Genomic DNA, 113533 nt, shown 5'->3' with positions numbered 1-113533 from the left:
ACGGCTGGAGATAGGCGGCGATTCCGCCCGCGGCCAGCACGTCGAGCAGGTGCTCGCCGAGCCGCGGGTCCACGTCGCCGGCGACGGCGTACTCCGTCGCCTCCAGCCCGTTGTCCCGCCGTCCCCGGCGGGCGCCACCCGCTGACACCCCGACACCCTCCCTTACCGGCCCGTGCCGCGTGGCCGTCTCGCCGACCGCCGCTGCGCCACATCCGCCGTGCAATGAATCGTGACACGGCGGGCACGGGTTGCGGGAGTGCGTTGTGGCGCGGCGTACCCGCTTCGTAGGCTTCTTGCCGACAGTTCCCGCCCGCGGCCACCGGCTCCGCCCGACGCGTACCGTGCGTCCTGCCCGGTCGGCGGCCGACGTGGGGACGCGCGGGTCGCTCGGGAAGGACACTTGTGCTGTACGGGCTGATGAAGTACGTCGTCCTCGGGCCCTGGCTGAGGTTGATCTTCCGGCCACAGGTCGAGGGGAGGGAGAACGTACCCAGCGCCGGTCCGGCGATCATCGCCAGCAACCACCTGTCGTTCTCCGACTCGATCTTCATGCCGCTGATGGTCAAGCGAAAAGTGACCTTCGTCGCGAAGGCCGAATATTTCACCGGCAAAGGGCTGAAGGGCTGGCTGGTGAAGATGTTCTTCGTGGGCACCGGCACCATCCCGGTGGACCGCACCGGCGGGCGGGCCGCGCAGGCGGCGCTGGACACCCAGCTCGAGGTGCTCCGCTCCGGCAACGTCGCCGGGATCTACCCCGAGGGCACCCGCTCGCCGGACGGCCGGCTCTACCGGGGCAAGACCGGGGTGGCCCGGCTCGCCCTGGACAGCGGCGCCCCGGTCGTCCCGGTGGTCATGCTCAACGCCGACGAGATCCAGCCGCCCGGCAAGCTGCTGCCGAAGATCAAGCGGGTCAGGATCAGGTTCGGCCGCCCGCTGGACTTCTCCCGGTACGCCGGAATGGGTGGCGACCGCTTCGTGGAGCGGGCCATCACCGACGAGATCATGTACGAGCTGATGGAACTCTCCGGTCGGGAGTACGTCGACACCTACGCCCAGAAGATCAAGAACCAGCAGTCGCGGGCGGCGACGACGGTGGCCGGCAAGCTGCCCGCCGACTCGCCCGCCGACTCGCTGGCCGCCTGACATCGCCCGAGCCGGCGGAGCTGCCCGAGCCGGCGGAGCTGCCCGAGCCGGCGGAGCTGCCCGAGCCCCGGCGAAGCCTCCCGCCTCCCGGCGACAAGGTTCCGCACGGGGCCCGGCGGGCAGAGGGCGGTCAGGAGGCGAGCATCGGGGTTTCGGTGTCCCGGGCGGGCGGGGGGTGGCCGAGCCGGAGCAGGCCGGGCACCCGGTTGCGCAGCACGAAGGCGCGTACCTCGGTCAGCGCCATCTCGGCGGCGGAGTCGTCGCCGGCCAGCGCCAGCTGCTGCGCGGCGAGGGCCAGCCCGAACATCCGGTCGGTGGCGTCCGGGATCTGGCCGTAGCTCTCCGCCGCCGCGAGATAGAGCTGGCCGGCCCGCTCGTGGTCGCCGTCCTCGCCGGCCAGTGCGGCGGTCACGGTACGCACCGCCGCCTCCACCCAGAGCGTCGAATGGGTGACCGCGTCCAGCATGCCCCGCAGCCGTACCGCCGAGTCCCGGCCGGTGAGCGCGGCGGCGTAGGAGGCGGCCGGCAGCCACTCCCCGCTGGCCAGCGCCGGCACGGTCGCCCACGAGTCGGTCAGCTCCACCAGCAGGTCGGCGGCCTGTCCGGTGCGCCCCTGTAGCGTCCGGCAGAACGCGCCCAGGGCCAGCATGTTCCAGTGCAGCCGGTGGAAGCCGCTACGCCGGGCGGTCCGCAACGCGTCCGCCACGTCGTCGGCGGAGTCGTCCCCGCCGCGGCCGGCGGGCGGCGGCACCGTGCCGCGGCCACCCGGCGACCCGCCCGGGACCGGCTCGTCGCGAAGCACCCGCAGGTAGGCCCGCATGCCGCGGATCTGCATGTCCCAGCGGCCGGCCGGGGTGTCCACGAAGCCGTCGGCGATCGTCAGCAGCCGCCCGACGTCGCCCTCGTAGTAGGCGCGGGCCGCCTCCGCCGAGCCGCCGGTCGACAGTGCCTCGGCCTCGGCCAGCGCCGGGCAGGAGGCGACCAGCTCGTCGGCGCGGATCCAGTCGCCCTCCTCGCGCATCGCGTGCGCGAGGTTGCGTACCACCCGGGGCAGCACGACGAGCTGGGAATCCTGGCAGAACCGCAGGATGCTGTGCAGCTCGTCCAGCCCGGCCCGGTCACCGGCCTGGTAGCGGGCGGTCGCCACGGTGATCCGGGCGTCGGTCCGGGTCTCCACCAGGCCCAGCCGCTCGGCGATATCCGCCGCCGCACCGGCCGCCGCCACCGCCGGGTCGCGCTCGTAGTTGAGCATGTGCAGCCGGCCCAGCTCGGCGTAGGCGTCCGCCTTCTGTGCGGTGTCCGGCAGCGCGTCGAACAGCTCCACGGCCCGGTCCAGGCAGGACAGTGCCGCGGCCCGGTCGGCCCGCAGCCAGGCGGCCTTGCCGAGCAGCGTCCAGGCCCGCGCCGCACCACCCGTCTCCTGGTACGCGAAGAGCCGGTCCGCCAGCGCGTGCAACTGGTCGGTGCCGCCACCGGCCAGGAAGGCGGTGCCGTCGCGGAAGTAGGAGATCTCGGTGAGCAGCAGTTCCAGGTGCAGCCGGCCGACCGGATCGCTGTCGTCGGCCAGCCCGAGCGCCCGGCCCGCGTGGTTGGCGGCGGCGTCCAGCGCGTGCAGCGCGTACGCCCGGCGGGCCGCCCGGTGCAGCGCCTCCCGGGCCGGCGGCGCGTACCGCTCGGTGTCCACCCCGAGGGTGTGCGCGATCTCGTGCGCCGCCCAGCGGTGGTGGGCCAGCACCTCGGCCAGGTCGGTGTCCCGGCCCCGGGACATGCCGTCCAGCCAGTCCGCCGTCCGGTCGTGCCGGGCCACCCGCTCGGTCCGGGGCAGCCGCTGGTAGCAGACGTCCCGGACCAGCACGTGCCGGAACCGGAACTCGGGTTGCCCGGCCATCGTCGAGGTCGCCTGCTCGTGCACGAAGTCCCGCTGCTCCAGCCGGCGCAGCGCCCGCTCCACCGACTCGACCGGCTGGCCGAGCGCCGCCGCCACCGCACCCGGCCAGAACTGCACGCCGACCACCGAGGCGGCCAGCAGCACCATCCGGTCCGGGCCGTCGAGCAGGTCCACCCGGTTGGCGATCACCGAGTGGACACTGTCCGGCATCGCCAGGTCGGACTGCTTCTCCAGGGACCAGCCCCGGCCGGACTGGCGCAGTGCGCCCTGCTCCATCAGCATCCGGACGTACTCGTGGGCGTAGAGCGGGTTGCCGTCGGCCACCTCGACGAGCGGGCTGAGCATGTCGGTGGAGAAGGCAGCCTGGCCGAAGATGTGCCCGTAGAGCGAGGCGATCCCGGTGTCCCGCAGCGGCGGCAGGGTCACCGTCATCGAGCCGGTGATGGTGCCGGCCCAGCTCGGCTCCCGGTTGACCAGCTCGGGGCGGGCGGTGCAGAGCAGCAGCAGCGGCACGTTCTGCGCGTACGCCCCGAGCAGCTCGACGAAGTTCAGCATCGCCTCGTCGGCCCAGTGCAGGTCCTCGAAGACGAGCACGGTCGGCTGGCGGGCGGCGAGCGCGACCAGGAAGCGCCGCCACGCCGACTCGGACTCCTCGGCCGGCAGGGTCGGGCCGGGCAGCCCGACCACCGGGCGGAGCGCGTCCATCAGCCGGTCCGCCGGCCCGGGGCCGACCAGCTCGACGAGTGCCGTCTCCAGCCGCCGGGTGGCGACCGGCGCCGGATCGGTGTCCAGGATCCCGGCCTCGGCCTTGACGATGTCGGCCAGTGCGGCGAACGTGACGTTCTCGCCGAACGGCGGGCAGCGGCCGACCCGCCAGGTGAGCGGCTCGTCGGTCAGCCGCTCGGTGTGCCGGAACAGCTCGCGGACCAGCCGGCTCTTGCCGATGCCGGCGTGCCCGAGCACCGTCACCATCTGCGGCAGCCGGTCCCGGATCGACCGGTGCAGCGCGTTGACCAGCAGCCCCAGCTCGTGTTCCCGGTCGATCAGCGGGGTGGTGTCCGGCTCCCGGTCCGGCGGCTGCCGGTCCACCGGGGCGAGCGCCAGCCACACCTCGGTCGGCGAGGAGCGGCCGCGCAGGGTCACCGGCGCCTGTTCGGAGTAGCGGATGGCGTCCCGGGTGAGCGCGTACGTGTTGCCGCAGACGAGTACCCCGCCGGGGGGTGCCACCGACTGCATCCGGGAGGCGGTGTTCACCACGTCGCCGGCCACGATGGCCTGTCCGCCGTCCCGGGCGGCGGCCACGTCCACCAGCGCCTCGCCGGTGGCCACCCCGACCCGGAACCGCAGGTGGTCGGCGCCGGTGGGGGTGAACCGGGTCAGCACCCGCTGCAACTCCAGGCCCGCCCGCACACAGCGCAGCGGATCGGTCTCGGTCGCCACCGGCGCCCCGAACAGCGCCATCACGGCGTCGCCGATGTACTTCTCCACCACCCCGCCGTACTGTCCGATGACCCGGCGGGCCGCCGCGAAGAAGGCCGTCTGCATGCCCCGGACCAGTTCCGGGTCGGCCCGTTCGACGTACGGGGTGAAGTCGATGAGGTCCACGAAGAGTACGCTGACCCGCCGTCGGTCCTCCTGGGACACCGTGGCCGGTCGGCCCGGCGGGTTCGGGCGTGGTTTGCCGCAGGCCGTGCAGAACGCGGCATCCGGGGCAAGTGGCCGGTCGCAGTGCGGGCAGGCCGGGGTCAGCTCGGTGCCGCAGCCGCCGCAGAAACGGTCTCCGGCGGCGGCGATCCGGCCGCATCTGGTGCAGTTGGCGGAGATGCCGTCCTCCTACAGCGTCGAAGGGACGTGCTGTCCGAGCGAAGCTGACGCCGTCCGGCCGCAGCCGTCACGCCGTCCGGCCGTGGCCGTTGTCCCGCCCGGCGGTGGCCGTGGCCGTTGTCCCGCCCGGCGGTGGCCGTGGCCGTGGCGCCGTCCGGCCGTTGCCGTTGTGCCGTCCGGCGGTGGCCGCCGGACGGGGGTCCCGGCGAACCGCCGGCGGTCGTGCGGGCGGGAGTTCGCCACCGCCGAGTATCGGCGCCCGCGCCGGTGTCGGGAACCGGGCTGTTAGCTAGCGGACAGTCCCACCCATAGTGATCCAAGATACAGTCATTGGCGCCGACCGATCGACGATTTATCAGGGAGATGGGCAATGGTGTACGTCCGACTGGAAAAGGAATGGACCGACGGCGACGGCGTCGGCCACTCCTCGGGGGACATGATCGACGTGGACGCCGCCACCCTGGCGAAGCTCCAGGCCGCCGGCATCGTGGGCGGTGAGAACCCCGACTGGCCGGGGGCGACCGGTGGCGGCAGCCGGGACACGACCAACTGGCCGGGGGCGACCTGACCGGTCCCGCGCACAGCGCTGTAAGGGGCGTTCCGGACACCTGGCGGGTCTTCGGAACGCCCGCCGCCGTTTCCGGGCCGGAACACCACCGTCCCCGGAGCCGGGCAGTCCGCCGACCGGGGCGTGCCGACCGGCCACAGTAGAGAGTGCGCGGGCAGGCCAGCGGGGGCCGGTTCGCACCATCGGCGCTCGGCCGTACCGGTAGCAGCGACGCAGCCTGGTCGGCGCTCGGCCGTGCCGGCCCGGTGACGCAGCCTGGGCGGCGACCGGTCAGCGCTCGGCCATGCCGGCCCGGCGACGCAGCGCCGCGACGTCGGTCACCACGATCCGTCGCCCCTCGGTGCGCAGCCAGCCCCGGCTGGCGAACGACCCGATGGCCTGGTTGACGCTCTGCCGCGACCCGCCGGCCATCTCGGCCAGCTGGCTCTGGTTGAGTTCGATCGTGATCATCGGCGCCTGGCTCTCGCCGGCCAGCCGGACCAGCGTCTTGGCCACCCGACCCGGCAGGTCGAGGAAGACGTGGTCGGCGTTCTGCTCGGTCAGCCGCCGGATCAGCCCGCCCAACGACCGCATCACCGCGTCGAGGATGCGCGGATTGGAGTGGACCAGTTCCATGAACGCCCCACGGGACAGCGCCAGCGCGGTGCAGTCCTCGATGGCCTCGGCGGACGCCGACCGGGTGGAGGCGTCCAGCAGGGACACCTCACCGAGTACGTCCGGCGGGCGGATGACGTTGAGCACCGCGCGCTCGCCGGTCGGGGCGGTGCGGAACACCGCTACCGCTCCCCGGCGCAGGACGATCAGGGACTCGCCGGGATCGTTCTCGACGAAGAGCAGCTGCCCCTTGCGGTAGGTGCGTGGCACCGCCGCGGCGATGACCCGCTGGCGCACCTCTGGCTCAAGGCCGGCGAACATGTCGACGCCGGTGAGGGCGTCGCCCGGCTCAGGCAGGCGAACCTCCACGGCTCAACCCCTCCCCGGTAAATAACCACAGTTCTGCTCTCGGGCGACCCGCAACCGACCGAAGAAGCAAGATGAAACTGATACCGGTAGGGTCCGGTAGCGGTACACATCAGATCATGACGGTCGTGTCGCTTGCTGTACACCCCCGAAATCACTTCTGTGACAGTTCTGTCGCTGACCAGGGAGCATTCTGACGTCAGATCCGCCACTGGTGGGGACCGTACGGGGGCGTGGCGGAGCCTTGGGGGCGCGGGGAGCCGCGACCGGCCGGAGGGTGCGCCAAGAGCCCGCTGGCCGGCCGCGGTGGAACCGGGGCCCGGCCGGCGTGGGGGCGCTGGCCGGGCCGCAGGGAAGGCGTGGTGATCCGCCGACACCTCAGGATCACCACGCCGGCCTCCCGCCCACCGTGTTCCGACCGGCTCGCCGGCGCCGAATGGTGGAAATTCCACCCCCGATTCCCGTAGGGCGGGACGGATGGGCGAAGATGGCGGGCGATGGTCTACCGCTATTTCTACGACTGCGAGTTCATCGAGGACGGCCGGCTGGTCGACCTCGTGTCAATCGGTGTCGTCGACGAGTACGGTCGCGAGTTCTACGCGGTCTCCACCGAGTTCGACGACTCCCGGGCCGTTCCGTGGGTGCGCCGGCACGTCCTGGACAAGTTGCCGTCGCCGGCCGACCGGGCGTGGCGTTCCCGGGAACGGATCCGCGACGACCTCTACGAGTTCCTGACGGAGCCGGTCCGCGGCCGGCCGGGGGAGAAACTGGAACTCTGGGCCTGGTACGCGGCGTACGACCACGTGGCGCTGGCCCAGCTCTGGGGGGCGATGCCGGCGTTGCCCCGGGAGATCCCCCGGTTCACCAAGGAGCTGCGCCAGCGCTGGGAGGACCAGGGCAGCCCGCCGCTGCCGGACGCCGACGCCGACCGGCACGACGCGCTTGTCGACGCCCGGCACAACCTCGCCCGCTGGCAGGCGATGCACCCCCGCCCGGCACCGTCCTGAGCGCGACTCGTGATCGTTTCGGCTCGTACCGCCCGCCGGCTGCCCCGATGACCGGTTCGGCCCCCGGACGGTGGCCGGGGCGCGGTGGTCCGGCTCGGGGCGGGCGACTACAGTGCGCAATGACGGCCCGCCCCGGGCCGGCAACGACGCCGACGGTCTGACCTGACTTTCACCCTGGGGCTTGACGGGCTCATCCGAAGCTCCTGGAGGAGAAGCAGATCATGCGTATCGGCGTGCTCACCGGTGGTGGTGACTGCCCGGGTCTGAACGCGGTGATCCGAGCGGTGGTGCGCAAGGGCGTCGCCACCTACGACCACGAATTCGTCGGGTTCCGTGACGGCTGGCGTGGCCCGCTGGAGGGGCTGACCAAGCCGCTCGGGATCGCGGAGGTGCGGGGCATCCTGCCGCGCGGTGGCACCATCCTCGGCTCCTCCCGGACCAACCCGTTCAAGATCGACGGCGGGGTCGAGCAGATCAAGGCCAACCTGGCCGAGCAGGGCGTGGACGCGCTGGTGGCGATCGGCGGCGAGGACACCCTCGGCGTCGCCACCAAGCTGCACGAACTCGGCGTCCAGGTGGTCGGCGTACCGAAGACGATCGACAACGACCTGGGTGCGACCGACTACACCTTCGGGTTCGACACCGCCGTGAACATCGCGATGGAGGCCATCGACCGGCTGCACACCACCGCCGAGAGCCACCACCGCACCCTCGTCGTCGAGGTGATGGGCCGGCACGCCGGCTGGATCGCCCTGCACGCCGGCCTGGCCGGTGGCGCGAACGTGATCCTGCTGCCCGAGCGGCAGTTCGACGTCGACCAGGTCGCGACCTACGTCGAGAAGCGCTTCCAGAAGCAGTACGCCCCGATCGTGGTGGTCGCCGAGGGTGCCCAGCCGCTCGACGGGCAGATGCGGCTGCAGAACCAGGAACTCGACTCGTTCGGGCACGTCCGGCTCGGCGGCATCGGGCAGTGGCTCGCCGAGCAGCTGGAGGCGAAGACCGGCAAGGAGGCCCGGACCGTCGTACTCGGGCACATCCAGCGCGGCGGCACCCCGACCGCGTTCGACCGGGTGCTCGCCACCCGGCTCGGCCTGTCGGCGATCGACGCCGTGCACGAGGGCGACTGGGGCAAGATGGTCGCCATGCAGGGCACCGACATCGTCCGGGTTCCGTTGGCCGAGGCGACCCGTGAGCTGAAGACGGTGCCGCTGGAGCGCTACACCGAGGCCGAGGTCTTCTTCGGCAGCTGACAACCTGCGGCGGGACCTGGCCCGTCCCGATGGGTCGGCGCCCGTCGTGGTGGGTCGGCCCGCCGCACCCGGCTCCGAGTGGTCAGGTTCGATCTCTCCGCCGGCTGCGGCGGGCCGACCCGGATTCCTGCCGAGCGTGACGGCTTCCACCTGAGCGTGACGGCTTCCACCTGAGGAGGAGCAGCGATGGCACCGGGAGCGCACACCGTCGCCGTGATCGGCACCGGCAAGATCGGTGAACTGATGCTCTCCGGGCTGCTCCGGGCGGGCTGGCCGGTGGACCGGCTGCTGGCGACCACCCGGCGGCAGAGCCGGGCCGAGGAGATCGCCACCCGGTACGGCGTACAGGTGGTGGAGAACCTGGTGGCGGTCGCCGAGGCGGACGTACTCGCGGTGTCGGTCAAGCCGCAGGACGCGGACGCGCTGCTCGACGAGATCGGTGCGAAGGTACCGGCCGACAAGCTGGTGGTCTCGCTCTGCGCGGGGCTGCCGACGAACTTCTTCGCCCGGCGGCTGCCCGACGGCACCCCGGTGATCCGGGTGATGACGAACACGCCGGCCCTGGTCGACCAGGCGATGACGGCGATCTCCGCCGGGGTGCACGCCACCGCCGCGCACCTGGAACTCGCCGAGGAGATGTTCCGGCCGCTGGGCGCGACAATCCGGGTACCCGAATCCCAGCAGGACGCGGTGACCGCGCTCTCCGGTTCCGGCCCGGCGTACTTCTATCTGCTGGTCGAGGCGATGGTCGACGCCGGCATCCTGCTCGGGCTGCCCCGCCAGGTCGCGCACGAGCTGATCGTGCAGACCGCGATCGGCTCGGCGGTGATGCTGCGGGACTCCGGCGAGCACCCGGTGAAGCTGCGCGAGGCGGTCACCTCGCCGGCCGGTACCACCATCTCGGCGATCCGCGAGCTGGAGAACCACGGCGTACGTGCGGCGCTGCTGGCCGCACTTGAGGCCGCCCGGGACCGGGCGCGGGAGATCGCGGCACAGAACGACTGAGCCGTACGTCGGGCCCGCCGCCGGCCCCGGGTGCCCCATACTGTGCCCGTGTTCACCCTTGCCCAGGCACGTCACCTGATCGCGACGTTGCGGCCGCGGATCGACGAGCTGATCGTGCTCCGCGCCGATCTGGCCGAGCTGCGGGCCGACCTGGCCGACCGGGGCGCGAGCCCGCTCGGCGGACTGGCCGAGGTGAAGGGCCTGGAGGCGCGGATCTTCGGCATCCTGGAGGAGCTGACCGGGCACGACATCCAGGTCAAGGGCTTCGCGCCGGTGCTGCTCGACTTTCCGGGCGAGCGGGACGGCCGCCCGGTGCTCTGGTGCTGGCTGGAGGGTGACAGCGACCTGCGCTGGTACCACCGGGTGGAGTGCGGTTTCTCCGGCCGCCGCCCCGTCTGACCCGACCCAGCCGGGCGGACAGGACGGATCTCGGTCCGTCCGTCGTCGCGGGAACGACGGAAGTCGTCGGGACGGGTCAGCCGGCGGCCGATCCGGGGAGCATCACCGGTCGGTCGGCGACGGCGAAGACCACCAGGTTGTCCCGGTAGTGCCGGGTGGGGCGGTCGAAGGTGCCGGCGCAGGTGATCAGCCGCAGCTCCGCCCCGGGGGTGGGCCCGTACACGGCGTCGGTCGGAAACTCGTCCTTGGCGTGTCGGCTGGCGCCGGTCACCCTGAACGGGATCCACCGGTCGCCCCGGCGCACCTCGACCCGGTCGCCCGGTCGCAGTTCCGACAGCCGGGCGAAGACCGCCGGTCCGGTGGCCGAGTCGACGTGCCCGGCGAGTACCGCCGGCCCGACGTCCCCGGGTGTGGTGCCGCCGGCATACCAGCCGGCCTCGGTGAAGCGGCGCGGGGCGGCGAGCCGGCCCGACCGGTCCAGCCGTAGCCGGGTCAGGGGCGCGTCGACCCGGATCCTCGGAATGCGCACCCGGGCCGGCGCTCCGGCGGGCGGCCGGTCCACCGCCCCTGCGGCCGGGCAGCCGCCCCGGCAGTCCGGCGCTGCGGCCGAGGCCGCGCCACCAGGCGGGGCAGCGGCCGGCGCCGGCAGGGTGCCCGACCCGGGCGGTGTGCCCGACCCGGGTGGCGCGTCCGGGCCTGGCAGTGTGACGGGTGCTGTCGGCGGTGTCGCCGGCGACGCGACCGACAGCGCGTCGCCGGCCAGCGCGAGACCGAGACTCACCCCGAGTACCGCGCAGAGCAGCAGGTTGACCCGGTCCGGCCCGGTCCGCTCCGCCGTCGCGCGTGACCGCTCCGCCGTCGCGCGGTGTGGCTGGCCTGCCGTCACGTCGTGCGACGACGGCGGAGCGCGGACCTGGTTGCCGCCGCGACCACGACCGCGGCCACCGCGCCGACCGCGGCCAGCCCGATCGGGTACGCCGGCCCGCCCGGCCCGGCCCTGCCACCTGCTCCGGGCTCCGTGCCGGTACCGCCTGCTCCGGTGTCCACGCCTCCGTCCGGCACCACCATCCCGCCACGGGCGTCCACCCGCAGTTCCGTGCTCAGCCCGCCCTTCTTCGCGTCGAGCACCAGCAGTGAGTAGACCGTCCCGTCCCGCAGGGACACGGCCATGGTCGTCGGCTTCGCCCCGGTCGCCGACAGCCGCAGCGTGGACCGGCCCGGTGTGACCTGGTGGTAGGACGTGGTGGTGGCGAAGGGTATGCCCTCGGCGATGCTCGGGCCGTCCGCCAGCGCGACGTCGATCACCGGCGCGCGTACCGACGCCTGCACGACGCGTACCTTGGCCCGACCCTCGGCGGGGGAGCTGAGGTCGTCTTCGAGTACCCGCAGCCCCAGGTCGGCGTAGCGGCCGACCCCGGCGACGGTGTACGCCTCGCCGGCGCGTACCGAGACGCTCGTGGTGAGCACCGGTGGGTCGTCGGCCGGGGCGCCGGCCCGGCGCATCGCGACCGCGTACGGGCCGGTCGGCAGCGGCAGGTACGGCGAGAGTACGCCGTAGCCGACGGCCCTGAACACCTGCGGTTCGGCCGTGCTCTCGGCCGGGCCGAGGTAGACGTCGACGGCCGGCGTGTCCGGCGACAGGTGGGCCAGCCTGACGTAGCCGACCCGGGCGGTGGTGCCGAGCGCGGTGCTGCCGCCGACCGGCGTGCTGCTGCCGGCCGTGGTACCGCGAGGTGTGGCGTTGGCCGGGGCGGTGGCGACGGCGGACAGGCCGAGTCCGAGTCCGAGAGCGGCGGCTGCCGCGGCGATCCGGCGTACCGGCCGGACGGGTCGTTCGAGGTGCTCCATCTCGCCTCCTGGGATGTGGCGGGCAGGGTATCGACTAGGTGGCCCGGGATGTCGCACCCACGGTCCGTCCGCCCGCCACCGGTCACGGCCGGCTCTGTGGCGGGACCGGGTGTGTCGGGGACAGGGTCGCGGGGGCCCGGCAGGGGAGCAAGCGTGCCACGCGGAGTGATCTAATCGTTACCAGGTGCGCTGGATGGGGCGGCTTCCTGGCCGGTCACGTCCTCGGTGGGCAGGACTGCCGAGTGGCGAGTCGGCGGCGGAGCAGCGCCGGGGCCAGCCGACAGCCGGCGAGCGCGTAACCGAGCCCGCCGGCGAGTGCGGCGATCGCGGCCAGTTCCGGGTACCCGATCGCGACGCCGCCGTCAGCGGCGTCGGACCCGGCGAGGGCGCCCCAGCCGATGGCGACGTGTCCGCTGATCGGCACCGCCAGCAGCAGTAGCGCGAAGGTCGGTGCGGCCAGGCGCGGGGTGGAGAGGCTGACCGCACCGCCGAGCACGACCGACGCCAGTCCCCAGAGCACAAGCACCGCGCAGAGCCGGGACCAGGTGCCGACAAGTGCGCCCAGCCCCACCCCCACGGCGGCGAGCAGCGGGAACATCGCGATCCCGACGGCGATGGTGAGGCGTACCCCGGAGTCGGCCAGCAGTTCGGGGTCGAAGGCGAGGCCGGCGGCCGCGACCCGGTCCCGGCTCGGCGCCGGTCCCCAGTCGGATGCGGCCAGCGGAACGCTCACCGCCGCGTTGAGCAGGCCGAGCAGCAGGCCCGCGCCGGCGGCCACGACCAGTTTGCCGGGGAGCACCAGCCCGGGGTCGGGCACGCTGTCCCGGTGTGCGAGTCGGGCCGGCGCGTAGTCGGCGAGCACGAGTACGGCCCCGAGCAGCAGGGCGAGCAGGTGCCCGACCAGGAATCCCGAGGTGGCGGTCTGCACGCCGTCGACGTGGTAGCGGGTCAGGAGCTGGTCGTCGCCCTGCGGGTCGTAGTTGACCCAGAAGTCGTGGTAGCCGGCGTTGAGCGGCATCAGCAGCACGGCGGCGGTGACCAGCAGCGCGGGGGCGACCCACGACACCGGGCTGCGCAGCAGGATGCGGCACTCCCGGCCCACGCCCGTCCGCATCAGCCCGGTGTCCGCTATCGGGGGAGTACCCGCTCGATGGCGGTGGTGATCTCCGGCGATTCCGGTTCGACCTGGGGTGCGAACCGGGCGACCACGTCGCCGTCCGGGCCGACCAGGAATTTCTCGAAGTTCCACCGGATGTCGCCGGAGTGGCCGTCGGGGTCGGCGGTGTCGACGAGCGCGGCGTAGAGCGGGTGCCGGCCGGGGCCGTTCACGTCGATCTTCTCGGTCATCGGGAACGCCGCGCCATAGGTGGAGCGGGCGAACTCGGCGATCTCCGCCGGGGTTCCCGGCTCCTGGTCGGCGAACTGGTTGCTGGGTACGCCGAGCACGGTCAGCCCACGGTCGGCGTACCTCTCGTGCAGGGTCTGCAGCCCGGCGTACTGCGGGGTCAGGCCGCACTTGGAGGCGAGGTTGACCACCAGTACGGCGTTGCCCCGGAACTGGGCCAGGTCGGTGAAGCCGTCGCCGGTAAGTGCTCCGATCTGGACGTCGAAGACGCTCACCGGGTGTCTCCGGGCCGCTCGTCCCCGTGCGCCGGTCGCCCGGCCCGAATGGTGCTCGCTTTCCGCTCGGTCATGGTGCAGAGGCTACCGGGCGGCGGTGCGGTCAGGATCGCTTCCCGCCCGGTTCCGTCCGTTCCTGTCATCCGCCGGGGAGGGGCGGCGACGGCGGGCCGCTGGCCGGGTGCGTGCGGCGGCGAATCGAAACATGGACATCTTGACGAAGCGGTGAACCCATGAGTAGCGTGCGCAGACACTATCTGGAAAGTTTCCTATCAATAAGGGAGACGCCACCATGAGGAAGTCCATCCGCCGGGCGCTGTGGGCCGGCGTCGCGGCCGCGGTGGCCGTCGCCGTGGTCCCGGTCACCGCGGCCCTCGGCGCCGGCAGCCTGACCACAAGCTTCACCGCCAGCTCTGACTGGGGCTCCGGCCACGAGGTCAGGGTCACCGTCACCAACGGCACCGACGCGCCGGTCGCCAACTGGCGGATCGAGTTCGACCTGCCGGCCGGTACCACCATCAGCAGCTTCTGGGACGCCGACGTCACCCGCAGCGGCAACCGCTACGTCGCGGTGCAGAAGAGCTGGGCCGGCGCCCTCGCCCCGGGCGCCTCGGCCAGTTGGGGCTACGTCGGCACCGGCGGATACCGCGCTCCGGCGAACTGCACCGTCAACGGTGCCGCCTGCGGCGGGGGCGGCACCCCCAGCCCGACCCCCACCACCCCGCGTCCGACGGTGACCCCGACCGCCACCCCGACGCCCCCGCCGACGACCACTCCGCCGCCGACGAACCCGGGCGCGCAGAAGGTGGTCGGCTACTTCGCCCAGTGGGGCGTCTACCAGCGGGCTTACCACGTCAAGAACATCCACACCAGCGGCTCGGCCAGCAAGCTGACCCACATCCTGTACGCCTTCGGCAACACCACCGGCGGCCGGTGCACCATCGGCGACAGCTACGCCGACTACGACCGGGCGTACTCGGCCGCGGAGAGTGTGGACGGGGTCGCCGACACCTGGGACACCGGTGCCCTGCGCGGCAGCTTCAACCAGCTCCGCAAGCTCAAGCGGATGTACCCGCACATCAAGGTGATCTGGTCGTTCGGCGGCTGGACCTGGTCCGGCGGCTTCACCCAGGCGGCGCAGAACCCGGCCGCGTTCGCCGAGTCCTGCCACAACCTGGTCGAGGACCCGCGCTGGGCGGACGTCTTCGACGGCATCGACATCGACTGGGAGTACCCGAACGCCTGTGGCCTGACCTGCGACGCCAGCGGCCCGAACGCGTTCAAGAACGTGATCTCCGCGCTGCGCTCCCGGTTCGGCTCGGGCAACCTGGTCACCGCCGCGATCACCGCGGACGGCAGCAACGGCGGCAAGATCGACGCGACCGACTACGCCGGTGCGATAAACAACCTCGACTGGCTGATGCCGATGACGTACGACTACTTCGGCGCCTTCGCCCCGCAGGGCCCGACGGCCCCGCACTCGCCGCTGACCTCGTACGCCGGGATCCCGCAGCAGGGCTTCTGGTCGGACGCGGCGATCCAGAAACTCAAGGGCAAGGGCATCCCGGCCAGCAAGCTGCTGCTCGGCATCGGCTTCTACGGCCGGGGCTGGACCGGGGTCACCCAGGCCACCCCGGGCGGTACGGCCACCGGGGCGGCTCCGGGCACCTACGAGGCGGGCATCGAGGACTACAAGGTACTCAAGAACACCTGCCCGACCACGGGCACGATCGCCGGCACGGCGTACGCGAAGTGCGGCAGCAACTGGTGGAGCTACGACACCCCGGCCACGATCGGCGGCAAGATGTCGTACGCCAGGGGTCAGGGGCTGGGCGGGGCGTTCTTCTGGGAACTCTCCGGTGACACCGGCAACGGCGAACTGATCACCGCGATCTCCAACGGCCTGCGGTAGCAGGGGGCGGGGTGGGCCCCGGTCGTCCCGAGCGGACGGCCGGGGCTTCGCCGCCGATCAGCACGCTACTGCTCCGGGGCGCGGAGCGGGGGAGGGGGCGGCGCGGAAGGCGATCGCGGCGCCGAGAGCCGCGGTGGCGGGTACGAAGATGTCGCCGTACGCCGACTCGCGCAGCGGAAACCCGTTGCCCAGCAGGATTCTCCGGGCCGCCTCGACGTCGCGTACGGCGATGGTGCAGGCGACGAGGGCCGGCAGTGCGGGTGGCGTCTCGCCCGGCAGCAGGGTCGGCAGGCCGGAGTCGGTCACCAGGGTCAGCCGGGTGCCGCCCAGGTCGAACACCAGCCTGCCGCCGTCGGGACGGGCCGGACGGTCGAGGTAGCCGGCGTACCTGTCCGCCACCGTGTCGAGTGTGGACCCGGCGACGCAGAGCACGACCTCGGCGAGTGCCACCGCACCGTTGGGGTGGTCGAGCTGCTGCCCCGCCCGGGTCGCCGGACCGAGTGGCGCGGCGATGCCGATCCTGCCCTCCGGCACGCTTCCGGACGGGCCCGCCCGGTCGTCGCCGTCGATCTCCAGGTAGCGGATCTCCTCCACCCGGACCCCGTCCGGCGTCGGTACCGGGCGGCGCACCGTGTTCACCCCACGGTGCGGTACGCCGGTCGAGGTCAGCCGTGCGGCGGTGGCGTCGATGTCCGGTGACTCGAACATCAGGATGTGCAGCCCTTCGAAGCGTTCCAGGCAGCGGGTGAGGTTCGAGCTGGTCTCACCGATCCGTTCCACCAGCCGGGGCAGCACGTCCGGCGGGGCGTCCAGCGCGACGAGCTTCGCCCCGTCCGGAAGCGCTGCCGGGGCGCCGTCCCGGACGACGGTCGCCAGTTCCAGGAAGTTGTCCGGGAAGTCGGCGTGGGTGTTCGTCGCGCCGAACGCCCGGAGCGGGCCGCCGTCCCGGTCGGGCATCGCCGGGTAGCTGGGCGGGGCGAGGAGGAAGCCCATCCGCCGGTAGCGCAGCAGGGCCTCGGTCAGGTCGCCGACTACGTGGCCGACGTGGTGCAGGCGGGTGATGTCGGGTGACATGCAAGCGATAGTAGCTCGACCGATCGGTCAAGCTATCTGGAGTCGTGGCGTCCGAGCCGATTGGGCTGCGTACGGTGGGCCAGGTGAACGCAGCGCGCATGGACGGTCGCCGGCTCCGTTACCAGCATCGACGGCCCGAACTGCTCAACGTCGTCGCCGACTACCTTGTCGAACACGGCGTCGCCGGGCTGGCGATGCGCCCGATGGCCGCCGCGATCGGGGTCAGTCACGGCACTCTGCTCCATCACTTCGGCTCCAAGGAGAACCTGGTCACCGAGGTCATCGAGGTGCTGCGGCAGCGGCTGGTGGCCGATGCGGAGGTGGCCGGGTCGCCGGAGAGCGTGGACAGCCTTGCCGGGTGGTGGCAGAAGTCGACGGCGGCGGAGCGGCTGCCCGTGTACCGGCTGCTCTTCGAGGTCTACGTGCAGGCCACCCGCCAGCCCGAGCGGTACGAGCGGTACCTGCGGCAGGCCGTGCACGACGCGCAGCGGCTGATGGAGCGGATCGTCAGGGCCGACGGCTGCCCTGCCGAGCGGGCTCCGGCGGTCGCGTCGATGATCGTGGCCCAGGCGCGCGGACTGCAACTCGAACTGATCGCCACCGGTGACCGGGAACGCGTCGACGGCGCTTTCGCGCTCTTCGGCGAACTGCTGGCCGGCTACCGGAACACCTGGCGTCCCGGCGAATCCGCAGCACCCGGCCGGCCTGGAGAGACCGGCGGACCTGGAGAGACCGGTGGGCCCGGCGAGTCCGGTGGGCCCGGCGAGTCCGGCGGACCCGGCGAGTCCGGCGCCGCCGGGCGGAGCTGAGCCGTCGGGTGGCGGTCCGCCTCCTAAGGTGGTCCGGTGGTCGCCGCCCTGGAGCTGTATCTCGACACCGACGCCACCCGGCGGATCCGGGTGCTCTGGGACGCCCTGGAATCCGAGGGTGTGCAGAGTCTCCGTTCGTTGCTGGGGCAGCGGCACCGGCCGCACGTTTCGCTCGCCGTCGCGCCCCGGCTCGACCCGGACGCGGTCGCCGAGGCGCTGAGCGGGACGGTGCCGGTCCCGCCGCTGCGGCTCTCCTTCCAGTACGCCGGCCAGTTCGTCGGCCGGGTGCTCTGGCTCGGCCCGACTCCCACCACGGAACTGCTGGCCCACCAGGCGATGGTGCACGAGCGGCTGACCTGGGCCGGTGTTCCGGTCAGCGAGCATTACCGCCCCGGTCGCTGGGTGCCGCACTGCACCCTGTCCATGCGGGTGCCGAACGCCCTGATGGCGGCGGCGGTACGGCGCTGTCTGGAGGTACTGCCGGTCGAGGCGACAGTGGTCGGTGCGGCGGTGGTGGACCACGCCCGGGACATCGTCAGACCGCTCGACAAGTAGACACCGTTCGACCAGTAGACACTGTCTACGGCGTACTGGTAGACACTGTCTATGAGTCGGTCGGAGGGTGATCTTCGGGCTCGTCTGGTGCGGGCCGGCGTCGACCTGCTGGCCGACGAGGGCGTCGAGGGGGTCGAGGCGCTGTCGTTGCGGGAGATCGCCCGCCGGGCCGGCGTCTCGCACGGCGCACCACGCCGGTATTTCCCGACCCACCGGGCACTGCTCGCCGCGATCGCCGCCGAGGGTTACCGGGAACTCGGCCGGCGGGTCGCCGAGGCGGTCGGGGGCGGCGCCGCCGGCAGCGTCCCGGCCGGGATGGCGGTCGTCGGTCCCGACCCGTCGGCCCAGTTGCTCACGCTGGGCCGGCTCTACCTGGAGTTCGCCCGCGCCCACCGCGGGATGTTCGAGCTGATGTTCCGGCACGACCTGCTGCGCGGCAACGGTATCGGCCTGCGGGAGGCCAGCCGGCCACTCTTCGACGTACTCGTCGACCTGGTCGCCCGGGCCCGTCCGGACCGGGCCGGCGCCCCGCCGCCGGCCGTCTCCGCCGGTGCGCTCTGGGCGAACCTGCACGGCATCGCACAGCTCTGGCAGTGGGGAAGCCTGCAGATGACGGTCGGCACCGAGGAGGTCGAGCCGCTGCTGCGGGCGGCGATCGACGCCCACCTCGGCCGGTCGGTACCGACGACACCCGCGGGCGACAGGTAGTGACCCCGGCCCGATCCGGCCACCGACCCGCGGAGGAACCCATGCTGCTCCAGGCGACCACCCGACTGCTGCTCGCCCCGTTGGCCCGGCTCGCCTTCCGGCCGGTGATCGAGGGGCGCGCGAACGTCCCCCGGCAGGGCCCGGTGATCCTGGCCGCGAACCACCTGTCCTTCCTGGACAGTGTGGTGATCCCGCTGGTGGCGCCCCGCCCGGTCGCCTTCCTCGCCAAAGCGGAGTACTTCCGGCGGCCGGGGCTGCGCGGAGCACTCGTCCGGGCCTGCCTGACCGGCGTCGACGCGATCCCGGTGCAGCGCGGCGGGCACCGGACGGCCCGGGAGGCGCTGGACCTGGCCCTGGACGTCCTCGCCGGGGGAGGCGCCTTCGGCATCCACCCCGAGGGCAGCCGGTCCCGGGACGGGCGGCTCTACCGTGGCCGTACCGGGGTCGCCTGGCTGGCCCTCGCCTCCGGCGCTCCGGTGGTGCCGGTCGCCGTACTCGGCACCGAACGGATCCAGCCGGTCGGGAACCGGTTGCCCCGATTGGGCCGGGTGACGGTGCGCTTCGGCCCGCCGATGCGGTTCGGCCGGCCGCCGGGCGCCAGTGGAGGGCAGGTCCGGCGGGCCGTCACCGACGAGATCATGGCGGCGATCCGGGACCTCTCCGGGCAGCAGCCGGCCGACGGCTACAACGAACTCTCCAACGCGGCCTGATCCGGTTGGCACTGCCCGCCGTTCGTCCACCGACCGGCTGGCGGGTGGGGCGGCCGGGTGCCGGCCGCCCCACCGTCCGCGCGGATCGGCCGACCCGGACTAGCCGATGATCACCGGAGTGGGATCGTGGATCTTCCACATCTGGTTGAAGGCGTTCCATTCGGTGGTGGCCGAGATGCATTGCCACTGCTGCAGCACCGACTGCTGGGCGGGCTGCCCGGACGGCGCGGCGACGTCCAGGCACATGCCGGTCGCGCGGTTCCTGATCAGCACGAACCAGGAGCCGAAACACTGACCGGTGCAGGGCCGGTGGAAGACCTCCTGGGTGAACCACTCGCCCGGCGAGTAGCCGGCGGAACAGTGCGGGAACTGGATGATCGGCGTGCCGTTGTTGTAGGACCCGGCCCGCCAGTCGAGCATCAGACACTGGCCTGAGTGCCGGGCCCTGATCCGGAAGAAACCGCCCCCGCTGTCGAGCAGGTCGAACTCCTGCGAGGCGCTGGCGTTGTCCGGCCACAGGAAGACCCCCTGGTGGGTCGCGGTGGAGCCCCACATCACGTCGGCGCGAAGGGGGCCGTAGCCACTCACCAGCTCTCTGCGGAGGGTGTCCGCGTACGCGGGTGTGGGGGCGACGAGCAGCGCCGCCGCGACGGCGAGGACCGTCAGGACGGCCCCGACCACTCGACTTCTGTGCCCCGCCGACGGGCGGGCCGATGTGCTGCCGGTACTGAGCATGCTTCCTCCCCGAAAGCGGAAACGAGGTACCCGCGATCCGCGCCGGCGGTTGTCGGCGGGAGCCGGGACTGCCTGACGTCGACTGTCCGGAGCCGGCGGGCTCTCCGGCGGAATCCCGAACGAATCCGAACGCCGGAGCGCGGCCGTACCGACGGGTCACCGCAGCGCGTGGTGATGCCGGCCTATGTCTGGTGCCCGACAGTTCGCTGGCGTCGGCTGGTTAGCGTGAGCGCCCCGGAAACAGCGCCGGGGCGGGAGGTGGAGGTATGCGGGCCGGTCAGCAGGTGGTGGAGAGCTTCGTGACGCTGCCCGATCCCGGGCGGGCCAGTACCCTTGACGACCTCGTCGAACGGTTGCGTGCGCTGAAGGTCTGGGCCGGCGATCCGTCGTACGAGAACATCAAGGACCGGGTGAACGCGGCCTGGACCGAGGCGGGCCGGCCGGCCGGCGAACTGGTCGGAAAGACGACGGTGGTGGACTGCTTCCGGCCCGGCCGGCGGCGGTTGAAGATCGACCTGGTCGTTGCCGTGGTCCGGGCGCTGCATCCCGATCCCGGCTACGTGACGCAGTGGCAGCAGGTGCTCCAGGTGGTCGGCGGGGAGACCCGGGCGGCGGCGCAGGTGCGGGTGCTGGCCGGGCTGCCACCGGACCTGGCCGGCTTCACCGGCCGCACGGCCGAGATGGACGAACTCCGGCGCGCTCTCTGCGCCGAGGGCGGCGACGGCGGGAGTGACGACGTCCCGACCGTCTTCGCGATTGCCGGGATGGCCGGCGTCGGCAAGACGCAGCTGGCGATCCGCGCCGGACACCTGCTCGCCCGGGGCCGGCCGTTCGACCGGGTTCTCTTCGTCGACCTGCGCGGATTCCACCCCGATCCGGTCCAGCCGCCGGCCGATCCGGCCGCCGTGCTGGACGGCTTCCTGCGTCTGCTCGGGATGCCGGGCCAGCGGGTGCCGCACGACCTGCCGGCCCGGGTGACCGCCTACCGGGCCAGGCTCACCGGCAGCCGCACGCTGGTGATCCTGGACAACGCCGCCGACGCCGACCAGGTCCGTCCGCTGCTGCCGGCGACCCCGAACTGTCCGGTACTCGTCACCAGCCGCCGTCGCCTCACCGGACTGCCGTCGGCGACCCAGTTGACTGTCGACGTGTTCACCCCGTACGAGGCGGTCGTCTTCCTGACCCGGGCCGCCCCGGGCACCCCGGTGGGCCCCGATCCGGGCGCGCCGGCCCGGATAGCCCAGCGTTGCGGCCACCTGCCGCTGGCGTTGGGGCTGGTCGCCGCGCACATCCGGGGCACGCCCGGCTGGACGCTTACCGACCACGCCGAACGACTCGACGAGCGCCACCACGAGGGTCGGCTGGAGGCCGGGATCGAACTGGCCCTCGACCTCTCCTACCGGCACCTTTCCGGCGAGGAGCGGCGGTTGCTGCGGCTGGCGGCTGCGCACCCCGGCCAGGACCTCGACGGGTACGCGGCGGCGGCGCTGACCGCCACCGACCCGGCCACCGCCCGGCGCCGGCTGGACCGGCTCTGCGCCGACCACCTGCTGGAGCAGGGCGCATCCGGCCGGTACGGCTTCCACGACCTCGTCCGGGGCTACGCGCTGGGCCGGTCCAGGGACGAGGACCCGCCCGCAGACCGTCGTGACGCGCTCACCCGGCTGTTCGACTTCTACCTGGCGACCTGCGCCGCCGCGACGCAGATCCTGGCCCCGGCCGAGGTCGTGGCCGCACCGCCGACCGGGCCGATTCCGACCGCGCCGATCCCGAGTGTTTCGGTGCCGAGCACTTCGGTGCTGGCCGGTCCGGTGCTGGCCGGTCCGGAGGCTGCGCGGGCGTGGTTGGACACCGAACGTCCCACCCTGGTCGCCGTGGCCGGGTACGCCGCCCGGAACGGCTGGCCCGGCCACAGCATCCGACTGTCGAGCATTCTGTTCCGCTATCTCGACGGCGGCCAGCACGCCGACGCGCTGGCCGTGCACGGGTACGCCCGCCAGGCCGCCCGCCGCTGCGGCGACGTGCGCGAAGAGGCGTGGGCGCTGGCCCACCTCGGCGCGGCCGAGCTGCGGCTGCGCCGGTACGCGCCGGGGGCGGAGCACCTCCGGCAGGCGTTGCGGCTGTTCCAGGAGATCGGCGACCAGTCCGGTGAGACCTGGACGCTCAACGTCCAACTGGGGTGCCGGCGATCTGGGTGACGAGGAGGTCGAGCCGCTCCGCCTGGCCGCTCGGGGGGATGCGGCCACTCGCTGTCAGTGCGGCTATGCCGTGCAGCGCGCTCCAGGTGACTTCGGCGAACAGTTCGCGTCGCCGGTTGTCCGAGCGGAAGCAGCTCACGAACTCGTCGAAACCGGCGCGCAGTGGGGCCGGCGTCTCGGCGTGCGCGAACTTCACGTCGGTCGGCAGGATGAACATCGCCTGGTAGAGGGCGGGCCGCTCGGTCGCGAACTCCAGGTAGGCGCGGCAGACGGCGTGCAGTGCCTGCGCCGGCTGCTCGGGGGCGGCCAGCCGGGCGTTGCGCAGCCGGGCCGCGAGTTCGCCGAAGCCCTCGACGGCGACGGCGCGCATGATGGCGTCCTTCCCGTCGAAGTGGCTGTAGAGCACGGGCTGGCTGTACTCGACCCGCTCGGCCAGCCGCCGGGTCGTGACCGCCTCCCATCCTTCCGCCTCGGCCAGTTCGCGGGCGGCCGTGATGATCAACTGATGGCGTTGCGCGCGTTCGCGCTCGCGTCGTTCCGTGACGGCGGACATGACCGCATCCTAGCAACGCTAGACATCCTGTCAGGGACAGTCTATCGTCGCTACAACAACTAGCGCCGCTAGAAATCAATCCAGGCGCTGCTGAACGAGGGGAAGCAGAACATGCTCGGCAACATCGCCACCGTGCTCGCCGGACTGATCGGCGTGGGGGTCGTCCTGATGGGCGCCCGCGCCTTCCGGGCACCGCAGGCCGCGGTCGGCTTCGGCATCCCCGACACGCCGGCCCAGGACCGCACCTTCCAAGCCTGGCTCTCCGTCAAGGCCGTGCGCGACATCGCCGCAGGGCTCCTGATCCTCGTCGTGCTGGCCGGCGGGACAACCCACCTGCTGGGCTGGTCGATGCTGGTCGCCACCGCCATACCCGTCGGCGACGCGCTGGTCGTGCGGCGCAGCGGCGGCCCCGGCGCGGCCGTCTACGGCATCCACGGCGCCACCGCTGCGGTGATGCTGGCGGTCAGCGTGCTCCTGCTCGTCGCGTGACCATTGGGCAGGCCGTCATGGCCGGGTCCGCAGCAGGTGGCGCACGTCGGTGACGCTGTCGCTATGACGGTCCATCTCTGGGAGCGCGAGCTGCGGGCACGGTGTGAGGCCGAGTTCGATTTTCTGGTGGTCGAGTACGGCTGCCGGCGACGGGGTCGGTTCTGCTCGGGCGGCTTCGAGATCTTCTACTGGAACGGCACGACAGGCGTACGGGTCAAGGTCGAATACCGGGAGGAGTTCACCGTGCTCCTGTGTCCGTTGCCGGAGGGTCGGTTCCCGCCCAGGATCGGCGAGTACGACAGGCAGCCGCGCATCGAGTGGCATGACGCGTTCGACGTGGTGAAGCTGGTCACCGGGCGCCGGCCCCGGTTCGACCGGCGCCAGCTCTACGGGAACCACCCGGCGGTCATCGCCGCCTACGCGGACGCCCTGCGGGGGCCCGGCCAGGCTCTGCTGCGTGGCGAGGCCGAACTGTGGGCACGGCTGCGCCGCCAGATCCGGGCCCGGATCGGGTACTGGAGGTCGCGTTGAAAAGACGACACAGGTTGTCGTGATTCGTTGCCAGGCTGCCCGGGACGACGTCGAGGACGGCGACTGCCGAGTCGACGGACGTGCGTGCTGGTGACGAATCGAATGGAGCTGTTGTGACTGTGAAACGAACGGCGGTCAACCCGGTGACCTGGTCGGTCGGGATGGGATTCAACCAGGGCGAGGTCGTCTCCGGACACACCCGGACCCTGTACTGCTCGGGACAGACCGCAATGGGCGCCGACGGCAAGCCCCAGCATGACGGAGACATGGCGGCACAGTTGGCCCTGAGCCTCGACAACCTGGAGTCCGTACTCGGCGGGGCGGGCATGTCGCTGGCCAACCTGGTCCGGCTCAACGTCTACACCACCGACGTCGACCTGCTGTTCCCGCACTACGGCGTGCTCGCGTCGCGGTTGGGTGCCGCCGGAGTGGCACCGACCACCACGATGCTCGGGGTGACCCGGCTGGCCATCCCCGGCCAGCTTGTCGAACTCGAAGGCACCGCCGTCGCCTGAGTCGACCGCTCTGCGGGACCAGGCCCTCGGCGACCGCGCCGGGGGCCTGGCCCGGTCGCGATCAGGTAGTCGGTGGTTGCTGCTGCCTGGCGAGGTGTACGAAGGCCCGCCAGTGTGCCGGTGTGAAGCCGAGGGTGCCGCCGTCGCGGTCCTTGGTGTCCCGCACCAGCACGATGCCGGGCAGGTTGTCGGCTACCTCCACACAGGACCCGCCGTTGGTGCCTGAGCGGGTCGACTTCCGCCAGTTGGCGCCGGTCATGTCCATTCCTTCGCCGCCTCCCTGATCAGTTCGAGCGATTGAACCATCGGGAGAGCCTCGCTCCGGATGGCCTCCCAGGTCCCCTGGAGAGTGGCAATGTCTTCGGCCCGGTCGACAATCTGCGCCCGCACCTGATGATCGAGATGCGCCACCACGGACTGATCCGGCAGCGTTGCCAAGATGAAGCCTCCCTGGAGCCCAGCGTAGACCCCGACCTCCTGCGGAACCACGAGGATCTGCACGTTCGGCAGTTCTGTGCACCTCAGTAGGTGATCAAGCTGCTCGGCCATCACGCTTGGGTGGCCACGCACCGGCCGCCGGAGGACCATCGCATCGATCACGAAGACGAACTGTGCGGGGTTGTCGGCCGTGAGGACTGCCTGCCGGTCCATCCGACTGCGGATGCGCTGCTCAACCTGTTCGGGTGGGAGGTGCACACCCGTAAGTAGTGCTCGGGCGTACGACTCGGTTTGTAGGAGGCCGGGGATGAAGGCCGGCTCGTACCAGCGGAGCAGCCGGGCGAGGCGTTCGAACTCGATCCAGTCGCGGAGCCAGGCCGGTGTGCTGTCCAGCTTGGCGAGTTTGCCGAGCATCCGGCTGAACGTACCGCCGGTCTGGAAAGCGTCGTCGATCTTCTGCACGTATTCGTCGGTCGGTGGGCGCTGGCTGGTCTCCACCGAGCTGACGTGTGATCCAGAATAACCGATCTTGCGTCCGAAGTCCTCCTGGCTGAGTCGCTGCTCAGTGCGAAACAGCCTAAGCTCCGCGAGGACGTATTCCGTGACCAGTCCCATCGATAGTCCCATCTCTGCTCACTGCCGAAGATCCGTTCCAGGAAATTGCTCGCCTGCCCGCTGACCTGCGCAGATGCCGCGAGCACGTATCGACCGTAGTGCACTCCACAGCAGAGTGTCACCAGCGGAACCGCTCGGATTACAAATGGCATGGTGACCGGCCGGGCGGAACCTGCGGGGGCCATCTCTCTTCCCCCGTACAGAGATGGCCCCCTTCCAACTCGGAAGGAGACGCGATGCGGAGAGTACGTCGAATCCGGCCCGTTCCGCTCGTATTCCGGCACTGCCGGAACTGGCGCCGGTTGTGGCTGTTTTGCCGGTGCGGGCGGTGGTGGCCGGCGTGCCGGTGGCGCGGATTCACGGTCCTGTTGCCGCAGACGGTTCCGGCGCCCGATCTGCCGCCGCGACTCGCGGTGCCGACCGTACCGCCGGCACCGGACCCGGCGCCGCCGCCACTTCCAGCGTCGCCGCGCAGACGGAGCGGCCCTTCCCGCTGGTACGCGGAGTACCCGACCGGGCGCGGGCTGCCGGTGTCGGGGGAGTGGCAGCGGCGCCGCGCCGGGGCACCGAGATGACGGAACCGGAGCCGCCGGTCGGCCCGCACACGCCGCTGCGCCCACTGTGGCTGTGCCGCACCGACGGGCAACCATGGCCGTGCGCCGCCGCGCGGCTCAGCCTGGTCCGGGAGTACCCGGACGCGCGGGGCGCGCTCTGCGTGCGGCTCGGCTCGTCGCTCGCCGAGGCGTACCGGGATCTGCATGCCCTGAACCCGGCCGGCGCTCCGGCGGCGGCCGCGCTCAGCGCCCGCTTCCTCGGCTGGCTCCCCGGCTCCTAACCCCAGTCGACCAGGTCGGATGGGCAAGAACAAGACTGGAATTCGGCTCCGGGACGGCTCACGATTCTGGGCATGCCGTGGGACCCCTTCCGAACTCTCCACCAGGCACTCTGGATCGGCGGCGCCCAGTGGGCCGGCAAGTCGACGGTTGCCGAAATCCTCGCCGAGCGCTACGGCCTGACGCACTACCACTACGACTACCACGACGCGCGCGGGCACAACGACCGCCGGATCGTCCGCCGGATCCGGCGCGGCGAGCCGGCCGAGCCCGACCTGGAGACGGTTTGGGTCGACACGACACCTGAGGAGATGGCCCGGCAGGCGCTGGCGGGCTTCGCCGAGCGGTTCGAGTGGGTGCAGGACGACCTGCGGGCGCTCGCCTCACCCCGGCCCGTTCTCGCCGAGGGTTGGGGGCTGCGCCCGGACCTGGTCGCGGCGGTCAGCGGGTCGACCCGGCGGATGGTGGTGCTGGTGCCGACCGAAGGGTTCCGGCGGCACCAGCTCGACCGGCTACCCCGGGCCGGTCGGCTCGGCCACCAGGTCAGCGACCCCGAACGCGCGCAGCGGAACCGGATCCAGCGGGACCGCCTGCTCGCCGAGGACGCCGTACGCGGCGCCGGCCGGCTGGGCATCCGGGTGATCGAGGTGGACGGCAGCCGCGACGCCGAGGAGATGGCCGGACTGGTGGCCGAGCACTTCGCCCCGTTCCTGCCGACGCCCGGGGAAACAGCTGCGGAAGGCAGAATGAGGTGATGACCGGGGACTGCTATTCCTGCCGGCAGGAGGACGCTCTCGCCGCCGCGTCGTTCGCGGAGCGGCTGCACGTCACCGATTTCTGGCGTACCGCGCACGCGTTCAACTCCAGCCTGCCGGGCTGGCTGGTGGTGCTGCCACGGCGGCACGTCAGCTCGGTCGCCGAGCTGACCCCGGCCGAGGCCGCCGAGCTGGGCCCGCTGCTGCACCAGCTCAGCACCGCCCTGCACGAGACCGTACGCTGCACCAAGACGTACGTGATGCAGTTTGCCGAGGCGGAGGGCTTCGGGCACGTGCACTTCCACCTCGTACCCCGGATGCCGGACCTTCCGTCCGAACACCGCGGCCCCCGGATCTTCCACTACCTCACCCGCCCGGAGAGCGAGTGGCTGACGTCCGAACGACGGGTCGAGATCGCCACCGCCATCGCCGAGCGCCTCCGGACGGAGTGATCCCCGGACCTTCCGGCGCAGCTCGACTGAGCACCTACTGCTCGACGGACCAGCTAGCGGCTGTCGTCCTCGGCGCAGATGCTGGCCATCTCGGTCAGGTACTCGGCCAGCGGGTCGAGGCCGGCCGTCGCCCGCCGCTTGTCGACACCTGCCTCGTCCCGGATCGGGGTGGTCGGCGCCGGCCCGTCCGGACCGCACCGCATCTGCGTGCCGTACGTCTGGGGTTCGCCCTTCGCCACGGCGACCCGGTCCTCAAGGTACGCGAGGTTGCCGGGCGACGCCTGGCCCCGCGCGACCGCGTCACGCAGCAGTTCGAGCGCCTGCTGCTGGAAGGCGAGGTCGAGATCCGAGTGCTGCGCGATCGCCCAGGCGGCATTCCCGCCGTCCCTGCCGACGAGATCGAACGTGGGCCAGCCGTGCTTGGCGATGATCTCCTTCAACCGGGCGGTGCGCTGGTCGGCGGTGTCGGTCTGGGGGACACCGTTCAACTCGGCCTGGTCGCGTTCGAGCATCCCGACCAGTTCGTCGTGCAGCGCCTTGTCGAACCGCACGGCCTGCTGCGATGCCGTCGGTGTCGGTGTCGGTGTCGGTGTCGGTGTCGGTGTCGGTGTCGGCTGCCGCGGTGCGGCGGAGGAGCAGCCGCCGACCAGAGCCGCGAGGACGGCCAGTGACAAGGAAGCTCGGCGCAGAACTCTCATCGACACCCTCCGCTGGTGGATTGTTGTGGCCGGCGCCGGGGAGATTACAAGAGGCCGCTGGCGGGCGGTGTCCACAATGAGGACCGATCATCGGAGGCACCATGGAAATCGCGCCGGACCTGCCGGTCGTACCCGAACTTCCGCCGGTCTGGCTGCTCGACGTCGACGGCGTGGTCAACGCCCGGCGTCCCGGGTGGGGCCGACCAGTACGGCGGGCCGACGTCTGGTCCGAGACCGACCGGTGCGAGTACCCGCTGCGGTGGGCCGGTGCACTTGTCGACCGCATTCGTACCCTGCACGCCTCCGGACTCGTCGAGGTGCGCTGGTGCAGCACCTGGTGCCCGGAGGCGGACCTGCTGGAACGGCTGTGGCGGCTACCGGCGCTGGGCCGCGCCCTGGACTGCGATCCGGTGCCCAAGGGCGAGCTGGGCTGGCCGGTGAAGCTGGCCGCTGCCCGTGCCGTGCTGGCCGGCGGCCGTACCCTCGTCTGGACCGACGACGAGGCGATCCCGGCGGGGGACAGGGTGCTGGACCGGGCGGTGGCCCGGGGGATCGCCCTGCTGATCGCGCCCGACCCGGGTCGGGGACTGCGCCCCGCCGACCTGGACGCGATCGAGGCGTTCGCCCGGCGACACGACGGTGTCGGCTGACCGGCACGACGGAGTCGGCTGACCGACACGACGGAGTCGGCTGACCGACACGAACGGGTGAGATCGGGCCAGCTCAGCGGCTTCGACAACGATCGGGAATCGGGTTTACCGGCTGCCGGGTATGGGGACCTTTCATACCAGTCCCACACACGAGGAGTCACCCGATGCCCGAGAACCAGCAGGCCGAGCCGCAGCAGCAGCCGCCCGGCACCCTCGACGCGATGAACTCCAGGCCCGACCACGGCGAGGACTCCTACCGGGGCTCCGGCCGACTGGCGGGCAAGAAGGCGGTCATCACCGGCGGGGACAGCGGCATCGGCCGGGCGGTCGCCATTGCGTACGCCCGGGAGGGCGCCGACGTGCTGATCTCGTACCTGGACGAGCACGACGATGCCCGGGAGACCGCCAAGCTCGTCGAGGACGAGGGGCGGAAGGCGGTACTCGTCGCCGGGAACGTCGGCGACCCGGCGGTGTGCCGCGAGGTGGTGGACCGGGCGGTCGCGGAGTTCGGCCGGATCGACGTGCTCGTCAACAACGCGGCCTACCAGATGACGCACGAAACCCTCGAAGAGGTCACCGACGAGGAGTGGCAGCACACCTTCGACGTGAACATCACCGCGATGTTCCGGCTGGTGCAGGCGGCCCTGCCGCACCTCGGTGACAAGGCGTCGATCATCAACACCAGCTCGATCAACTACGACACGCCCCGCCCGACGCTGCTGCCGTACGCGACCACCAAGGGTGCGATCGCGAACTTCACCGCCGGGCTGGCCCAGATGCTCGGCGAGCGGGGCATCCGGGTGAACGGCGTCGCGCCCGGCCCGATCTGGACCCCGCTGATCCCGTCCACCATGCCGCCGGACCACGTCGAGAAGTTCGGCAGGAACACCCCGCTGGGCCGCCCCGGCCAGCCGAAGGAGTGCGCTCCGGCGTACGTGCTGCTCGCCTCGGACGAGGCCAGCTACATCTCCGGCGCGATCATCCCGGTCACCGGCGGCAAGCCCATCCTCTGACCGTCGTCCGCCACGACGGTCCCCCGACCGCCGTGGCGACGATGGTCGTCCGACCGGAAGGAGTTCCGTCATGCCCGCAGGGTCGTCCCCGAAGCGGGAACGCCAGTACAAGCACATCAAGGCCAGCGCCAAGAAGCGCGGCGAGTCGACCGGGCGCGCCGAGGAGATCGCCGCCCGGACGGTGAACAAGGAACGCGCCCGGGCCGGCGAGTCGAAGACCGCCAGCCGCTCGTCGATCAAGGACGTCTCCTCCGGGCACCGGGGCGGCAAGCGGTCGCACACCGGCGCGCAGGGACGTACCAAGGAACAGCTCTACAACGAGGCGAAGAAACGCAACATCAAGGGCCGGTCGAGCATGTCAAAGGCCGAGCTGGGAAAGGCGCTCTCCCGCTGACAACTCGCCCGCTGACAATTGGACCGTTGCGCGAACCTGCTCCTCGGTCGCCGGTCGGGGCGTACGGTCACCGTCGATGCCGCTACCGGACGATCCGCACCGCCGGATCGAGCGGATCGGCGAGACCGTACGCCGGCCGGCACTGCCGAGCACAGCGGCGCACTCCACAGCTGGTCGTCCGGTCTCCCGGTGAGTTTCCACGGCCGGCCGTAGTCTCGGCATCATGACTCAGCCCCAGACCCACACCCTCGCCCTGCCCGGCGTCGATCTGGTCTACGACGTTCGCGGTCCGCTCCCGCCAGCCGGTGGGCGTCCCGTGTTGATGATGATCGGCCAGCCGATGACGGCGGAAGGATTCGATGCGCTCGCCGCACACTTCACGGACCGCACTGTCGTCACCTACGACCCGCGCGGCCTGGGCCGGAGCATTCGCCGGGACGGCCGGTCCGACCACACGCCGCAGCAGCAGGCGGACGACCTGCACCTGCTGATCGAGGCGCTCGATGCCGGTCCGGTGGAGATGTTCGGCAGCAGCGGCGGCGCGGTCACCGCACTCGAGTTGGTCGCCACCCACCCCGGCGACGTCGTCACGCTTGTGGCACACGAGCCGCCGATCAACGCGGTGCTTCCCGACGCCGCAGCCGCCGAACGCGCCCGGGCCGCGTTCCACGAGGCGTACCAGGCGAAGGGCAGCGGCGCGGGCATGGCCGCTTTCATCGCGATGACGTCCTGGCAGGGCGAGTTCACCGAGGCGTACTTCGCCCAGCCGGTGCCCGACCCGGCCATGTTCGGTATGCCGGCCGAGGACGACGGGACCCGCGACGATCCGCTGCTCTCGAAGAGATCGTGGGCGGTCACCGACTACCGCCCTGATCCGGGGGCGCTCACCGCGGCGCCGACCCGGATCGTCGTCGCGGTCGGCGAGGAGTCGGCGCGGACGTACACCGCGCGTACCGCCGTCGGCACCGCGGCCCTGCTCGGCCAGGAGGCCACCGTCTTCCCGAGCCACCACGGCGGCTTCCTCGGCGGTCAGTTCGGTTACGCGGGCAAGCCCGAGGAGTTCGCGGCACGGCTGCGAGAGGTGCTGGCAGGGTGAGACTGGACAGGAGCAGAACCAGGCCGACGGTGAACGATTCCGTTCTTCTTCCTGGCCGATCCGCTGCGGCCGTCCGGCGGATCGCAGCCGTCGGTCACGGTGCGTCCGGCCGGTGTGCGGGCTGGAACAGCTCGACGAGGTTGCCGGCAGGATCGGTAAGCAGGATCTGCCGCCCACCCGGTCCGTCGACCACGTCACCGGGCAGCGACAACCCGGCGTCGCGCAGTCGACCGATCTCGGCGTCCAGGTCGTCGACGACCAGATGGATCCGGTTGCGGCCGGCCACGGTGGCGCCCTCGGGGGTGGCCCGGGCACCCGAACTGGCCGGCCCGGACAGCAGCAGCCGCAGCGGGCCGCGCACCACCTCGGCGAAGGCGGGCCCGGCACCGGCCTTCAGGACGAAGCCGAGGTGGGTGGTGTAGAAGCCGACGGCCGCCCCGACGTCGTCGACGATGTAGCGGACGCTGGCGTACTGGTCTGGTGTGGTCACGGTGGGACCTCCGTCAGGGTCGAGTGGTGCGCAGGACGGGCAGCAGATGCCTGACCCGGGTGTCGATGTCGGTCGCGGTGCGCTGGAAGATGGAGTGGTCGCCCTGGTCCGCGTCACCGGTGGCGGCGGGGTCGGGAATGCTCCAGTGCACCCGCCGGGGATCGCCCGGGAAGTCGGGGCACTTCTCGCGGGCCTTGTCGCACAGGCTGATGACGTAGTCGAACCGCCGACCGGAGACGGTATCCCAGTGCCGGGGAAGCTGCCCCGCGACCCGAAGGCCGAACTCCTGGCGGAGCACTCGTACGGCACCGGGGTGCAGCCGGGGCTTGGGCAGACCTCCCGCGCTTGTCGTCTCGACCTGTCCGCCGGTGTGGTGCCGGAGCAGAGCCTCGGCGATCGGTGAGCGGGCACTGTTACCGGTGCAGACGAAGAGCACGCTGACTCGGGGCGTACCCCGCAGGTCGGCGGGACGCACCGGCAGCGGGACGGATTCCCTGCGCAGTGCCGGGTGCACCGCGGCGCCGGTGTCGGCCAGTGCGTTCGCACACCGGTCGAGGTCGAGGTGGTAGTAGCTGTCCCGTCCGTCGAAGCTGCTGCGCACGGCGGTGACCAGTCCGCCGTCCCGCAGGAGTCGCAGGTGGTAGGAGACCAGGTTCTGCGGTTCGCCGACCAGTGCCACCAGCTCCCGGACCCGGAGGTCGCCGGTCGCGAGTTCGGTGAGCAGCCGCCAGCGCAGCGGATGGGCGGCCAGCCGGACGAACGTCGGGGTGGACCGGCGCGACGTGACCATGATCGGACGATACATCAATCTGAGGAGATGCATCAAACGCTTTTGATTGACATCCCTGTCGTGGCGGCTCGGCCGGCGAACGGTCGCGTTGCCGGACAGTGGCGGGTGCCGGTCGCACGCTGCGGCGTTCCGACCCGAGCGATGGCCGTCTTCGGCACGGCTGGTGTTGTCCCGCCAGCGGCCTGGCGACCGCCGTCGAGATCAGCGCCGGACCGGGGCGCTGAGAGGTCAGCGCCGAGACGGGTCGCCGAGCGCGGTGGGAGCGGCGGCGGAGGTGGCGGCGGTGTGGCGGGCCACCCGGCGTTCCCGGGGCGGACCGGCGAGCAGGTGACCGGCGACGGTGAGCAGACCGAGCCCGCCGACGGCCAACCAGTGTCCGTCGCCGAGATACTGCAGGCTCGCCCCGCCGACCGCCGGGGCGACGAAGGCGGCAGCCGGAAAGGTGAGGAAGAAGACCGCCTGGTAGCGGCCACGCAGCCGGGGCGGGGCCAGCTCGGCGTTGATCTCCGCATTCGGCGGTGCCGCGAGCATCGCGCCGACCGTCCAGACCAGCGCCGCCAGCAGGTACCCGGGCAGTCCGTCGGCGACGGCGAGACCGGCGTACCCGAGGGCGGCCAGGCCCAGCGCGGCGGCCAGCACCCGATGCTTGCGGCGACCGTCGACCAGCCGGGGCACGAAGAGCTGACCGAGTACGATGAACAGCCCGCCCAGCGCCACCACCAGCCCGTACGCCGAGGAACTCAGCCCGTCGGCGCGCATCGCCAGCGGCATCACCGTCGAGGTCTGCGCGGTCATCACGGCGTACGCCAGGGTCAGCGCGACGAAGGTCAGGAAGATGCGGTCGGTGAGCGGAACGAGTAGCCCGGCCCGCCGACGGCGCACCGGCCCCGGCCCTGGCTCTGGCCCGCTGGGTGAAACGTCAGGTGTTGCCGTTTCCGGTGTCGCCGTTCCCGGAGGCGGCGTCCCCGGCCTGCGTGCCGGGCGGACGTCTGGTGTTGCCGTGCGGGCCAGGGTCTCCGGCACCTTCCAGGCGACGATCACGGCGGTGCTGAGAGTCGCCGCCGCGTCGACCAGGAACAGGGCCAGGTAACTCGTCTCGGCGAGCAGCCCGGCCAGTGCCGAAGCGCCGGCCATACCGAGGTTGAGTGCCCAGAACTGGAGGTTGAACGCCCGGGAGCGGCGGGCCGCCGGCACCACGTCCACGATCGCGGCGACGAAGGCCGGACCGGGCATCGAGTGGGTGACCCCGACCAGTGTCGCGAGCAGCGCGATCGCCGGCAGGGTGGTCACCACCGCCATGCCGGCGATGAGCGCCGACGCGGCCAGGTGTGCCCAGAGCAGCGTTCGGCGCCGGCCCCACCGGTCGGCGAGCACCCCGCCGAGCAGGACCCCGACGACACCGCCGAGCCCGTACCCGCCGACGACCAGGCCGGCGAGCGCGTCGCTGGCGCCGCGTACGTCGGTCAGGTAGAGCGGCAGGAAGAGCATGGCGAACATGCCGATCCGGTTGATCAGCAGGCCCGACCAGAGGAACCAGAAAACCGCCGGCAACCCGCCGGCCGTGTCCCGCAGCCAGGCCCCCGTCGCCCGCCACGCCGCCGCCGCCCGCACTCCGCCCGCCTCCCGTAAACATTGTTTCCTGTAGCTGGCCGTTGCCGACCGTAGAGCACCGCGCAAGATCGCGCACATTCCGGAAGAACGTGGTCTCCGGGCCGGGCGGTGGGCACTCCTTCCCGGAAGTTGCGTGTTCTCGGACTGCGGCGAGGCGAGGCGGGGCGGGGTGGGGGAGCGGGACGGGGCGGGGCGGAGCGGGGCGGGGCGGGGGAATATCTGTCGCGGGTGGGGGTGTTGGGGGCTAGCGTGATCGTTATGTTCGGCACGGTTGGGGTTGTGTGGCCCGCGGGGTTCGTCCTGCTGGGTCCCGCCGCCGTGTGCGTGGCGGTCACCTCGCCGGTCCAGCTCCACGGGCTGGATAGCGGCGCGCGAGGCTGACCCTCCTCCCGCACCAGCAGAACCCACGGAGGAGGGTGGCCCGGTTTCCCGGTGTCGCCCCTGTCCTGTCGGCGCACCGGATGCGCGGTTCTGGCGCGGTTTCCCTTTCTCGCGGTATGGCACCCGCCCGCGCTCGTCGTCCGCCACCAGTAACTCCACAGAGGACAGTGAAATGGCCAAGAGCCAGTTCGTACGCACCAAGCCGCACCTGAACATCGGCACGATGGGGCACGTCGACCACGGCAAGACCACCCTGACCGCCGCGATCACCAAGGTGCTCGCCGACCGGGACCCGTCGGTCAACCGGTTCGTCGCCTTCGACGGCATCGACCGGGCGCCGGAGGAGGTCGCCCGGGGCATCACCATCACCATCGCGCACGTCGAGTACGAGACCGCGACCCGGCACTACGCGCACGTGGACATGCCGGGCCACGCCGACTACGTGAAGAACATGATCACGGGGGCGGCGCAGGTGGACGGGGCGATCCTGGTCGTCTCGGCGATGGACGGTGCGATGCCGCAGACCCGGGAGCACGTGCTGCTCGCCCAGCGGGTCGGCGTGCCGTACCTGGTGGTGGCGTTGAACAAGGCGGACGCGGTCGACGACCCCGAACTGCTCGACCTGGTCGAGCTGGAGGTCCGGGAACTGGTCAGCGAGTACGGCTTCCCCGGCGACGAGGTACCGGTGGTGCGGGTCTCCGCGCTGCGGGCCCTGGAGGGCGACCCGAGGTGGGTCGGCTCCATCGGGGACCTGCTCGACGCGGTCGACAGGTACGTCCCGGTGCCGCCGCGCGAACTCGACCGGCCGTTCCTGATGCCGATCGAGAACGTGCTGACCATCTCCGGCCGGGGAACCGTGGTGACCGGAGCGGTCGAGCGCGGCTCGCTGCGCGCCGGTGACCAGGTCGAGGTGGTCGGGCTCGCCCCGACCCTGTCGACAGTGGCGATCGGGCTGGAGACCTTCGGCCGGTCGCTGGAGTCGGCGCAGGCCGGGGACAACGCGGCCGTACTGCTGCGCGGGGTCAAGCGCGACCAGGTGCAGCGGGGTCAGGTGGTGGCCATGCCGGGCAGCGTCACGCCGCACCGGCGGTTCACCGCCCAGCTCTATGCGCTGACCACCGCCGAGGGTGGCCGGCGTACCCCGTTCCACGCCAACTACCGGCCGCAGTTCTACTTCCGGACGACGGACGTGGTCGGCGCGGTGGACCTGGGCGAACTGCCCCAGGTGGCGCCCGGTGACACCGTGACGGTCACGGTCGAGCTGGGCAAGCCGATCGCGATGGACGTCGGGCTCGGCTTCGCCGTCCGGGAGGGCGGCCGGACGGTCGCCGCCGGAAAGGTGACCGCCCTGCTCGACTGAGGAGCCGGCCGACGTCGAGAACCGCTGCTCAGCCGGTGGCCCGTTCGTCGGGCCGCCGGCTGAGTCGGACCAGGCGGTCGCCGTCGGCGGTGCGGAAGTAGAGCACGTACCGGCCCGAGCGGCGTCGCTGCACGAGCTGGGCGTCGAGGAGTACCCGCAGGTGGCCGCCGACCGAGCCCAGGCCGTGCCCGGTCGCGGCGACCAGCCCGGTGGTGCTGGTCGGCGACTCCAGCCGGGCCAGGATCTCCGCCCGGACCGGGCCGAGCAGCCGGCGCAGCGCGGCCGGCGGGGCGGTACGCCCCGGATCGGCGAGGATCCCGCCGCACGGGTAGACAACCGTGTGCCGGGCCGCGTGTTCGGAGCCGACCCAGCCCCGGCTCGACGTGCTCGGCACGAAGAGCAGTCCGGTGTCGGCGAGGTCCTGCGGCGGCAGGTCGTACGTGTTGATCTGGAGCTGGCCGTGCCCGAGCCAGCGCATCCCCGGGCGCATCCCGTCCAGGACGGTCGCCCAGCCGCCCGACCCGAGCGAGTGGGTCCGGGCGACGATGTCGGCCTCGAAGAGGCGCTGCCGGCGCGACCAGTCCGGACGCAGGGTGTGCCGCCAGACCCAGTCCAGCAGCTCGGCGACCCGTTCCGGTAGGGCGGCGCTGCCCAGTACGCCGGGAAGGGTCCGGCCGGGTCCGCGCAGCCCGGGCAGGTCGGCCCGGACCATCTCGGCGGACATCTCGCGGATTCGGCGCAGGTCGGCGGTGAACGTCGCCTCGACGTCGCCGGCTGGCGCCACCGGGTCGACGGGGGTGGCGAGGAAGTCGGGTAGCCGGCGCGGCGGGAAGGCAGCCCGAACGAAGGCCGCGCTGAACGAGTCGCTGGCCAGCCGGGACCGGTACGCGGGCAGGTGCGCGTCGAGCCACGCCCGCTGGCCGGGCAGCGTCGGATGCCCGTCCAGGGCCTTGAGCGCCGCGACCGTCTCGACAAGCGGGGAGACGGCGAACCGGCTCCGGGCCAGCACGTCCGCGTCGAGCAGCCAGAGACCCACGGCCACCTCCCCCTGCGTTTTCGTCTGCGGGTGAAAAAGTACCGGCTCCGACGGTGCGGCACCCAGACTGCTCGCCGTGCGTACATATCGGGAGTTGTTCCGGGTCACCGAGTTCCGTCCCCTCTTCCTGGCCAGCACCGCTCAGGTCGCGGCGAGCACCGTCAACGGCCTCGCCCTCGGCACCCTGGTGTACTCCGCGACCAAATCTCCGCTGCTCGCGGCGCTCAGCCTCTTCGGTCACGCCTTCGCGCATGTGATCGGCGCCACCACCCTGCTCGCGGTGGCCGACCGGGTGCCGCCGCGCGCCGCGCTGGTGTGCCTCAAGCTCTTCCTCTGCGCCGGCAGCCTCACGATGGCCCTACCCGGCATGCCGATCTGGGCTCTGTTCGTGGTGATCGGGCTGATGGGACTGGCCGGCTCGGTCGGCCATGGCGCCCGCTGGGGCCTGCTCGGTGAGATCCTGCCGGACGGCGGCTATCTGCTCGGCCGCTCGGTGCTGAACATGTCGGTCGGGGCGATGCAGATCACCGGGTTCGCGCTCGGCGGCGTCCTGCTCACCGTGGTCGCACCGCGCCAGGTGCTGCTGATCGGCGCCAGCCTGCACCTGGCCGCCGCGCTTGTCGCCCGGTTCGGCCTGAGCCGGCGGGCGCCGAGGGCGGTCGACCGGGCCTCCGTCCGGCGGACCTGGCAGGTCAACGCCGGGTTGTGGGCGGTACCCGCCCGGCGGTACGTCTACCTCGCGCTCTGGCTGCCGAACGGCCTGGTGGTCGGCTGCGAGGCGCTGTTCATCCCGTACGCCCCGGGATCCGCCGGGGTGCTCTTCGTCGCCGGTGCCCTCGGGATGCTGGCCGGGGACACCGTGGTCGGCCGGTTCGTCCCGGCCCGGTGGCGGCCGCGGCTGGTCACTCCGCTGCAACTCTCGCTCGGGTTGCCGTACCTGCTCTTCGCCCTGCCCGTCCCGCTGCCACTGGCCGCGCTCGCCGTGGCGGTGGCCTCGGCCGGGTTCGGTGCGGGTGTGCTGCTCCAGCAACGCCTCGTCGACCTCACCCCGCCGCAGATGCGCGGCCAGGCGCTCGGGCTGCACTCCTCGGGGATGCTGACCATGCAGGCGGTGGCGGCGACGCTGGCCGGCACCATCGCCCAGTACCTGCCGGTCGGTGCCGCGATGGCCGTGATGGCGGTGCTCTCCCTCACGGTGACGCTGCTGCTCCGCCCCGGCCTGCGGACGCCGGCCGAGACCCGGCTGCCCGAACCGGTCACACCTGCTGCCGGAAACGGGTAACCGTTGTTCCGGCACCCGTTCCCGCCCGGTGGTCGGGTGCCGTTCCCGCCCGGTCGTCAGGGCAGGGTGTACACCTGCCGCCCGGCCAGGTCCGGCAGGTGTCGTGCCGCTGTCGCGAAATCGGCGTCGTCGTGCAGGACTAGTCGTCGAGTGCCGCGATGCGGCGGTGGCGGGCCGCGTGCTCCCGGAGTGCGAGGTTCACCGTCTCCTTCTTGCTCCGGGCGCCGGACAGTCGCATCGCCTCAGCCAACGCGTCGTCATCGAGATCGATCTGTGTGACGGCCACGACGCCTCCTGTTGGTGATGTACATACAAGCGATACATCAGCAACATTTGTACGATCGGCCGCCGAGGGTTCCGCCACCTGCCCACACGTCCTGGTCGGGCCGGCACCTCCGGTCGGTCCAGCGTCCGGGCGGGTCGGTCGGCGGCGGCTCGGCTAGGGTGGGAACCCGTTCGGCGGAGGGAGCGGGATGGTCGGCGTACGGCGACGGGTGGTCGGGCTGGTCGCGGTGCTGGCGATGATGGCGCCGCTCGCCCTGGCCGGGTGCGGCCCGCTCGACGGGATCGTCGGGCAGGGCGCCGAGCCCACCCCCACCCCGGACGAGGGTCCGCAGCGGGCCCGGGAGCGGGTCCAGGCGTACCTGGACGCGATGAGGGCGAAGAGCGTCGCCGACGGGCGCGAACAGCTCTGCGAGCCGCTGCGGGAGTCCTTCGACCAGGCGGCCACCGGGCCGAACGGCGACTTCGCCAGGCACTTCTCGGTGACGGCCGCGACGATCACCGATGTCCGGGCCAACGGCGCCGACCAGGACGTGAGTACGTCGATCACGGTGAAGGCCGGCGGCAAGGCGGTCCCGACCAAGGTCCTCTTCACGGTCGCCCGCGCCGACGGCCAGTGGTGCATCGCCAAGGAGGCCGTCGGCGGGCACACCCCGGCCCCGTCCGGCTCGCCCACCCCGGCGACCTGATCCGCCCGCCCGGTGGTCTGATCCGGACCGCGAGCGGCTCCCACGAAGCGGACGGGCGGCCCTCGGTCCTGGCGCGGTGCGGGTATCGCCGTACGCTTTCAGGCATGCGCCATGAGTGGCACCAGTTGAGCTACCCCGCCGTGGGCAACACGGCGTTGCAGACCAGCCGTCCGACCGAGGACTCCGCCGAGGACGAGGCGCTCGGCCTGGACCGCTGGCGTGACCTGCCCCGGGCCCAGACACCGCCGTGGCCGGACCAGACGGTCGTCGACGGGGTCTGCAAGATCCTCCAGAACGTGCCCTCGATCGTCGCGCCCTACGAGGTCGACCAGCTCCGGCAGCGGCTGGCGCTGGTCTGCGAGGGGCGCGCGTTCCTGCTCCAGGGCGGTGACTGCGCCGAGACCTTCACCGACAACACCGAGAGCCACCTGCTGGCCAACGCCCGCACGCTGCTCCAGATGGCGGTGGTGCTCACCTACGGGGCGTCGCTGCCGGTGGTCAAGGTGGCCCGGGTCGCCGGGCAGTACACCAAGCCGCGCTCGCTGCCGACCGACGCCCGCGGGCTGCCGGCGTACCGGGGCGACATGATCAACTCGCTGGAGGCGGTACCGGAGGCGCGGGTCGCCGACCCGCAGCGCATGATCCGGGCGTACGCGAACTCGGCCGCCGCGATGAACATGCTCCGGGCGTACCTGGCCGGTGGGCTGGCCGACCTGCACGCCGTGCACGACTGGAACAAGGGCTTCGTCAAGAACTCGCCGGCCGGGGAGCGCTACGAGGCGATCGCCCGGGAGATCGACCGGGCTCTCGCCTTCATCCGGGCCTGCGGGCTGACCGAGGAGGAGGCGCTGCGCACCGTCACCCTCTACTGCTCGCACGAGGCGCTGGCCCTGGAGTACGACCGGGCGCTGACCCGGGTCTCCGACGGCCGGGCGTACGGCCTCTCCGGGCACTTCCTCTGGGTCGGCGAGCGCACCCGGCAGCTCGACGGCGCCCACCTGGACTTCATCTCCCGGATCGCCAACCCGATCGGCGTCAAGCTCGGCCCCACCACCACCCCGGACGAGGCGATCGAGCTTTGCGAGAAGCTGAACCCGGAGAACGTCCCGGGCCGGCTCACCCTGATCAGCCGGATGGGCAATGGCCGGGTCCGCGAGGTGCTGCCGCCGATCGTGGCCAAGGTCACCGCCGCCGGTGCCAAGGTCGTCTGGCAGTGCGACCCGATGCACGGCAACACCCACGAGTCGTCGAACGGCTACAAGACCCGGCACTTCGACCGGATCGTCGACGAGGTGCTCGGCTACTTCGAGGTGCACCGGTCCCTGGAGACCCACCCGGGCGGGCTGCACGTCGAGCTGACCGGGGAGGACGTCACCGAGTGCCTCGGCGGCGCGCAGGCGATCGAGGACATCCACCTGCCGGACCGCTACGAGACCGCCTGCGACCCCCGGCTGAACACCCAGCAGTCGCTGGAACTCGCCTTCCTGGTGGCGGAGATGCTCCGTGGCTGACGACCCGGTCTCCCGGCTCGTCCCCTTCGGCGCCGGGAACGCGCTCCCGACCCCGGGCCCGGACCGCCCGGTCGACCTCCGCTCGGACACCGTCACCCGGCCCACCCCGGGGATGCGGGCCGCGATCGCCGCGGCCGAGGTCGGCGACGACGTGTACGCCGAGGACCCGTCCGTGACCGCCCTCGAAGCCGAGGTCGCGGCGCTCTTCGGGCACGAGGCGGCACTCTTCGCCCCGACCGGCTCGATGGCGAACCAGATCGCCATCCAACTGCTGGTGCCGCCCGGCGAGGAACTGCTCTGCGACGCCGACGCACACGTGGTGACGTACGAGACGGGCGCGGCGGCGGCGATCGGCGGCGTCTCCACCCGGACCTGGTCGCCGGTCGGCGCCGACCTCGACCCCGAGGTGGTCGCGGCGATGATCCGGCCGGACGGCTACCACGCGGTGCCGACCCGGGCGGTCGCGGTCGAGCAGACCCACAACCGGGGCGGCGGCGGGGTGATCCCGCTCGCCACGCTCCGCGAGCTGCGCCGGGTCACCGACGACGCCGGGATCGGGCTGCACTGCGACGGCGCCCGGATCTGGCACGCGCACGTCGCCGACGGGGTGCCGCTGGCCAGCTACGGCGAACTCTTCGACACCCTGTCGGTCTGCCTCTCCAAGGGGCTCGGCGCGCCGGTCGGATCACTCGTGGTCGGCAGCGCGGAACGGATCACCCGGGCCCGGACGATCCGCAAGCGGATGGGTGGCGGGATGCGCCAGGCGGGCGTCCTCGCCGCCGCCGGCCGGTACGCGCTGCGGCATCACCTGCAACGGCTGGCGGAGGACCACGTCCGGGCGGCCCGGCTCGCCGACGCGCTCGCCCCGTTCGGGGTGCTCGCCAATCCGGTGCGGACCAACATCGTGCCGCTGGACCTGTCCAAGTGCGGGTTCGACGCACCCGGGCTGGCCACGGCGGCCCGGCAGCGCGGGGTACTCGTCTCGGTCCTCGGCCCGCGCACCGCCCGCCTGGTGACCCATCACGACCTGGACGACGCAGACGTGGACCGGGCGATCGAGGTGCTGACGGCGATCTTCCGCCGCTGACCCGGCCGCGTTCTGTCCAGGTGGGGTCAGCCGCCGGTGCGGGTGAAGTGCTGGTAGTCGGGGGAGCGCCAGCTGCCGCCCCACTGCCAGCCGGCCGCCGCGAACGCCTCGACCAGGGCTCCGCCCGGGACGGCCATCCCGGGTCGGCGCTCCGAGCGGTCCTGGTACGCCGCCCCGGCGGGTGGCAGCACCCGGCCGTCGAGCAGGTACGGATTCTCCACCGGGTTGACGTCGATCGCCTTCCCGTAGGCGTGCGCGGACCACTTCGCCGGGCCCGTCGAGACCGCCCGGCGGCAGTTGAAGCCGGAGGTGTTGTCGTCGGCCATCGACCTGTCGTCGCTGCCGGCGTACGCGTCGACGGGCTGTAGCCGGCGGATCGGGAAGCGTTCCCGGTAGAGGCTGCCGAAGATCTTCACCACCTCGGCGGTCACCGAGCGGTGTACGACGATCGTGCCGACCCGCGGACGGCCGTCGAAGTCCCAGTAGCCGAGCCGGATCCGCCGGAGCTGGTCGGGCCCGACCGGGCAGCCGGATCGCCAGCTCGGCCCCAGCTCGGCGGCACCGACCGTGGCGATGTCGTGCGTGAAGGCGGCAGCGGGGCTGGCCGGGTTACCGGATGGGCTGGCCGTCGGTCCGGTACCGGCGGTGGACCGGCCGCCGCTCGGCGGGCCGCCGCAGCCGGCTACCGCGAGCGCGGTCAGCAACAATCCGACCAGCAGCCCGACCGGCAGTCCGCTTAGCAGCCTGGCCGGCACTCCGCTGAGCAGCCTGGCCGGCACTCCGCTGAGCGGTCCGACCGGCAGCCCGCTGAGCGGTCCGACCGGCGGTATCCGCCGTACGCCCCGTTCCACCGCCGACACGGTACGCCGCTCCGGGTCGGCAGCCCAATGTTCCGGCTGGTCAGCCGCCGAGGCGTCGGAGGGTGGCGAGGTCGTCGGCGTGTCCGTGGTTCTCGCTCGGCGTCTCGACCACCACCGGGATGCCGGCGGTCGCCGGGTGGGTCATCAGCTCGGCGAAGGCCGGCTCCCCGATGCAGCCCTTACCGATCGTCTCGTGCCGGTCGCGGGTCGAGCCGCACAGGTCCCGCGAGTCGTTGGCGTGCACCAGCCAGAGCCGGTCCGGCCCGATCGCGGCGACCAGCGCGTCGAGCGTGTCGCGCATCCCGCCCTCCCGGGCCAGGTCGTGCCCGGCCGCCCAGGCGTGGCAGGTGTCGAAGCAGGCGCCGAGCCACGGGTGCCGGTCGACGGCGGCGAGGTACGGCTCCAGGTGCTCCACCCGGGAGGCCAGCGAACGGCCGCCACCGGCGCTCGGTTCCACCAGCAGCTTCGGCCCGCCCCGGGCGGCGGCTGAGTCGAGCAGCGGGAGCAGCGCCTCACGTACCTGCCGCATCGCCGCCTCGGCGTGCCCGGCGTCGACCGCGCTGCCGGCGTGGAAGACCACCCCGGCGGCACCGATCGCGGCACCCCTGTCCAGGGCGTGCGCCAGGGTCGCCACCGACTTCTGCACGGTCGCCGGGGTGGGCGAGCCGAGGTTCGTCAGCAGCGACGCGTGGATGTACACCAGCAGCCCGCGTTCGGCACAGCCGGCCCGGAACGCCTCGTCCTGCCCGGGATCGCCCGGCGGCAGCGCCCAGCCCCGCGAGTTGCCGACGTAGACCTGCACCACCTCCGAGCCGATCGCGTCGGCGTACGCCAGGGCTGCCTTGGCGAGGCCACCCGAGGTGGGCGTGTGCGACCCGACCGGCCGATGCTGCCCGGCAGCGCCGGCCGGCGCGGTGCCGGGGCGGCCGGCGCCGGGGGCGGGGTCAGAGGCAGGTGATGACAACCTGGGTCCCTGGCGGTACCGGAGTGTTCTCGTTCGGGTTCTGGAATCTGACGGTCCCGTTCGGGTTGAACTGCACCCCGACGGCCAGGCCCCGGCTTTCCAGGAGCTGTTTCGCCTGCTGGCAGGGAAGGTCGATCACCCGGGGCACGACCACGGCCGGCGGGCCGTTGCTGACCTCGACCTTGACCTGCGCGCCCTTCTCCACCCCGGCGCCGTCCTGCGGGCTCTGCGCGATCACCTGGTCCTTGGGCTTGTCGGAGTCCTTGTACTCCTCGCTGAGCTTCAGGCCGAGGTCCCGGATGATGTTCCGGGCCTCGTTGATGTTCTTGCCGACAAGCACCGGGACGCTGATCGGCGCCTTGCCCTTGCTGACGATGACCGTGATCTTGTCGCCGGGTTTGACCTCGGCGCCTACCTTCGGGCTGGTCGCGATCACCACGCCCTCGGGCAGGTTGTCGTCGTACCGGTCGGTGCCGCGTACCAGCACCAGGCTCGCGTTCTCCAGGTCGAGCTGGGCCAGGTCGAGCGTCTTGCCGACCACGTCCGGCACCGGGAAGCGCTCCGGACCGAGCGAGAGGGTGAGGGTGATCGTGCCGCCCCGGCGGATCCGGCTGGTCGACTCGGGCTCCTGGGCGAGCACGCTGTCCTTGGCGACGTCCTCGCTGTAGCGGGGTTCCGCGTACTCGACCACGAAACCCGACTGCTCGGCCTCGGTCTGTGCCTGCGCCCGGGTCAGCCCGGCCAGGCTCGGCGCCTCGGTGTACCTGCCGAACGCGAACCACCAGCCGGTCATCCCGAGCACCAGGGCGAGCGCGACCACGGTGACCACGATCGAGGCCCGGCCGGCGAAGAGCTGCCCGCCGATCTCGCGGACCCGGTCGAGGAAGTCGGACGCGGGACTGGCCGCCGCGCGGCGGCGGTGCGGGGTGCCGCGTTCCCGAGGCTGGTCGGGCAGGCGGGCCCAGGTCGGTCGGTCGGTCGGGCGTACCGAGGAGACCACCATGGTGGGCTGCTGCACCGCCATGGTCGGCTGGTCGACGGCGGGGATCTGCCGGAGTACCGCCGTGTTGGCGTTGGCGACGGTGCCGAGGTCGTCCCGGACCACCTGGACCTCGGCCTGGAACGCGCCCGCGTCGGTCGGCCGGGCGCCGGGGTCGCGCCGGGTCGCCCGGCGGACCAGCTCGTCCAGGATCGGTGGCAGGCCGGGGACCAGCCCGGACGGTGCCGGTACGTCCCGGTCCACGTGCTGCCAGGCGACGTCCACGGCCCGGTCACCGTCGTACGGGACGCGGCCGGTGAGCATCTCGAAGAGCACGATCCCGGCGGCGTAGACGTCGGTGCGCGGGTCGGCCCGGCCCTCGGTGACCAGTTCGGGTGCCACGTAGGCGACGGTCGCCATCAGCTGGTTGGCGCCGTCGGTCTCGGAACTCGCCTCGACCGCCCGGGCCAGCCCGAAGTCGGCGACCTTCACGACGCTGTCGACGAGGTTGCCCGCGCCCCCGCTCGGCGCCTCGGCCACCAGCACGTTCTCGGGTTTCACGTCCCGGTGCACCAGGCCGGCCCGGTGCGCGGCGCCGATCGCGGCGAGCATCTGCTCCAGGATCGCCAGCGCCTCGCTCGGGTTGAGCCGTTTGCGCTCGGCCAGGATCTCGCGCAGCGTGCGGCCCCGGACGTACTCCATGACCAGGTACGGCAGGCCGCCGTGGGTGCCCTGGTCGTAGACGGCCACCACGTTCGGGTGGGTCAGCCGGGCGATGGTCTTGGCCTCGTCGGTGAACCGCTCGAGGAAGTCGGCGAGCCGCACCTGGGCGTCCATCGCCTGGTTCGGATGAATGATCTTGATCGCGACCGTACGGTCGAGCCGCTCGTCGATGGCGGTGTAGACGGTCGCCATCCCACCACGGGCCACGCGACCGCGGATGCGGTAGCGCCCGTCGATCAGCGAGTTCAGCAGCGTGTCGGCGACCTGTATGTCCATCGGCAGGCAGTCTATGTCTCCAGGGGGCGGCGGCAGAACAGGATGCCACAGCCGACGCCGAAGCGAAAAGTTCGTGTCGCGCCGCCCGCGCTCAGCGGAGATCGCTTCGGCCGGCGAACGGCGGTGTGGCGTGGGCTCGGCGGGGAGCCGTTCGTGCGCTCCGGTGGCGGCGTGGCAAGGTGGGCGGGTGACCGAATCCCCACCTGCCGACCCGCAGCCGCTCGAACCGTCCGGGTGGCTGAACCTGCCGGAGGTCGCCGAGCGCCTCGAGGTGTCGATCAGCAAGGTCCACCAGATGATCCGGGACCGGGAGCTGCTGGCGGTCCGCCGGGACGGCACCCGGATGGTCCCGGCCGAGCTGGTGGCGAACCGGACCGTACGCAAGCACCTGCCGGGCATCCTCACCCTGCTGCACGACGCCGGGTACGACGACGAGGCGACTCTGCGCTGGCTCTACCTGCCCGACGACACCCTGCCCGGCACCCCGGCGGCGGCCCTCGGCGGTGACCGGGCCCGCGAGGTCAAGCGCCGGGCGCAGGCCACCGGCTTCTGAGCGGATCTCGCGGAATGGAGCGGTTCGCCTACCTGGCGGTGCTCGCCGGATGCCTCGGGGCCGCGCTGTGGCTGGAGCCGGTGCTGCGGGTGAACGTGCTGCGGCGGTGGCGTCGGCTGCTGCTCACCCTGCTGCCGGTGGTGCTGGTCTTCGCGCTCTGGGACCTGGCCGCGATCGCCGCCGGACACTGGACCTTCGACCCGGAGCAGACCACCGGGGTACTGGTGCCCGGCGGCCTGCCCCTGGACGAGCTGCTCTTCTTCGTCGTCGTACCCTGCTGCGCCATCCTCGGCTTCGAGGCGGTACGCGCGGTGCGGCGCTGGCCGGCCGGCGACGAGGCACCGCCTCGCCGGGGGCTGCCGGGCCAGGAGCGGTCACCGTGACCTATACGGCGGCAGCTCTGCTCGGCGTACTCGGCGCCGGGCTGGTCGACCTCTTCGTGCTGCGTACCCGGCTGCTGCTCCGGCCGGTCTTCTGGGCCACGTACCCGATCATCGTGTTCTTCCAGCTGATCTCCAATGGCATCCTGACCGGCCGGGACATCGTCCGGTACGCCCCGGACGCGATCATCGGCTGGCGGCTGGCGTACGCGCCGGTGGAGGACCTGCTCTTCGGCTTCGCCCTGGTGCTGCTGACCCTCTCCGTCTGGGTCCGGCTGGGTCGGGCCGGCGTGCAGCGGACCCCGGCCGCCGGAGAGGGATCCCGGCTGCTCCGGCTGCTCGACCGGCGACGGTCCGGCATCGCTCGACAACCGTCCGGCACCGACCGGGAGGGGTCCGGCGGGCGTCAGCGTCCGGACCTGGACCGGGATCGGGACCGGGACCGCCACCTCCGGTAGGCCACGGCGCCGAGCACCGCCACCAGGGCGACGTCGAGGAGTGCACCGGGCAGCTTGCTGAGCACGGCCAGCCCGAGCCCGCCGGGCAGCACCAGGAAGCCGAGCACGACCACCGCGACGGCGACCCGGTGCACCCGGTGCCGGTCGACCAGACCCGCCGCGAGCACGGTGACCGCGACCAGCCCGTACCAGGGGTAGAAGATCGGCGAGAGCAGGGCGAGAGCGGTGAAGGCCAGCCCGGTGATGGCGACCAGTCGACGACGGGCCCGGCGCCGGCCGGTCGTCGGTAGATCGGGCGATGCGTCGATGGTGACGTGCCGCGTGGCGCGGAACAGCAACAGCGTGAGCGTGCCGGCCAGTGCGACGAGGCCGAGGAGCCGGGCCGCCGTCACCGCGCCGGGTACCGCCTCCGGGTGCCCGGCGAGCCGCAGCAGGTAGCCGGCCGCCATGCCCAGCCCGGTGGGTATCGAGGTCCACTGCACCAGCCGGCCGGTGCCGGAGAGGGCGGCGATCCAGCCGAGGTCGAGGCCGGTGGCCAGGGACAGCCCGGCGAAGGCCAGGACCGCCCCGGCCAGCACCGTGGCGGCCGTCGCGACCAGCCGGCGATCGAGGAGTACCGCGAGCGCGGGCCAGACGGCGCGGGCCTGGCCCGTTCGTTCGGGGCGCTCTCCGAGGGCGGTCCGGAGTCGGTGCATTCCCGGCTCCGGTGCGGCTGCCCGTCCGGTGGTTACCCGTCTCGAACGCCCCGGGGCGTGGCCGGGGTGGACGGTGCACAGCAGGACGGCGAACGGCAGCGCGACGATCGCGGTGACCTTGATCGCGACCGCCAGCCCCAGCAGCGCCCCGACCCCGACCCCGCGCCCGACCCCGATCCCGCGCCCGACCCCGACCCCGCGCCCGGTCCCGCCCCTGCCCCCGACCTCGGCATCGACCTCGGCATCGACCTCGGCATCGACCTCGACCTCGGCATCGGCATCGGCATCGGACCGAGGGTGGAAGGCGGCCAGCGCCAGCGCGGCCAGCACCAGCCCCAGCACCAGGGCGTCGTTGTGTGCGCCGCCGAGCGCGTGCACCCCGACGAGCGGGGAGACCAGTCCGAGCCAGGCGGCCCGGACCGGGTCGACGCCGCCCGCCCGGGCCAGCCGGGGCAGGCAGCCGGCGACGAGTACCACCCCGGCCAGCGCCTCGGCCCGGAGCAGCGCGACCGCGACCAGCAGTTGCCCGCCGACGGAGATGTCGACCAGCCGGGCCAGCGCGACCGCCCCGCCGGCCAGCGCCACCGCCAGCGGACCGTACGGCGTCTCGGTGTCCCGCCACAGTGCGGGTACGGCGTCCGCCCAGACACAGCCGCCCGGCTGCACGCCGACGGCGTACGGGTCGACGCCGTCCAGCCAGAGTGCGCCCTGGCAGGCGTAGGCGTACACGTCCCGGCTGCCGACCGGGGGTGCGAGCAGCAGCGGCGCGGCCCAGAGCAGTCCGGTACGCAGCAGCCAGCCCAGCGGTACGCTCGCCGGCCGCCGCCGCAGCCGTACGCCGAGCCGCCACCAGACGGCCGACAGCGCGGCCAGCCCGAGGAACCAGCCGGCCAGGCCCAGCCAGTAACCCCAGCCGCCCGCGACCGAGCCCGAGGCGGGGTCGGCGGTGCCCGCCGGCAGTGCTCCGGCGCCGTAGGCGCTGGCCGCGAGCGTGGCGCTGGCGGCCAGCCCGGCCATCCGCAGTCGGGTGGGCGGGCCGGGACCGCGCGCCGGGGAGGGCGGCTCTCCGACGGGTCGCACCAGACCAGCATCCCCAGCCGCCGCTTCCTCCGGTGGGCGTTCCGTTCGGCAGGACGGGGCGAGCCGCGTTCAATCCTTGCGGCGGGTGGCCACGATGGCGAGGTCGGCGAGCACCTCGCGGGCCTCGGGTTCCAGGTCGGCGCCGACCAGGGCGGCCAGGGCGCTGTCGGTGAGGGTGGCTATCCGCCGCTCGGTGCGGTCCAGCGCCCCGCTGCTGGTGATGATCTCGCGCAGCACCTCGATCCCGGCCTGGTCGAGCCCGGGGTCGCCAAGCCGGGTGTCCAGCAGTTCCCGTCCGGCCGGGCTGGTCGCCTCCAGGGCCGCCGCCACCAGGAAGGTACGTTTGCCCTCCCGCAGGTCGTCCCCGGCCGGTTTACCGGTCTGGCCGGGATCACCGAAGACACCGAGTACGTCGTCCCGGAGTTGGAACGCCTCGCCCAGCGGCAGCCCGTACGCCGAGTACACCGCCCGCAGCGCGGCGGGGGCGTCGGCGAGCGCGGCGCCGAACAGCAGCGGCCGCTCGACCGTGTACTTCGCGGACTTGTACCTGGCGATCTTGCTCGCCCGGTCGACCGAGGTGTCCCGGGTCGCCTGGGTGAGCACGTCCAGGTACTGCCCGATGGTGACCTCGGAGCGCATCTCGTCGAAGACCGGCCGGGCCCGGCCGACGACGGTCGGGTCGATTCCGCTGTCGTGCAGCAGTTCGTCGGACCAGACCAGGCACAGGTCGCCGAGGAGGATGGCGCTGGACTCGCCGAACCCGTCCGGTTCACCGGACCAGTTGGCGGCCCGGTGCTGGGCGGCGAACCGGCGGTGCACGGACGGCTCGCCCCGCCGGGTGTCGGACCGGTCCATCAGGTCGTCGTGGATCAGTGCACTGGCCTGCACGAACTCCAGTGCGGCCAGGCCGCTGACGATCTCCTCCGAGTCGGCTCCGCCCGCTCCCCGGTAGCCCCAGTAGCCGAACGCCGGCCGCAGCCGCTTGCCGCCGCCGAGCACGAACGCCTCCAGTGCGTCGGCGACCGTGCCGAGTTCGGGGTCGACGCTCGTCATCCAGGCGCGCTGTCTGGCGAGGAAGCGGGCCAGCGAGCTGTCGACCCGCTGGCGCAGGCCAGCGCGGTCGACCGGCGGTACCGGGGCGGATGCGGTCACGCCATGACGCTAGTAGATCGTCCATCCGGCCGCGCGGCGCGGCCACGCCACCACCTTCCGGCGGTACCACAGCCAGCCCGCCTATCCGGCCGTATCACCTGCTTAAAGGCTTGAGGGCAGCGTTAGTCCGGGCGCCCGACCGAGATCCGGAGAAGCGATGCGAATCGATGGATTGGACGACGGTGGACGCTACTCACGGTTATCCGGCCAGAGCCATCGGTGAGGCCGTCGGCAGGTAGCGACGGGCGGCCGTCACCAGCGCGGCGTGCCGCCGGCCGGCCGGCTCCGTCCGGTACGCCGTGAGCCGTCGACCGACGCCGGCCAGTTCCGCCGCCGCCCGCGCCGACCCGGACCGTACGGTGTCCAACAGCGCCGCGTCCGCCACCTGCACGGCCTGTTCCACCTCGCCCAGGTCGAGGAGGGTGTGGGCCAGCCAGGCGCCGTAGACCGCTGTCGTCCTCGGCTGCCCGTCCCGGGCCGACGCGGCCCGGAGCAGCGGTTCGGCGCGCAGCGGCCGGCGCAGTGCGGCCAGGCAGCGGCCGGTCATCGCGGCCAGCTCGGTCTCGTCCAGCCAGTAGAGCCAGCCCGGTTCCCGAGCCGGCTCGCGTCGCCCGGCGGCCCGTTCGGCGGCGGCCAACGCGGCGTACGCCGTCCGGCGCCGCCCGCAGCGCGCCGCCGCGAAGGCGATCCGGTGCAGCAGCAGCGCCCGCAGCCCGGCCGGGGCGGTCCGCCGGACGCCGAGATATCCGGTACGGGCGAGCAGCAGCCCGCCCCGGGCGTCGCCGAAGGCGCTGAGCAGGTGACTCGCCGAGCCGAGTACGTGCCCGCCGAGGCTGCGGTCACCGGCCCCGGCGGCAGCGGTCAGGGCCAACCGGTACGCCCGAAGTGCCGCGCCGACCTCGCCCGCGTCGGCGTGCAGCCAGCCGGCGAGCTGTGCCGCCTCGGCGACAAGTGGAAGCGCCCGCCGTCCGGGGCGGCCGGTCGCGGACCCTGCCGTGGCCAGGGCGAGCCGGCCGGCCGGGGCCGACAGCAGGTCCCGCCCGCCGACCAGGTCGTCGAGCCGGCGCAACCGGGCGACTCCGGCGTCGTCGAGCGGCTCCGGCGGTACGCCGCCGCCGGCCGTCTCCGGTCGATCCGTTGGCGTCCACGCCAACCCGCCCGGATCGGTGAGCCAGACGTGCGCCGAGGTCGACAGCTCCTGCCGGGCCCGTGCCGACGTCGACAACTCCCGGTCGGTCCGTGCCGACGTCGACAACCCCTGGCTGGCCCGTGCCGGACCGGGATCTCCGCAGGTCGTCCGGTGCGCGCCTCCGGACGCACCGGGACGGCTCGCGGCGGCGGCGAGCGCCAACTCCTCGACCGGCACCTCGAAGACGGCCGCCAGCCAGCCGAGCCAGAACTCGCCGGGTACCCGCTGCTGGCGCTCCCACCGGGAGACCTCGTGCCGGCTGACCGTCGGCACCCCGGAGGCGGCGCAGAGTTGCTCGGCCACCCGGAGCTGGCTCCAGCCCCGGGTCAGGCGCAGCTCGGCCAGCAGCGCGCCGAGGGAACCCGGCGTGCCGGCCGGATGGGGCGTGGCGGCCGAACCAGGTGTCGGGTCGTGCGGGTCCTGCGGGTGGTGTGGGTCCTGCGGGTGGTGCTCGGCTGGGGGCATGACGGTCCTTCGGGGCGTGACGATCTGACGTACCTGCTGCTGACCCCCGCGCACGACCCCGGAGGCCGACGAGTCACCCTCCCTGCGCGGCCCAATTCCTACCGCCCGGGTACGACGTTCTCGGGGTGCGCCTCCGGAACGGTCACGCGGTGGTCCGTCACCGTGACGAGGAGAGTGGTCCTCGGCTGGTCCAGCCGACAAACCTTCCGAACAGCTCGGCGAGATCCGGCTCGGCACCCGGGTTCAGTGCGTGCAGATCGGTCATCGCCTCGTGAAGTACGGCCACCATCAGGATCGACAGGGCGGCCGGCGCGGACGCGAACTCGCTCTGGAGGAGCAGGCGTGCCGTCGGGCAGGGCCACGGTGCGGCGCAGGCGCGGCAGAGCCAGAGCGGCCGGATCGGCGGATGCGGATGGGTTCGCGGCGGCAGGCGGTCGAAGACGGCTGAGTGGTTGGGCGGAGTCATACCTCTAACGGTGCCTCTGCTGTTGACCTTAGTCAAGGCATAGAGGCAACGATCTAGCGTCCGTGACGTGGAGCCTGAGCTTGTCGGAGCGCATGAGATCCGGGTGATGCTCGGCGGCATAAGCAAGCAACGGGTCCACGTGATTACCAGCCATCGCAACTTCCCGGAGCCGTACCAGGAGTTGGTGATGGGGAAGGTCTGGCGCAAGTCGGATGTCGAGGCGTGGATCCGGCAGCACCGTCCGGACCTGACCACGAAGTGAGGGCCGCCCTGGGCTCGCCCGGGTGTGCGGATTCAGGGACGGGATGGGGATCATCCCGGATCACGTCGACGTGACTCCGGCCTAGCGTCGGAGGACATGTCCGCTCCCTTACGGCAGATCGACGACCATCGGGACAATCGCCTACCGACCCGGTGGACCCGGCCGGTGCAGAACCTGGTGCTCGGCTGCTCGATTCTCTTCGTCGTCGGCACGGCGCTCCAGAACTTCGTGATCATCGACCTCCGCGCGATGGTGGAGATGATGCGGCTCGCCGGCGCGACCGAGGCGCAGGCCCTGGCCGACGCGCCCGGCTTCCTGACCGGGTTCCGGATCGTCGGCTGCGTCTACCTGGTCGGCAACGCGGTCGGCCTGCTCGCCCGGACCGGGCGGAGCTGGGTCTTCTGGACGGTGCTCGTGGTGAACGCGACCCAGGCGGCCGGGCTGGTGATGATCCCGCCGGAGGTCTTCGAGGCGACCCGGGACCGGTTCGGCATACCGGGACTGCTGCCGTCGTACCTCACGGACGGCGGGGCGGCGCTGCTCACCGTCGTACTGCTGGCGGTCCTGCTGCGCTACCGCCGGCCGTGGGCGTACGCGCGGATCTCGACGACGACGTGACCGGCGACGGGCCCCGGGGCCAGGTAGCAAGCTGGCCCCGGGGCCAGCTTGCTGGCCCCTCCTCGCTGGCTCCTCCCGACCGGCCCGATCGGCGGTTCGATCGACGCCGACGGCCACCACCGACCGGTACGCCTCCCGAACCGCCCCGAACGGGAGCACCGGTCGGCACCGGTGACCGTCGACCACCGTCCGTCGACCACCGTCCGAGGAGCCGAGGAGTGCCGCGACGTGTCCAGCGAGTTGCCGTTCGACCCGGAGAACCCGCCCGACGAGCCGCCGCCGCAGGTGGTGCACCCGATTGCCTGGCGGCTCGCCGTACGCCTGCACCGGGAGCACAGCCCGCTGCCCGCCGAGCCGCCGATCGAGGTCGCCGGGCCGGCCGGGGCCTCCGGGCCGACCGGGGCCGCCGGTCCGGCCCAGACCTTCGGTCCGGCCGGGCCGAACGTCTGCGCCGCCTGTGCCGACCCCTGGCCGTGCCACGGCCGGCAGATCGCGGTACGCGGGTTGATCGCCGCCTGCCGACCCCGGAACCCGGGTGGCGAGCGGCAGAGCCGGGATGACCGATAGATGGGACGCGGAAGCGGACTCCCCACCCCTAAGGGGGCGCAATCGCGCGGGACCGGGCCGCTTCGCCCGGTAGAGTCGCGACGTGGCGCTCGGTCTTCCCTCCGTTCTCCCCGACTCGCAACCGTCGATCGGGGACCTGGTCCGTGGTCCCGCAGCGACCTTCTCCTTCGAGTTCTTCCCCCCGAAGACGGAGAAGGGCGAGCGACTGCTCTGGCAGGCGATCCGCGAGCTGGAGTCGTTACGCCCCTCGTTCGTCTCCGTGACCTACGGTGCGGGCGGGACGAGTCGGGACACCACCGTCGCGGTGACCGAACGGGTCGCCACCGAGACGACGCTGCTGCCGATGGCGCACCTGACCGCGGTCAACCACTCCATCGCCGAGCTGCGCAACGTGATCGGCCGGCTGGCCGGCGCCGGGGTGCGCAACGTGCTCGCGGTACGCGGCGACCCGCCGGGCAACCCGATGGGCGAGTGGGTGCGGCACCCGGCCGGGGTGCTCTACGCCGAGGATCTGGTCCGGCTGGTCCGCGAGGCGGGGGACTTCAGCGTCGGGGTGGCCGCCTTCCCCTACAAGCATCCCCGGTCGCCCGACATCGCCACCGACACGCGGTACTTCATCCAGAAGTGCCGGGCCGGGGCCGACTTCGCGATCACCCAGATGTTCTTCGACGCCGACGACTACCTCCGGCTGCGCGACCGGGTGGCGGCGGCCGGCTGCGACACACCGATCCTGCCCGGGGTCATGCCGGTCACCCAGTTCAGCACGATCGAGCGTTCCCAGCAGCTCTCCGGGGCGCCGTTCCCGCCCGCGCTGGCCGCACAGTTCGAGCGGGTCGCCGACGACCCGGAGGCGGTCCGCCGGCTCGGCGTCCAGCAGGCCAGCGAGATGTGCCGCCGGCTGCTCGACGAGGGCGTGCCGGGAATCCACTTCATCACCCTCAACCGGTCCACCGCGACCCGCGAGGTCTGGCAGAGCCTCCAGGCCGGTGTCGGAGTCTGAGCCGATGCGGCCGGAGCCGGCCCGGCGGCCGTACGGCGACCTTCGACGCCCCGCTCGCACGCGACCTGGGCCGCCGTCCGGCGGTTGAGCCAGCGTGGGCAACCTGACCTGGGACGAGTACGCCAACAAGTGGGCGCGGCTGCACGGCGGCTTCGACCCCCGGATGGCCACCACCTCGGTGCGCCGCTGGCTGCGGATGTCGTACGTCCTGGGCTGCTTCCTCGCCCGGTTGCACGTCTCGCCGACCGCGGTGACGGTGTTCGGGGCACTGCTCTGCCTCGCCGTACCGGTCGCGGTCGCCCAGTCCCGGCCGGGGCCGCTCGGTCCGCTGCTGGCGGCCGGGCTCGTGCTGCTGGCCGCCGTGGCGGACAGCATCGACGGTGCGGTCGCCGTGGTCACGGGCCGGACGACCCGACTCGGGTACGTCTACGACTCGCTGGCCGACCGGATCGGCGAGGTCGGCTGGCTTGTCGCCTTCTGGCTGGTCGGCGCCCCCGGCGTACTTGTGGTGACGGCCGGGGCGCTCTCCTGGCTGCACGAGTACGTCCGGGCCCGTTCGGTCTCGGCCGGGATGAAGGAGATCGGCACCGTCACCGTGGGGGAGCGGCCGAGCCGGGTCAGCATCACAGTGGTGGGACTGGTGGTCGCCGGGTTGGCACACCTGGTCATGCCGGAGCTGGCGGCCGGCACGATCACCGTGGCCGCCGCGATCTGGGTGCTGCTCGGCTTCTTCGGTCTGGTCCAGTTGATCTCCGCGGTGCGCCGCTCGCTGGACACCGGGACGGAGTCGACCGACCGGGCGGCGGGCGCCGGCACCCCTGCGGGGCGGCCGGCGACGGCGGTCGGCCCGGAGTCCTCCGGTCGGCAGCCGCTCGGACGGGGATCGATCGGGGATGATCCGACCGGCAGCGAGCTGCCCGGCAGGGAGCTGGCCCGCCGCGAGCCGACCGGAGTGGAGTTGAGCCGCCGCGAGCCGCCGGAGTGACGGCGAGGGAGAGCGGCGAGGGAGAGCACGGTTTGGCCGGGCGTCGATGCCGGCGACCGACTTTGGTCGATCCGGTACCGACCGAAGCACGATGAGATCCGGTACCCGGGCTTGGTTGGCTGTGGAACATGACAGCACCGCGCCACCCGGACCTGACGGATGAGCCATCGCCCACCGGTCCGACGGCGGCGAGTCCGCCTCTACCCGGTCCGGCCACGGCGAGTTTGGCCCGACCCACACCGGTGTCGAGTCGGGCGCTCGGACCGGATCTGGCGCGCGGCTTCATGCTGCTGTTCATCGCCCTGGCCAACTCGCACTACTTCCTGCGCGGTCCGTCCGTGCTTGGCGGTTATCCGCAGGACGGCTCGGCCGTGGACCAGGCCGTCACCTGGTTGATCGCGAGTTTCGTCGACGGGCGGGCCCACCCGATGTTCGCGTTCCTCTTCGGGTACGGCGTCGCCCAGATCGCGCGCCGGCAGCAGGCCCTCGGGCCGAAGGCGGTCCGTCGGCTGCTCTGGCGACGCAGCCTGGTACTGGTGGTGGTGGGCTTCCTGCACGCGGTACTGCTCTACGTCGGCGACATCCTGGCCGCGTACGGCGTGCTGCTGCTCGCCTGTGCCTGGCTGGTACATCGCAGGGACCGTTGGCTGCTGCTGACCGCGCTGTTCTTCTTCGTGCTCGGGGCACTGCCGGGTGGCGGCTCGTTGACGATCAGCACCGATCCGCCGCACGTCTCGATGCTCCCGCCGGACCTGCTCAGCATGGTGGTGCAGCGTCCACCCGTCTCGCTCTACATCGCGCTGCTCGGCCCGCCGGGCTTCGTCTGCCCGTTCGTACTCGGGCTCTGGGCCGGCCGTCGACGCGTCCTGGAGCAGCCGCAGCGGCACCGGACGCTGCTGCGTGCCACGGCGGTGCTCGGGATCGGTGCGGCGGCACTCGGCGCCCAGCCGATCTCGCTGGTCCTGGCCGGTGTGCTGTCGCGACCCGACCGGGCGACGCTCGAACTGTTCGGCCCGCTGCACGACACGACTGGACTGCTCGGCGGTCTCGGGTACGCCGCGCTGCTGTCGCTGATCGCCCTCCGGCTCCAGGCCGGGCGGCACCGGCCGGTGGTCGACGCGATCGCCGCCGTCGGGCAGCGGTCGATGACCTGCTATCTGGCCCAGTCGCTGGTCTGGGCCGCCGTGTTCACCCCGTTCCTGCTCGACCTCTCCGGCATGCTCACCGTCGCCACCACCGCGCTGCTGGCCGTCACGACCTGGCTGGGCACCGTGCTGCTCGCCGACCGGATGCGCCGGACCGGACGTCGCGGACCGTTCGAGGTGCTCATCCGGCGGTTCACCTACCGACAGCGACCGCACTAGGCACTGCCGGGCCGGGTCGGGCACGGCTGGCCGGGTCGGGCACGGCTGGTCGGGTCGGTCAGGCCGGGCCGGCACGGTCGGGTCAGGCCGGGCCGATCTCGCCCGCGACGATCTGTGCGGAGAGGGCCACCATCGGCAGGCCGCCGCCCGGATGGGTGGAGCCGCCGACCAGGAACAGGCCCCGGGCCGGACCCCGGTTGGCCGGCCGCAGCAGCCCGCCGACACTGCCGTGGATCGCCCCACCCGGTGCGCCGGCCGAGCCGGCAAGGTCGGCCGGAGTACGCAGCTCGCGGAAGAGCAAGCGGTCCCGTACGTCCACGCCGCGCTCGGCGAGCACGTCGAGGACCCGGTCGGCGTAGGCGTCCGCCAGGCCCGGCCGGCGCCAGTCGACCCCGCCCAGCGTCCGGCCCTGCCGTGCCGCGTTGACCAGCACGAACCACGCCTCGTGCCCGGCCGGCCGGACCAGTGGATCGTCGGGCACGCTGACGAAGACCGTCGGGTCGGCCACCGGACGGGCCGGCACACCTCGGCCCGGGTCGCCGAAGACCGCGTCGAACTCGGCGTCGTAGTCGGCCGGGAAGAAGACGTTGTGATGCGCCAGCCCGGTCCCGCCGCGCACCCCGAGCAGCAGCACGAACCCGGCCAGGCTGCGGTCGGCCAGCCCGGTCAGCCGGTCCGGGGTGGGCAGCAGGTCCCGGTAGAGGGTCAGCGCGTCGGTGTTCGCCACCACGATGTCGGCGGGTACCGGCTCGACGGCACCGGCCAGCCGTACCCCGTGCACCCGGCCGCCGGCCGCGTCGATGCCGGTGACCGTGCTGCCGGTCGCCACCACCACCCCCAGGTCGAGGCAGCGGGAGAGCAGCGCGTCGGCGAGGGTGCCGAGGCCGCCGCGCGGATACCAGGCGCCGAAGGCCAGTTCGGCGTACGGGATGGCGGCGAGCGCGGCAGGTGCCCGGCGCGGGTCGGCGCCGGTGTAGGTGGCATACCGGTCCAGCAGCATCCGGAGCCGGGGCTCGCGCAGGTAGTGCCGGCCCAGGTCGCGCAGGGTCCGGCCGGGGGCGATCGCGGCCAGGTCGCCGAGCCGCCAGGCCAGCCTCGCCAGGTCCCGGGGCGAGCCGACCGGCCGGCGCAGCACGTCCCGCCAGGAGGCCGTCCAGATCCGTTCGGCGCGGCGCCACAGCCGTCGCCAGTCGTCGGCGGCCGGCGCACCGAACCGCTCGCCGATCCGGGCCGCGAAGGCGTCGGGATCGGCACACGAGTCGAGCACCACCCCCGGGTCCGTCAACTCGTCGGAAGGCGACTCGTCAGAAGATGGCTGGTCGGCGGGCGGGAAGACGTGCCGGACGATCGGGTCCAGCGGGGCCAGGTCGAGGTACTCGTCCAGTTTGGCGCCGGTCGCCTCGAACAGGTCGGCGAAGACCTGCGGCAGGGTGAACAGGCTGGGACCGGTGTCGAACCGGAACGTCCCGGCCGGCGTCTCCCGGACGTACCGGCCGAGTTTGCCGCCGACCACGTCGGACCGCTCGTAGACGGCGACCTCGTGGCCGAGCGCCGCCAATCGGGCCGCGGCGGCCAGACCGCCCACGCCCGCGCCGATGACGACCACCCGACTCACGCACGCCCCCTCGTCACGGTCAACCGCCGTCGCCGTACCCGTCAGATCCGGTGCCGCCGACCGCCCTCCCCACGGGTCAGCGCACCGGTCGGCCCCGCCAGGTGAGCCGTCCCCGCCTCCGCAGATGGTACGACCGGAAAGTGAGCCAACCGAGGATTGCGACCGACAACGGATGGGTCAGCGCGTCCGGCCAGCCCCGGCCGCCGGTCGCCCTGGCGCTGACCAGGCGTCCGAGCACCCCGAGCAGATAGCCGAGCGACCCGGCCAGGGCGACCGTCGGCGCGCCGGCCAGCGCGGCGCCGACGGCGAGCAGCGGCGGCACGGCGTACAGCAGGAGCAGCAGGCCGACGACGGCGGTGGCCCCGGCCGGCGGGCCGAACGCCGCCCAGAGCGACTTGCCGTAGCCGTCGCGCAGTTCGGACCAGGAGCCGTACATGCGGCATTCGGCCAGCCCGGAGCCGTCGGCCAGCGCGATCCGCCCGCCGGACCGCTTCACCGCCCGGGCCAGCTCGACGTCCTCCAGGATCCGGTCCCGGACCGCCGCGTGCCCGCCGGCCCGCCGGTAGCCGGCCCGGTCCACCACCAGGAACTGCCCGCCGGCCGCGGCCAGGCTGGGCCGGGGCGAGCGCTCCATCGCGGCCAGCGGCAGGAAGGTCAGCCACAGCCACTGCAACAGCGGCTGCACCAGCCGCTCCCCGGCAGAGCCGGCGACGATCCGGGGGTACGGGGAGAGCAGCACCGCCCCCGCCGACCGGAGCGTGTGCACGGCGGCGGCGACGGCGTACCGGCCGAGCCGCACGTCGGCGTCGACGAAGACGAGTACCCGGGCCCGCGCCCCGGCCCGGTCGGCGAGCTGCTGGCAGGCGTACGGCTTGCCGAGCCAGCCGGGTGGCAGCGGCGCCCCGCCGAGCAGGCGTACCCGCCGGTCTCCGGCCGCGACCGCCCGGACCACCTCGGCGGTGTCGTCGGTCGAGCCGTCGTCAAGCACCACGATCTCCAGCTCGGGTACGCCCCGCTGGCCGAGCAGCGCCCGCAGGCACGGGCCGACCCGGGTCGCCTCGTCGCGTACCGGCAGCAGCACCGCGACCGGCTCGTCGACGTCGACCGGGCCGGCCGGCGGGCGGCGCAGCCGGCGGGCGGCGTTGTGCCAGGCGTGCCCGGTCAGCAGCCCGACGACGCCGGTCAGCGCCCAGGCGAGCAGCGTGCCGGTCATCCGGACCGCCCGGTGTCGACTGGCGGCGGGGTGGTCATCGGGAAGGTCCAGCGTCGGCCGATCGGCGGGGCGATCATCGGGAAGGTCCAGCGTCGGCCGATCGGCGGGGTGGGCAGCGTGCCGGTCATGCGGGTGCGGTCGGCCGGGTGTGCTCGGCGGGTGCGGGGTCGTCGGAACCGGAGCGTCGCCGCTGCCGGACCAGGCTCACCGCGAGCGGCCCCGCGACGACAAGCATGGCCAGCCCGCCCCAGCCGGCCGACGCGGGCAGGCCGAGGAAGACCGCGTGCGCGAGCAGGCTACCGGCGTACGTCCAGAGGTAGAGCAGGTACATCGGGGCATCCGGATCGGTGCGCAGCCCGGCCTCCCGGTCGGCGGCGAGTCCGGACGCCCGGCCGGCGGCGAGTCCGGACGCCCGGCCGGCGACCGGGCCGAGCAGCGCCATCAGGAGTACGGCGAAGACCAGCCAGCCGAGGTAGTTGCTGACCGGCACGTCCGGCACCCCCGGCAGGGCCGGATCCGGGTCCCGCCAGCTCCAGTAGCCCTCCGCGACCATCTGCGGATCGAGGAACAGGTCCCAGCCGGCCAGCCCGACCGCGGCCAGGACCACCCGACCCGGACCCGGCCGGGCGGTTTGCCGGTCCCGATCGTGCCCAGGCGTCAGCCGGACGGCGGCGAGCCAGGCGGGCCAGGCCATCCAGGTCCAGGCCAGCGGGATCACCAGCGGCACCCCGAGCAGCTTCGGACCCAGCTCGCCGGAGTAGGCGTATCCGCCGAACGGTACGCCGGTGGCGACGCCGAGCGCCTCGACCGCCAGCCCGCCACCGGTGGTCACCAGCAGCAGTCCGGCGGCCACCCGGGAGCCCCGGGTGAGCAGTGCGTGGCTCACCGACAGCAGGAAGCCGAGGCAGACGGTGGCGACGGTCAGCCGGGCCCGGTCGGTGCCCCCGGTCAGCGGATAGCCGATCTGCGCCAGCACCAGTACGCCGAGCAGCAGCCAGCTCAGCCCTCCGGAACGCCGTACCGCGCCGGTCATCGGTCCGGCGGGGCCAGCGGCAGGTTCCGGCCGAGCACCGCGAAGGCGCGCTCGTCGCCGGGGAAGCGGAAGTCCCGGAGTACGTCGACGAAGCCGAACCGCCGGTAGAGCCGCCAGGCCCGGGAGGTCCGCTCGTCCGCCTCCGGGGTGGAGAGCAGCGTCGTGCTGCCCTCGGCCATCCCGAGCAGGGCTCGCAGTTGCCGGGCGCCGAGCCGGTGCCCCTGGGCGGCCGGCCGGACGTGCAGCTCGACCACCTCGAAGCAGTCTTCGAACCAGGTCTTGCGGGCGTCCCCGGAGAGCGCGTTGTAGACCTGGTCGTGCCACCACTGACCGGGCGCGGAGAGGTAGCCGTAGCCGAAGCCGACCAGGTGGCCGTTGGTGCTGAGGGTGGCTACCGCGCGGAACCCGCGGCGTCGTACGTGGGTGGCGATGTAGCCGCGCCGCGCCTCCAGCAGTTCGGCCCGGTAGCCCATCGCCTCGCCGTAGACCGACACCACGTCGTCGAGACGCCGGGCGAGATCGTCCGGTTTCCACGGCACCAGCCTCATGGTCGTGCGCTCCTCACTGAACCTTCTTCGACCTCTGGCGGGCGAAGGAGGTTGCCTTCCTGGCCGGCGTCGGGTTCCGGGTCGCCACCGGGCCCGGCCCAGCCGAGCACCGCCGGGTCACCGGCGAGACCGCGTACCTCGAACCGCGCGAACAGCTCCTCGGCGTACCAGCGTTGCCGGGGCGTACGGGTGACGACCGCGCGGTGCTCCGGGGAACGGTACGCGAACCGGCGCAGGTCCGTCGCGTTCCGCCAGACGCTCACCGTGCCCTGCCAGCCGATCGGCGCCTCGCCGACACCGAACCGGGCCAGCAGGCCGGGAGCCTCCCGCAGTGCGGCGGCGACCGGCGGGACGGCCCGCCAGAAGGTCGCGGCGCGCGACGGCCGCAGCCGGGCCCTGGTGAGCGCCAGCACCGGACCGCCGGGGTCCGCGCCTGCCGGGGGCGTGTCCTCTGGTGTCGCACCTGCCGGGGACGCGCCTGTCGGGGGAGAGCCGTGCCGCCCCGGGCGGGGGACGCCGAACGGCTCGACTCCGGACCACCGGCCCCGGCTGGACAGGGGCCGCAGGTCGAGCCGGGCACCGGCCAGGGCGAGGCGTCGCCACGCCCGCCCCACCGGGGACTCGTCGAAGGCGGCGGCCCGGTCCGGGTCGGCCCAGACGACAAGCGCGGCCCAGCGGGTCGGGTCGGCGTCGGTGGGCCCGAAGCCGGTACCCGTGCCGGTGCCGAGCAGCTTGCCGAACCGTACGCCGGGCACGGCCCGCAGCCGGCGCCGGTCGACTGCCATCCGGGTGAGTACCCGGGGCAGGGCGTGCGGCGCCACCCGCCAGACGTGCAGGGTGACCAGCCGTACCGGGGTCGGGTCGCCGGGCGACGACCCGGGCGTGTCGTGCCCGGCCGCGTCGCGGTCGGGCCGGCTCACGCCACCTCGGCAGGACTGCCGGCGGTGATCCGCAGCAGTTCGGCGGAGGTGGTCGGGAAGACGGCCCGGGGCACCCCGCCGGCCGCCCAGATCTCCGGATAACCGCCGAGCGCGGTGTCGACCAGGGTACGGATCGGCTTCGGGTGCCCGAGCGGGGCGACCCCGCCGATCGGCTGACCGGTGTGCTCACGGACGAACTCCGGGGTGGCCCGGCGCAGCGTGGGCAGCCCGAGGTCGGCGGCGACCCGGCCGGTGTCCACCCGGTGCGCCCCCGAGGTGAGCACCAGCAGCGGCTCGCCGCCCGCGTCGAAGATCAACGAGTTGGCGATCTGGCCCACCTCGACGCCGAGGGCGGCCGCCGCTGCCGCCGCGGTGTGCACCGCCTCGGGCAGGACGCGTACCCGGCTCGGTGTGCCGGAGCCGTCGAGGGCCCCCGCGTTGTCCAGCGCGTCCTGCACCGCCTGCACGTTCGGATGTGGCTGCATGGGCTCTATCTTGCCTCCCAGGCCGACTGTCCGACTTCCGTGCCCCGCCCGTGCACCCAGCAAGCCGGCTGACGAAGGTCGTCCGGCCGAGAGGACCTTTGGCGGTACTGCCGCAGGGTGGAACGACTAAGTTGATCTACTATGACTGTGTTGCGCCGGATTCTGCTGGTGGTGCCGATTCTCCTGTTCGCCGGGGCGGTGGTGGCCCTGCTGGCACCGGGCGGGCTGGGCGATTCGCGGCCACAGGTGGTGACCGAGGGGCTGTCTGCCGAGGCGTACCGGGGGACGGTCGGACGCGCCGGTGAGCTGCCCGGCTGGCTGCACGCCCTGGCGGAGTACGGCGCCGCCGGTGGTCTGTTTGTCCTCGCCGGGCTGCTGGCCCGGGTCGGCTGGCTCGGTTGGCGGCGCCACCGTGTCCCAGGCGCGTTCGGCGTGTTGCTGGTGGGCGCGGGCACGGTGTTGGCGTACCTGGTCAGCGAGGGGCTGAAGCTGGTCGTCGACCAGGAGCGGCCGTGCCGGGCCCTTGTCGACGTGGGCACCTGGGTGTCCTGTCCGGCGGTCGGGGACTGGTCGTTCCCGAGCAACCACTCGACGGTGGCCGGCGGGCTGGCGGCCGGGCTGGTCCTGCTGGCTCCGCGGCTCTGGTATCTGGCGGTACCGGTGGCCGGGGCGGTGGCGGCGCTGCGGGTGGTGGCCGGCGTGCACTATCCGCACGACGTGCTCGCCGGGCTGCTGCTCGGCGCGGCGGCCAGCGCCGCACTGCTTATCGCGCTCCGGCCGGCACCGGTCTCGGCGGCCGCCCGGCAGCCGGCGCCACATCACTGACCGTCCGGCGGCCGGCGCCAGGTCACTGACCGCCCGGCAGGCGGCGCCAGGTCACTGACCGTCCGGCGGCCGGCGCCAGGTCACTGACGGTCCGGCGGCCGGGCGGGCATATCCCGGCGGGACGCCTCAGCGGGAGGCGGCGACCACGTCGGGGGCGGGTAGGGGTGGCGGGTCGCCCGGCGGCGGCTCGGTGGTCCGGGCCGTCTCGGCGAGGGCGACGCCGGCCAGTACCAGCAGGCCGCCGCCGAGCTGGGCGGCGTTCAGCGCCTCGCCGGCACCGAGGGCCAGCCAGGCGACCGCGGCGGCGATCACCGGCTCGATCATGCCGAGGATGCCGACGCTTGTCGCCGGCAGGTGCCGCAGCGCGCCCGCCACCAGCAGGAAGGGCAGGATCGAGCCGAGCAGCACGACGTACCCGCAGAGCAGCGTGACCGGCAGTCCGCCGCTGCTGCCGGCCAGCGGTGCCCAGCCGCCGGTGCCGTGGGTGACCGCCCGGGTGAGCAGCCCGGCCACCGCCGAGGCGCCGAACGCCCAGGTGGTCAGGGAGAGCGTGTCGTGCTCCCGGACGCCCCGGGCACCGAGCAGGTAGTAACCGGCCAGCAGTACGGCGGCACCGAGGCCGGCGAGCACGCCGAGTCCGTCGAGTTTGAGTTCGCCCCATACCTCGGCCACGCAGGCCAGGCCGGCGAGGCTCGCCGCCAGCCCGGCCCAGAGCCGGGGGCGTACCCGTCGGTGCTGGACGAACCGGGCCCAGAGCGCGACCAGCAGCGGCGCGGTGTACTCGAAGAGCAGCGCGATGCCGACCGGCAGCCGGGAGATGGCGACGAAGTAGAGCATCGGGGTCAGGAAGAACCCGGCCAGGCCGTAGCCGACCAGCAGCGGCAGTTGCCCCGGGGTGATCCGTAACCGGCGGGCGCCGGGCCGGAGCAGCAGGCTCAGCGCGAGCAGTCCGGCGAAGGCGCCGGCGGCCCGGACCAGGGTGAGCTGCGCGGCGTCGACGCCGGCCCGGAGCACGAGCTTGGAGACGGTGCCGTTGACGGCGAACAGTACGCCCGCCGAGAGCACCATCAGCACGCCGAGGGCGGGTCTGCGAGTCGTCACCGGAAGAGGGTAGCCGCAGGTCAGTCAGGAGCGAAATAACTTTTGGTCATTACCGCGTCGAACGTCCTCCGGTGCGGTCGGGCGGAATTGGCTGGTCCGGGCGCGGTCATCGGCGGGGTCCGTCGACGGCGTTGACTAGATTGAAACGATTCGATACGTTGCCGACGTTGGGAAAAGCCTTTCCGACCGGCCTTTCCGACCGGCCTGTCCCGCCGGCGCGCCGTTCCCGGCGTACCGGCTCCGGTTGCCGGACCAGCCGGCCAGCAGGTGCCGGTGCCCTGACGAACCCTCCCGGACCCCTCGCCCGGCACCGGCCTTCCCGGCCACCGTTCCCAGTTCAGGAGGACCGATGACCCTCACCACCACCACCCTCGCCGGCACCGACCGGAGACCACCCGACCGCCGGTCGCGACGACGCGGCTGGCGCGCCGGCCTGGTCATGGCGCTCACCGCCGTACTGGTCGCCGTCGGCGCCGGGGTCGGGCTGCCGACCGCGGCGGCGGCCACCATCGACACCGGCGCCCACTACGTGCTCGTCTCCCGGCACAGCGGCAAGGCGCTCGACCTCTACAACCTCGCCACCAACGACGGTGCGCCGATCGTGCAGTGGGCCCGCAACGACGGCAACCAGCAGCAGTGGCAGTTCGTCGACGCGGGCAGCGGCTATTACAAGATCAGGTCGCGACACAGCGGCAAGTTCCTGGAGATGCCGAACGCCTCCGACGGCACCCAGTTGATCCAGAACCCCGACAACGGCAGCACCCGCCAGCACTTCGGCGTCGCCGACTCCGACGGCGGGTACGTACGCCTGATCAGCCGGCACAGCGGCAAGGCACTCGACGTCTGGGAGTGGTCCACCGCCGACGGCGGGATCGTCGCCCAATACCAGGACCTGGGCGGCCACAACCAGCAGTGGCAGATGATCCGGGTCGGCTCCGGCTCCGGGAACGCCGACTGCGGCAGCGGTTCGTACAACGCCGAGGCGGTGTTGAACGGCGGCACCTGGACCGCCCGCAACGGCGGCAGCACGGTCTACACCGGCAACGACATGCGCTCCGCGGTGCAGGCGGCGGTGAACAGCCTGTCGTCGGGGCGTACCTCCAAGCAGCGGGTGGTCGTGCGCGGCTCGGGGTCGGTGAGCGCCAACTCCCGGATCTCGCTGCCGAGCTACACCGTGCTGGACGTCTGCGGCACGATAAACGTGACCGGCTCCGGCTCCGGTGACCAGGCTCCGGTGTACGCCCGGGGCGCCACCGACGTCGAGGTGCAGCACCTCAACCTGACCGGGTCGCCGCTCTACGGCATCTTCATGCGCAACGTGAACAACCTGACGCTGGGCCAGATCGACATGCGGCTCTCCAGCGGCCTCGGCGTCCGGATCGACAACCACGGCGGCGACCGGGCGGTCAAGGTCCGCAACATCCGGATCGACAACGTGTACGTGCAGGGCACCAGCAGCCAGGGCGTCGAGACGTACGGGGTGGACGGGCTGACCGTCGGCACCGTCACCGCGCGCAACGTCGGCGAGTCCGGACTGCTGCTCAACGACACGATCAACGCCACCGTCGGTACTGTCGACGCGGACAACGCCGGCGCCGGCACCGGGTACGCGGCGTTCCGGATGGCCAACCGCAACGGCCGGGTGGGCAGCAGCTACCCGACGAACATCCGGGTCGGCAACGTGGTCGCCCGGGGCGGTGGGCGCGGCATCTTCTGCGTCTCGGAGAGCGGCGGCGCGGTGATCGACCGGGTGACCATCTCGAACACCGGCAACAACTCGATCCTGATCGAGAACTGCTACAACGTCACCATCGCCGGGCAGTCCGGGACGGTGACCGGTGGCGGCGAGGTCCGGATCGCGGCGCGCACCGAGTTCCCGCTCTCCTCGAACATCACCCTGCAGAACCTGACGGTGACCAACACCAACATCCGGCAGAGCCCGTGTGGCGGCGCCAACAACGTGATCCGGAACGTCACCCGGAACAACTCCTCGTTGACCTGGTGCTGACCCGTACCCGACAACCAGGCCGGCGGTCCGCGTTCGCTTGCGTTTTTGTCGGTCCCGGGGTGTACTCTCTCCAGTAGTTAGAACGAGTGTTCGAGTGGGCGGGGTTCGATGCGAGTCGGCCCGCCGGTCGGGCACCCGGGCTGACGCCGGGGGTGGCGTTCGCGGCGTAACCCCCGAGTGCGGTTTCGCGGACCGCACGGGATCCCGGATCCGCGAGTCCGGGCCCACCAGGCAGGTCGTCGCCCGCCGCCCACGACCCCCGGGCGGCGGGCGACGGACCCGCCGGTTCGGCCGGTCGGGTGTGGTGTGGGGAAGCGTCCACATCCGGCCGGCTACCACCGGTGCGTCTTCCTCCGCAGCGGGCTAGTTCGACGTGGTGCGTCGCCTTCCCGGCCGCCGCGCCGGCAACGACCGGTGCGGTCGTTGCGGCCGGGCAACGGTGACGCGGTGAATGGGTGACGCGGAGGAGACAGTCCCATGCCGACCAGTCAGGCTCAGCAGCCGACGGTGCCGTCGCACGTGCTGCCGCACCGCACCCCTGCCCAACTACTGACGATCGCCCGGAGAGGGCTGGCGGAGGCCGCCGAGACCCGCCCCGACGGCCTGCGGTACGCCGCCGCGCACCTGGCCGCGCTGCGGGCCGCCGCGGCCCTGCTCGCCGCCCGGGCCCGTCCCGCACCCACCCGCCGGAACCGGGTCACGAGTGTCTGGGCACTGCTGGTGGTCGTCGCCCCGGATCTGGGGGAGTGGGCCAACTACTTCGCCACCGGAGCCACCAAGCGGGCCGCCGCCGAGGCGGGCATCCCCCGGGTGGTGAGCGCCCGGGAGGCCGACGACCTGCTCCGCGCCGCCGAACAGTTCGTCGCGGTGGTCGAGGTGGCGCTCGGCGTGGCACACCAGCCGGCGCTCGACGGCATGGCCGCCTGAGACAACGACCGACCACTCCCGGCGACACGGGAGGAGATCGGCCGGCTCGGAAACTCCGCCTGCGGAACTCCGCCTGCGGAAACTCGGCCTACGAGAACTCAGCCGACAGGGACACGGCGACCAACGGGAACACGGGGGTGTGGTCGACGATGGCGGGGCGGATGGTGCTCGGTTCCACCGCCCTGGCCGGGCTGGTTCGACCGGCCAGCGGCCCGGCGACGACCGATCCGCACCGGACGCTGCCGGTGCTGTCGGAACTGGCCGGGTTGTTACCTCAGCGCGGGTTGCGGCGCGGCAGCACCGTGGCGGTCGGCCGTCCCGGCTCCGGTGGCGGCACCTCGTTGATGCTGGCGCTGCTCGCCGAGGCTTCCCGGGGCGGGGCCTGGTGTGCCGTGGTGGGGATGCCCACGCTCGGCGCGGCAGCCGCCGCCGAACTCGGCATCGCGCTGGACCGGCTCGCCCTCGTTCCCCATCCCGGCCCGGAGTGGGCGACAGTGGTCGCCGCCCTGATCGACGGAGTCGACGTCGTGGTCGTGGCGGTACCCGGCACGGTCTCCGCCTCGGTCGCCGACCGGCTCGCCGCCCGGGCGCGGCAGCGCGGCAGCGTCTTCGTGCCGTACGGCCACTGGACCGGGGCCGATCTCACCCTCCAGGTGCTGCGCGGCCGGTGGGAGGGCCTGGAGCAGGGGCGCGGCAGGTTGCGGCGACGGGAGGTGACCATCTCGGCCCAGGGCCGTGGCGCGGCGGTACGCCCCAAGGAGATCCGGGTGTGGCTGCCGGGTGACCGCCGGACGGGTCCGGGGGCGCGGGTGCCGGCCCCGGTCGGCTTTACCACCCGGCGAAGCCCGCTCACCGTCGTCCGGGCGTGATGACCGTTCCGCACCCCAACTCCGTCGGGCCGGCGGGACGGTCGGCGACAGGTTGACGCCCGGCGGGACGTACCCATCAGACGCCCGGCGGGACGTACCCACCCCACCTACCGGGGGCCGGAGGCAGTTCCGCCCGCCCGGTCGACGACCGGGCGGGCGGAACACGAAACCGAGCGGGCGGAACCCGACCGGCGGGCTCGGCCGCCGGCCGGCAGGCACTACAGGCCCTGTAGACCCTTCAGCATCTCGGCGAAGTCGGCGGTCTCCGACGCGGCCGGAGTCTCGATGTTCACCGGCTTGCCGTAGTCGGTGTAGTCGATCTTCATGTCGCTCATCGTGCCCATCACCATGTGCGCCCGACGCGGCAGGTACTGCTCGTCCACCCAGAGGTCGATCTTGACCTCCTTGATGCCGTTCTTGGTCAGCTCCTGCTCCACCGTCTTGCGGGCGTCGGCGTCGACCTGCCCGAGGTAGGTCGCCACCGGAGAGGTGACGGTGTAGTGGACCGTGGCCACCCCGTTCACGGTCTCCTCGCCGACGACGGTGGTCCCCTCGGTCGCCAGCAGGGTCTTGACCTGCTTGGTGGGGTCGACGTCCTCGAGCTGCTTGGTGAAGTCCATCCCCGCCTGTGCGCCGGCGGCGCCCAGGTCCATCTTGAACCAGCGCTTCCCGTCGAGGTCCGCGCGGTCCGCCTCGGGCACCTCGACGTAGACGACGGCACCGATCATCCGGATCGTCGTCGGAGCGTCGGTGGGACCCTCCATCGTCATCTCCGCCTTGACCGGGTCACGCAGGTCCAGGGTGCCCTTCATCTTGATCTTCTCGCCGCCCGCCGTGCCCTCCATGGTCATGGTCACGGAATCGGTCGAGTCGGTCTTGTCGACGACCTTCTGCAGCGAACCCTTGAGGTCACTGGCGAGCTGCTCCAGTACGCTCGGCTGCTTCGACGACTCGCCCGGTGCGCCCGCGTCCGAGCCGCAGGCGGTCAACGCCAGGGCCGAGAGTGCGGAGACCGTCAGGACCGCGGCGTTCTTCCAACGTGACAAGTGACAAGCCTTTCCCCGAGAAGGTGGTATCTCCGGTGGAACCGGCGACACGCTACCCCACCTGTGCAACCCGCGACCGGTCGGCGCGTCCCACAGTTCTGCCGGGGTGGGTCAGCATGAGTCGAACACACGTTCTAAGATCGCATATCTGCTGGTCGAGGGAGGTGTGGCGATGGCGCCGGTGCGGACGATGCTGCTCTGGTGCCCCGACTGGCCGGTGGTCGCGGCGGAGATCGTCGACGGGGTGCCGGCGGCGGCCCCGGTCGCGGTGCTCCATGCCAACCGGGTGGTCGCGGCCTCCGCCTCCGCCCGCGCCGAAGGGGTCCGCAGGGGCCTGCGCAAGCGGGAGGCGCAGAGCCGCTGCCCCCGGCTGACCGTGCTGGACCACGACCCCGGCCGGGACGTACGCGCCTTCGAGCCGGTGGCCGCCGCCGTCGAGGAGGTGGTGGCCGGGGTCGAGGTGATCCGCCCAGGGGCGTGCGCGGTCGCCGCACGCGGTCCGAGTCGATACTTCGGCGGCGAGGAGCAGGCCGCCGAGCGGATCGTCGAGCACGTCGCGCAGACCTGCGAGGTGGAGAGCCAGATCGGCATCGCCGACGGGGTCTTCGCCGCCGGCCTGGCGGCCCGGTCCGGCCGGGTCGTCCCGCCCGGTGACACCGCCGGTTTCCTCGCCGGGCTGCCCGTCGAGGCGCTGGGCCGGCCGGCACTCACCGACCTGCTGCGCCGGCTCGGCCTGGGCAGCCTGGGCGACTTCGCGGCGCTGCCGGCCGGGGACGTGCTGGCCAGGTTCGGCTTCGACGGGATGCTGGCGCACCGGCTCGCCGCCGGCCGGGACCACCGCCCGCTCGCGGTCCGCCGCCCGCCGCCCGAGCTGGCGGTGACCGAGACGTACGACGACCCGCTCGACCGGGTCGACGCCGCAGCCTTCGCCGCCCGGATGCTGGCCGAACGGCTGCACGACACGCTAGCCGGGCACGGGCTCGCCTGCACCCGGCTCGGCATCGAGGCGGTCACCGCGCACGGCCAGGAGCTGCGCCGGGTCTGGCGGCACGACGGGCTGCTGACCGCGGCGGCGATCGCCGACCGGGTGCGCTGGCAGCTCGACGGCTGGCTGACCGGGACCAGCCGGCGTCCCGGCTCCGGTCGGCCCGGCCCGGCCCGGCCGACCGCCGGGATCATCCGGCTGCGCCTGGTCCCGGAGGGGGTGCTGGCACACGTCGGCCTGCAACCGGGGCTGTGGGGCGAGACCGGAGCGGAACGGGAGCGGGCACACCGGGCGTTGAGCCGGGTGCAGGGCATCCTCGGCCCCGAGTCGGTGCTGACCGCCGTGCTCGGCGGTGGCCGCTCCCCGGCCGACCAGGCCCGGCTGGTGCCCTGGGGCGACGAGCGGGTTCCGGGCCGGCCGGCGGCGCCGTGGCCGGGCCGGCTGCCGTCGCCCGCACCGGCGATCGTGCTGCCCGAGCCGCTGCCGGCGGCGGTCTACGACGCCACCGGTGAACTCGTCCGGGTCACCGCCCGGCTGGCGGTCAGCGCGCCGCCGGCCCGGCTGGAGGTGGTCCTCCCGGCGGCGCGACCGCCGGTCGACGGGGTCGCGGCCGTGCCGTCCGGCACACCTGTGGAGATCGTCGGCTGGGCCGGCCCGTGGCCGGTCGACGAGCGCTGGTGGGCGCCGGCCGAGGCCCGCCGGCAGGCCCGCTTCCAGGTGGCCCTCACCGACGGTACGGCGCTGCTGCTCTCCCTGGCCGGCGGCCGCTGGTGGGTGGAGGCCATCTATGACTAGACCGTCCACACCGGAGCGGTCGTCCACACCGGATCGGCCGGTGCTGGCCGGGCCCGGCGGACCCGGAACCGTCACCACCGTGCCGCGATGAGCTTCCACAACCCCGAGCTGCCCTGGTCGGAGCTGGAACGGGTGCTCTCCGGCCGGCCGGCCCGCCGGGGCGGGCACCTGCACGTGGTGGACCCGCTCGCGGTCGACGCCGACGGCGGAGACTCACCGGCCTGGACCCGCAGGCGCCCCGGCTACACCCCACCGGAACTGCCCGCCCCGACCGAGGGCGCGGTGCCGTACGCCGAACTGCACGCACACACCAACTTCAGCTTCCTCGACGGAGCCAGCCATCCCGAGGAGCTGGCCGAGGAGGCGGCCCGGCTCGGGCTGACCGCGCTGGCGGTGACCGACCACGACGGGTTCTACGGGGTGGTGCGGTTCGCCGAGGCGGCCCGGACGCTGCGCCTGCCCACCATCTTCGGCGCCGAACTCTCCCTCGGGCTACCCGGACCGCAGCACGGCGAGCCGGACCCGCTCGGCCGGCACCTGCTGGTGCTCGCGCACGGCCCGGAGGGGTACGCCCGACTGGCCCGGACCATCGCGCGGGCGCAACTGCGCGGCGGCGAGAAGGGCCGCCCGGTCTACGGCGAGCTGGAGGAGGTCGCCGCGCAGCTGCGGGACCACGTACTCGTGCTGACCGGCTGCCGGAAGGGGACGGTGCCGGCGGCACTGCTCACCGAGGGGGTCGAGGCGGCGGCCCGGGAGCTGGACCGGTTGACCGCGCTGTTCGGGGCCGAGACGGTGGCGGTGGAGCTGACCGACCACGGCGACCCGTACGACGGCGACCGCAACGACGCGCTCGCCGAGCTGGCCGGCACCGCCGGGCTGCCCACCGTGGCCACGAACAACGTGCACTACGCCACCCCGTCCCGCCGCCGGCTGGCCACCGCACTGGCGGCGGTACGCGCCCGGCGCAGCCTGGACGAGATCGACGGCTGGCTGCCGGCGGCCGGTACCGCCCACCTGCGCAGCGGGGCGGAGATGGCGGCCCGGTTCGCGGCCTATCCCGGCGCGGTGGCCCGGGCCGCCGAGTTCGGCGCCGAACTGGCCTTCGACCTGAACCTGGTCGCGCCGAGGCTGCCGGACTACCCGGTGCCGCCGGGGCACACCGAGATGAGCTGGCTGCGCGAGCTGACCATGGCCGGGGCGCTGCGCCGCTACGGCCCGCGTGGCGCGCACCCGGAGGCGTACCGGCAGCTCGACCACGAACTCGGGATGATCGAGGCGCTCGGCTTCCCCGGCTATTTCCTGGTGGTCTACGACATCGTGAAGTTCTGCCGGGACAACGACATCTACTGCCAGGGCCGGGGCTCGGCGGCGAACTCGGCGGTCTGCTACGCGCTCTGGATCACCAATGTGGACGCCGTCCGGCACCAGCTCCTCTTCGAGCGCTTCCTCGCCCCGGAGCGGGACGGGCCACCGGACATCGACGTCGACATCGAGTCCGACCGCCGGGAGGAGGTGATCCAGCACGTCTACGCCAGGTACGGCCGGGAGCACACCGCGCAGGTCGCCAACGTCATCTCGTACCGGCCCCGGTCGGCGGTGCGGGACGTGGCCAAGGCGTTCGGCTTCTCGCCCGGCCAGCAGGACGCCTGGAGCAAGCAGATCGACAGGTGGGGCAGCGTGGCGGCGGTCGACGTACAGGACATCCCCGAGCACGTCGTCGCGTACGCCAACGAACTCCAGACGTTCCCCCGGCATCTCGGCATCCACTCCGGCGGGATGGTGATCTGCGACCGGCCGGTGATCGAGGTCTGCCCGGTGGAGTGGGGGCGGATGCCCGGCCGCACCGTGTTGCAGTGGGACAAGGACGACTGTGCCAGCGTCGGGCTGGTCAAGTTCGACCTGCTCGGCCTCGGCATGCTCTCCGCGCTGCACTACGCGTACGACATGATCGAGTCGACCCTGGACCTGGGTTCGATGTCCCTGGACGACCCCGAGGTCTACGCGATGTTGCGGCGGGCCGACTCGGTCGGGGTGTTCCAGGTGGAGAGCCGGGCCCAGATGGCCACCCTGCCCCGGCTGAAACCGGAGTGCTTCTACGACCTGGTGGTCGAGGTGGCGCTGATCCGGCCCGGCCCGATCCAGGGCGGCTCGGTGCACCCGTACATCCGGCGCAAGAACGGGCTCGAACCGGTCACCTTCCCGCATCCGCTGATGCGCAACGCGCTGGAGAAGACCCTCGGGGTGCCGCTGTTCCAGGAGCAGTTGATGCAGCTCGCGATCGACCTGGCCGGCTTCGACGCCGGTGGCGCCGACGAGCTGCGCCGGGCGATGGGGGCGAAACGCTCGGCCGAGCGGATGGCGCAGATCCGGGACCGGCTCTACGCCGGGATGGCCGAGCGGGGCATCACCGGCGAGATCGCCGACGACGTCTACCTGAAACTCTCCGCCTTCGCCAGCTACGGCTTCCCGGAGAGCCACGCGATGAGCTTCGCCTACCTGGTCTACGCCAGCTCCTGGCTCAAGCGCTACCACCCGGCGGCGTTCCTGGCCGCGCTGCTGAACGCCCAGCCGATGGGCTTCTACTCGCCGCAGACCCTTGTCGACGACGCCCGCCGGCACGGCGTCGAGGTACGCCGCCCGGACATCAACGCCAGCAACGCCAGGGCCACCCTGGAAACCACTGCGGAAACCCGCTGGGGGAGCGCGCCCGGCGAGCCGCCGCACGAGTGGGGGCTGGGCGGGCCGGCGGTCCGGCTCGGGCTCTCCGGGGTGCGTACCCTCGGCGACGACCTGGCGGAGAAGATCGAGCGGGAGCGGACCGCGCACGGGGCGTACCGGGACATGGCGGACCTGGCCCGTCGGGCCGGTCTGACCGCCGCGCACCTGGAGGCGCTGGCCACCGCGGACGCCTTCGCCTGCTTCGGGCTGAGCCGCCGGGCCGCGCTCTGGGCGGCCGGCGCCGCCGCGCAGGACCGGCCGGACCGGCTGCCCGGCACCGTCGTCGGAGCCGAGGCGCCGACCCTGCCGGGGATGGACGCGGTGGACCGGCTGGTCGCCGACGTCTGGGCCACCGGGCTCTCCCCGGAGAGCCATCCGGCGCAGTTCGTCCGGGAGCGGCTCGACGCGGCCGGCGCGGTGCCGATCGCCCGGCTGGCCCGGCTCGACCCGGGGCAGCGGGTCCGGGTCGGCGGCATCGTCACGCACCGGCAGCGCCCGGCCACCGCCGGTGGGGTCACCTTCGTCAACCTGGAGGACGAGACCGGGATGCTCAACGTCACCTGCTCACCGGGGCTGTGGCAGCGCTACCGGAAGGTGGCCAGGAACAGCGCCGCGCTGCTGGTGCGAGGCAGGCTGGAGAAGCACGACGGGGTGGTCAACCTGGTCGCCGACCGGCTCGACGCGATCACCCCACCGGTCACCCCCGCCTCCCGCGACTTCAGATAGCCGGGCCAGACTTCAGATAGCCGGGCCATTAGGCTCGTCGGGTGGAGCGAACTCAGAGCCGTCCGGCCGGCCCGGCGTCCGGCCCGCGTACCGCCGTGGTCTGGACCGTGCTGCGCCGCGAGCTTGCCCGGCAGCAGGGCCGGACGCTCACCGTGCTCGACGTCGGCGGCGGGACCGGCGGCTTCGCGGTGCCGCTGGCCGAGGCGGGCCACCGGCTGACGGTGGTCGACGCCAGCCCGGACGCGCTCGCCGCGCTGACCCGGCGGGCCGCCGAGGCCGGGGTCGCCGACCGGGTACGCGCGGTGCAGGGCGACGGCGACGCCCTCGCCGGACTTGTCGAGCCGGCCAGTGTCGACCTGGTGCTCTGCCACGCCGTCCTGGAGGTGGTCGACGATCCGGCCGGGGTGGTCGGGGCGATCGGCACCGCGCTGCGTCCCGGCGGCGCGGCCAGCGTGCTGGTGGCGAACCGGGCCGCCGCGGTGCTGAGCCGGGTCACCAACGGGCACCTGGAGGTCGCCGCCACGCTGCTGCGGGACCCGGACGGGCACGCCGGACCCCGGGACACCCTGCGCCGGCGTTACGACGCGGACGGCGCCGCCGCGCTGCTCGCCGACGCCGGGTTGACGGTGGAGCAGACCCACGGGGTACGCGTCTTCGCCGACCTGATCCCGGCGGTGGCCGCCGAGGCGGATCCGCCGGCCCTGCTGGACCTGGAGCTGGCCGCCTCGGCCCAGCCGCCGTACCGGGACATCGCCGCCCAACTGCACCTGTTCGCCCGCCGGCCGGCATGACCAGCCCGGTCAACCCCCTCGACCCGGTCCGGCCGCACTACTTCGGCGGCAGCCTCGCCGACGTGCTGCCCAGCGCGCTTTCGGTACTCGGCGTACCGGCCGGTGGGGCGGCGGACCGGGCCGACCCGCTGCGGCTGACCGGACAGCTCGCCGGGGTACGCCGGATCGCGGTGCTGCTCGTCGACGGCCTCGGCTGGTACCAGTTGCCGGCCGCCGCCCCGCACGCGCCGACACTGGCCGACCTGGCCGCCCGGTTCGGGCGCCCGCTCACCTGCGGTTTTCCCTCCACCACCCCGACCAGCCTGGTCAGCTTCGGCACCGGGGCCGCACCGGGCGCGCACGGGGTGCTCGGCTTCCGGGTCAACGTCCCCGGCACCGACCGGGTACTCACGCACATCAACTGGCCGAGTTCCCCGGTCGACGGTCCGGGCTTCCCCGGCGGCGGACCGGGTTCACCGGTCGGCGGCGACCGTCCCGGCGACTCCTGGCCGACGGCGGGTGCCGTCGACCCGACCGGTACGGCCGGACGGTTCGGCGGCAGCGGGCCATCGCCGGGTCCAGGCGTGTCCGAGCTTCCGGGCGTGCCGGAGCTTACGGGATCGTCGGGTGGGCCGGGGCTTCCGGGGGCGTCGGGTGGGCCGGGGCTTCCGGGATCCCCGGGCGGCGACCCGGTGCCCAGGCCCGCGGCCGGCTTCGGCGACGATCCCGATCCGCGTCGCTGGCAGCCGCTGCCGACCCAGTTGCAGCGGGCCGAGGCGGCCGGGGTCGCGGTGACCGTGGTGAGCCGGCCGGCGCTGGCGAACACCGGACTGAGCGTGGCCGCCTACCGCACCGGGTCGTACCGGGGTGCCGACGACGCCGACGCGCTGGCCACCGAGATGCTCGGCGCGCTCACCGCCGGCGACGGCCCGACCCTGGTCTACGGCTACCACCCGGAGGTGGACCGGCACGGCCACCTGGGCGGGATCGACTCCGCCGGCTGGCGTGACGCGGTCGCGGAGGTCGACGCGCTGGTCGCCCGACTTGTCGACGGCCTGCCGCCGGACGCGGCCCTGCTGGTCACCGCCGACCACGGCCAGCTCGACATCCCGGCCCAGGGGCGGTACGACCTGGACACCGATCCCCGGCTGCGTGCCGGGGTACGGGTGGTGGCCGGCGAGGCCCGGGTCCGCTACCTGCACACCGCCCCCGGGGCTACCGCCGACGTGCTGGCCGCCTGGTCGGAGGTGCTCGGCGAGCAGGCCTGGGTGGCCAGCCGGGCCGAGGCGGTCGCGGCCGGCTGGTTCGGCCCGGTACCCGAGGCGCACCTGTCGCGCATCGGCGACGTGGTGGTGGCCTGCCTCGCCCCGACCGTCGTGCTCGCCTCGAAGACGCACAACCCGATCGAGACGACCCTGGTCGCCTACCACGGCTCGTGCACGGCCACCGAGATGACCATCCCGCTGCTGGTCGTACCCCCGCCCGGGGGCTAGCCGCTGACGGGTCCCGACGGCCATCCGGACCAGTCGCCCTCGCGCTGGAAATGCTCCGCCCATCCGCGACATGTAAGAGGTGTCACCCCGGACAGGGAGAGGGGCGCGCACCTGTGGACGACGAGCGGACGGCTCGTTTCGAGGCGATCTACGCAGACACGTTCAGCCGGATCCTCGGCTTCGCCCTGCGCCGCTGCGCCGGCCCGGAGGACGCGGCCGACGTGGTGGCGGAGACCTTCGCCATCGCCTGGCGCAGGATGGATGCGGTACCGCCAGGGGATCAGGCCCGGCTCTGGCTCTACGGCGTGGCCCGAAACGTGCTGGCCAACCACCACCGGCAGATCGCGCGCCGGCACGACCTGTCGGCGGCACTCGCCGCAGAGGTAGCCCAGCTGTACCAGCCGAGCGCGGAGGAGAGCGCCGAACTCGGCACGATCGGCGAGGTGCTCCGCGGCCTGCCCGAGGACGACCGGGAGATTCTCTCGCTGGTCGCCTGGGAGGGCCTCGGACACGGCGAAATCGCAAAGGTACTGGGATGTTCACGCAACGCGGTACGGGTCCGGCTGCACCGGGCGCGCCGGAGACTTGCCCGGGAACTGGCCACGGCGGGTGTGCAGACAGGCTGGCTGGCGATGTCAGGGAGGGAAACCCGGTGAGGGACACCAGGCGGGCGGAGCGTCGGTTGGCCGGTCTCGCCCGGGTACGCGACGAGGAACTGGCCGGCTTGGAGGCCGGTCCCGCCGCACGGGCACTGCTCTCCTCGATAGTGGCGGAACCGGGCCACCCGCCCGCGCCGACGCCGGTGTACGGCCGGTCGTCGCGGCCGGCCCGCCGGCTGGTGCTGGCGGCCTCAGCCCTGCTCGCGATGAGTGTCGCGGTGGTGGCCGGCCCGAGCCTGCTGCCCGAGCGGATCGGAAAGGCGACGTCCTACGCCAACTCGGCGATCGAGGTCAGGCAGGAGGGCGACTATTTCGTTGCCCGGATCAAGGACCCGCTTGCCGACCGGTCCCGTTACGTCGAGGCGTTCCGGGCGGTCGGCAAGGACGTCGAGATCGAGCTGGTTCCGGTCTCGCCGAGACTGGTCGGGGTACGGATCCAGGCGGGTGGCGACGGTAGCGGCCAGGTACGGGCCTCCAGTGAGCTGGTCAGCGCCGGCCCGATCCCGGTCGACTGTGCGGTGACCCCGGCGAGCTGCACATTGGTGATCCGGATCTCCACCGACACCACCGGGACCGTCCGGTACCGGGTGGGGCGGGCTGCCCTGCCGGGCGAACCGACCCAGGACCCGGCCGTTCCGTCGGGTGTTCCGGCCCCTCCCAGGGGAGGGGCCGGCGGCGGCACCGGCAACTGACCCTGTCGCCGGCCACGAGCACTGCGCCGCCTCCCTGCGCGGCCGTGGCCCACTGGTACGCCGAGCGTCAGATCGGAGCAGAAGATGAGATCAGCCAGGATCTGGCCGGCATTGCTGGCCGCCGCGACGGCGTTCGCCCTCCTGGGCTGTGCGACCGAGTCGACGAGGAACGACCTGCCGCAACGCGACCCGGACGAGCGGATGAAGCCCCTGGTGGAGCAGTTCAGGGACGCCCGCGCCCGAGCCAGGTCGGACTTCGAGCGGGAGGCACTGGACCGCGCCATCAGAACGGGCAAGATCGATCCGGTGGACTACGAGGAGGCGTTCACGCGGTATCGCCGGTGTGCCCAGGGCGCCGGGCTCGACGAGAGGTACACCAAGCTGCCGAACGGGATCTACCGGATCACCCCGGAGGCGGGGAACGAGGATGTCGAGGCGAACGGCGAACTGATGGTGAAGTGCGCCCAGGACGCCGGGCTGGTCAGCCTGGAAGCTCTCTACCGGACCCAGGTCGACAATCCCGAACTGCTGGCCGATCCGAAGCTGGTGGTGGTGCGCTGCCTGGTCAAGGCGGGCCTGGTGCCGCCCGACTACACCGTGCAGAAGCTCAGCGCGTTCCTGGAAGGCGCCGTCGAGGACATGACCGACTTTGATCCGACGCATCCCGAGGCGCAGAAGTGTCTGACCGCCGGTGGGATAGCCCTGCTGATCGATCGGACCCCGGGCAGCGGTTGAGGCCGGCGCGGCCCGGGATGCCCGCCGCGGTCACGCCGACGCCCTTCGTGCGACCCGGGACTGCTCGCGCGGGCCCGCTCACCGGCCGGGTCAGGCGCCGGCGGTCGCCAGTCGGGCCAGGTGCTCGTCGGTCAGGGCCAGGTCGAGCGCGGGCCGCGCGGCAACGTACTGCTCCGGGGTGCGCGGGCCGAACAGGGTGACGAACTGCGGGTCCCGCTGGTGCAGCAGCCAGGCCAGCACGAGCTGGGTGCCGGTGACCCCCAGCTCGCCGGCCAGTTCGGTGACGGCGGCGAACCGGGCCTCGGCGTCGGCCCCGGGGTAGGCCTCCATCACGTGGTGGTCGCGGCGCTTGGCCAGGTCGTCGTAGCTGCCCTTCAGGATCGGCGAGTATGCCACCAGGGTCACGTCGTCGTTCGTCCGCAGGTAGTCGAGCTGCTCGTCGTCCACTATGGAGAGGGTGTCCGTGCCTGGGTGGGGGCGCACGTAGGAGTGCTGCTGTTGCAGGGCGACCGGCGCCGGCCAGCCGTGCCGGTCGGCGAGCTGCCGGATCCGCTCCAGGCGCCAGCTGCGGACGTTGGACCAGCCGACGTACCGGGTCTTGCCGGCCGCGACCATCCCGGCCAGCGCCTCCAGGGTCTCCTCCAGCGGAGTGTTCCGGTCGTCGGCGTGCACGTAGTAGAGGTCGACGTGGTCGGTGCCGAGCCGGCGCAGGCTGTCGTCGAGCGCCCGGCGCAGCGTGTCGCCGCCGGCCCCCTCGTACTGCCCCCGGGTCACGCTCAGGTCCGGCTGGTCGCGCACCAGGTCCAGGTTTTCGATCCAGGCGCCGCCCTTGGTGGCCAGGAACACCTCGTCGCGCCGGCCGGTGCGGGCGAACCAGCGGCCGAGCAGGCTCTCGCTCTCGCCGCCCCGGAACGACGGGTCGGGCCACCAGGCGTAGCAGTTGGCGGTGTCGAGGAAGGTGCCGCCGTCCTCCAGGTAGCGGTCCAGGATCGCGTACGACGACTTCTCGTCGGCGGCGGTGCCCATCAGCATGCAGCCGAGGGCGAACTGACTGACCTGCTCGCCGGTCTGACCGAGTGGTACCGTCTTCATCGGATTCCTCCCCCGTGTCCGGTGTGGCGGTGACCGCCAATGTTAGAGCCGTACCCGGCCGGGGACAACCGCGAGTGTCGATGCGGTGGCGGCGTGTTCCGATCTCGTCGTACCGCCGGGTTAACCTGCCGGCATGGGTCGCAGCCAGTCCGTGCCACGCGGCGCCGATCCGCGCTTCGGCGCGGACGCCGACGACTCCGGCTCGCCGATCCTGCACGTCGACATGGACGCCTTCTTCGTCGCGGTCGAGGTCCGCCGCCGTCCCGACCTGCGGGGCCGGCCCGTCGTGGTCGGCGGGGTCGGCCCGCGCGGCGTGGTCAGCTCGGCCAGCTACGAGGCCCGGACGTACGGCGTGCGCAGCGCGATGCCGACGATGCGTGCCCGGGCGCTCTGCCCCTCGGCGGTCTTCCTGCCGACCGACTTCGGGCAGTACACAGCCGCCTCCCGGGCGGTGATGGAGATCTTCCGTGACGTGACCCCGCTGGTCGAGCCGCTCTCGCTGGACGAGGCGTTCCTCGACGTCGCCGGGGCGCGCCGGCTGCTCGGCCGGCCGGCCGAGATCGCCCGGCTGATCCGGGCCCGGGTCGCCGAGCAGGAGCGGCTGACCTGCTCGGTCGGGGTGGCTCCGACGAAGTTCGTGGCGAAGCTCGGCTCCACCCGGGCCAAGCCGGACGGGCTGGTGGTGGTTCCGGCCGACAAGGTGCTGGAGTTCCTGCACCCGCTGCCGGTGGAGGCGCTCTGGGGGGTGGGGGAGCGGGCGGCGGAGACGCTGCGCCGGCTCGGCCTGCGCACGGTCCGGGACATCGCGCGGGCGCCGGTCGGGATGCTCCGGGGCAGTCTGGGCGAGGCGGCAGCGGCCCACCTGCACGAGCTGGCCTGGGGCCGGGATCCCCGCCGGGTCAGCCCGGAGCACGCGGAGAAGTCGATAGGTGCCGAGATGACCTTCGAGACCGACGTGGCCGATCCGGAGACGATCCGCCGGGCCCTGCTCGGGCTCGCCGAGAAGGTCGGGGTCCGGCTGCGCCGGGCCGGGCAGGTCGGCCGGACGATCTCGATCAAGGTCCGGTTCGCCGACTTCCGGACGGTCAACCGGTCCCGCACCCTCGGCGGCCCGACCGACGTGGCCCGGGAGGTGTTCGACACCGCCTGGGCGTTGTTCGACGCTCTCGGCCCCGGTGACCGGATCCGGCTGATCGGTGTCCGGGTCGAGGGGCTCAGCGACGGCGACCAGACACCCCGGCAGCTCGCGCTCGGCGCGCCCGAGCACGGCTGGCGGGACGCGGAGGCCGCGGCGGATGCCGCCGCCGCCCGATTCGGGCGTTCCATGGTGCGCCCGGCGAGCCTCTTGGGGCACGCCGACCAGCGGCGGACGGAAAATCCGACGCGGCCATAGGTCGTCCCGCTTTCCGACCCGCGACCCCCCTCGTAGACTGGCGGGTAAGCAGCCGGTCGGCTGCCACGGTCTGTCGGTCCGAGCGGACCGGCCAACGTGACCGGGGAGGAGTGCCGTGCCGCTCTCGGAGCACGAGCAGCGGCTGTTCGAGCAGATCGAGCAGTCGCTTGCCGAGGACCCCAAGTTCGCCTCGGCTGTGCGCGCCAGCGATCCGCGTTTCCACGCGCGGCGTCGCCTGCTCGTCGCGGTCAGCGTGATCATCGCTGGCCTTGCATTGGTCGTCTACGGCACGGTGAGCAAAACTCCGCTGCTCGGAGTGGCGGGCTTCGTGGTGATGCTCGGCGCGGCCGCGTTCGCGATGCTGTCGCAGCGCAAGGCGCAGTCACCGGACCTGCACGTGGTCGGCGGCACCACCAGCCGCCGCGTCCGCAGCGGGCGACGCTTGTCGTTGATCGACCGACTCGAGGAGAGGTGGCGTCAGCGGCCGGAAGGGCACCGCTGACCATCGCCCGTCCGTGGGGCACGCCCCGCTGACGGTACCGCCGGGTTCCGTCCCGGCGACCTGTGGCAATTCTCCATGCCCCTGATCCGGTTGCCGGCGGCCCGCCTCCGCCGGCCCTGCCCCGTTCCCGGCCTTTCTCCCCGTTCCCGGCCCTGCCCCGTTCCCGGCGTCCGACATCCGACAGATTGCCTGGGCATGGCATAGGGCCCACCCGCGCGTTGCGGGTGGGCCCTATGCCATGTCGCCGACCCCCGGCCGGTCGACAGGCGGTACGGCTCAGAGGTCAGCGGGACGCGCGTCCGGCGAGTACCCGACGGGGATTCCAGCGCAGCAGGTGTTCCCGGAACCGGCCGGTCAGCCCGACGAAGCCGGCCGACAGGTCCACCGCCGCCAACCGCCAGCGGAACAGCACCGAGGGCGGCAGGGTGGCCGCCACCAGCCGGGTCCGCCGGTCCGCTCCGGCGCGGAGCGCCCGGCGTACCGAGCGGAGGGCGTCGGCGAGCGGACCGTGCCGCAGCGGCTCCCGGGCGTACCTGGCACGTTCCTCGGCGTGTCCGAGCAGGCGTACCGCCTCGTCGGCGCCGTCGCCGGTCAGCCCCTCCCGGACCAGCCGGTCGGCGGTGGCCCGGGGCGTCTCCGCCGGATCCACCCGGACCCGGAAGTCGACAAGGGTGTCGACCAGTTCGTCCCAGGCGGCGTGCGCGTCGGCCCGGGCCCTGGCCAGCTCGGAGTCGCTGAGCACCACCCGGGCCACCCCGGGCGCCTCGTCCCGCGCCGCCGCCACCGAGGCGAGGGTGCTGGCCGCGGCGGCGGCCCGGGCCTGCCGGCGGCGCCGCAGCAGCGCCCGGCGCAGCGCCGGCACGGTGAGCAGCAGGACCAGCAGCAGCACCCCGGCCACCACCCAGAGCGGCCAGTTCGGCCCGCTCTCCGGGGCGATCCCGGCGGTACCGTCGAACGCCTCGTCGAGCGGCCGATCCGACCCGTCCGCCGCCGACGGGCCGGCCGACGGGTCGGCGCTCGGGTCGGTCGGCGTGGTCGGGGAGGTCTGGCTCTGCTCGGGCGCGTCCGGGTCGGGCGCCCACTGGGAACGCCACGAACCGGTGATGCTGGCCGCCGGTGTCGCGTCGAACGGCACCCAGCCGATGCCTGTGAAATAGACCTCGGTCCAGGCGTGCAGGTTGTTGTTGGTGAGCGTGTACGTGTTGGCGGAGCGGTTGGCGCTGGTGAAGCCGAACGCGACCCGGGCCGGGATGCCCGCCTCGCGGACCAGCCAGGTCATCGCGGCGGCGTACTGCTGGCAGAAGCCGACCTTGTTGGTGAGGAAGTTGACGATGTCCTGCCCGCTGGTCCCGCCCTCGGTGTTCAGTGCGTAGCTGAAGCCGTTCTTCCGGGAGAAGTGGTCGTAGATCGCCCGGACCCGCTCGTAGTCGTTCCGCTTCCCGGCGGTCAGCCGGGCGACCAGCTCCTCGACCTCCCGCACCGGCTCGACAGCGGTGTAGAGCTTCCGGAAGGCGTGCTCCGGAGCCAGCGTCGGTGCCGCCGAGAGCGCCGCCGGGGTGTACTCCGAGCGGACGAAGTCGAAGGAGTACTTCCGGTTCCGCGACGACGCCCGCTCCGAGTAGACGACCTGCATTGTCGCGTCGTAGCGCCAGTTCGCGTCGACCTGGCGGAAGCCGACCGGGGTGGTGTAGACCGGCAGGAACGGCATGGCGAAGTCGAGGATCTCGACGTCCGCGCTGTAGGACTCCCGGGTGATGCCGGCGACCTCCCGGCTCACCTCGCGCGGGTCCGGCAGGCCCTGGTTCACCGGGGTCCCCTCCGGGGAGCGCGGCCCGAAGCCGGTCCGGGAGAAGTCGTCGGCGACGGCGAAGCGCAGGTAGAACGGGTCGGGGTCGTTAGTGCTCACCCGCACCATGTCGCGCTGCTCGGAGCGGTTCAGCTCGCCGCTGAGCTGGGCGAAGAGGTTCACCCGGCCCGGCGAGCCGCCCGCGCCGGCCCGACCGCTGCCGTCACCGCCACCGCCACCGGCGTTGATCTGGCTGAGCAGGCCCGAGGTCATCCCCGGTACGGCCAGCGGCAGCAGTACGGCCACCGCGACACCGATCACCGCCAGCCGCCGGCCGGCGGCGGCCAGCGGGGACGGCTCCCACACGTCCACGTCCCGCCCGTCGCCGGTGAACCGGCGTCCGAAGTGGCGGACCCGGTCGACGTTGTCGGCGGCGAGCAGCCAGAGGAAGCCGGCCGCCCCGATCACGAACGGCACCGCCGAGACGCTGTCGACGTGCACCGCCACCGGCACCGAGTAGATCGCCAGCATCGGCAGTCCGGCCAGGGCGGGACGGCGCAGCCCGACGGTGAGCAGGTCCACCACGATCGCCACCCCGCCGACGCCGAGCGCGGTCAGGAAGAGCAGCGAGTCGAGGTCCTGCACCGGTACGCCGTACGAGCGCATGTCCTCGCCGGAGCTGGCCAGCAGCGAGCCGAAGTGGGTGAGCGTGTCCGGGGTGGGCAGCAGGGCGAACAGCTCCTGCCCGCTCGGGAAGATCCAGGTCAGCCCGAACAGCAACGCCGCCACCATGCCGAGCCCCTGGGCCCAGACCGGTGCCCGCCACCAGCGGGTCAGTGTGCCGGTGCCGGCGACCAGCGCGACGACCACCGCGCACTGCACCAGCCAGGTCCACCGGTCGTAGATGGTGGACATCGGCGCGGCGGCGAGCAGGGTGGCCCCGGCCGCCACGAATCCCAGATGTCGGCGTCCCCTCATCAGCTCTTCCCGTCCGTGCCGGTACTGCCGTTCCGCCTCATCGTCGTCCCGTCCCGTCCCGTCATCCGTCGCCGGTCAGCGCACTTCGCCGGCCACTGCGCCGCCGGATCACCGCACTCCGCCGGCGACCGTCTCGGCCAGTACGGCCCGCCAGGCGAAGCCCTGCGAACCCCGGGCCGCCTGCGGCCAGAGCGCCGGCAGCTTGCTGCCGTGTTCGACCCCGACCACCCGCCAGCCGCTGCGCATCAGCCCGAGCGCGGCCGCGCCGTGCGCGTGGTTCGCCTCCTGGCGCGCCTGCGGGGTCAGGTTGAGCCAGGTGGAACTGTCCACCAGGAACGCGATGCAGGTCGCGCCGTTGCCGCGCAGCCCGGCCAGCAGGTCCGCCTCGGCGGCGGTGAGCGTGCCGAGCAGCGCGATCACCAGCCCGCCGTCGGAGCGCTGCCGGACCCGCTCGACGAGCGTCGCCACGTCGCCGCGCTGGCTGGGCCGCACCTCGGCGAGGTGGTCGAGCAGCAGCCCCTCGCCACCGGCGTCGTTCGCGCTGGCGTCGATGCCGGAGTCGCTCACCAGCCGGAGCTTGTAGCCGGCCTGCCGCAGGTGCACGGCGATGCTGGCCACCGCCGAGACCGCCCACTCGAAGCTGGCGGTCGGCCCCTCGCCCCGGTGCGCGAACGCCCGGGTGTCCAGCACCACCGTGGCCCGGCTCTCCCAGGGCTGCTCCTCCCGGCGCACCATCAGCTCACCGGTGCGGGCGGTGGACTTCCAGTGCACCCGCCGCAGGTCGTCGCCGCGCCGGTACTCCCGGGTCGCCGCGTCGTCCTCGCCGTGCACCGCGACCGAACGGGCCCGGCTCTCGCCGGTGCCCGCGTACTCGCCGGCCAGCCGGACCGAGGGGAGCGGGGTGACCTGCGGGATGACGGTGAGCGGGTCGACGCTGGGGAACGCCCGGGTCAGCTCGCAGAGCCCGAACGGGTCGGTCAGCCGGATCACCAGCGGGCCGACCTCGTAGCGGCCGCGCACGTCGGCCCGGACCGTGTACGCCACCGAACTCGCCTGGTGCGCGCCGAGACGTTCCAGCACCACCCGGGGACGGCTGCCGAGCGCGTACGGCAGCCGGTCCTCCAGCAGCAGCGTCCCGGTCGGCAGCCGGGACATGTTCTGCAAGCGGAGCACCACCCGGGAACTCGCCCCGACCGGGACCCGGTGCGGTTCCAGCGAGCGGCTGCACGCCAGCTTGTAGCGGCTGCGCCCGACGTAGAGCGCGGCGAGCAGCGGCAGTACGCCGAGCAGCACGGCGACCCGGAGCAGGTCCTTCTCGCCGAGGATCAGCGCGGAGATCGCCGCTGCCACGGCGGCGGCCAGGAAGGACCGCCCCCGGGTGGTGAGTCCGCGCAGCGCCTCGCGCACCGTCAACGCCCCCGCGGCTCGTACTGGGAGCGCCCGCTGCTGCCGTCCCCGCTCGCCGGCCGGGTGTCGTACGGCGAGCGCTGCCGCTCGTGCGGCAACGGCAGCCGGTGCACCAGGTCGGAGATGATCGCGTCGGTGGTACGCCGGGCGAGCTGCGCATCCGCGGTCGAGATCACCCGGTGCGCCAGCACCGGCACGGCGAGTGCCTGGAGATCGTCGGGAAGCACGTAGTCCCGCCCCTCCAGCGCGGCGACCGCCCGGGCGGTGCGCAGCAGCTGCAGGGTGGCCCGGGGGGAGGCGCCGAGCCGCAGGTCCGGGGCTTCCCGGGTGGCGGTGACCAGATCGACGGCGTACTGCTTGACGGCGTCGGCGACGTGCACGTCGCGGACCGTCGCGATCAGCTTCCGTACCGTCATGGCGTCGGAGACCGGGCGGAGTTCGTGGATCGGGTCCCGGCCGCCGTGCACGTCCAGCATGGCCAGCTCGGCACCCGGGTCGGGGTAGCCCATCGCGATCCGGGCGGTGAACCGGTCGCGCTGCGCCTCCGGCAGCGGATAGGTCCCCTCCATCTCGATCGGGTTCTGGGTGGCGATCACCATGAACGGCGTCTGCAGCTCGTAGGTGACCCCGTCGACGGTGACCTGCCGTTCCTCCATGCTCTCCAGCAGGGCGGACTGGGTCTTCGGCGACGCCCGGTTGATCTCGTCGCCGACCACCAGGTTGGCGAAGACGGCACCGGGCTTGAACTCGAAGTCGTGCGTCTCCTGGTTGTAGACGCTGACCCCGGTGACGTCGCTGGGCAGCAGGTCGGGGGTGAACTGGATGCGCCGGACCGAGCAGTCGATCGACCGGGCCAGCGCCTTGGCCAGCTTCGTCTTCCCGACACCGGGTACGTCCTCGATCAGGAGGTGGCCCTCGGCCAGCAGTACGGCGAGTGCGAGCCGGACCGTCGCGGTCTTGCCCTCGATGACCTCTTCGATGTTGGCCACGATCGCGTCGCTGGCGGCGCGGAACTGGTCGCTCGGCAGTGCGCCACCCAGTTCGTCCCAGGTCTGTGAAGTCACGGGCCTCCTCCTCGTCGGTCACGGCCGCCGCCTATAGAGAGTCGCTGGACCGGCCGGATGGTTCGCGGGAGAATACGTCCGTCCGGAGTAACCGGATCACCCGCATCACTCAGGCTAGCCGCATTCGGCGGGAGAGCCGAGCACACCCGGGAGGCCGGGGCGGCCCGACGGCCGGTATCGGGTGCGACAGCCCTGCACCGGGCGCGGTACGATGACCCCATGTCCAGGGTCCACCTGCTCCTTAGCGAGCCGTGCTGACGCGACAGACAGCGACAGCACGGCCACCCCTCCTGCGTGAGGGGCTTTTTTATGCCCGGAGAACGGACCCGGCCCACAAACCTGAACACCCGGCCCACAAACCTGAATTCGGCGCTCAGCCAGCCCCCGGTCGACCAGGGCGAGCGATGAGGCGACGTAGCGAGGAGACGACATGACGACCGAGGCAGCCGAGTCGGCGGCGGACATCCCGCCGTACCGGTACACGGCCGGGCTGGCCGGCGAGATCGAGACCCGCTGGCAGGACCGGTGGGCGGAGCGGGGCACCTTCCGGGCGCCCAACCCGGTCGGCCCGCTGGCCGACCCGGGCCACCCCCGGGCGGACGCCGAGAAGCTGTTCGTGCTGGACATGTTCCCGTACCCGTCCGGGGCGGGACTGCACGTCGGGCATCCGCTGGGCTACATCGGCACCGACTGCTACGCCCGCTACCAGCGGATGGTCGGGCGCAACGTGCTGCACACCATGGGCTTCGACGCGTTCGGGCTGCCCGCCGAGCAGTACGCGGTGATGACCGGCACCCACCCCCGGACCACCACCGAATCGAACATCACCTACTACCGCGCCCAGCTGCGCCGGCTGGGACTGGGGCACGACGACCGCCGTTCGGTGGCGACCATCGACACCGACTACTACCGCTGGACGCAGTGGATCTTCCTGCAGATCTACAACTCCTGGTACGACAGCGCCGCCGGCCGGGCCCGGCCGATCGCCGAGCTGGTCGCCGAGTTCGCCGCGGGGACCCGGGCCACCCCGGACGGCCGGGGCTGGGCCGAGCTGTCCGCGGCCGAGCGGCGGCGGGTCGTCGACGACCACCGGCTGGCGTACGTCTCGGAGGCGCCGGTCAACTGGTGCCCGGGGCTGGGCACGGTGCTGGCGAACGAGGAGGTGACTCCGGACGGCCGGTCGGACCGGGGCAACTACCCGGTCTTCAAGCGCAACCTGAAGCAGTGGATGATGCGGATCACCGCGTACGGCGACCGGCTGATCGAGGACCTGGACGCGCTGGACTGGCCCGAGCCGATCAAGCTGCAACAGCGGAACTGGATCGGCCGGTCCACCGGCGCGCACATCGACTTCCCGACCGCCGCCGCCCCGATCCGGGTCTTCACCACCCGGCCGGACACCGTCTTCGGGGCCACCTACATGGTGCTGGCCCCGGAGCACCCGCTGGTCGAGACGCTGGCCGGTCAGACCTGGCCGGAGGGAACCAGAGCTGCCTGGACCGGCGGCCAGCCCACCCCCCGGGCCGCCGTGGACGCCTACCGGAAGGCGGCCGGCGCCAAGACCGACATCGAGCGGCAGGCGGAGAACCGGGAGAAGACCGGCGTCTTCGTCGGGGCGTACGCCACCAACCCGGTGAGCGGCGCACAGATCCCGATCTTCATCGCCGACTACGTGCTGGCCGGCTACGGCACCGGGGCGATCATGGCGGTTCCCGGGCAGGACGAGCGGGACTGGGAGTTCGCCGAGGTCTTCGAGCTGCCGATCGTGCGTACCGTGCAGCCGCCGGAGAACTTCGACGGCAAGGCGTACACCGGGGAGGGGCCGGCGATCAACAGCGCCGCGCCGGACCGCGGCCTGGACCTGAACGGGCTGTTCGTCGCCGACGCCAAGGCCAGGGCCATCGAGTGGCTGGAGGCGAACGGGTACGGCTCCGGCGCGGTCACCTACCGGCTGCGGGACTGGCTGTTCAGCCGGCAGCGGTACTGGGGTGAGCCGTTCCCGATCGTCTACGACGAGCAGGGCAACCCGCACGCGCTGCCCTCCTCGATGCTGCCGGTCGAGCTGCCCGAGGTCGACGACTTCGCGCCGCGCACCTTCGACCCGGACGACGCCGACTCCGACCCGGAGACCCCGCTGTCCCGGCGCAAGGACTGGGTCGAGGTCGAGCTGGACCTGGGCGACGGGCCGAAGCGGTACACCCGGGAGACGAACGTGATGCCGCAGTGGGCCGGCTCCTGCTGGTACGAGCTGCGCTACCTGGACCCGACGAATCCCGACCGGTTCGTCGACCCGGCCAACGAGCGGTACTGGATGGGCCCGCAGTCGCCCGGCGACCCCGGTGGGGTCGACCTGTACGTCGGCGGCCAGGAACACGCCGTGCTGCACCTGCTGTACGCCCGCTTCTGGCACAAGGTGCTGTACGACCTGGGCCACGTCTCGTCCTTCGAGCCGTACCGCCGGCTGTACAACCAGGGCATGATCCAGGCGTACGCCTACCAGGACGACCGGGGCAGCTACGTCGAGGCGGCCGAGGTCAAGGACGACGACGGCCGCTACTACTTCGGTGACCAGCAGGTCACCCGGGTGTACGGCAAGATGGGCAAGTCGCTGCGGAACGTGGTGACCCCGGACGAGATGTGCGAGTCGTACGGCGCCGACACCTTCCGGGTCTACGAGATGTCGATGGGACCGCTGGACGTCTCCCGGCCCTGGGAGACCCGGGCGGTGGTCGGGGCGTACCGGTTCCTGCAGCGGGTCTGGCGGACCGTGGTCGACGAGCAGACCGGCGAGCTGCGGGTCACCGACGCGCCGGCCGACGAGCAGACCCGCCGGCTGCTGCACCGGATCGTCGACGGGGTCCGGAGCGACCTGGACGGCATCCGGATGAACACCGCGATCGCCAAGCTGATCGAGCTGACCAACGCGCTGACCCGACTGGACGCCACCCCCCGCGAGGTGGCCGAGCCGCTGCTGCTGATGCTGTCGCCGTTCGCCCCGCACATCGCCGAGGAGCTGTGGGAGCGGCTGGGGCACAGCGGGTCGCTGGCGTACGAGGCGTTCCCGGTGGCCGACCCGAGCCTGCTGGTCGCCGAGACGGTGACGTACCCGGTGCAGGTCAACGGCAAGGTGCGGGGCCGGGTGGAGGTGCCGGCGGAGGCGGCCGAGGAGGCGATCCGGTCCGCCGCGCTGGCCGCGGTCGCCGAACACCTGGCCGGCCGCGAGCCCCGCAAGGTGATCGTGGTCCCGGGCCGGATGGTGAGCGTGGTCGGCTGACCGCTCCCACCCGCCCGGCGGGCTTCCGGGCCGCCTGCCCGGCGGGCTTCCGGGATCGACCTGGACACCAGAGGCGCTACCCGGCCCGGGTAGCGCCTCTGGTGTCCAGGTGAGCGTGCCGGGCGCGGCGGGGAGGGGCGGGGATAGGCGGGGAGGGTGCGGCAGGCGTCAGAGTAGGTCTTCGACGGTGATGGGCAGGTGTCGGATCCGGCGGCCGGTGGCGTGGTGGACGGCGTTGGCGATCGCGGCGGCGGCGCCGACCACGCCGATCTCGCCCACCCCCTTCACCCCGAGCGGGTTGACCACCGGATCGGGCACCTCGATCACCTCGACCGTGACGTCCGGGGCGTCGATGTTCAGCGGCACCAGGTAGTCGGCGAGGTTGGCGTTGGCCCAGCGCCCGGTGTGCGGGTCCATCCGGGTCGCCTCCAGCAGCGCCTGGCTCAACCCCCACAGCATCCCGCCCATCAGTTGCCCGTGCACGGTCCGGCGGTTCAGCACCCGGCCGGGGGCGAAGACGCCGACCATCCGGCGTACCCGGACCAGGCCCAGGTCGGCGTCGACCGCCACCTCGGCGAACTGGGCGCCGAAGGTCTGCATCGCGTGGTCGGTCGTCTCCGGCAGGACCGGCTGCCAGGTGCCCACCGTCTCCACGTCCGAGACGTGGTTGCGGGTGAGCAGCTCGGCGTAGGTCTCGCCGACCTCGGGCCGGTCGCGCAGGCACATCCGGCCGTCGCGTACCACCACCCCGGCCGGGTCGGCGCCGTGCAGCGGTGACTGCCGGTCCGCCACCGCCTGCCCGACGAGCTGGTCGCGCAGCCCGGTGCAGGCCAGGTGTACCGGTGAACTGGTCGACGACGCGCCGGCCGAGCCGACCGCGGCGGCGATGTTCGGCAGGTCGGTGCTGCCGCCGACGAACCGTACCCGGTCGAACGGCAGGCCGAGGCCGTCCGCCGCCACCTGGGTCATCGCGGTCAGCGCGCCGGTGCCGAACTCGGAGATGCCGGCCTCGACGACGGCGCTGCCGTCGATGTACATCCGGGCCCGGGCCCGCTGCGGGGTGATCGGGGCGGCCACCGGGTAGGCGGCGGTGGCCATGCCGGTGCCGATCAGCAGGTCCCCCTCCCGCCGGCTGCCGGGGGTCGGGTCGCGGTCGGCCCAGCCGAAGAGTTCGGCGCCGCGCTGGTAGCACTCCCGCAGCCCCTTGCTCGACCACGGCCGGCCGGTGTCCGGGTCGGTGTCGGCGTGGTTGCGCAGCCGCAGCTCCAGCGGGTCGACCCCGGTGGCGTACGCCAGCTCGTCCATCGCGGACTCCAGCGCGAACATCCCGGTCGCCTTGCCGGGGGCCCGGGTGACGGTCGGGGTGATGGTGTTGCCCCGGACCAGTCGGTAGGCGCCGGCGTAGTTCGGCGCGGCGTAGGTGGCCGAGACCGTCTCCAGGGAGGGCTCGGCCCAGTCGTCGAAGGGCGAGGTGAGCGAGATCTTGTCGTGGGTGAGCGCCACCAGCCGCCCGTCCCGGTCGGCGCCGAGCCGGATCCGCTGCTCCTGCTCCTCCCGGTGGCCGCAGGAGTGGAACATCTGGTCCCGGCTGAGGACGAGCCGGACCGGCCGGCCGAGTTGGCGGGCGGCGAGCGCGGCGAGGGTGACGTGCGGCCAGATCAGTCCCTTGCAGCCGAAGCCGCCGCCGACGTAGTGGCTGACCACCCGGATCCGGGTCGCCGCCAGGCCGAGCAGCTCGGCGACACTGAGCTGGGTGGCGGTCGGCCCCTGGGTCGAGTCGTAGAGGGTGAGCCGGTCGGCGTCGTCCCAGACGGCGGTGGTCGTCGACGCCTCCAGCGGGTTGTGGTGGTTGGCCGCGAACCGGTACGTCAGGTCGAGGCGCACCTCGGCGTCCCGCAGTGCCGCCTCCGGGTCGCCCCGGGTCGGGTTCCGGCCGGGCAGCAGCCCGCCGAAGATCCGCTCCGGTTCGTACGCCCGGTCACGCCCCTGGTCGAGCAGGGTCGTCGAGGGCAGCTCGGCGTACGTCGGCTGGACCAGGCTGCCGGCGTACTCGGCCCGCTCGATCGTGTCGGCGACGACCATCGCGACCGGCTGCCCGGCGTAGTGCACCACGTCGTCCTGCATCGGGAAGAAGCTCTGCCCGTGCGCGACCAGCCCACCCAGCGACGGGAAGAGCTTCGGCGCGGCGGCGACCCTGGGCAGGTCGAGGTGGGTGAGGACCGCGTGCACGCCGTCGGCGACGCTGGCCTGCCGGCAGTCGATTCCGACGATCCGGCCGCTCGGCACCTCGGCACCGACGAGTACCGCGTGGGCCAGGCCGGGCAGGTTCAGCTCGCCGGAGTACCGGGCCGTGCCGGTGACCTTGGCGCGGCCGTCCACCCGGTCGAGGGCGGCCCCGAGCACCGGACTCATCTGCCTGCTCCGCTCACTGTGGGCTCCCGTCGTCGCGCACCGGCTCCCCGTCGTCGCGCACCGGCTCCCCGTCGTCGCACCGCGGTGGGTTCCCGGCTCACGGTGGGTTCCCGTCGTCGCTGACCATCCGGGCGTCGCCGGTGACCGTGCGCAGCGCCCGGACGACAGTACGGCGGGCAAGTTCGATCTTGTACGCGTTCATCCCGTGCGACACCGCGCCGGCCAGTTCCGCGTCGGCGGCCGCCCGGAACGACTCCACGGTGGCCGGGGCGCCGACCAGCACCGACTCGGCCCGCCGGGCCCGCCACGGTTTCGTGGCGATCCCGCCCAGCCCCAGCCGTACCCCGGTGACCACCCCGGCGTCCAGCGAGACGGCGACGGCCGCCGAGGCGAGCGCGAACTCGTACGACTCCCGGTCCCGCACCTTCAGGTAGATCGAGGTGCTGGCCATCGGCAGCGGCGGGATCTCCACCGCCACCACGAGTTCGCCGTGCGCCACCGGGTGTTCCCGGTCCGGGGTCTGGCCGGGTTCGAGGTAGAAGTCGTCGGCGGGGATCTGCCGGTGCCCGCCCGGACCCTGGGTGAGCAGCACGGCGTCCAACGCGACGAGCGCGACGGCCAGGTCCGACGGGTGGGTGGCGATGCAGTGTTCGCTGGTGCCGAGGATCGCGTGGCCCCGGTTGACCCCGTGCACCGCCGAGCAGCCGGTGCCCGGCTCGCGCTTGTTGCAGGGTGCCGCCACGTCCCGGAAGTAGCCGCAGCGGGTCCGCTGCATCAGGTTGCCGCCGATCGAGGCCATGTTGCGCAGTTGCGGTGAGGCGCTGAGCAGCAGGGCCTGGGAGACCATCGGGAACCGGCGGCGGACCGGCAGGGCCTGGGCGACGTCGCTCATCCGGGCGACGGCGCCGATCCGTACCCCGCCGCCGGGCAGTTCCTCGACCCGGCGCAGCGGCAGGTCGTTGATGTCCACCAGCCGGCTGGACCGGGCGACGTGGATGCGTTGCAGGTCGACCTCGGTGGTGCCGCCGGCCAGGAAGGTGCTGCCCGGGTCGGCGGCGACCGTGCCGATCGCGGTGGCCACGTCGGCAACCCGGGAGTAGCTAACCGGCCGCATCGGGCCCACCCGTCCCGGCCTGCTCGCAGACCTGCCGGATCGCGGCCCGGATGTTCGGGTACGCCGCACACCGGCAGATGTTGCCGCTCATCCACTCCCGGATCGCCGCGTCGTCCGTCGGGTGCCCCTCGGCGAGGAACGCCACCGCCGACATGATCTGCCCCGGGGTGCAGTACCCGCACTGGAAGGCGTCCTGGCTGACGAAGGCCGACTGCATCGGGTGCGGTTCACCGCCGTCGGCGAGTCCCTCGATCGTGGTGATCTCCCGGGTCTCGCAGGCGATCGCCAGGGTGAGGCAGGCCAGTACCCGCCGTTTGTCGACCCAGACCGTGCAGGCGCCGCAGGCACCCTGGTTGCAGCCCTTCTTGGTGCCGGTCAGGTCGAGCCGGTCGCGCAGCGCGTCCAGCAGGCTGACCCGGGGCTCGACCAGGAGGTTGCGCAGGGTGCCGTTGACGGTCAGCCGCACGACCACCGCGTTCGGGCCGCGCACCACGGCGGTGTCGGGGACCTGGACCGCAGCGGCTGTCTCGGCGTACGACTTCACCCCGTCACCTCGCTGTACTCCGGTGTGGACGAACGTGCCCGGGGCGGACCTGTCCGGTGGGTCGCTTGGGGCGCGATGCCGGACCAGACTATCGCCAATTGCCACTTATGGGGCAGATAACCCGGATCGCCTCGACGTCCTCGTCCCGCGACGCTCCGCCCGCCACCAGCGCACCGCCAGCACGGCGGTGGCGACCAGGCCAAGTGCGCCCGGAGTGACCGCCAGCCAGTGCACCTCGTCCGGGGAGACGGCCGCGGCACCCACCGCCGCGTAGCCGAACGCGGACGGGGTGGCGGCCAGCACGCTGCCCAGCAGGAACGGTGCCAGCCGGGCACCGGTGGTGCCGTAGCCGTAGCTGATCAGACCGAACCCGCCGACCGGGAGCAGCCGGACGCTTATCACCCCGAGCACGCTCTGCCGGGCGAACCAGCCGTCCAGCCGGGCCAGCCGGCCGCGTACCCGTTCCGCGACGAACTCCCGACCGAGCAGCCGGCCGACCGCGAAGCCGGCGAGCGCGGCGAGCAGGGCGGCGGCCAGCGTGTAGCCGGCGCCGAGCAGCGGCCCGAAGATCGCCCCCCAGACCACCGTGATCGCGGTCCGGGGGACCAGCACGACAAGCAGCAGCGCGCCGCCGCCGATCGCGGCGACCGGGGCCAGCGGGCCGAGCCGGTCGGCCAGCCGGGGCAGCTCGGCCACCTCGGGCCGGGGCGCCAGCAGCAGCACCAGCCCGAAGAGGCCGAGCACCAGCAGCAGCAGACTGAACCGCGCGACCGACCGCTGCCGGAGCAGGTGCCGGACGCGTCCGGTCACTGCCGGACGGCGGCCAGGGCCGCGCTGCGCTCGGCGCGCAGCCGATCCGACCAGGTGTCGTCGAGCGGCGGAAGCTGCGGCGTGCCGATCGCCCAGCGCAGCAGCAGGTCCGCCAGGGCCGGGTTGCGGGCCAGGGCCGGACCGTGCGAGTACGTGCCGAGCAGCTTGCCCCGCCACGCCCCCTCGGTACTCCCGTCGTTGCCGACCCCGGTGCTGACCCGGGCCAGCGGGGCGACCCCGGCACCGAGGTGGGTACGCCCGCCGTGGTTCTCGAAGCCGCTCAGCGGCGGCAGCCCGAGCCGGGGGTCGATGGCACCGGCCAGCTCGCCGACGGCCCGGGACGGACCCCGGTCGGAGTGCAGGTCCAGCAGGTCCAGACCGGCGCACTTGGCGCCCTTGGCGAAGAACGAGCCGCCCAGCAGCTGGTAGCCGGCGCAGACCCCGAAGACCACCGAACCCTGGTCGGCGGCCCGGCGCAGCCCGCCGTCGGCGATCAGCCGCTGCGCGCCCAGCGCCTGCGGACCGTCCTCGCCGCCGCCGAGCAGGTAGATGTCGGCCGCGACCGGCAGCCGCTGGTCGGAGCGGATCTCGAGGCACTCCACCGGCAGGCCGCGCAGCTCCGCCCGGCGGGCCAGGATCAGCATGTTGCCCCGGTCCCCGTAGGTGGAGAGCAGGTCCGGATAGATCCAGACGATCCGCAGGTTGCTCTCTCCGCCGGGCTGACCGGGGGTGCGGTAGGCGGGATCAGTTGACACGGTCCAACTCCGCTCGGATGTCCTGGAACGCCGTGTAGTTGGCGATGACCTCGAGCCGGCCCGGCGGGACGCTCGTGATCGCTTCGGTGAAGGTCCTGACGTGCTGGAACGGTACGCCGTTGACGTCCAGCCGCACCGCCAGGTCGTACGCCCGGTCGCCGGTGATCAGCACCTGCCGGCCGCGCAGCGGGGCGAAGTCGACGTCGAACAGCCAGGAGGTGTCCAGCCCGTCGGGGTCCCGGGCGTTTATCGACAGCAGGGTCGGCGCCTCGTCCGCCATGTCGAACGCCTCCAGCCAGCTCGCCGGGTTCTTCGCCAGCAGCAGCCGGATCGTCCGGCCGTCCCGGACCACCTGGGCGTACCGGCCGGCGACCGAGGCGACCCCGCCGAGCCGGGACACCGCGTCGGTCGGGCGTACGCCGAACTCGGCGGCCACCGCCAGCGCGGTCGCCGCGTTGCCGAGGTTGACCCGGCCGGGCAGTTGCAGCACCACCTTGTGCCAGTCACCGGCGGGGTCGAGCACGCCGTCGTCCTCAACCACCCACTGCGGCTCCGGCCGGCGCAGCCAGCAGCCGGTGCACCACCACTGGTCGGACATCCGCTCGATCGGGGCGCCGCACTCGGGGCAGACCCAGGAGTCGTCGTGCCAGCGCTGGCCGGCGCTGAACCAGGTGACCGGCGCCGGGGTCACCTGCGGGCTGCGGGCCGCCGGCGGGGTCGCCGCCCAGACCACCATCGGGTCGTCGGCGTTGGCGACCACCCGTACCGACGGGTGCCGGACCAGGGCTGCCCGCCAGAGCTGGGCCATCATCGCCACCTCCTTGGCCCGGTCGAGCTGGTCCCGGGAGAGGTTGAGCAGCGCCACCACCCGGGGCTCGGTCGCCTCCAGCACCTGCGCCAGGTAGTGCTCGTCCACCTCCAGCACCGCGTACGGCGTCGCGCCGGCCTTGGCCAGCGCCGAGGTGTGCCCGGTCGGCATGTTCGCGCCGAACGAGTTGGTCGCCACCTGGCCGAGTACGCCGACCGCCGCCGCCGTCAGCCGGGTGGTGGTGGTCTTGCCGTTGGTCCCCGACACCAGCGCGATGGCCCGGCCGGACGCCAGGTGGGCCAGGAGGTCCGGATCGATCTTGAGACCGATCCACCCGCCGATCACCGAGCCGTCACCCCGGCCGGCGGCCCGGGAGAGGGCCGCGGCGGTGCGCGATACCGAACTGGCCACTTTTGCCCGGAGAGGCATCTTCCCGTCCGTCACGCGAGCGAGGTTACCGGACGCCGCCGGTTGCGGAACCGTCGCACGAAAGTACCCGTTGACCGGGCCGGCGCCGTCGTCCCGCGACCGCCCGCCGGTGAGGTCGGCGTCGGGACGTTCGCGGCCCTCGGAGGGCCACCGGGCTGCGGCCGACGGCGGGCCACCAGGCTGCGGTCGTCGGAGGGCCACCGGGCCGCGCGGTCGCCGGGCGGGCGGTGCCGGGTTGCTAACCTCGGCTGCCGATGAGCCCCTCCGTCGCGACCGTGCTGCGGGCCCTGGCCGACCTCGCACCGGCCGCCCCCGAGCGGGTGTACGACGTGACCCGCCCCGGCCAGCCGCTGATCTGGCTGCCCGACCCGAACTTCTGCCGCCGATCCCGTGAGGTGGAGCGGTTGGTCGCGGCCGACCTGCTGCACCGGGACGACCGCACGCTGCGCCGGGGCTGGGGGCTGGTCGCCGGGGTGGCCGAGACCGCCGCCGGGCCCCGGAAGGTGCGGTTCCCGCTGCTCGGCGAGCCGGTCCGGCTGGAACCCACGCTGCGTGGCTACCGGGTGGTCCCGGCCGGCGACTTCGAGATCACCCCGCTGGTCGAGGACCGGGACCTGGCCGCCCAGCTGGAGGAGGCGCTGGAACTGGGCGGGCTGCCGTGGCTGGCCGGTGCCGGCGCCGAGACCTGGATGCGTACCGCCGCCGAGGCGACCGGTCTGCGGGTGGTGGGCCAGGTCGACCGGGGTCGGCGTACCGGCCGGGCCAGCTTCCCGAGCCGGCCGCCGGTGCTCTACGTCTCGGCGGTGCTGTTCGGCGTGCGGGACGTCGCCGGGCTGGCCCTCGGCGACCGGCTGCGCGCCTGGGCCGCCCGCCCCGGACTGGAGTCCACCGCTCTGGCCCCGGTGTACGGCACCGCCGCCCCCGCCGCGCCGGCCGTCGCAGGACCGGTCGACTCGCCACTGCCGCTCAACGAGGCACAGACCGAGGTGGTACGCCGGGTCCGGCACCAGCCGGTGACCGTGGTCTCCGGCCCGCCCGGCAACGGCAAGAGCCATGCCGTGGTCGCCGCCGCGCTGGACGTGGTCGACCGGGGCGGCAGCGTACTCGTCGTCACGCAGTCCAGGCACGCCGCCGACGTACTCGGTGAACTGCTGGAACGCTATCCCGGCCCCCGACCGGTGCTGTTCGGCGACGCCGAGCGCCGGGCCGCGCTCGCCGCCGCCCTGGAACCTGCCGCCGGGCCGGAGGTGACGGCGGCGACCCTGGCGGCGGACCGGGCCGCCCTGGCCGGGGCGACCGCCGAGGTGGCGCGGGTGACCGGCCAGCTCACCGAGTTGCTCGACCTCGAACTGCTGGCCGGCGAGGTCCCGCGCTGGGCGGCGGTGGTCGGCGGGCTGCGCCTGGACGTACCCGGCGCCTTCGCGCCCGGTGCCGACCTGGCGGCGGCGGGCCGGGCGGTCGAGCGGGCGCGCGTCTCGGCCGGACGGTGGTGGCGGCGCTGGCTGCCGGGACCGCCGGGTCGCCGGCTGCGTCGCCGGCTCGGTGCGGCCCGGACGGTGCCGCTGGACCGGCTCGGCGAGGCGGTCGCGGCGGCCCGGGCGGAGGTCGCGGCGGCCCGGCTGGCGGCCCTCGGCGGCACCGACCCGGGTCCGCTGTGGCCGGTACTGGCCCAGGCACGGGCGCGCCTCTCGACGGCGCTCGGCACGGCGATGCGGCACCGCAGCCGGGGCCCGGACCGGTGGGACGACGCCGCCCGGCGCACCGCTGTCGCGCTGGGTGCCGCACTGCGGGCCGGGCGCAACCGGCGGCGGGAACTCCTCGCCGAGCTGTCCGGGCCCGCGCTGGTCCGGGCCCTGCCACTGTGGATCGGCACGGTCACCGACGTCGAGGAACTGCTGCCGCCGGTCGCCGGCCTCTTCGACCTGGTGATCCTGGACGAGGCGTCGCACACCGACCAGATCCGGGCGGCACCGGCGCTGGCCCGGGCCCGCCGGGCGCTTGTGGTGGGCGATCCCCGGCAACTGCGGTTCGTCTCGTTCGTCGCCGACGTCGACGTGGCGGCCACGCTGTCCCGGTACGGCCTGGACAACCGGGTCGACGTACGCCGGGTGAGCGCCTTCGACCTGGCCGCCGGGGCGGCCCCGGTCAGCTGGCTGGACGAGCACTACCGCTGCGCCCCGCACCTGATCGAGTTCTCCGCACACCGCTTCTACGCCGACCGGATCGCGGTGGCCACCCGGCACCCCGGCAACGAGACGGCGGACGTGATCGACGTGCGTACCGTGCCGGGCGCGGTCACCGAGTCGGGGGTGAACCGGGCCGAGGTGGCGGCGGCGGTGGCCGAGGTGCGCCGGCTGGCCGAGGCGGGCCGGGTCGGCATCGGGGTGATCACCCCGTTCCGGGCCCAGGCCGACGCGCTGGAGTCGGCGCTGGTGGCCGAGTTCCCGGTGGCCGAGATCGAGCGGCTCGGGCTGCGGGTCGGCACCGTCCACTCGTTCCAGGGCAGCGAGGCGGAGACGGTGGTGGTGTCGCTGGCGGTGACCGACCCGGTCCCGGCCGGCCGGCTGCGCTTCCTGACCGACCCGAACCTGTTCAACGTGATGGTCACCCGGGCACGGCGCCGGCTGGTGGTGCTGTCCTCGCAGTCCGCCCCGAACGGCCTGCTCGGCGACTACCTGCGGTACGCCGCCCTGTCCCCGGCCCCGCGCGGCGAGCCGGTCACCGTCCCGGCCGCACCGGGCCGGAACGGGCAACCGGTGGACTGGGCCGGTGAGTTGGCCGCGGAGCTGGTCCGGGTCGGGTTGCCGGTCCGGCGCCGCTATCCGGTCGGCCGCTGGACGGTGGACCTCTGCGTCGGCACCGGCGCCGCGGCGGTCGGGCTGAACTGTGTCGCCCATCCCGGCGGCGCGGCCGAACACATCGCCCGGCACCGCGCGCTGGTGCAGGCCGGCTGGGTGGTGGTGGACGCGTTCGCCAGCCGGTGGGGCGGCGATCCGGTCCGGGCGGCCCTGGAGGTCGCCGCCCGGTGGCCGGAGCTGACCTGAGCCGTCGTGGCCCGGCGGTCGGGCACCGGCCGGAGGCGGTCCCGGCGGTCGGGGTCGACCCTTCGATTTTTCCTCCACTTCCCTCCCCGGCCGGTCCGAGCGGGGTCGTCCGACCGCCCGAATAGGTGGGAAAGAACGGGTATTTCCGGGCGCCCGAGGCACGGCGTACCGCTGTCGGATAGCGGACGCCCGCGTCGGGGTGCCCATTTCCCTCCACCGCCAGGGACCCCTTCTGACGTGCTGTTTCGTCGAGATGACAGCCGGTCTTTCCGGGCGATTCCGGTTGCGGGTGGAGGGAAGTGGAGTAGAGTGGGGCGCGATGGGGGGCCAGGAGGGCCCGCCGGCCCGGGGGGCAGCGGCGCCGCGAACGTCGCTGGTAGGGCGAGGGGGTTGGGCCGGTGTTTCTCGGCACGCACACCCCGCGCCTGGACGACAAGGGCCGGCTGATCCTTCCGGCCAAGTTCCGGGACGAGCTGGCGGGAGGTGTCGTGATCACCAAAGGGCAGGAGCGCTGCCTCTACGTCTTCCCGATGCCCGAGTTCCAGCGGATCGCCGGGCAGTTGCGCGAGCAGCCGATGACACACAAGGCGGCCCGGGCCTACAGCCGGGTCTTCTTCGCCAGCGCGCACGACGAGATCCCGGACAAGCAGGGCCGGGTGACCATCCCGATCCACCTGCGGGAGTACGCCGCACTGGACCGGGAGCTGGTGGTGATCGGGGCCAGCACCCGGGTGGAGATCTGGGACAAGCGAGCCTGGGAGACCTACCTCTCGGAGAGCGAAGGCGACTTCGCCGACATCGAGGAGGGGGTGCTGCCGGGCGGACTGTAGGGCGGCGCGTGCCGACGCCCGACGTACTGCGAGATCTCCACCCGCTCGAAGTTCCTGGCGCCTCTTCCCCGGTGCCAGGCGCGATCCCCCGACGGTCCGAAGGTCGGCCCGGAGGAGCAGAGCGGATGGGGATCTGGCGGTACGACGAGCGCAACCGATACCGGGCACGTCCGGACGAGACAGGGGTCAGTGGGGGTCGACATGGGGGAGCTTCGCGGTACGCACGTGCCGGTGCTGCTTGAGCGGTGTCTCGAGCTGCTCGCCCCCGCCCTGGACCGGACCGACGGCCGGACCACCGTCTACCTCGACGCCACGCTCGGGCTGGCCGGGCACGCCGAGGCGGTGCTGGCGGCGCATCCGCGTACCGTCCTGATCGGACTGGACCGGGACACCGAGGCACTGGCACACGCCAGGGCCCGGCTCGACCGGTACGCCGACCGGATCCACCTGGTGCACGCGGTCTACGACGAGCTGCCCGAGGTGCTGGCGCGGCTCGGCCACGACCGGCTGGACGGCGTGCTGTTCGACCTGGGTGTCTCCTCGCTGCAACTCGACGCGCCCGACCGCGGGTTCGCCTACGCGCAGGACGCGCCGCTGGACATGCGGATGGACCAGTCGACGGGCGCGACCGCCGAGGAGGTGGTCAACAACTACTCGCACGGGGAGTTGGCCCGGGTGCTCCGGGTCTACGGCGAGGAGCGGTTCGCCGGCCGGATCGCCTCGGCGATCGTGCGGGAGCGGGAACGCCACCGGCTCGTCTCGTCGGCCCGGCTGGCGGAACTGGTCAGGGAGTCCATCCCGGCACCGGCCCGACGAACTGGCGGACATCCGGCCAAGAGGACGTTTCAGGCTTTACGGATCGAGGTAAACCGGGAACTGGCCGCGCTGGAAACGGCGCTGCCGGCCGCCCTGGACGCACTGTCCGAGGGCGGTCGCATGGTGGTGCTGTCCTACCACTCGCTGGAGGACCGGATCACCAAGCAGGTGTTCGCCGGCCGCGCCCGGAGCACCGGGCCGGTCGACCTCCCGGTCGAACTGCCCGGTACCGGGCCGACGCTGCGGCTGCTCAGCAGGGGAGCTGAGCTGCCGGGCGAGGCGGAGGTCCAGGTCAACCCGCGGGCCGCCTCGGTGCGGCTGCGGGCGGCCGAGCGGATCGAGCGGGACGGCGGTAACAGCACGACGGCGACGAGGCGGGCCGACCGCGAGCGGCCCGGCCGAGTCACCGGGGGAACAGGTCCGGCCGGTGCGGGGGCACCGGGCGGGTCCGACGGAGTGCGACGGGAGATGTCGCGGCCGGCAACCGACGGCGGCGGCACGACAGTACAGGGGGAGGGAAGATGAACGTCAACAGGCGCGAGCGCCGGGAACAGCCCGACGCGACGCGCAGCGCGCAGCAGCGTACACCGCGGTCGGGGGGCCGGACCACGGTGCAGCGGGCGGAGCGGGTGGGCGACGGCCGGTCGAACCCGGCGTCGGAGGCCCGGGTGCGGGGGGCACGACGGTATCCGACCCAGGGCACTTCCGCACTGCGGGCGCGGGACTGGGAGCAGCCGGCGGAACCGACCCGTCGGCTGCGGGTGTGGGACAGCTCGGACGAGCAGCCGGAGCAGGCACCGGAGTCGGCCGCGCCGGCCCGGCGCTCCCGGCTCCGGGTGGCGCCGCCACGGCCGGTGGCCCGACCCCGGGTCTCCTTCGTGGCGCTGATCCTGGTGCTGGTGGTCGGCGGGATGCTCGGCATCCTGGTGGTCAACAGCAAGGTCAACGAGAACGCGTTCCGGCTGGAGCGGTTGCAGCAGCAGCAGTCCACGCTGGACATCCAGGAGCAGGAGCTCAAGCAGAAGATCGCCGACGCGGAGGTGCCGGGCAACCTCACCGCCCGGGCCCGCCAGCTGGGCCTGGTCGACTCGGGACCACCGGCCTTCATCCGGCTGCCCGACGGTCGGGTGATCGGCGTGCCGCAGCCGGCCGGCGGCGAGCCGGCGATCACCAGCCAGCAGGGCGCCGGGGGATGACCCGGTGACGCCGCGGTCCGACGAGCCGCGCCGGGACGCTTCGGTGTCCCGGCGCGGCTCGTCGCGTACCCCCCGGGAAAGCGAACGGGACGGCGAGCCGGGACGGCGGTCGGCGGCCGGCCAGGGCGGGCGGTCCGGGCTGGGCGGCATCTCCGACGCGCGGGCGTACACCCCGCGCGGGCGGACCGTGCGGGACAGCCCGGAACTGCGGCGTACCCCGGGAGCCGGCAGCGGTGCCGATCCGGCGGCCCGGTCCCGGCGTACCCCCAGGACCGGACGGTCGGCGGACCCCTTCCGGCCGGCCTTGCAGGTGCTCGACGGCGGCCGGGCCGGCGCGGCCCGCACCGCCGCCCGGCGGACCGCCCCGGCCGGCACCGGCCGGACCATCACCCCGCGCCCGGTCCGCGGCGGCGACGTCGCCACACCGGTCCGGCGGCGCCCGGCCGAACCGGGCGGAGGCCGGTCCGGCGCCGGGACACCCGCGCGGCGGCCGGCCCGCCGACCCCGCCGGCCACCCCGGCTGGCCGACACGCACCGGCGGCTGCGGCTCGGCACGCTGCTCGTGCTCGCCATGTTCACCACCATCGGCATCCGGCTGGTCGCGCTCCAGGTCGTCGACGCACCGGAGTACGCCGGCGGCGGAGTCGGCGACCGGCTGCGCACCGTCGTGCTGCCGGCACCCCGGGGCACCATCTACGACCGCTCCGGCGCCGCGCTGGCGCAGAGCGTGGAGGCCCGGTACGTCTACGCCGACCCGGAACTCGTCGAGGACCCGGCCGGCACCGCCGGGGCGCTCTCGCCGCTGCTCGGCATCCCGGTCTCCACGCTGACCGAGGAGATGAAGCAGCGGAAGCGGCCGGACGGGCGGCCGTCGCGCTTCGAGTACCTGGCCCGGGGCGTCGAGATCAACACCGCCGAGAAGATCACCGAACTCAACCTGGCCGGCATCGGCACCGGCCGGGACGAGCGGCGCGAGGTGCCCGGCGGCGACCTGGCCGCCAACCTGCTCGGCTTCACCAGCCAGGACCGGGTCGGCCTGGAGGGGATCGAGGCCCGCTACGACGAGCTGCTGCGCGGGGTGAACGGCGAGCGGGAGTACGAGGTCGGCAAGGGGGAACTGGCCGCCGAGATCCCCGGTGGCTACAGCAAGGTCACCGAGGCCCGGCCGGGCAGCTCCCTGCAACTGACGATCGACCGGGACCTCCAGTTCATGGTGCAGCGCATCCTCACCAAGCGGATGCAGGAGGTGAACGGCACCATCGGGGCGGCCGTGGTGCTCGACGTGCGCAGCGGCGAGGTGCTGGCCCAGGCGAGCTACCCGACGTACGACGCCGCCGACTGGCGCAGGTACGACGCCGAGGACCGCAACGACGCGGCGACCAGTTTCGTCGTCGACCCCGGCTCGGTGCACAAGCCGATCGTCTTCGGCGCCGGGCTGGAGGAGGGGGTGATCACCCCGGAGACCGCCTGGCCGACGCCGTACTTCATCCGCAAGGGCGGCGAGCCGTTCCGGGACACCCACAACGCGCAGGGCCGCCGGCTCAGCGTCGCCGGCATGCTCGGCTTCTCCTCGAACGTCGGCACCATCCGGATCGCCGACAGGCTCGGCGCGGAGAAGGTCTACGAATACCAGCTCCGGTTCGGGCTGGGCCGGCCGACCGGGGAAGGGGTGCCCGGCGAGGCGTCCGGTCGGGTGCTCAAGCCGTCGGAGTACAGCGGCTCGACGTACGGGTCGGTGCCGATCGGGCACAGCGTCGACGTCACCCCGTTGCAGATGGCCGCCGTCTACGCCGCGATCGCCAACGACGGCACCTGGATCCAGCCGCACCTGGTACGCGAGATCATCGGCCCGGACGGCAGGCGGAAGCCGGTACCCGCACCGCAGACCCGGCAGGTGCTCCGGCCGGAGACCGCCGCCGCGCTGCGTACCCTGCTGGAGGCGCCGGTCACCATCGAGCAGGGCACCGCCCGGCAGGCGGCCATCAAGGGGTACCGGATCGCCGGCAAGACCGGCACCGGATCCCGGGTGGTCGACGGCCGGTACGCCCCCGGCGAGGTCGCCTCGTTCATCGGGATGGACCAGGCGGACGACCCGCGCTACGTCATCGCGGTCTTCGCACACACCCCCTCCGGCGGCGGCGGTGACATCTCCGCACCCGCCTTCAAGGAGATGATGGAGTACGTCCTGCGGCACTATCGGGTGCCCGCCACCGGCACCGCGCCACCGAAGTTCGTCGTCTATCCGCAGTGACCTGCCGAAACTATCCGCGATGACCTGCCGGAACGGGACATCATCGGGAGGTGCGGGCAAACCACCGGGGCGGCTGTGCGGGATGGACCCCCCGACGGGGTAGGGTCTGACGCCGTGCCCGGCAATCCCCGTCCCCGCGCCGTGACACCGGTCCGGCTCGCCGACCTCGCCGCGCGGGTCGCCGCCGAGTCGCCGCCGGAAGCCACCGGCCTGGCGGTCACCGGTGTGACCCACGCCAGCGCCGAGGTGCGCCCCGGCGACCTCTACGCGGCACTTCCGGGTGCCCGCCGGCACGGCGCCGAGTTCGTGGGCCCGGCGGCCGAGGCCGGCGCGGTGGCCGTACTCACCGATCCAGCCGGCGCCCCGGCGGCGGCCGAGGCCGGCCTGCCCGCCGTGGTGGTGCCGGACCCGCGGGCCGTGCTCGGCGAGCTGGCCGGCGCGGTCTACGGCGACCCGACCGCCGGGCTGACCGTCATCGGCATCACCGGCACCGCCGGCAAGACCAGCACCACCTACCTCATCGAGTCCGGGCTGCGCGCCGCCGGGGAGGTCACCGGGCTGATCGGCACCGTGGAGTGCCGGCTCGGCGACCTGGTGGTGGAAAGCATCCGGACCACCCCGGAGGCGACCGACCTGCACGCCATGCTCGCGGCGGCCCGGGAACGCGGCGTCACCGCGGTCGCGATGGAGGTCTCCAGTCACGCCCTGGCGATGGGGCGGGTCGGCGGGGTCCGCTTCACCGTCGGCGGGTACACCAACTTCGGCCACGACCACCTCGACTTCCACGCCGACGTCGCCGACTACTTCGCGGCCAAGGCGCGGCTCTTCGACGGGCGGTGCGACGTCGAGGTGCTCAACCACGACGACCCGGCGCTGGTGCCGCTGCGCCGGCCCGGCACGGTCACCTACTCGGCCGCCGGCGACCCGGCGGCGACCTGGTGGGCCGACGCGGTCCGGGACTCCGGCTACACCCAGACCTTCACCGCACACGGCCCGCAGGGCACGGCGGTCGAGGCGGGGGTGGCGCTGCCCGGCCGGCACAACGTGGCGAACGCGTTGCTGGCGATCGCCACCCTGGTCGGGGCCGGGGTCGATCCGGCGGTCGCGGCCCAGGGCGTGGCCGCCTGCTCGGGGGTGCCCGGCCGGCTGGAACTGGTCGAGGCGCCCGGCCCGGTGCGCGGGGTCGTCGACTTCGCGCACACCCCGGACGCGGTGGTGGCGGCGCTGCGCGCGCTGCGCGACCTGACCGGCGCCGGCAACCGGCTGATCTGCGTGCTCGGCTCCGGCGGCGACCGGGACCACGGCAAACGCCCGCTGATGGGTGCCGCCGCGTCGGCCGGCGCCGACCTGGTGGTGGTCACCGACGACAACCCGCGCAGCGAGGACCCCGGGGTGATCCGCACCGAGGTGCGGCGCGGGGCCGAACGCGACGGCGGACCGGACCGGGTACGCGAGGTGGCCGGCCGGCGGGCCGCCATCGACGAGGCGGTCCGGCTGGCCGGGCCCGGCGACGTGGTCGCGGTACTCGGCAAGGGGCACGAGCGCGGCCAGGAGATCGCCGGCCGGACGTACCCGTTCGACGACCGGGTGGAGCTGGCCGCCGCGCTCGCCGCCCGGTTCGGCAACCTGGTGGAGGGCCGCCGATGATCCCGCTGACCCTGGCCGAGCTGGCCACCGCCGTCGACGGCCGGCTGGTCGCGGCCGACCCGACGGTCCGGATCACCGGTCCGGTCGAGTTCGACTCCCGCAAGGTACGCCCCGGCGGGCTCTTCGTGGCCTTCCCCGGCGAGAAGGTCGACGGGCACGACTTCGCGGCGGCGGCGGTCGCCGACGGCGGCGCGGTCGCGGTGCTCGGCTCCCGCGAGGTCGATCGGGTACCGATGGTGCTCGTCGACGACCCCCGGGCCGCGCTCGGCCGGCTGGCCCGGACGGTGCTGGACCGGCTGCCCGAGCTGACCGTCATCGGGCTGACCGGCTCCTCCGGCAAGACCACCACCAAGGACCTGGTCGCCCAGCTCACCGCCCGGCTCGGCCGCACGGTGGCGCCGCCCGGCTCGTTCAACAACGAGCTGGGGCACCCGTACACGGCGTTGCAGGCCGACGGCGAGACCCGGTTCCTGGTGCTGGAGAAGGGCGCCCGGGGGCTGGGACACGTCCGCTACCTGTGCGAGATCGCGCCGCCCCGGATCGCCGTGGTGCTCAACGTGGGCGTGTCGCACATCGGCGAGTTCGGCTCGCAGGAGGCGATCGCCCAGGCCAAGGGCGAGCTGGTCGAGGGGCTGCCGGCCGACGGGCTGGCCGTGCTGAACGCCGACGACGAGCGGGTACGCGCGATGGCGTCCCGCACCACCGCCCGGACGGTACTCGTCGGCGAGGCCGCCGACGCCGAGGTGCGGGCCGAGGAGGTCCGGCTCGACGATCGCGGGCGGGCGTCGTACACCCTGGTCACGCGAGAGGGCCGGGCGGCGGTCCGGCTCGGGATCAGCGGCCGGCACCAGGTCGGCAACTCGCTGGCGGCGGCGGCGGTGGCCCGGGAACTCGGCATGCCGCTCGCCGAGCTGGCCGAGGCGCTCGGCCGGCTCGGGCTGCCCTCGACCCGCCGGATGGACGTCTTCGACCGCACCGACGGGGTGACGGTGATCGACGACTCCTACAACGCCAACCCCGCCTCGACCTCCGCCGCGCTGCGGGCCCTGGCCGGGATGGGCGAGCGGCGGCGCACCTTCGCGGTGCTCGGCTACATGGCCGAGCTGGGCGATTTCGAACGGGACGGGCACGAGCAGGTCGGCCGGCTCGCGGCCGAGCTGGGCGTCGACCGGTTGATCGTGGTCGGCGAGCCGGCCGCGCCGATCCACCACGGCGCGGTGGCGATGGCGAATTGGGGAGGAGAGTCGGTGCTGGTTACCGATCAGGCGGCGGCGGTCGAGGCGCTGCGCCGCGAGTTGCGGCCGGGCGACGTCGTCCTGGTGAAGGGCTCGCGCTATCGCACCTGGGAGGTGGCCGACGCGCTGCGCGCCGAGGCGGTCCGGCCCGGGAACGGGTCCCGATGAGCGGGCCGGGTGCGGGTGCGGTCGCCGCGGCGTTCGGCGGCACCGGGATCCGCCCGGTGGTCCGCGCCTCCGGGGTCGGGTCGGTCGCGGCGGAAGGCGGGCCGGCGTGAGGGCGGTCATCGTCGCCATCTTCGTGGCGTTCCTGATCTCGCTCTTCGTCACACCGGTCGCGATCAAGGTCTTCACCCGGCTCAAGGCCGGGCAGCCGATCCGGGCCGAGGGCCCGGTGATGCACCAGGGCAAGAAGGGCACCCCGACGATGGGCGGCGTGGTCTTCATCGTCGCGACCGTGATCGCGTACGTGGCCGGGCACCTCGCCCTGACCACCCTGCCCGAGGCGCAGATCGCCCAGGTCACCCCGACCATCACCGCCCTGGTGCTGCTGGGCCTGATGGTCTTCTCCGGTGCGGTCGGCTTCATCGACGACTTCCTCAAGGTGCGCAAGCGCAACAGCGCCGGGCTGAACAAGCGGGGCAAGCTGCTCGGCCAGATACTCGTCGGCGCGGTCTTCGGGGTGGTGGCGCTCTACTTCCCGAGCACGGCGGGGGTGACCGTCGGCAGCACCGCGCTCTCCTTCATCCGGGACATCAACGCGCTGGAGGTCGGCAAGGTCGCCTCGGTCGTCATCTTCATCTTCGTGGTGATGGCGACCACCAACGGGGTGAACCTGACCGACGGGCTGGACGGACTGGCCACCGGCGCCTCGGTGATGGTGCTCGCCGCGTACGCCCTGATCGCGTTCTGGCAGTACCGGCACTGGTGCGCGGACACCGACTACGCCCGGGGCGGTGCGTACTGCTACGAGGTGCGGGACCCGCTGGAGATCGCGTTGATCGCCGGGGCGGCGGCCGGGGCCTGTGTCGGTTTCCTCTGGTGGAACACCTCGCCGGCCCGGATCTTCATGGGTGACACCGGTGCGCTCGGCCTCGGCGGGCTGATCGCCGGGATGGCGATGGCCACCCGGACGCTCCTGCTGCTGCTGATCCTCGGTGGTCTCTTCGTGATCATCACGATGTCGGTGGTCATCCAGATCATCTCGTTCCGTACCACGGGTAAACGGGTCTTCCGGATGTCGCCGCTCCAGCACCACTTCGAGCTGGCCGGATGGAGCGAGGTCAACATCGTCGTCCGGTTCTGGATCATCGCCGGGATCGGGGTGGCGATCGCCCTCGGCCTCTTCTACAGCGAGTTCCTCGCCGCCGTCACCTGACCGGGCGACCGGGCGGCGCCCGCGCCGGCCCGGGGCCCCCGCCCAGGGCCGTCCGTCCACCGGTGTGTCACCGGGCCGGGACACGCCGTACCGGTCCCGACACGCCGGCCGGTCACCTGCGCCGGGGTGGCCGGACCAGCGTCGATGATGGGCGGGTGGGGGAGGACGAGGAGACGGCGCGGTGACCGGGGAGCAGGCGGGACGTAAGGCGCCGGCCGGACGGGCCGAGGGCGGTGCCGACCCGGCCGGGGTACGCCCGGCGGGCACGCCAGCCGGGGTACGCCCGCCGGACGGGCCGGCCGGGGTCGACCTGGCCGGCGGGCTGGCCGCGTTGCGCGGGCTGCTGGCCCGGCCGCTCGCCTCCTACTACCTGCTCATCGCCAGCTCCGGACTGCTGCTGCTGATCGGCCTGACGATGGTCTTCTCCGCGACAAGCGTCCGGGCGTACGCCAGCGACGGCAACGCCTTCGCGATGCTGGCCAAGCAGGCGCTCTTCGCCCTGATCGGGCTGGTCGCCTTCTGGATCTGCCAGCGCCTGCCGGCCCGCACCTTCCGGGCGGTCGGGCTGCCCACCCTGGCCGTCTCGGCGGTACTGCTGGTGGTGCTGGACGTCCTGCACCTCTGGGACAAGCTCAACGGCAAGGCCGACGCCGTCCTCGGCCCGCTCGAGGCCCGGCTGCTCTGGCTCTACATCGGCCCGATCCAGGTGCAGCCCAGCGAGCTGGCCAAGTTCGGCCTGGTGCTCTGGGGCGCCGACATGATCGCCCGCAAGGGCGCGGCACTCGGCTGGTGGCGGGAGCTGGCCACCCCGCTCTTCCCGGTGGTCGGCCTGCTCTTCCTGCTTGTCGGCTACAACGACCTGGGCACCATGCTCTGCCTGCTCGCTGTGGTGGTCGGGCTGCTCTGGGCGGCCGGCATCCGCAAGCGGGTCTTCGCCACCCTGACGGTCTTCGGGCTGGTCGGCGTCGGGCTGCTGGTCGCCGCCGCCTCGATCGGCGCCGGCTCCGGCGACGAGGACGCCGAGAACTACCGGCTGGCCCGGCTCACCATGTTCTTCAACCCGCCGCCGCCGGAGGAGTGCGGGCTCACCGACTGCTACCAGTATCTCCAGGCCCGGTATGCGATCGACAACGGCGGCTGGTTCGGCGTCGGGCTGGGCAAGAGCAGCCTGAAGTGGAACTGGCTGCCCGAGGCGCACAACGACTTCATCTTCGCCATCCTCGCCGAGGAGCTGGGCGTGGTGGGCTGTGCCGTGGTGCTCACCCTGTTCGCGGTGCTGGCGTACAGCGGCCTGCGGATCGCCCGCCGGGTCGCCGACCCGTTCCGCCGGCTGGCCGCCACCGCCGCGACCGCCTGGCTGGTCAGCCAGGCGGTGATCAACATCGGCGGGGTGGTCGGGCTGCTGCCGATCACCGGCCTGCCGCTGCCGTTCATCTCCGACGGCGGCAGCGCCCTGGTGGTGACACTTGCCGCGATCGGCATGCTCGCCTCGTTCGCCCGCGCCGAACCGGATGCCGCACGGGCCCTGCACGCCCGTCCGGCGCCCCGATGGGTACGGCTACTCTGGGCCCCGCTGCCGCCGCTTCCCTCGGCGCGCCGCCGTGGGAAGCTTCCCGCGCCGGCCGAACGGGAGCCCGCTTCCAGAACCGGAACCGGGCGGCGGCGGGATCCCGAGGCCGGGCCAGCAGGTGGCCGGGCGGGGCGAGGGCGCGCCGGTACGGCGAGCGAGAGGAGACGCTGATGGGTCCGCTGCGGTCGGTGGTGCTAGCGGGAGGAGGCACGGGTGGGCACATCTACCCGTTGCTGGCCTTCGCCGACTGCCTGCGCCGGCACGACCCGGGAGTACGGATCACCTGCGTCGGCACCCCGAAAGGGTTGGAGAACGAGCTGATTCCGCCGCACGGCTACGATCTGCGGCAGATCCCGGCCTACCAGCTCCCCCGGTCGGTAAACATGAACCTGATGCGTACTCCGGACCGGATGTGGAAAGCCGCCCGGGCCGCCGGAAAGGTGATCGACGAGGTGGGCGCCAACGTCGTCATCGGGTTCGGCGGCTACGTCTCGGTGCCCGCCTATCTCGCCGCCTGGCGCCGCGAGCTGCCGATCGTGATCCACGAGGTGAACGTGCCGCCGGGGGTGGCCAACCGGCTCGGGATGAAGTTCACCAAGCACGTGGCGGTCGGCTTCCCGCACCAGCCGGCCCAGGCCGAGTCGCTGCGCGGCGCCCGGGTGGTCGGGGTGCCGCTGCGGCGCGGCATCAGCACGCTGGACCGGATGGCGCAGCGTGCGGCGGCCCGCCAGCAGTTCGGCCTGCACCCGGACCTGCCGACCCTCTTCGTGGCCGGTGGTTCGCAGGGCGCCCGCTCGATCAACCTGGCGGTGGCCGGTGCGGCGAAGTCGCTCGCCGCGGCCGGGGTGCAGGTGCTGCACGTGATCGGCGCCCGCAACGAGCCGGTGCAGGTGCCGCACGACCTGCCGGTGCCGTACGTGACGCTGCCGTACCTCTCCCAGATGGAGCTGGGGTACGCCGCGGCCGACCTGATGCTGGGCCGGGGCGGGGCGATGACCTGCGCGGAGGTGGCGGCGATCGGGCTGCCCACGGTCTACGTGCCGTACCCGCACAGCAACCAGGAGCAGAAGCGCAACGCCCTGCCGGTGGTGGAGGCCGGCGGCGGGCTGCTCGTCGACGACTCCGAGATGACCGCCGCCTGGGTCGAGCGGACCGTGATCCCGCTGATCCGCGACCCGCACCGGCTGGCCGCGATGGGTGCCGCCGCGGCCGCCTACGGCCGGCGCGACGGCGACGAGGCCCTGCTCGACTTCGTCTACGAGGCGGTGGCCCGATGACGGTGGGCGGATCCGGGGCGGCCGAGCTGGGCATCCCGGTGACCGGACGGATTCCGAGTGGAAGGCTGGTGTCATGAACACCGCGCAGTTCAGCCCGGTCGGCACGCTCTCCGCCGAGGATCTGGGCAGCATCCACCTGATCGGGGTCGGCGGGGTCGGCATGAGCGGGCTGGCCCGGTTGCTGCTCACCCGGGGGCTGCGGGTCTCCGGCAGCGAGCTGCGGGAGTGGCCGGCGCTGGCCGGGCTGCGGGCGCTCGGCGGCACCATCCACATGAGCCACGCGCCGGCCAACCTGGACGGCGTCGACACGGTGGTCTATTCCACCGCCATCCCGCAGGACCACCTGGAGCTGGTCACCGCCCGGGAGCGCGGGCTTCGGGTGCTGCACCGCTCGGAGGCGCTGGCCGCCGCGATGACCGGCCGGCGCACCATCGCGGTCGCCGGCACGCACGGCAAGACCACCACCACCTCGATGGTGACGCTTATCCTCCAGCACGCCGGCCAGGACCCGTCGTTCGTGATCGGCGGCGAGATCTCCGAGGTGGGGTCGAACGCCCACCACGGCAGCGGGGAGTACTTCGTCGCCGAGGCCGACGAGAGCGACCGCTCCTTCCTGCTCTACCGGCCGTACGTCTCGATCATCACGAACATCGACGAGGACCACCTGAACACCTACGGCGACTACGCCGGGCTGGAGGAGGCGTTCGCCGACTTCGCCCGGCTGACCGACCCGGAGGGGTTCGTGGTGACCTGCGCGGACGACCAGGGCACCCGGCGGATGGCGGAGACGCTGCGCGCCGAGGGGCGGACGGTCTACACCTACGGCACGGCGGAGGACGCCGACCTGCGGCTGACCGACGTGGTGTCGTCGGCCGGCGGCGTACGCTATCTCGCCACCCTGCACGGCGAGCCGCTGGGCGAGATCCGGCTGCCGGTGCCCGGCGCGCACATCGGGCTG

Annotated in this window: 103 protein-coding genes and 2 pseudogenes (2 of these 105 cut by a window edge); 61 read left to right on the top strand and 44 right to left on the bottom strand. The window is 73.2% G+C overall.

From position 1 onward, the window contains the following. Nucleotides 1-148 carry the 5' end (the start) of a DUF308 domain-containing protein gene (locus tag ACN28A_RS03390; protein WP_421392200.1) on the bottom strand. It extends 707 nt beyond the left edge of the window, so 148 of the gene's 855 nt are visible here — the first part of the coding sequence; its start codon is at nucleotides 146-148; its stop codon lies off the left edge, out of view. A 254-nt stretch (nucleotides 149-402) separates the two neighbouring features. On the opposite strand from ACN28A_RS03390, the gene ACN28A_RS03385 reads away from it, so the two are divergent. Beyond that, the gene (locus ACN28A_RS03385; RefSeq protein ID WP_421392197.1) at nucleotides 403-1143 is read left to right on the top strand and encodes a lysophospholipid acyltransferase family protein; all 741 of its coding nucleotides are present in this window, start codon (nucleotides 403-405) and stop codon (nucleotides 1141-1143) included. A 130-nt stretch (nucleotides 1144-1273) separates the two neighbouring features. On the opposite strand, the gene ACN28A_RS03380 is transcribed toward ACN28A_RS03385, so the two are convergent. Then, nucleotides 1274-4855, bottom strand: coding sequence for an adenylate/guanylate cyclase domain-containing protein (locus tag ACN28A_RS03380; RefSeq protein WP_421404119.1), 3582 nt, complete (start codon nucleotides 4853-4855; stop codon nucleotides 1274-1276). A gap of 370 nt (nucleotides 4856-5225) precedes the next feature. Here ACN28A_RS03380 and ACN28A_RS03375 point away from each other — a divergent pair, with 370 nt between their 5' ends. Next, nucleotides 5226-5423: a hypothetical protein gene (locus ACN28A_RS03375; RefSeq protein WP_278063268.1), complete on the top strand. Its 198-nt coding sequence runs from the start codon at nucleotides 5226-5228 to the stop codon at nucleotides 5421-5423. Between the two features lie 270 nt (nucleotides 5424-5693). Here ACN28A_RS03375 and ACN28A_RS03370 read toward each other — a convergent pair whose 3' ends face one another. Beyond that, nucleotides 5694-6386, bottom strand: a complete 693-nt coding sequence (locus ACN28A_RS03370) for a Crp/Fnr family transcriptional regulator (RefSeq protein ID WP_101367233.1) — start codon at nucleotides 6384-6386, stop codon at nucleotides 5694-5696. A 494-nt stretch (nucleotides 6387-6880) separates the two neighbouring features. Here ACN28A_RS03370 and ACN28A_RS03365 point away from each other — a divergent pair, with 494 nt between their 5' ends. The 4 genes from ACN28A_RS03365 to ACN28A_RS03350 all read left to right on the top strand — a co-directional run bounded on the left by ACN28A_RS03365 (nucleotide 6881) and on the right by ACN28A_RS03350 (nucleotide 10044). Further along, nucleotides 6881-7390: a polyadenylate-specific 3'-exoribonuclease AS gene (locus ACN28A_RS03365; protein ID WP_421392194.1), complete on the top strand. Its 510-nt coding sequence runs from the start codon at nucleotides 6881-6883 to the stop codon at nucleotides 7388-7390. A 221-nt stretch (nucleotides 7391-7611) separates the two neighbouring features. Further along, nucleotides 7612-8640 (top strand): 6-phosphofructokinase, encoded by a 1029-nt coding sequence (locus tag ACN28A_RS03360; RefSeq protein WP_421392191.1) that lies wholly within the window; start codon nucleotides 7612-7614, stop codon nucleotides 8638-8640. Between the two features lie 186 nt (nucleotides 8641-8826). Beyond that, nucleotides 8827-9645, top strand: a complete 819-nt coding sequence (proC, locus tag ACN28A_RS03355; protein ID WP_278063265.1) for a pyrroline-5-carboxylate reductase — start codon at nucleotides 8827-8829, stop codon at nucleotides 9643-9645. Nucleotides 9646-9693: 48 nt separating this feature from the next. Beyond that, nucleotides 9694-10044, top strand: coding sequence for a DUF2203 domain-containing protein (locus ACN28A_RS03350; protein ID WP_278063264.1), 351 nt, complete (start codon nucleotides 9694-9696; stop codon nucleotides 10042-10044). 76 nt (nucleotides 10045-10120) lie between these two features. Here ACN28A_RS03350 and ACN28A_RS03345 read toward each other — a convergent pair whose 3' ends face one another. The 4 genes from ACN28A_RS03345 to ACN28A_RS03330 form a co-directional block, all read right to left on the bottom strand. Further along, complete coding sequence (locus ACN28A_RS03345) at nucleotides 10121-10930, bottom strand: class F sortase (protein ID WP_421392188.1); 810 nt, start codon at nucleotides 10928-10930, stop codon at nucleotides 10121-10123. Continuing rightward, nucleotides 10927-11892 (bottom strand): DUF4397 domain-containing protein, encoded by a 966-nt coding sequence (locus ACN28A_RS03340; protein WP_421392185.1) that lies wholly within the window; start codon nucleotides 11890-11892, stop codon nucleotides 10927-10929. Before ACN28A_RS03340 ends, ACN28A_RS03345 begins: the two co-directional genes overlap by 4 nt. 214 nt (nucleotides 11893-12106) lie before the next feature. Continuing rightward, nucleotides 12107-13006, bottom strand: coding sequence for a hypothetical protein (locus ACN28A_RS03335; protein WP_421392182.1), 900 nt, complete (start codon nucleotides 13004-13006; stop codon nucleotides 12107-12109). A gap of 14 nt (nucleotides 13007-13020) precedes the next feature. Continuing rightward, nucleotides 13021-13512, bottom strand: a complete 492-nt coding sequence (locus ACN28A_RS03330; RefSeq protein WP_421392179.1) for a glutathione peroxidase — start codon at nucleotides 13510-13512, stop codon at nucleotides 13021-13023. A 292-nt stretch (nucleotides 13513-13804) separates the two neighbouring features. Here ACN28A_RS03330 and ACN28A_RS03325 point away from each other — a divergent pair, with 292 nt between their 5' ends. After that, nucleotides 13805-15424 (top strand): glycosyl hydrolase family 18 protein, encoded by a 1620-nt coding sequence (locus tag ACN28A_RS03325; protein ID WP_421392177.1) that lies wholly within the window; start codon nucleotides 13805-13807, stop codon nucleotides 15422-15424. Between the two features lie 57 nt (nucleotides 15425-15481). Here the strand turns inward: ACN28A_RS03325 and ACN28A_RS03320 are convergent, their stop codons facing one another. Further along, nucleotides 15482-16498, bottom strand: coding sequence for a VOC family protein (locus ACN28A_RS03320; protein ID WP_421392175.1), 1017 nt, complete (start codon nucleotides 16496-16498; stop codon nucleotides 15482-15484). An 83-nt stretch (nucleotides 16499-16581) separates the two neighbouring features. On the opposite strand from ACN28A_RS03320, the gene ACN28A_RS03315 reads away from it, so the two are divergent. From ACN28A_RS03315 to ACN28A_RS03300, 4 genes are read left to right on the top strand one after another with little or no spacing between them, the layout of a single operon-like run. Then, nucleotides 16582-17307, top strand: a complete 726-nt coding sequence (locus ACN28A_RS03315) for a TetR/AcrR family transcriptional regulator (protein WP_421392172.1) — start codon at nucleotides 16582-16584, stop codon at nucleotides 17305-17307. A gap of 36 nt (nucleotides 17308-17343) precedes the next feature. Continuing rightward, a complete protein-coding gene (locus ACN28A_RS03310; protein WP_421392170.1) occupies nucleotides 17344-17862 on the top strand; it encodes a 2'-5' RNA ligase family protein in 519 nt (172 codons plus the stop codon). Between the two features lie 51 nt (nucleotides 17863-17913). Further along, nucleotides 17914-18570 carry a TetR/AcrR family transcriptional regulator gene (locus ACN28A_RS03305; protein ID WP_421392167.1) on the top strand — a complete coding sequence of 219 codons (657 nt, stop codon included), beginning with the start codon at nucleotides 17914-17916 and terminating at the stop codon, nucleotides 18568-18570. Nucleotides 18571-18611: 41 nt separating this feature from the next. Beyond that, nucleotides 18612-19280: a lysophospholipid acyltransferase family protein gene (locus ACN28A_RS03300; RefSeq protein WP_421392165.1), complete on the top strand. Its 669-nt coding sequence runs from the start codon at nucleotides 18612-18614 to the stop codon at nucleotides 19278-19280. 99 nt (nucleotides 19281-19379) lie between these two features. Here the strand turns inward: ACN28A_RS03300 and ACN28A_RS03295 are convergent, their stop codons facing one another. Then, nucleotides 19380-19961 carry an RICIN domain-containing protein gene (locus tag ACN28A_RS03295; protein WP_421392162.1) on the bottom strand — a complete coding sequence of 194 codons (582 nt, stop codon included), beginning with the start codon at nucleotides 19959-19961 and terminating at the stop codon, nucleotides 19380-19382. A gap of 320 nt (nucleotides 19962-20281) precedes the next feature. On the opposite strand from ACN28A_RS03295, the gene ACN28A_RS03290 reads away from it, so the two are divergent. Further along, nucleotides 20282-22213, top strand: coding sequence for an NB-ARC domain-containing protein (locus ACN28A_RS03290; protein WP_421392160.1), 1932 nt, complete (start codon nucleotides 20282-20284; stop codon nucleotides 22211-22213). Here ACN28A_RS03290 and ACN28A_RS03285 read toward each other — a convergent pair. Next, the gene (locus ACN28A_RS03285; RefSeq protein WP_421392159.1) at nucleotides 22179-22766 is read right to left on the bottom strand and encodes a TetR/AcrR family transcriptional regulator; all 588 of its coding nucleotides are present in this window, start codon (nucleotides 22764-22766) and stop codon (nucleotides 22179-22181) included. The two genes, ACN28A_RS03290 and ACN28A_RS03285, sit on opposite strands and share 35 nt — an antisense overlap. 111 nt (nucleotides 22767-22877) lie before the next feature. Between ACN28A_RS03285 and ACN28A_RS03280 the strand changes: the two genes are divergently transcribed. The 3 genes from ACN28A_RS03280 to ACN28A_RS03270 all read left to right on the top strand — a co-directional run bounded on the left by ACN28A_RS03280 (nucleotide 22878) and on the right by ACN28A_RS03270 (nucleotide 24301). Further along, nucleotides 22878-23255 (top strand): DUF4267 domain-containing protein, encoded by a 378-nt coding sequence (locus ACN28A_RS03280; RefSeq protein WP_421392158.1) that lies wholly within the window; start codon nucleotides 22878-22880, stop codon nucleotides 23253-23255. A 63-nt stretch (nucleotides 23256-23318) separates the two neighbouring features. After that, a complete protein-coding gene (locus tag ACN28A_RS03275; RefSeq protein WP_421392156.1) occupies nucleotides 23319-23786 on the top strand; it encodes a hypothetical protein in 468 nt (155 codons plus the stop codon). Nucleotides 23787-23905: 119 nt separating this feature from the next. Beyond that, on the top strand, nucleotides 23906-24301 hold the full coding sequence (locus ACN28A_RS03270) for a RidA family protein (protein ID WP_421404117.1): 396 nt from the start codon (nucleotides 23906-23908) through the stop codon (nucleotides 24299-24301). A 61-nt stretch (nucleotides 24302-24362) separates the two neighbouring features. On the opposite strand, the gene ACN28A_RS03265 is transcribed toward ACN28A_RS03270, so the two are convergent. Both ACN28A_RS03265 and ACN28A_RS03260 read right to left on the bottom strand, forming a co-directional pair. Then, complete coding sequence (locus ACN28A_RS03265) at nucleotides 24363-24560, bottom strand: DUF397 domain-containing protein (protein ID WP_421392154.1); 198 nt, start codon at nucleotides 24558-24560, stop codon at nucleotides 24363-24365. Then, complete coding sequence (locus ACN28A_RS03260) at nucleotides 24557-25354, bottom strand: helix-turn-helix domain-containing protein (protein WP_421392152.1); 798 nt, start codon at nucleotides 25352-25354, stop codon at nucleotides 24557-24559. Before ACN28A_RS03260 ends, ACN28A_RS03265 begins: the two co-directional genes overlap by 4 nt. Nucleotides 25355-25925: 571 nt before the next feature. On the opposite strand from ACN28A_RS03260, the gene ACN28A_RS03255 reads away from it, so the two are divergent. The 3 genes from ACN28A_RS03255 (at nucleotide 25926) to ACN28A_RS03245 (ending at nucleotide 27394) form a co-directional block, all read left to right on the top strand. Further along, a complete protein-coding gene (locus ACN28A_RS03255) occupies nucleotides 25926-26189 on the top strand; it encodes a hypothetical protein (RefSeq protein ID WP_421392151.1) in 264 nt (87 codons plus the stop codon). Nucleotides 26190-26261: 72 nt separating this feature from the next. Continuing rightward, complete coding sequence (locus ACN28A_RS03250; RefSeq protein WP_421392149.1) at nucleotides 26262-26942, top strand: hypothetical protein; 681 nt, start codon at nucleotides 26262-26264, stop codon at nucleotides 26940-26942. After that, nucleotides 26942-27394, top strand: a complete 453-nt coding sequence (locus tag ACN28A_RS03245; RefSeq protein ID WP_421392147.1) for an HIT family protein — start codon at nucleotides 26942-26944, stop codon at nucleotides 27392-27394. Before ACN28A_RS03250 ends, ACN28A_RS03245 begins: the two co-directional genes overlap by 1 nt. A gap of 53 nt (nucleotides 27395-27447) precedes the next feature. On the opposite strand, the gene ACN28A_RS03240 is transcribed toward ACN28A_RS03245, so the two are convergent. Beyond that, complete coding sequence (locus tag ACN28A_RS03240; RefSeq protein ID WP_421392145.1) at nucleotides 27448-27945, bottom strand: DUF6624 domain-containing protein; 498 nt, start codon at nucleotides 27943-27945, stop codon at nucleotides 27448-27450. A 248-nt stretch (nucleotides 27946-28193) separates the two neighbouring features. Here ACN28A_RS03240 and ACN28A_RS03235 point away from each other — a divergent pair, with 248 nt between their 5' ends. The 4 genes from ACN28A_RS03235 (at nucleotide 28194) to ACN28A_RS03220 (ending at nucleotide 31245) form a co-directional block, all read left to right on the top strand. After that, nucleotides 28194-28742 (top strand): hypothetical protein, encoded by a 549-nt coding sequence (locus ACN28A_RS03235; RefSeq protein ID WP_421392143.1) that lies wholly within the window; start codon nucleotides 28194-28196, stop codon nucleotides 28740-28742. A gap of 164 nt (nucleotides 28743-28906) precedes the next feature. Then, entirely contained in the window at nucleotides 28907-29755 is an 849-nt protein-coding gene (locus tag ACN28A_RS03230; protein ID WP_421392142.1) for a glucose 1-dehydrogenase, read from the top strand. A 70-nt stretch (nucleotides 29756-29825) separates the two neighbouring features. Continuing rightward, nucleotides 29826-30149: a plasmid stabilization protein gene (locus tag ACN28A_RS03225; protein ID WP_421392140.1), complete on the top strand. Its 324-nt coding sequence runs from the start codon at nucleotides 29826-29828 to the stop codon at nucleotides 30147-30149. A 223-nt stretch (nucleotides 30150-30372) separates the two neighbouring features. Continuing rightward, a complete protein-coding gene (locus ACN28A_RS03220; RefSeq protein WP_421392138.1) occupies nucleotides 30373-31245 on the top strand; it encodes an alpha/beta fold hydrolase in 873 nt (290 codons plus the stop codon). A 94-nt stretch (nucleotides 31246-31339) separates the two neighbouring features. Here the strand turns inward: ACN28A_RS03220 and ACN28A_RS03215 are convergent, their stop codons facing one another. The 3 genes from ACN28A_RS03215 to ACN28A_RS03205 form a co-directional block, all read right to left on the bottom strand. Further along, nucleotides 31340-31735, bottom strand: a complete 396-nt coding sequence (locus ACN28A_RS03215) for a VOC family protein (RefSeq protein ID WP_421392136.1) — start codon at nucleotides 31733-31735, stop codon at nucleotides 31340-31342. Between the two features lie 13 nt (nucleotides 31736-31748). Further along, entirely contained in the window at nucleotides 31749-32525 is a 777-nt protein-coding gene (locus tag ACN28A_RS03210; protein ID WP_421392134.1) for an ArsR family transcriptional regulator, read from the bottom strand. 228 nt (nucleotides 32526-32753) lie between these two features. Next, nucleotides 32754-34136 carry an MFS transporter gene (locus ACN28A_RS03205; RefSeq protein ID WP_421392132.1) on the bottom strand — a complete coding sequence of 461 codons (1383 nt, stop codon included), beginning with the start codon at nucleotides 34134-34136 and terminating at the stop codon, nucleotides 32754-32756. A 553-nt stretch (nucleotides 34137-34689) separates the two neighbouring features. On the opposite strand from ACN28A_RS03205, the gene tuf reads away from it, so the two are divergent. Then, complete coding sequence (tuf, locus tag ACN28A_RS03200; protein ID WP_421392130.1) at nucleotides 34690-35877, top strand: elongation factor Tu; 1188 nt, start codon at nucleotides 34690-34692, stop codon at nucleotides 35875-35877. Between the two features lie 28 nt (nucleotides 35878-35905). On the opposite strand, the gene ACN28A_RS03195 is transcribed toward tuf, so the two are convergent. Next, the gene (locus ACN28A_RS03195) at nucleotides 35906-36913 is read right to left on the bottom strand and encodes an ArsR/SmtB family transcription factor (protein ID WP_421392128.1); all 1008 of its coding nucleotides are present in this window, start codon (nucleotides 36911-36913) and stop codon (nucleotides 35906-35908) included. A gap of 76 nt (nucleotides 36914-36989) precedes the next feature. On the opposite strand from ACN28A_RS03195, the gene ACN28A_RS03190 reads away from it, so the two are divergent. Continuing rightward, nucleotides 36990-38195, top strand: coding sequence for an MFS transporter (locus ACN28A_RS03190; protein ID WP_421392125.1), 1206 nt, complete (start codon nucleotides 36990-36992; stop codon nucleotides 38193-38195). 139 nt (nucleotides 38196-38334) lie between these two features. On the opposite strand, the gene ACN28A_RS03185 is transcribed toward ACN28A_RS03190, so the two are convergent. Further along, entirely contained in the window at nucleotides 38335-38481 is a 147-nt protein-coding gene (locus ACN28A_RS03185; protein WP_421392123.1) for a type II toxin-antitoxin system VapB family antitoxin, read from the bottom strand. 187 nt (nucleotides 38482-38668) lie between these two features. On the opposite strand from ACN28A_RS03185, the gene ACN28A_RS03180 reads away from it, so the two are divergent. From ACN28A_RS03180 to ACN28A_RS03170, 3 genes are all read left to right on the top strand, one after another. Beyond that, nucleotides 38669-39166, top strand: coding sequence for a hypothetical protein (locus tag ACN28A_RS03180; RefSeq protein ID WP_421392121.1), 498 nt, complete (start codon nucleotides 38669-38671; stop codon nucleotides 39164-39166). Nucleotides 39167-39270: 104 nt separating this feature from the next. Continuing rightward, nucleotides 39271-40677 carry a class II 3-deoxy-7-phosphoheptulonate synthase gene (locus tag ACN28A_RS03175; RefSeq protein WP_421392120.1) on the top strand — a complete coding sequence of 469 codons (1407 nt, stop codon included), beginning with the start codon at nucleotides 39271-39273 and terminating at the stop codon, nucleotides 40675-40677. Then, complete coding sequence (locus ACN28A_RS03170) at nucleotides 40670-41764, top strand: threonine aldolase family protein (protein ID WP_421392118.1); 1095 nt, start codon at nucleotides 40670-40672, stop codon at nucleotides 41762-41764. The genes ACN28A_RS03175 and ACN28A_RS03170 overlap by 8 nt, the downstream gene beginning before the upstream one ends. Before the next feature lie 26 nt (nucleotides 41765-41790). Here ACN28A_RS03170 and ACN28A_RS03165 read toward each other — a convergent pair whose 3' ends face one another. Genes ACN28A_RS03165 through pknB form a run of 3 tightly spaced genes read right to left on the bottom strand, consistent with a single transcriptional unit; the run spans nucleotide 41791 to nucleotide 45566 of the window. Further along, nucleotides 41791-42615 (bottom strand): M15 family metallopeptidase, encoded by an 825-nt coding sequence (locus tag ACN28A_RS03165; RefSeq protein ID WP_421392115.1) that lies wholly within the window; start codon nucleotides 42613-42615, stop codon nucleotides 41791-41793. Between the two features lie 49 nt (nucleotides 42616-42664). Next, the gene (locus ACN28A_RS03160) at nucleotides 42665-43588 is read right to left on the bottom strand and encodes a deoxyribonuclease IV (RefSeq protein WP_421392114.1); all 924 of its coding nucleotides are present in this window, start codon (nucleotides 43586-43588) and stop codon (nucleotides 42665-42667) included. Further along, complete coding sequence (pknB, locus tag ACN28A_RS03155; RefSeq protein ID WP_421392112.1) at nucleotides 43569-45566, bottom strand: Stk1 family PASTA domain-containing Ser/Thr kinase; 1998 nt, start codon at nucleotides 45564-45566, stop codon at nucleotides 43569-43571. The genes ACN28A_RS03160 and pknB overlap by 20 nt, the downstream gene beginning before the upstream one ends. 187 nt (nucleotides 45567-45753) lie before the next feature. Here pknB and ACN28A_RS03150 point away from each other — a divergent pair, with 187 nt between their 5' ends. The 3 genes from ACN28A_RS03150 to ACN28A_RS03140 are packed head-to-tail and all read left to right on the top strand — an operon-like array spanning nucleotide 45754 to nucleotide 46957. Then, nucleotides 45754-46119 carry an Rv2175c family DNA-binding protein gene (locus ACN28A_RS03150; protein WP_421392109.1) on the top strand — a complete coding sequence of 122 codons (366 nt, stop codon included), beginning with the start codon at nucleotides 45754-45756 and terminating at the stop codon, nucleotides 46117-46119. Between the two features lie 14 nt (nucleotides 46120-46133). Then, the gene (locus ACN28A_RS03145) at nucleotides 46134-46502 is read left to right on the top strand and encodes a lycopene cyclase domain-containing protein (RefSeq protein ID WP_421392107.1); all 369 of its coding nucleotides are present in this window, start codon (nucleotides 46134-46136) and stop codon (nucleotides 46500-46502) included. After that, nucleotides 46499-46957 carry a lycopene cyclase domain-containing protein gene (locus ACN28A_RS03140; protein WP_421392105.1) on the top strand — a complete coding sequence of 153 codons (459 nt, stop codon included), beginning with the start codon at nucleotides 46499-46501 and terminating at the stop codon, nucleotides 46955-46957. The genes ACN28A_RS03145 and ACN28A_RS03140 overlap by 4 nt, the downstream gene beginning before the upstream one ends. Here the strand turns inward: ACN28A_RS03140 and mptB are convergent. The 4 genes from mptB to ACN28A_RS03120 all read right to left on the bottom strand — a co-directional run bounded on the left by mptB (nucleotide 46906) and on the right by ACN28A_RS03120 (nucleotide 52004). Beyond that, complete coding sequence (gene mptB, locus ACN28A_RS03135; RefSeq protein WP_421392103.1) at nucleotides 46906-48732, bottom strand: polyprenol phosphomannose-dependent alpha 1,6 mannosyltransferase MptB; 1827 nt, start codon at nucleotides 48730-48732, stop codon at nucleotides 46906-46908. The two genes, ACN28A_RS03140 and mptB, sit on opposite strands and share 52 nt — an antisense overlap. Before the next feature lie 69 nt (nucleotides 48733-48801). Then, nucleotides 48802-49884 carry a polyprenyl synthetase family protein gene (locus ACN28A_RS03130; RefSeq protein WP_421392101.1) on the bottom strand — a complete coding sequence of 361 codons (1083 nt, stop codon included), beginning with the start codon at nucleotides 49882-49884 and terminating at the stop codon, nucleotides 48802-48804. A gap of 199 nt (nucleotides 49885-50083) precedes the next feature. After that, nucleotides 50084-51538, bottom strand: coding sequence for a transcriptional regulator (locus tag ACN28A_RS03125; RefSeq protein WP_421392099.1), 1455 nt, complete (start codon nucleotides 51536-51538; stop codon nucleotides 50084-50086). A 157-nt stretch (nucleotides 51539-51695) separates the two neighbouring features. Next, nucleotides 51696-52004 (bottom strand): hypothetical protein, encoded by a 309-nt coding sequence (locus ACN28A_RS03120; protein WP_421392096.1) that lies wholly within the window; start codon nucleotides 52002-52004, stop codon nucleotides 51696-51698. 67 nt (nucleotides 52005-52071) lie between these two features. Between ACN28A_RS03120 and ACN28A_RS03115 the strand changes: the two genes are divergently transcribed. From ACN28A_RS03115 to ACN28A_RS03090, 6 genes and pseudogenes are all read left to right on the top strand, one after another. Then, the gene (locus tag ACN28A_RS03115) at nucleotides 52072-52266 is read left to right on the top strand and encodes a hypothetical protein (protein WP_278066530.1); all 195 of its coding nucleotides are present in this window, start codon (nucleotides 52072-52074) and stop codon (nucleotides 52264-52266) included. Nucleotides 52267-52362: 96 nt separating this feature from the next. Next, entirely contained in the window at nucleotides 52363-52884 is a 522-nt protein-coding gene (locus ACN28A_RS03110; protein ID WP_421392093.1) for a hypothetical protein, read from the top strand. A 228-nt stretch (nucleotides 52885-53112) separates the two neighbouring features. Continuing rightward, nucleotides 53113-53451 (top strand): hypothetical protein, encoded by a 339-nt coding sequence (locus ACN28A_RS03105; protein ID WP_421392091.1) that lies wholly within the window; start codon nucleotides 53113-53115, stop codon nucleotides 53449-53451. An 82-nt stretch (nucleotides 53452-53533) separates the two neighbouring features. Continuing rightward, on the top strand, nucleotides 53534-54451 hold the full coding sequence (metF, locus tag ACN28A_RS03100) for a methylenetetrahydrofolate reductase [NAD(P)H] (protein ID WP_421392089.1): 918 nt from the start codon (nucleotides 53534-53536) through the stop codon (nucleotides 54449-54451). Between the two features lie 163 nt (nucleotides 54452-54614). After that, nucleotides 54615-55223: pseudogene (locus tag ACN28A_RS03095) on the top strand (CDP-alcohol phosphatidyltransferase family protein); the annotation flags it as partial. A 497-nt stretch (nucleotides 55224-55720) separates the two neighbouring features. Then, complete coding sequence (locus ACN28A_RS03090; RefSeq protein WP_421392086.1) at nucleotides 55721-56800, top strand: DUF418 domain-containing protein; 1080 nt, start codon at nucleotides 55721-55723, stop codon at nucleotides 56798-56800. Nucleotides 56801-56882: 82 nt separating this feature from the next. On the opposite strand, the gene ACN28A_RS03085 is transcribed toward ACN28A_RS03090, so the two are convergent. The 7 genes and pseudogenes from ACN28A_RS03085 to ACN28A_RS03055 form a co-directional block, all read right to left on the bottom strand. Then, entirely contained in the window at nucleotides 56883-58415 is a 1533-nt protein-coding gene (locus ACN28A_RS03085) for a phytoene desaturase family protein (RefSeq protein ID WP_421392084.1), read from the bottom strand. Nucleotides 58416-58491: 76 nt separating this feature from the next. After that, nucleotides 58492-59628: a glycosyltransferase gene (locus ACN28A_RS03080; protein ID WP_421392082.1), complete on the bottom strand. Its 1137-nt coding sequence runs from the start codon at nucleotides 59626-59628 to the stop codon at nucleotides 58492-58494. Further along, the gene (locus ACN28A_RS03075) at nucleotides 59625-59756 is read right to left on the bottom strand and encodes a hypothetical protein (RefSeq protein WP_421392081.1); all 132 of its coding nucleotides are present in this window, start codon (nucleotides 59754-59756) and stop codon (nucleotides 59625-59627) included. The genes ACN28A_RS03080 and ACN28A_RS03075 overlap by 4 nt, the downstream gene beginning before the upstream one ends. Then, entirely contained in the window at nucleotides 59753-60661 is a 909-nt protein-coding gene (locus tag ACN28A_RS03070; RefSeq protein WP_421392078.1) for a carotenoid biosynthesis protein, read from the bottom strand. Before ACN28A_RS03070 ends, ACN28A_RS03075 begins: the two co-directional genes overlap by 4 nt. Then, the gene (locus ACN28A_RS03065; protein ID WP_421392075.1) at nucleotides 60658-61209 is read right to left on the bottom strand and encodes a GNAT family N-acetyltransferase; all 552 of its coding nucleotides are present in this window, start codon (nucleotides 61207-61209) and stop codon (nucleotides 60658-60660) included. Before ACN28A_RS03065 ends, ACN28A_RS03070 begins: the two co-directional genes overlap by 4 nt. Before the next feature lie 83 nt (nucleotides 61210-61292). After that, nucleotides 61293-62129, bottom strand: a pseudogene (locus ACN28A_RS03060) (hypothetical protein); the annotation flags it as partial. Next, nucleotides 62126-62614 (bottom strand): YbaK/EbsC family protein, encoded by a 489-nt coding sequence (locus tag ACN28A_RS03055; RefSeq protein ID WP_421392073.1) that lies wholly within the window; start codon nucleotides 62612-62614, stop codon nucleotides 62126-62128. The pseudogene ACN28A_RS03060 and the gene ACN28A_RS03055, both read right to left, overlap by 4 nt. A 141-nt stretch (nucleotides 62615-62755) precedes the next feature. Here ACN28A_RS03055 and ACN28A_RS03050 point away from each other — a divergent pair, with 141 nt between their 5' ends. Then, entirely contained in the window at nucleotides 62756-63439 is a 684-nt protein-coding gene (locus ACN28A_RS03050; RefSeq protein WP_421392070.1) for a phosphatase PAP2 family protein, read from the top strand. A 126-nt stretch (nucleotides 63440-63565) separates the two neighbouring features. Here the strand turns inward: ACN28A_RS03050 and ACN28A_RS03045 are convergent, their stop codons facing one another. Then, the gene (locus tag ACN28A_RS03045; protein ID WP_421392067.1) at nucleotides 63566-64540 is read right to left on the bottom strand and encodes an EamA family transporter; all 975 of its coding nucleotides are present in this window, start codon (nucleotides 64538-64540) and stop codon (nucleotides 63566-63568) included. Nucleotides 64541-64979: 439 nt separating this feature from the next. On the opposite strand from ACN28A_RS03045, the gene ACN28A_RS03040 reads away from it, so the two are divergent. The 3 genes from ACN28A_RS03040 to ACN28A_RS03030 all read left to right on the top strand — a co-directional run bounded on the left by ACN28A_RS03040 (nucleotide 64980) and on the right by ACN28A_RS03030 (nucleotide 68344). Then, nucleotides 64980-66548 carry an RICIN domain-containing protein gene (locus ACN28A_RS03040; protein WP_421404116.1) on the top strand — a complete coding sequence of 523 codons (1569 nt, stop codon included), beginning with the start codon at nucleotides 64980-64982 and terminating at the stop codon, nucleotides 66546-66548. 477 nt (nucleotides 66549-67025) lie between these two features. Continuing rightward, nucleotides 67026-67475 carry an SAV_6107 family HEPN domain-containing protein gene (locus tag ACN28A_RS03035; RefSeq protein WP_278063211.1) on the top strand — a complete coding sequence of 150 codons (450 nt, stop codon included), beginning with the start codon at nucleotides 67026-67028 and terminating at the stop codon, nucleotides 67473-67475. 149 nt (nucleotides 67476-67624) lie between these two features. Further along, on the top strand, nucleotides 67625-68344 hold the full coding sequence (locus ACN28A_RS03030) for a hypothetical protein (RefSeq protein ID WP_421392064.1): 720 nt from the start codon (nucleotides 67625-67627) through the stop codon (nucleotides 68342-68344). Between the two features lie 218 nt (nucleotides 68345-68562). On the opposite strand, the gene ACN28A_RS03025 is transcribed toward ACN28A_RS03030, so the two are convergent. After that, nucleotides 68563-69390 (bottom strand): LppX_LprAFG lipoprotein, encoded by an 828-nt coding sequence (locus ACN28A_RS03025; RefSeq protein WP_421392061.1) that lies wholly within the window; start codon nucleotides 69388-69390, stop codon nucleotides 68563-68565. A gap of 172 nt (nucleotides 69391-69562) precedes the next feature. Here ACN28A_RS03025 and ACN28A_RS03020 point away from each other — a divergent pair, with 172 nt between their 5' ends. The 7 genes from ACN28A_RS03020 (at nucleotide 69563) to ACN28A_RS02990 (ending at nucleotide 78963) form a co-directional block, all read left to right on the top strand. Continuing rightward, nucleotides 69563-71170: a DNA polymerase Y family protein gene (locus ACN28A_RS03020; protein WP_421392058.1), complete on the top strand. Its 1608-nt coding sequence runs from the start codon at nucleotides 69563-69565 to the stop codon at nucleotides 71168-71170. 87 nt (nucleotides 71171-71257) lie between these two features. After that, complete coding sequence (locus ACN28A_RS03015) at nucleotides 71258-74614, top strand: error-prone DNA polymerase (protein ID WP_421392055.1); 3357 nt, start codon at nucleotides 71258-71260, stop codon at nucleotides 74612-74614. A 41-nt stretch (nucleotides 74615-74655) separates the two neighbouring features. After that, the gene (locus ACN28A_RS03010) at nucleotides 74656-75405 is read left to right on the top strand and encodes a methyltransferase domain-containing protein (protein WP_421392052.1); all 750 of its coding nucleotides are present in this window, start codon (nucleotides 74656-74658) and stop codon (nucleotides 75403-75405) included. Beyond that, the gene (locus tag ACN28A_RS03005) at nucleotides 75402-76877 is read left to right on the top strand and encodes an alkaline phosphatase family protein (RefSeq protein WP_421392050.1); all 1476 of its coding nucleotides are present in this window, start codon (nucleotides 75402-75404) and stop codon (nucleotides 76875-76877) included. Before ACN28A_RS03010 ends, ACN28A_RS03005 begins: the two co-directional genes overlap by 4 nt. Before the next feature lie 113 nt (nucleotides 76878-76990). Beyond that, nucleotides 76991-77533, top strand: coding sequence for an RNA polymerase sigma factor (locus ACN28A_RS03000; RefSeq protein ID WP_421392048.1), 543 nt, complete (start codon nucleotides 76991-76993; stop codon nucleotides 77531-77533). Further along, the gene (locus ACN28A_RS02995) at nucleotides 77530-78228 is read left to right on the top strand and encodes a hypothetical protein (protein WP_421392045.1); all 699 of its coding nucleotides are present in this window, start codon (nucleotides 77530-77532) and stop codon (nucleotides 78226-78228) included. The genes ACN28A_RS03000 and ACN28A_RS02995 overlap by 4 nt, the downstream gene beginning before the upstream one ends. Nucleotides 78229-78312: 84 nt before the next feature. Next, entirely contained in the window at nucleotides 78313-78963 is a 651-nt protein-coding gene (locus tag ACN28A_RS02990) for a hypothetical protein (RefSeq protein WP_421392043.1), read from the top strand. A 90-nt stretch (nucleotides 78964-79053) separates the two neighbouring features. On the opposite strand, the gene ACN28A_RS02985 is transcribed toward ACN28A_RS02990, so the two are convergent. Further along, the gene (locus ACN28A_RS02985; RefSeq protein ID WP_421392041.1) at nucleotides 79054-80055 is read right to left on the bottom strand and encodes an aldo/keto reductase; all 1002 of its coding nucleotides are present in this window, start codon (nucleotides 80053-80055) and stop codon (nucleotides 79054-79056) included. 133 nt (nucleotides 80056-80188) lie between these two features. Here ACN28A_RS02985 and ACN28A_RS02980 point away from each other — a divergent pair, with 133 nt between their 5' ends. Together ACN28A_RS02980 and ACN28A_RS02975 are read left to right on the top strand one after the other, a co-directional pair. After that, nucleotides 80189-81448, top strand: a complete 1260-nt coding sequence (locus ACN28A_RS02980; protein WP_421392038.1) for a DNA polymerase IV — start codon at nucleotides 80189-80191, stop codon at nucleotides 81446-81448. 115 nt (nucleotides 81449-81563) lie between these two features. After that, nucleotides 81564-81950 carry a DUF3040 domain-containing protein gene (locus ACN28A_RS02975; RefSeq protein WP_101367165.1) on the top strand — a complete coding sequence of 129 codons (387 nt, stop codon included), beginning with the start codon at nucleotides 81564-81566 and terminating at the stop codon, nucleotides 81948-81950. A 283-nt stretch (nucleotides 81951-82233) separates the two neighbouring features. On the opposite strand, the gene ACN28A_RS02970 is transcribed toward ACN28A_RS02975, so the two are convergent. The 3 genes from ACN28A_RS02970 to ACN28A_RS02960 all read right to left on the bottom strand — a co-directional run bounded on the left by ACN28A_RS02970 (nucleotide 82234) and on the right by ACN28A_RS02960 (nucleotide 87185). Next, on the bottom strand, nucleotides 82234-84714 hold the full coding sequence (locus ACN28A_RS02970) for a transglutaminase TgpA family protein (RefSeq protein WP_421392035.1): 2481 nt from the start codon (nucleotides 84712-84714) through the stop codon (nucleotides 82234-82236). Nucleotides 84715-84822: 108 nt separating this feature from the next. After that, nucleotides 84823-86121, bottom strand: a complete 1299-nt coding sequence (locus ACN28A_RS02965; RefSeq protein ID WP_421404114.1) for a DUF58 domain-containing protein — start codon at nucleotides 86119-86121, stop codon at nucleotides 84823-84825. Nucleotides 86122-86123: 2 nt separating this feature from the next. Beyond that, entirely contained in the window at nucleotides 86124-87185 is a 1062-nt protein-coding gene (locus ACN28A_RS02960) for an AAA family ATPase (RefSeq protein ID WP_421392033.1), read from the bottom strand. 430 nt (nucleotides 87186-87615) lie between these two features. Here ACN28A_RS02960 and leuS point away from each other — a divergent pair, with 430 nt between their 5' ends. Beyond that, complete coding sequence (leuS, locus tag ACN28A_RS02955; RefSeq protein ID WP_421392031.1) at nucleotides 87616-90459, top strand: leucine--tRNA ligase; 2844 nt, start codon at nucleotides 87616-87618, stop codon at nucleotides 90457-90459. A 168-nt stretch (nucleotides 90460-90627) separates the two neighbouring features. Here leuS and ACN28A_RS02950 read toward each other — a convergent pair whose 3' ends face one another. From ACN28A_RS02950 to ACN28A_RS02925, 6 genes are all read right to left on the bottom strand, one after another. Beyond that, a complete protein-coding gene (locus ACN28A_RS02950; protein ID WP_421392028.1) occupies nucleotides 90628-92871 on the bottom strand; it encodes a xanthine dehydrogenase family protein molybdopterin-binding subunit in 2244 nt (747 codons plus the stop codon). Between the two features lie 97 nt (nucleotides 92872-92968). Beyond that, nucleotides 92969-93985 (bottom strand): FAD binding domain-containing protein, encoded by a 1017-nt coding sequence (locus ACN28A_RS02945; protein ID WP_421392025.1) that lies wholly within the window; start codon nucleotides 93983-93985, stop codon nucleotides 92969-92971. After that, a complete protein-coding gene (locus ACN28A_RS02940) occupies nucleotides 93972-94451 on the bottom strand; it encodes a (2Fe-2S)-binding protein (RefSeq protein WP_421404112.1) in 480 nt (159 codons plus the stop codon). Before ACN28A_RS02940 ends, ACN28A_RS02945 begins: the two co-directional genes overlap by 14 nt. Nucleotides 94452-94634: 183 nt before the next feature. Next, complete coding sequence (locus ACN28A_RS02935) at nucleotides 94635-95339, bottom strand: TVP38/TMEM64 family protein (RefSeq protein ID WP_421392023.1); 705 nt, start codon at nucleotides 95337-95339, stop codon at nucleotides 94635-94637. Next, complete coding sequence (locus tag ACN28A_RS02930) at nucleotides 95336-96094, bottom strand: type 1 glutamine amidotransferase (RefSeq protein ID WP_421392021.1); 759 nt, start codon at nucleotides 96092-96094, stop codon at nucleotides 95336-95338. Before ACN28A_RS02930 ends, ACN28A_RS02935 begins: the two co-directional genes overlap by 4 nt. Continuing rightward, a complete protein-coding gene (locus ACN28A_RS02925) occupies nucleotides 96084-97331 on the bottom strand; it encodes a MurT ligase domain-containing protein (protein WP_421404110.1) in 1248 nt (415 codons plus the stop codon). Before ACN28A_RS02925 ends, ACN28A_RS02930 begins: the two co-directional genes overlap by 11 nt. Before the next feature lie 254 nt (nucleotides 97332-97585). Between ACN28A_RS02925 and ACN28A_RS02920 the strand changes: the two genes are divergently transcribed. The 11 genes from ACN28A_RS02920 to murC all read left to right on the top strand — a co-directional run. Further along, entirely contained in the window at nucleotides 97586-100375 is a 2790-nt protein-coding gene (locus ACN28A_RS02920; RefSeq protein WP_421392020.1) for a DEAD/DEAH box helicase, read from the top strand. A 398-nt stretch (nucleotides 100376-100773) separates the two neighbouring features. Beyond that, entirely contained in the window at nucleotides 100774-101205 is a 432-nt protein-coding gene (mraZ, locus tag ACN28A_RS02915; RefSeq protein ID WP_101367156.1) for a division/cell wall cluster transcriptional repressor MraZ, read from the top strand. 201 nt (nucleotides 101206-101406) lie between these two features. After that, on the top strand, nucleotides 101407-102546 hold the full coding sequence (gene rsmH, locus ACN28A_RS02910) for a 16S rRNA (cytosine(1402)-N(4))-methyltransferase RsmH (protein WP_421392017.1): 1140 nt from the start codon (nucleotides 101407-101409) through the stop codon (nucleotides 102544-102546). After that, entirely contained in the window at nucleotides 102543-103217 is a 675-nt protein-coding gene (locus ACN28A_RS02905; RefSeq protein WP_421392016.1) for a hypothetical protein, read from the top strand. Before rsmH ends, ACN28A_RS02905 begins: the two co-directional genes overlap by 4 nt. Nucleotides 103218-103221: 4 nt before the next feature. Beyond that, a complete protein-coding gene (locus ACN28A_RS02900) occupies nucleotides 103222-105468 on the top strand; it encodes a peptidoglycan D,D-transpeptidase FtsI family protein (RefSeq protein ID WP_421392014.1) in 2247 nt (748 codons plus the stop codon). Nucleotides 105469-105543: 75 nt separating this feature from the next. After that, complete coding sequence (locus ACN28A_RS02895; protein WP_421392013.1) at nucleotides 105544-107115, top strand: UDP-N-acetylmuramoyl-L-alanyl-D-glutamate--2,6-diaminopimelate ligase; 1572 nt, start codon at nucleotides 105544-105546, stop codon at nucleotides 107113-107115. Further along, nucleotides 107112-108518 carry a UDP-N-acetylmuramoyl-tripeptide--D-alanyl-D-alanine ligase gene (locus ACN28A_RS02890; protein ID WP_421392011.1) on the top strand — a complete coding sequence of 469 codons (1407 nt, stop codon included), beginning with the start codon at nucleotides 107112-107114 and terminating at the stop codon, nucleotides 108516-108518. The genes ACN28A_RS02895 and ACN28A_RS02890 overlap by 4 nt, the downstream gene beginning before the upstream one ends. A gap of 106 nt (nucleotides 108519-108624) precedes the next feature. Then, nucleotides 108625-109728 (top strand): phospho-N-acetylmuramoyl-pentapeptide-transferase, encoded by a 1104-nt coding sequence (gene mraY / locus ACN28A_RS02885; RefSeq protein ID WP_278063185.1) that lies wholly within the window; start codon nucleotides 108625-108627, stop codon nucleotides 109726-109728. A 322-nt stretch (nucleotides 109729-110050) separates the two neighbouring features. Continuing rightward, nucleotides 110051-111469: an FtsW/RodA/SpoVE family cell cycle protein gene (locus ACN28A_RS02880; protein WP_421404108.1), complete on the top strand. Its 1419-nt coding sequence runs from the start codon at nucleotides 110051-110053 to the stop codon at nucleotides 111467-111469. Further along, on the top strand, nucleotides 111469-112575 hold the full coding sequence (murG, locus tag ACN28A_RS02875) for an undecaprenyldiphospho-muramoylpentapeptide beta-N-acetylglucosaminyltransferase (protein WP_421392008.1): 1107 nt from the start codon (nucleotides 111469-111471) through the stop codon (nucleotides 112573-112575). The genes ACN28A_RS02880 and murG overlap by 1 nt, the downstream gene beginning before the upstream one ends. A gap of 73 nt (nucleotides 112576-112648) precedes the next feature. Beyond that, on the top strand, nucleotides 112649-113533 hold the 5' portion of the coding sequence (gene murC, locus ACN28A_RS02870) for a UDP-N-acetylmuramate--L-alanine ligase (protein ID WP_421392005.1). 609 nt of this gene lie beyond the right edge of the window; 885 of the gene's 1494 nt are visible here — the first part of the coding sequence; it begins with the start codon at nucleotides 112649-112651; the stop codon falls past the right edge of the window.

The sequence above is a fragment of the Plantactinospora sp. WMMB782 genome, assembly GCF_049179135.1.
Lineage (GTDB): Bacteria > Actinomycetota > Actinomycetes > Mycobacteriales > Micromonosporaceae > Plantactinospora.
This window is presented reverse-complemented; position numbering and strand designations above follow the sequence as displayed.

What these genes read in the sequence shown, in the direction of transcription:
- ACN28A_RS03375 (WP_278063268.1), top strand. Translation starts at nt 5,226, where the DNA reads ATGGTGTACGTCCGACTGGAAAAGGAATGGACCGACGGCGACGGCGTC.
- ACN28A_RS03365 (WP_421392194.1), top strand. Translation starts at nt 6,881, where the DNA reads ATGGTCTACCGCTATTTCTACGACTGCGAGTTCATCGAGGACGGCCGG.
- ACN28A_RS03360 (WP_421392191.1), top strand. Translation starts at nt 7,612, where the DNA reads ATGCGTATCGGCGTGCTCACCGGTGGTGGTGACTGCCCGGGTCTGAAC.
- proC (WP_278063265.1), top strand. Translation starts at nt 8,827, where the DNA reads ATGGCACCGGGAGCGCACACCGTCGCCGTGATCGGCACCGGCAAGATC.
- ACN28A_RS03340 (WP_421392185.1), bottom strand. Translation starts at nt 11,892, where the DNA reads ATGGAGCACCTCGAACGACCCGTCCGGCCGGTACGCCGGATCGCCGCG.
- ACN28A_RS03335 (WP_421392182.1), bottom strand. Translation starts at nt 13,006, where the DNA reads ATGCGGACGGGCGTGGGCCGGGAGTGCCGCATCCTGCTGCGCAGCCCG.
- ACN28A_RS03325 (WP_421392177.1), top strand. Translation starts at nt 13,805, where the DNA reads ATGAGGAAGTCCATCCGCCGGGCGCTGTGGGCCGGCGTCGCGGCCGCG.
- ACN28A_RS03320 (WP_421392175.1), bottom strand. Translation starts at nt 16,498, where the DNA reads ATGTCACCCGACATCACCCGCCTGCACCACGTCGGCCACGTAGTCGGC.
- ACN28A_RS03305 (WP_421392167.1), top strand. Translation starts at nt 17,914, where the DNA reads ATGAGTCGGTCGGAGGGTGATCTTCGGGCTCGTCTGGTGCGGGCCGGC.
- ACN28A_RS03300 (WP_421392165.1), top strand. Translation starts at nt 18,612, where the DNA reads ATGCTGCTCCAGGCGACCACCCGACTGCTGCTCGCCCCGTTGGCCCGG.
- ACN28A_RS03290 (WP_421392160.1), top strand. Translation starts at nt 20,282, where the DNA reads ATGCGGGCCGGTCAGCAGGTGGTGGAGAGCTTCGTGACGCTGCCCGAT.
- ACN28A_RS03285 (WP_421392159.1), bottom strand. Translation starts at nt 22,766, where the DNA reads ATGTCCGCCGTCACGGAACGACGCGAGCGCGAACGCGCGCAACGCCAT.
- ACN28A_RS03280 (WP_421392158.1), top strand. Translation starts at nt 22,878, where the DNA reads ATGCTCGGCAACATCGCCACCGTGCTCGCCGGACTGATCGGCGTGGGG.
- ACN28A_RS03275 (WP_421392156.1), top strand. Translation starts at nt 23,319, where the DNA reads ATGACGGTCCATCTCTGGGAGCGCGAGCTGCGGGCACGGTGTGAGGCC.
- ACN28A_RS03265 (WP_421392154.1), bottom strand. Translation starts at nt 24,560, where the DNA reads ATGACCGGCGCCAACTGGCGGAAGTCGACCCGCTCAGGCACCAACGGC.
- ACN28A_RS03260 (WP_421392152.1), bottom strand. Translation starts at nt 25,354, where the DNA reads ATGGGACTGGTCACGGAATACGTCCTCGCGGAGCTTAGGCTGTTTCGC.
- ACN28A_RS03255 (WP_421392151.1), top strand. Translation starts at nt 25,926, where the DNA reads ATGACGGAACCGGAGCCGCCGGTCGGCCCGCACACGCCGCTGCGCCCA.
- ACN28A_RS03250 (WP_421392149.1), top strand. Translation starts at nt 26,262, where the DNA reads ATGCCGTGGGACCCCTTCCGAACTCTCCACCAGGCACTCTGGATCGGC.
- ACN28A_RS03245 (WP_421392147.1), top strand. Translation starts at nt 26,942, where the DNA reads ATGACCGGGGACTGCTATTCCTGCCGGCAGGAGGACGCTCTCGCCGCC.
- ACN28A_RS03235 (WP_421392143.1), top strand. Translation starts at nt 28,194, where the DNA reads ATGGAAATCGCGCCGGACCTGCCGGTCGTACCCGAACTTCCGCCGGTC.
- ACN28A_RS03230 (WP_421392142.1), top strand. Translation starts at nt 28,907, where the DNA reads ATGCCCGAGAACCAGCAGGCCGAGCCGCAGCAGCAGCCGCCCGGCACC.
- ACN28A_RS03225 (WP_421392140.1), top strand. Translation starts at nt 29,826, where the DNA reads ATGCCCGCAGGGTCGTCCCCGAAGCGGGAACGCCAGTACAAGCACATC.
- ACN28A_RS03220 (WP_421392138.1), top strand. Translation starts at nt 30,373, where the DNA reads ATGACTCAGCCCCAGACCCACACCCTCGCCCTGCCCGGCGTCGATCTG.
- ACN28A_RS03210 (WP_421392134.1), bottom strand. Translation starts at nt 32,525, where the DNA reads ATGGTCACGTCGCGCCGGTCCACCCCGACGTTCGTCCGGCTGGCCGCC.
- tuf (WP_421392130.1), top strand. Translation starts at nt 34,690, where the DNA reads ATGGCCAAGAGCCAGTTCGTACGCACCAAGCCGCACCTGAACATCGGC.
- ACN28A_RS03180 (WP_421392121.1), top strand. Translation starts at nt 38,669, where the DNA reads ATGGTCGGCGTACGGCGACGGGTGGTCGGGCTGGTCGCGGTGCTGGCG.
- ACN28A_RS03175 (WP_421392120.1), top strand. Translation starts at nt 39,271, where the DNA reads ATGCGCCATGAGTGGCACCAGTTGAGCTACCCCGCCGTGGGCAACACG.
- pknB (WP_421392112.1), bottom strand. Translation starts at nt 45,566, where the DNA reads ATGGACATACAGGTCGCCGACACGCTGCTGAACTCGCTGATCGACGGG.
- ACN28A_RS03145 (WP_421392107.1), top strand. Translation starts at nt 46,134, where the DNA reads ATGGAGCGGTTCGCCTACCTGGCGGTGCTCGCCGGATGCCTCGGGGCC.
- ACN28A_RS03125 (WP_421392099.1), bottom strand. Translation starts at nt 51,538, where the DNA reads ATGCCCCCAGCCGAGCACCACCCGCAGGACCCACACCACCCGCAGGAC.
- ACN28A_RS03120 (WP_421392096.1), bottom strand. Translation starts at nt 52,004, where the DNA reads ATGACTCCGCCCAACCACTCAGCCGTCTTCGACCGCCTGCCGCCGCGA.
- ACN28A_RS03110 (WP_421392093.1), top strand. Translation starts at nt 52,363, where the DNA reads ATGTCCGCTCCCTTACGGCAGATCGACGACCATCGGGACAATCGCCTA.
- ACN28A_RS03090 (WP_421392086.1), top strand. Translation starts at nt 55,721, where the DNA reads ATGCTGCTGTTCATCGCCCTGGCCAACTCGCACTACTTCCTGCGCGGT.
- ACN28A_RS03080 (WP_421392082.1), bottom strand. Translation starts at nt 59,628, where the DNA reads ATGACCGGCACGCTGCTCGCCTGGGCGCTGACCGGCGTCGTCGGGCTG.
- ACN28A_RS03075 (WP_421392081.1), bottom strand. Translation starts at nt 59,756, where the DNA reads ATGACCGGCACGCTGCCCACCCCGCCGATCGGCCGACGCTGGACCTTC.
- ACN28A_RS03070 (WP_421392078.1), bottom strand. Translation starts at nt 60,661, where the DNA reads ATGACCGGCGCGGTACGGCGTTCCGGAGGGCTGAGCTGGCTGCTGCTC.
- ACN28A_RS03065 (WP_421392075.1), bottom strand. Translation starts at nt 61,209, where the DNA reads ATGAGGCTGGTGCCGTGGAAACCGGACGATCTCGCCCGGCGTCTCGAC.
- ACN28A_RS03055 (WP_421392073.1), bottom strand. Translation starts at nt 62,614, where the DNA reads ATGCAGCCACATCCGAACGTGCAGGCGGTGCAGGACGCGCTGGACAAC.
- ACN28A_RS03050 (WP_421392070.1), top strand. Translation starts at nt 62,756, where the DNA reads ATGACTGTGTTGCGCCGGATTCTGCTGGTGGTGCCGATTCTCCTGTTC.
- ACN28A_RS03040 (WP_421404116.1), top strand. Translation starts at nt 64,980, where the DNA reads ATGGCGCTCACCGCCGTACTGGTCGCCGTCGGCGCCGGGGTCGGGCTG.
- ACN28A_RS03035 (WP_278063211.1), top strand. Translation starts at nt 67,026, where the DNA reads ATGCCGACCAGTCAGGCTCAGCAGCCGACGGTGCCGTCGCACGTGCTG.
- ACN28A_RS03030 (WP_421392064.1), top strand. Translation starts at nt 67,625, where the DNA reads ATGGCGGGGCGGATGGTGCTCGGTTCCACCGCCCTGGCCGGGCTGGTT.
- ACN28A_RS03020 (WP_421392058.1), top strand. Translation starts at nt 69,563, where the DNA reads ATGGCGCCGGTGCGGACGATGCTGCTCTGGTGCCCCGACTGGCCGGTG.
- ACN28A_RS03015 (WP_421392055.1), top strand. Translation starts at nt 71,258, where the DNA reads ATGAGCTTCCACAACCCCGAGCTGCCCTGGTCGGAGCTGGAACGGGTG.
- ACN28A_RS03005 (WP_421392050.1), top strand. Translation starts at nt 75,402, where the DNA reads ATGACCAGCCCGGTCAACCCCCTCGACCCGGTCCGGCCGCACTACTTC.
- ACN28A_RS02990 (WP_421392043.1), top strand. Translation starts at nt 78,313, where the DNA reads ATGAGATCAGCCAGGATCTGGCCGGCATTGCTGGCCGCCGCGACGGCG.
- ACN28A_RS02985 (WP_421392041.1), bottom strand. Translation starts at nt 80,055, where the DNA reads ATGAAGACGGTACCACTCGGTCAGACCGGCGAGCAGGTCAGTCAGTTC.
- ACN28A_RS02980 (WP_421392038.1), top strand. Translation starts at nt 80,189, where the DNA reads ATGGGTCGCAGCCAGTCCGTGCCACGCGGCGCCGATCCGCGCTTCGGC.
- ACN28A_RS02970 (WP_421392035.1), bottom strand. Translation starts at nt 84,714, where the DNA reads ATGAGGGGACGCCGACATCTGGGATTCGTGGCGGCCGGGGCCACCCTG.
- leuS (WP_421392031.1), top strand. Translation starts at nt 87,616, where the DNA reads ATGACGACCGAGGCAGCCGAGTCGGCGGCGGACATCCCGCCGTACCGG.
- ACN28A_RS02950 (WP_421392028.1), bottom strand. Translation starts at nt 92,871, where the DNA reads ATGAGTCCGGTGCTCGGGGCCGCCCTCGACCGGGTGGACGGCCGCGCC.
- ACN28A_RS02945 (WP_421392025.1), bottom strand. Translation starts at nt 93,985, where the DNA reads ATGCGGCCGGTTAGCTACTCCCGGGTTGCCGACGTGGCCACCGCGATC.
- ACN28A_RS02925 (WP_421404110.1), bottom strand. Translation starts at nt 97,331, where the DNA reads ATGCCTCTCCGGGCAAAAGTGGCCAGTTCGGTATCGCGCACCGCCGCG.
- ACN28A_RS02920 (WP_421392020.1), top strand. Translation starts at nt 97,586, where the DNA reads ATGAGCCCCTCCGTCGCGACCGTGCTGCGGGCCCTGGCCGACCTCGCA.
- rsmH (WP_421392017.1), top strand. Translation starts at nt 101,407, where the DNA reads ATGGGGGAGCTTCGCGGTACGCACGTGCCGGTGCTGCTTGAGCGGTGT.
- ACN28A_RS02905 (WP_421392016.1), top strand. Translation starts at nt 102,543, where the DNA reads ATGAACGTCAACAGGCGCGAGCGCCGGGAACAGCCCGACGCGACGCGC.
- ACN28A_RS02890 (WP_421392011.1), top strand. Translation starts at nt 107,112, where the DNA reads ATGATCCCGCTGACCCTGGCCGAGCTGGCCACCGCCGTCGACGGCCGG.
- murG (WP_421392008.1), top strand. Translation starts at nt 111,469, where the DNA reads ATGGGTCCGCTGCGGTCGGTGGTGCTAGCGGGAGGAGGCACGGGTGGG.